This window comes from Reyranella massiliensis 521, assembly GCF_000312425.1.
Taxonomy (GTDB): Bacteria; Pseudomonadota; Alphaproteobacteria; order Reyranellales; family Reyranellaceae; genus Reyranella; species Reyranella massiliensis.
Genome location: NZ_HE997181.1, coordinates 3,176,876 through 3,289,937, shown reverse-complemented (window position 1 = coordinate 3,289,937; position 113,062 = coordinate 3,176,876). Strand labels below are relative to the sequence as shown.

General features: G+C 65.3%; 101 protein-coding genes and 1 pseudogene (2 of these 102 cut by a window edge). 46 read left to right on the top strand and 56 right to left on the bottom strand.

Going from position 1 to position 113,062, the window contains the following annotated elements; translation table 11 throughout:
- A protein-coding gene (locus tag BN60_RS16055) for an NADP-dependent oxidoreductase (protein ID WP_020697117.1) crosses the window boundary here: on the top strand, window positions 1-26 show its end. The gene continues 1,000 nt to the left of window position 1, outside the view; the window shows 26 of its 1,026 coding nt (coding positions 1,001-1,026); its start codon lies off the left edge, out of view; its stop codon occupies window positions 24-26.
- Window positions 27-211: 185 nt separating this feature from the next.
- Window positions 212-952 carry a glycoside hydrolase family 25 protein gene (locus tag BN60_RS16050; RefSeq protein WP_020697116.1) on the top strand — a complete coding sequence of 247 codons (741 nt, stop codon included), beginning with the start codon at window positions 212-214 and terminating at the stop codon, window positions 950-952.
- Between the two features lie 3 nt (window positions 953-955).
- Here the strand turns inward: BN60_RS16050 and htpG are convergent, their stop codons facing one another.
- The 4 genes from htpG to BN60_RS16030 all read right to left on the bottom strand — a co-directional run bounded on the left by htpG (window position 956) and on the right by BN60_RS16030 (window position 7,036).
- Entirely contained in the window at window positions 956-2,854 is a 1,899-nt protein-coding gene (htpG, locus tag BN60_RS16045; RefSeq protein WP_020697115.1) for a molecular chaperone HtpG, read from the bottom strand.
- Window positions 2,855-2,942: 88 nt separating this feature from the next.
- A complete protein-coding gene (locus BN60_RS16040) occupies window positions 2,943-4,103 on the bottom strand; it encodes a phytanoyl-CoA dioxygenase family protein (protein WP_020697114.1) in 1,161 nt (386 codons plus the stop codon).
- An 11-nt stretch (window positions 4,104-4,114) separates the two neighbouring features.
- Window positions 4,115-5,845: a dihydroxy-acid dehydratase gene (gene ilvD, locus BN60_RS16035; protein WP_020697113.1), complete on the bottom strand. Its 1,731-nt coding sequence runs from the start codon at window positions 5,843-5,845 to the stop codon at window positions 4,115-4,117.
- 114 nt (window positions 5,846-5,959) lie between these two features.
- Window positions 5,960-7,036 (bottom strand): hypothetical protein, encoded by a 1,077-nt coding sequence (locus tag BN60_RS16030; protein ID WP_020697112.1) that lies wholly within the window; start codon window positions 7,034-7,036, stop codon window positions 5,960-5,962.
- Window positions 7,037-7,196: 160 nt separating this feature from the next.
- On the opposite strand from BN60_RS16030, the gene BN60_RS16025 reads away from it, so the two are divergent.
- The 3 genes from BN60_RS16025 to BN60_RS30435 all read left to right on the top strand — a co-directional run bounded on the left by BN60_RS16025 (window position 7,197) and on the right by BN60_RS30435 (window position 12,405).
- Window positions 7,197-8,612 (top strand): 8-oxoguanine deaminase, encoded by a 1,416-nt coding sequence (locus tag BN60_RS16025; protein WP_020697111.1) that lies wholly within the window; start codon window positions 7,197-7,199, stop codon window positions 8,610-8,612.
- Between the two features lie 206 nt (window positions 8,613-8,818).
- The gene (locus tag BN60_RS30440) at window positions 8,819-9,646 is read left to right on the top strand and encodes a hypothetical protein (RefSeq protein WP_148283439.1); all 828 of its coding nucleotides are present in this window, start codon (window positions 8,819-8,821) and stop codon (window positions 9,644-9,646) included.
- On the top strand, window positions 9,646-12,405 hold the full coding sequence (locus tag BN60_RS30435) for a hypothetical protein (protein ID WP_148283438.1): 2,760 nt from the start codon (window positions 9,646-9,648) through the stop codon (window positions 12,403-12,405). The genes BN60_RS30440 and BN60_RS30435 overlap by 1 nt, the downstream gene beginning before the upstream one ends.
- A 20-nt stretch (window positions 12,406-12,425) precedes the next feature.
- Here the strand turns inward: BN60_RS30435 and ggt are convergent, their stop codons facing one another.
- The 10 genes from ggt to BN60_RS15970 form a co-directional block, all read right to left on the bottom strand.
- Entirely contained in the window at window positions 12,426-14,111 is a 1,686-nt protein-coding gene (ggt, locus tag BN60_RS16015; RefSeq protein WP_020697109.1) for a gamma-glutamyltransferase, read from the bottom strand.
- Window positions 14,112-14,121: 10 nt separating this feature from the next.
- Window positions 14,122-14,589, bottom strand: coding sequence for a hypothetical protein (locus BN60_RS16010; RefSeq protein ID WP_020697108.1), 468 nt, complete (start codon window positions 14,587-14,589; stop codon window positions 14,122-14,124).
- A complete protein-coding gene (locus BN60_RS16005; RefSeq protein ID WP_020697107.1) occupies window positions 14,586-15,167 on the bottom strand; it encodes a glutathione peroxidase in 582 nt (193 codons plus the stop codon). Before BN60_RS16005 ends, BN60_RS16010 begins: the two co-directional genes overlap by 4 nt.
- Before the next feature lie 4 nt (window positions 15,168-15,171).
- Window positions 15,172-16,251, bottom strand: coding sequence for an amidohydrolase family protein (locus BN60_RS16000; RefSeq protein WP_020697106.1), 1,080 nt, complete (start codon window positions 16,249-16,251; stop codon window positions 15,172-15,174).
- A 10-nt stretch (window positions 16,252-16,261) separates the two neighbouring features.
- Entirely contained in the window at window positions 16,262-17,248 is a 987-nt protein-coding gene (locus BN60_RS15995) for a Bug family tripartite tricarboxylate transporter substrate binding protein (RefSeq protein WP_177324831.1), read from the bottom strand.
- 147 nt (window positions 17,249-17,395) lie between these two features.
- On the bottom strand, window positions 17,396-18,109 hold the full coding sequence (locus tag BN60_RS15990) for a ribonuclease activity regulator RraA (RefSeq protein WP_020697104.1): 714 nt from the start codon (window positions 18,107-18,109) through the stop codon (window positions 17,396-17,398).
- Between the two features lie 90 nt (window positions 18,110-18,199).
- Complete coding sequence (locus tag BN60_RS15985; RefSeq protein WP_020697103.1) at window positions 18,200-18,499, bottom strand: hypothetical protein; 300 nt, start codon at window positions 18,497-18,499, stop codon at window positions 18,200-18,202.
- A 254-nt stretch (window positions 18,500-18,753) separates the two neighbouring features.
- Window positions 18,754-20,427, bottom strand: coding sequence for an N-acyl-D-amino-acid deacylase family protein (locus BN60_RS15980; protein ID WP_020697102.1), 1,674 nt, complete (start codon window positions 20,425-20,427; stop codon window positions 18,754-18,756).
- Between the two features lie 83 nt (window positions 20,428-20,510).
- A complete protein-coding gene (locus BN60_RS15975) occupies window positions 20,511-21,383 on the bottom strand; it encodes a beta-keto acid cleavage family enzyme (RefSeq protein ID WP_020697101.1) in 873 nt (290 codons plus the stop codon).
- 15 nt (window positions 21,384-21,398) lie between these two features.
- Window positions 21,399-21,995 (bottom strand): HdeD family acid-resistance protein, encoded by a 597-nt coding sequence (locus tag BN60_RS15970; protein WP_020697100.1) that lies wholly within the window; start codon window positions 21,993-21,995, stop codon window positions 21,399-21,401.
- A gap of 105 nt (window positions 21,996-22,100) precedes the next feature.
- Between BN60_RS15970 and BN60_RS15965 the strand changes: the two genes are divergently transcribed.
- The 6 genes from BN60_RS15965 to BN60_RS15940 all read left to right on the top strand — a co-directional run bounded on the left by BN60_RS15965 (window position 22,101) and on the right by BN60_RS15940 (window position 27,604).
- Window positions 22,101-22,940, top strand: a complete 840-nt coding sequence (locus tag BN60_RS15965) for an NUDIX hydrolase (RefSeq protein ID WP_020697099.1) — start codon at window positions 22,101-22,103, stop codon at window positions 22,938-22,940.
- A gap of 140 nt (window positions 22,941-23,080) precedes the next feature.
- Window positions 23,081-24,523, top strand: a complete 1,443-nt coding sequence (locus BN60_RS15960; RefSeq protein ID WP_020697098.1) for a hydroxymethylglutaryl-CoA synthase family protein — start codon at window positions 23,081-23,083, stop codon at window positions 24,521-24,523.
- A 57-nt stretch (window positions 24,524-24,580) separates the two neighbouring features.
- Window positions 24,581-25,780: an acetyl-CoA acetyltransferase gene (locus tag BN60_RS15955; RefSeq protein WP_020697097.1), complete on the top strand. Its 1,200-nt coding sequence runs from the start codon at window positions 24,581-24,583 to the stop codon at window positions 25,778-25,780.
- An 81-nt stretch (window positions 25,781-25,861) separates the two neighbouring features.
- A complete protein-coding gene (locus tag BN60_RS15950; RefSeq protein WP_020697096.1) occupies window positions 25,862-26,323 on the top strand; it encodes a MaoC family dehydratase N-terminal domain-containing protein in 462 nt (153 codons plus the stop codon).
- Window positions 26,324-26,334: 11 nt separating this feature from the next.
- On the top strand, window positions 26,335-26,757 hold the full coding sequence (locus tag BN60_RS15945) for a MaoC family dehydratase (RefSeq protein WP_020697095.1): 423 nt from the start codon (window positions 26,335-26,337) through the stop codon (window positions 26,755-26,757).
- A 22-nt stretch (window positions 26,758-26,779) separates the two neighbouring features.
- A complete protein-coding gene (locus BN60_RS15940; RefSeq protein WP_020697094.1) occupies window positions 26,780-27,604 on the top strand; it encodes an SDR family NAD(P)-dependent oxidoreductase in 825 nt (274 codons plus the stop codon).
- 80 nt (window positions 27,605-27,684) lie between these two features.
- Here BN60_RS15940 and BN60_RS15935 read toward each other — a convergent pair whose 3' ends face one another.
- On the bottom strand, window positions 27,685-28,503 hold the full coding sequence (locus tag BN60_RS15935) for an AraC family transcriptional regulator (protein WP_020697093.1): 819 nt from the start codon (window positions 28,501-28,503) through the stop codon (window positions 27,685-27,687).
- Window positions 28,504-28,550: 47 nt separating this feature from the next.
- Between BN60_RS15935 and BN60_RS15930 the strand changes: the two genes are divergently transcribed.
- The gene (locus BN60_RS15930) at window positions 28,551-28,961 is read left to right on the top strand and encodes a DUF2000 domain-containing protein (RefSeq protein WP_020697092.1); all 411 of its coding nucleotides are present in this window, start codon (window positions 28,551-28,553) and stop codon (window positions 28,959-28,961) included.
- A 13-nt stretch (window positions 28,962-28,974) separates the two neighbouring features.
- Here BN60_RS15930 and BN60_RS15925 read toward each other — a convergent pair whose 3' ends face one another.
- The 7 genes from BN60_RS15925 to BN60_RS15895 all read right to left on the bottom strand — a co-directional run bounded on the left by BN60_RS15925 (window position 28,975) and on the right by BN60_RS15895 (window position 34,922).
- Window positions 28,975-29,340 (bottom strand): cupin domain-containing protein, encoded by a 366-nt coding sequence (locus tag BN60_RS15925; RefSeq protein WP_020697091.1) that lies wholly within the window; start codon window positions 29,338-29,340, stop codon window positions 28,975-28,977.
- Window positions 29,341-29,417: 77 nt separating this feature from the next.
- Complete coding sequence (locus BN60_RS15920; RefSeq protein WP_020697090.1) at window positions 29,418-30,632, bottom strand: MFS transporter; 1,215 nt, start codon at window positions 30,630-30,632, stop codon at window positions 29,418-29,420.
- A gap of 31 nt (window positions 30,633-30,663) precedes the next feature.
- Entirely contained in the window at window positions 30,664-31,035 is a 372-nt protein-coding gene (locus BN60_RS15915; protein WP_020697089.1) for a nuclear transport factor 2 family protein, read from the bottom strand.
- 27 nt (window positions 31,036-31,062) lie between these two features.
- Complete coding sequence (locus tag BN60_RS15910; RefSeq protein ID WP_083856136.1) at window positions 31,063-31,536, bottom strand: SRPBCC family protein; 474 nt, start codon at window positions 31,534-31,536, stop codon at window positions 31,063-31,065.
- Window positions 31,517-31,918 carry an ArsR/SmtB family transcription factor gene (locus BN60_RS15905; protein ID WP_020697087.1) on the bottom strand — a complete coding sequence of 134 codons (402 nt, stop codon included), beginning with the start codon at window positions 31,916-31,918 and terminating at the stop codon, window positions 31,517-31,519. Before BN60_RS15905 ends, BN60_RS15910 begins: the two co-directional genes overlap by 20 nt.
- Before the next feature lie 101 nt (window positions 31,919-32,019).
- Window positions 32,020-33,834, bottom strand: a complete 1,815-nt coding sequence (locus BN60_RS15900) for a patatin-like phospholipase family protein (protein ID WP_020697086.1) — start codon at window positions 33,832-33,834, stop codon at window positions 32,020-32,022.
- Entirely contained in the window at window positions 33,831-34,922 is a 1,092-nt protein-coding gene (locus BN60_RS15895; RefSeq protein ID WP_020697085.1) for a M14 family metallopeptidase, read from the bottom strand. Before BN60_RS15895 ends, BN60_RS15900 begins: the two co-directional genes overlap by 4 nt.
- Before the next feature lie 74 nt (window positions 34,923-34,996).
- Between BN60_RS15895 and BN60_RS15890 the strand changes: the two genes are divergently transcribed.
- Complete coding sequence (locus BN60_RS15890) at window positions 34,997-35,455, top strand: PaaI family thioesterase (protein ID WP_020697084.1); 459 nt, start codon at window positions 34,997-34,999, stop codon at window positions 35,453-35,455.
- A 3-nt stretch (window positions 35,456-35,458) separates the two neighbouring features.
- Here BN60_RS15890 and BN60_RS15885 read toward each other — a convergent pair whose 3' ends face one another.
- From BN60_RS15885 to hrpB, 3 genes are all read right to left on the bottom strand, one after another.
- Entirely contained in the window at window positions 35,459-35,986 is a 528-nt protein-coding gene (locus BN60_RS15885; protein ID WP_020697083.1) for an adenine phosphoribosyltransferase, read from the bottom strand.
- Between the two features lie 14 nt (window positions 35,987-36,000).
- Window positions 36,001-37,458, bottom strand: coding sequence for an amidase (locus BN60_RS15880; protein WP_020697082.1), 1,458 nt, complete (start codon window positions 37,456-37,458; stop codon window positions 36,001-36,003).
- 77 nt (window positions 37,459-37,535) lie between these two features.
- Window positions 37,536-40,010: an ATP-dependent helicase HrpB gene (gene hrpB / locus BN60_RS15875; RefSeq protein ID WP_020697081.1), complete on the bottom strand. Its 2,475-nt coding sequence runs from the start codon at window positions 40,008-40,010 to the stop codon at window positions 37,536-37,538.
- 46 nt (window positions 40,011-40,056) lie between these two features.
- Between hrpB and BN60_RS15870 the strand changes: the two genes are divergently transcribed.
- Together BN60_RS15870 and putA are read left to right on the top strand one after the other, a co-directional pair.
- Window positions 40,057-40,425 carry an EthD domain-containing protein gene (locus BN60_RS15870; protein ID WP_020697080.1) on the top strand — a complete coding sequence of 123 codons (369 nt, stop codon included), beginning with the start codon at window positions 40,057-40,059 and terminating at the stop codon, window positions 40,423-40,425.
- A complete protein-coding gene (putA, locus tag BN60_RS15865; RefSeq protein WP_020697079.1) occupies window positions 40,425-43,844 on the top strand; it encodes a bifunctional proline dehydrogenase/L-glutamate gamma-semialdehyde dehydrogenase PutA in 3,420 nt (1,139 codons plus the stop codon). Before BN60_RS15870 ends, putA begins: the two co-directional genes overlap by 1 nt.
- 43 nt (window positions 43,845-43,887) lie before the next feature.
- Here putA and BN60_RS15860 read toward each other — a convergent pair whose 3' ends face one another.
- Window positions 43,888-44,172: a hypothetical protein gene (locus BN60_RS15860; RefSeq protein WP_020697078.1), complete on the bottom strand. Its 285-nt coding sequence runs from the start codon at window positions 44,170-44,172 to the stop codon at window positions 43,888-43,890.
- Window positions 44,173-44,300: 128 nt separating this feature from the next.
- Here BN60_RS15860 and gltB point away from each other — a divergent pair, with 128 nt between their 5' ends.
- The 3 genes from gltB (at window position 44,301) to BN60_RS15845 (ending at window position 50,976) form a co-directional block, all read left to right on the top strand.
- A complete protein-coding gene (gltB, locus tag BN60_RS15855) occupies window positions 44,301-48,977 on the top strand; it encodes a glutamate synthase large subunit (RefSeq protein WP_425357811.1) in 4,677 nt (1,558 codons plus the stop codon).
- Between the two features lie 5 nt (window positions 48,978-48,982).
- Entirely contained in the window at window positions 48,983-50,434 is a 1,452-nt protein-coding gene (locus BN60_RS15850) for a glutamate synthase subunit beta (RefSeq protein ID WP_020697076.1), read from the top strand.
- 101 nt (window positions 50,435-50,535) lie between these two features.
- Window positions 50,536-50,976 (top strand): type II 3-dehydroquinate dehydratase, encoded by a 441-nt coding sequence (locus BN60_RS15845; protein ID WP_020697075.1) that lies wholly within the window; start codon window positions 50,536-50,538, stop codon window positions 50,974-50,976.
- Window positions 50,977-50,991: 15 nt separating this feature from the next.
- Here BN60_RS15845 and BN60_RS15840 read toward each other — a convergent pair whose 3' ends face one another.
- Window positions 50,992-51,912 carry a pyridoxamine 5'-phosphate oxidase family protein gene (locus BN60_RS15840; RefSeq protein ID WP_020697074.1) on the bottom strand — a complete coding sequence of 307 codons (921 nt, stop codon included), beginning with the start codon at window positions 51,910-51,912 and terminating at the stop codon, window positions 50,992-50,994.
- Entirely contained in the window at window positions 51,912-52,304 is a 393-nt protein-coding gene (locus BN60_RS15835) for a GFA family protein (RefSeq protein ID WP_020697073.1), read from the bottom strand. Before BN60_RS15835 ends, BN60_RS15840 begins: the two co-directional genes overlap by 1 nt.
- A 100-nt stretch (window positions 52,305-52,404) precedes the next feature.
- Between BN60_RS15835 and BN60_RS15830 the strand changes: the two genes are divergently transcribed.
- From BN60_RS15830 to BN60_RS15815, 4 genes are all read left to right on the top strand, one after another.
- Window positions 52,405-53,301, top strand: a complete 897-nt coding sequence (locus BN60_RS15830; RefSeq protein ID WP_020697072.1) for a LysR family transcriptional regulator — start codon at window positions 52,405-52,407, stop codon at window positions 53,299-53,301.
- Between the two features lie 59 nt (window positions 53,302-53,360).
- The gene (locus BN60_RS15825; RefSeq protein WP_020697071.1) at window positions 53,361-53,714 is read left to right on the top strand and encodes a DUF1428 domain-containing protein; all 354 of its coding nucleotides are present in this window, start codon (window positions 53,361-53,363) and stop codon (window positions 53,712-53,714) included.
- A 65-nt stretch (window positions 53,715-53,779) separates the two neighbouring features.
- Entirely contained in the window at window positions 53,780-54,802 is a 1,023-nt protein-coding gene (locus BN60_RS15820; protein ID WP_020697070.1) for a FecR family protein, read from the top strand.
- Between the two features lie 11 nt (window positions 54,803-54,813).
- The gene (locus tag BN60_RS15815; RefSeq protein ID WP_020697069.1) at window positions 54,814-55,494 is read left to right on the top strand and encodes a 4'-phosphopantetheinyl transferase family protein; all 681 of its coding nucleotides are present in this window, start codon (window positions 54,814-54,816) and stop codon (window positions 55,492-55,494) included.
- Here the strand turns inward: BN60_RS15815 and BN60_RS29000 are convergent.
- The 5 genes from BN60_RS29000 to BN60_RS15790 all read right to left on the bottom strand — a co-directional run bounded on the left by BN60_RS29000 (window position 55,431) and on the right by BN60_RS15790 (window position 69,355).
- Window positions 55,431-56,465 (bottom strand): alpha/beta hydrolase family protein, encoded by a 1,035-nt coding sequence (locus tag BN60_RS29000; RefSeq protein WP_020697068.1) that lies wholly within the window; start codon window positions 56,463-56,465, stop codon window positions 55,431-55,433. The genes BN60_RS15815 and BN60_RS29000 overlap by 64 nt on opposite strands.
- Window positions 56,462-58,648, bottom strand: coding sequence for a condensation domain-containing protein (locus tag BN60_RS15805; RefSeq protein ID WP_245539868.1), 2,187 nt, complete (start codon window positions 58,646-58,648; stop codon window positions 56,462-56,464). The genes BN60_RS29000 and BN60_RS15805 overlap by 4 nt, the downstream gene beginning before the upstream one ends.
- Window positions 58,649-58,689: 41 nt before the next feature.
- Entirely contained in the window at window positions 58,690-66,324 is a 7,635-nt protein-coding gene (locus BN60_RS15800; protein ID WP_020697066.1) for a hybrid non-ribosomal peptide synthetase/type I polyketide synthase, read from the bottom strand.
- Complete coding sequence (locus tag BN60_RS15795) at window positions 66,321-68,222, bottom strand: non-ribosomal peptide synthetase (protein WP_020697065.1); 1,902 nt, start codon at window positions 68,220-68,222, stop codon at window positions 66,321-66,323. Before BN60_RS15795 ends, BN60_RS15800 begins: the two co-directional genes overlap by 4 nt.
- Window positions 68,223-68,458: 236 nt before the next feature.
- The gene (locus tag BN60_RS15790; RefSeq protein WP_020697064.1) at window positions 68,459-69,355 is read right to left on the bottom strand and encodes a DUF1194 domain-containing protein; all 897 of its coding nucleotides are present in this window, start codon (window positions 69,353-69,355) and stop codon (window positions 68,459-68,461) included.
- Between the two features lie 134 nt (window positions 69,356-69,489).
- On the opposite strand from BN60_RS15790, the gene BN60_RS15785 reads away from it, so the two are divergent.
- From BN60_RS15785 to BN60_RS15765, 5 genes are read left to right on the top strand one after another with little or no spacing between them, the layout of a single operon-like run.
- Window positions 69,490-70,698 carry an acyl-CoA dehydrogenase family protein gene (locus BN60_RS15785; RefSeq protein WP_020697063.1) on the top strand — a complete coding sequence of 403 codons (1,209 nt, stop codon included), beginning with the start codon at window positions 69,490-69,492 and terminating at the stop codon, window positions 70,696-70,698.
- On the top strand, window positions 70,695-71,699 hold the full coding sequence (locus BN60_RS15780) for a glutathione S-transferase N-terminal domain-containing protein (protein ID WP_020697062.1): 1,005 nt from the start codon (window positions 70,695-70,697) through the stop codon (window positions 71,697-71,699). The genes BN60_RS15785 and BN60_RS15780 overlap by 4 nt, the downstream gene beginning before the upstream one ends.
- 30 nt (window positions 71,700-71,729) lie before the next feature.
- A complete protein-coding gene (locus tag BN60_RS15775; protein WP_020697061.1) occupies window positions 71,730-72,665 on the top strand; it encodes a DnaJ C-terminal domain-containing protein in 936 nt (311 codons plus the stop codon).
- Window positions 72,662-72,994: a chaperone modulator CbpM gene (locus BN60_RS15770; protein WP_020697060.1), complete on the top strand. Its 333-nt coding sequence runs from the start codon at window positions 72,662-72,664 to the stop codon at window positions 72,992-72,994. The genes BN60_RS15775 and BN60_RS15770 overlap by 4 nt, the downstream gene beginning before the upstream one ends.
- On the top strand, window positions 72,991-73,563 hold the full coding sequence (locus BN60_RS15765; RefSeq protein WP_020697059.1) for an HD domain-containing protein: 573 nt from the start codon (window positions 72,991-72,993) through the stop codon (window positions 73,561-73,563). The genes BN60_RS15770 and BN60_RS15765 overlap by 4 nt, the downstream gene beginning before the upstream one ends.
- A gap of 6 nt (window positions 73,564-73,569) precedes the next feature.
- On the opposite strand, the gene BN60_RS15760 is transcribed toward BN60_RS15765, so the two are convergent.
- Window positions 73,570-74,535, bottom strand: a complete 966-nt coding sequence (locus BN60_RS15760; RefSeq protein WP_020697058.1) for a Bug family tripartite tricarboxylate transporter substrate binding protein — start codon at window positions 74,533-74,535, stop codon at window positions 73,570-73,572.
- Window positions 74,536-74,600: 65 nt separating this feature from the next.
- Window positions 74,601-75,470: an MBL fold metallo-hydrolase gene (locus BN60_RS15755; protein WP_020697057.1), complete on the bottom strand. Its 870-nt coding sequence runs from the start codon at window positions 75,468-75,470 to the stop codon at window positions 74,601-74,603.
- A gap of 62 nt (window positions 75,471-75,532) precedes the next feature.
- Here BN60_RS15755 and BN60_RS15750 point away from each other — a divergent pair, with 62 nt between their 5' ends.
- Genes BN60_RS15750 through BN60_RS15740 form a run of 3 tightly spaced genes read left to right on the top strand, consistent with a single transcriptional unit; the run spans window position 75,533 to window position 77,195 of the window.
- Complete coding sequence (locus tag BN60_RS15750; RefSeq protein ID WP_020697056.1) at window positions 75,533-75,853, top strand: ArsR/SmtB family transcription factor; 321 nt, start codon at window positions 75,533-75,535, stop codon at window positions 75,851-75,853.
- A 29-nt stretch (window positions 75,854-75,882) separates the two neighbouring features.
- Window positions 75,883-76,410 (top strand): rhodanese family protein, encoded by a 528-nt coding sequence (locus BN60_RS15745; protein WP_043285801.1) that lies wholly within the window; start codon window positions 75,883-75,885, stop codon window positions 76,408-76,410.
- Window positions 76,410-77,195 carry a sulfite exporter TauE/SafE family protein gene (locus BN60_RS15740; RefSeq protein WP_020697054.1) on the top strand — a complete coding sequence of 262 codons (786 nt, stop codon included), beginning with the start codon at window positions 76,410-76,412 and terminating at the stop codon, window positions 77,193-77,195. The genes BN60_RS15745 and BN60_RS15740 overlap by 1 nt, the downstream gene beginning before the upstream one ends.
- A gap of 29 nt (window positions 77,196-77,224) precedes the next feature.
- On the opposite strand, the gene BN60_RS15735 is transcribed toward BN60_RS15740, so the two are convergent.
- The 3 genes from BN60_RS15735 to BN60_RS30425 are packed head-to-tail and all read right to left on the bottom strand — an operon-like array spanning window position 77,225 to window position 81,431.
- Entirely contained in the window at window positions 77,225-79,507 is a 2,283-nt protein-coding gene (locus BN60_RS15735) for a xanthine dehydrogenase family protein molybdopterin-binding subunit (RefSeq protein WP_020697053.1), read from the bottom strand.
- Entirely contained in the window at window positions 79,504-80,388 is an 885-nt protein-coding gene (locus BN60_RS30430) for an NAD-dependent epimerase/dehydratase family protein (protein ID WP_020697052.1), read from the bottom strand. The genes BN60_RS15735 and BN60_RS30430 overlap by 4 nt, the downstream gene beginning before the upstream one ends.
- Window positions 80,388-81,431: a threonine aldolase family protein gene (locus tag BN60_RS30425; RefSeq protein WP_020697051.1), complete on the bottom strand. Its 1,044-nt coding sequence runs from the start codon at window positions 81,429-81,431 to the stop codon at window positions 80,388-80,390. The genes BN60_RS30430 and BN60_RS30425 overlap by 1 nt, the downstream gene beginning before the upstream one ends.
- A 54-nt stretch (window positions 81,432-81,485) precedes the next feature.
- Here BN60_RS30425 and BN60_RS15720 point away from each other — a divergent pair, with 54 nt between their 5' ends.
- Genes BN60_RS15720 through BN60_RS15700 form a run of 5 tightly spaced genes read left to right on the top strand, consistent with a single transcriptional unit; the run spans window position 81,486 to window position 85,524 of the window.
- Window positions 81,486-82,316: an enoyl-CoA hydratase/isomerase family protein gene (locus BN60_RS15720; protein WP_020697050.1), complete on the top strand. Its 831-nt coding sequence runs from the start codon at window positions 81,486-81,488 to the stop codon at window positions 82,314-82,316.
- A gap of 2 nt (window positions 82,317-82,318) precedes the next feature.
- Window positions 82,319-83,554 carry an LLM class flavin-dependent oxidoreductase gene (locus tag BN60_RS15715; protein ID WP_020697049.1) on the top strand — a complete coding sequence of 412 codons (1,236 nt, stop codon included), beginning with the start codon at window positions 82,319-82,321 and terminating at the stop codon, window positions 83,552-83,554.
- The gene (locus tag BN60_RS15710; protein ID WP_020697048.1) at window positions 83,551-84,333 is read left to right on the top strand and encodes an alpha/beta fold hydrolase; all 783 of its coding nucleotides are present in this window, start codon (window positions 83,551-83,553) and stop codon (window positions 84,331-84,333) included. The genes BN60_RS15715 and BN60_RS15710 overlap by 4 nt, the downstream gene beginning before the upstream one ends.
- Before the next feature lie 12 nt (window positions 84,334-84,345).
- Window positions 84,346-84,708, top strand: a complete 363-nt coding sequence (locus BN60_RS15705; RefSeq protein ID WP_020697047.1) for a hypothetical protein — start codon at window positions 84,346-84,348, stop codon at window positions 84,706-84,708.
- Between the two features lie 30 nt (window positions 84,709-84,738).
- Window positions 84,739-85,524: a maleate cis-trans isomerase family protein gene (locus tag BN60_RS15700; protein WP_148283436.1), complete on the top strand. Its 786-nt coding sequence runs from the start codon at window positions 84,739-84,741 to the stop codon at window positions 85,522-85,524.
- Here the strand turns inward: BN60_RS15700 and BN60_RS15695 are convergent.
- The 3 genes from BN60_RS15695 to BN60_RS15685 form a co-directional block, all read right to left on the bottom strand.
- Window positions 85,514-85,915 (bottom strand): VOC family protein, encoded by a 402-nt coding sequence (locus BN60_RS15695; protein ID WP_020697045.1) that lies wholly within the window; start codon window positions 85,913-85,915, stop codon window positions 85,514-85,516. The genes BN60_RS15700 and BN60_RS15695 overlap by 11 nt on opposite strands.
- A 112-nt stretch (window positions 85,916-86,027) precedes the next feature.
- The gene (locus BN60_RS15690; RefSeq protein ID WP_020697044.1) at window positions 86,028-87,038 is read right to left on the bottom strand and encodes an NADPH:quinone oxidoreductase family protein; all 1,011 of its coding nucleotides are present in this window, start codon (window positions 87,036-87,038) and stop codon (window positions 86,028-86,030) included.
- 9 nt (window positions 87,039-87,047) lie between these two features.
- A complete protein-coding gene (locus BN60_RS15685; protein WP_020697043.1) occupies window positions 87,048-88,271 on the bottom strand; it encodes a cytochrome P450 in 1,224 nt (407 codons plus the stop codon).
- 58 nt (window positions 88,272-88,329) lie between these two features.
- On the opposite strand from BN60_RS15685, the gene BN60_RS15680 reads away from it, so the two are divergent.
- Complete coding sequence (locus BN60_RS15680; RefSeq protein ID WP_083856133.1) at window positions 88,330-88,863, top strand: TetR/AcrR family transcriptional regulator; 534 nt, start codon at window positions 88,330-88,332, stop codon at window positions 88,861-88,863.
- Between the two features lie 216 nt (window positions 88,864-89,079).
- Here BN60_RS15680 and BN60_RS15675 read toward each other — a convergent pair whose 3' ends face one another.
- The gene (locus tag BN60_RS15675; RefSeq protein ID WP_245539828.1) at window positions 89,080-91,587 is read right to left on the bottom strand and encodes an arylsulfatase; all 2,508 of its coding nucleotides are present in this window, start codon (window positions 91,585-91,587) and stop codon (window positions 89,080-89,082) included.
- 320 nt (window positions 91,588-91,907) lie between these two features.
- A complete protein-coding gene (locus BN60_RS15670) occupies window positions 91,908-92,765 on the bottom strand; it encodes an enoyl-CoA hydratase-related protein (protein WP_020697040.1) in 858 nt (285 codons plus the stop codon).
- Window positions 92,766-92,882: 117 nt separating this feature from the next.
- Between BN60_RS15670 and BN60_RS15665 the strand changes: the two genes are divergently transcribed.
- Window positions 92,883-93,674 carry an enoyl-CoA hydratase gene (locus tag BN60_RS15665; RefSeq protein ID WP_020697039.1) on the top strand — a complete coding sequence of 264 codons (792 nt, stop codon included), beginning with the start codon at window positions 92,883-92,885 and terminating at the stop codon, window positions 93,672-93,674.
- Here the strand turns inward: BN60_RS15665 and BN60_RS15660 are convergent.
- The gene (locus BN60_RS15660) at window positions 93,661-94,605 is read right to left on the bottom strand and encodes a branched-chain amino acid ABC transporter permease (protein ID WP_177324829.1); all 945 of its coding nucleotides are present in this window, start codon (window positions 94,603-94,605) and stop codon (window positions 93,661-93,663) included. The genes BN60_RS15665 and BN60_RS15660 overlap by 14 nt on opposite strands.
- A gap of 52 nt (window positions 94,606-94,657) precedes the next feature.
- Between BN60_RS15660 and BN60_RS15655 the strand changes: the two genes are divergently transcribed.
- On the top strand, window positions 94,658-95,407 hold the full coding sequence (locus BN60_RS15655) for a VOC family protein (protein ID WP_020697037.1): 750 nt from the start codon (window positions 94,658-94,660) through the stop codon (window positions 95,405-95,407).
- Here BN60_RS15655 and BN60_RS15650 read toward each other — a convergent pair.
- Together BN60_RS15650 and BN60_RS15645 are read right to left on the bottom strand one after the other, a co-directional pair.
- On the bottom strand, window positions 95,394-96,626 hold the full coding sequence (locus tag BN60_RS15650; RefSeq protein ID WP_051150138.1) for an MFS transporter: 1,233 nt from the start codon (window positions 96,624-96,626) through the stop codon (window positions 95,394-95,396). The genes BN60_RS15655 and BN60_RS15650 overlap by 14 nt on opposite strands.
- A gap of 1 nt (window position 96,627) precedes the next feature.
- Window positions 96,628-97,092, bottom strand: a complete 465-nt coding sequence (locus tag BN60_RS15645) for a MarR family winged helix-turn-helix transcriptional regulator (RefSeq protein WP_020697035.1) — start codon at window positions 97,090-97,092, stop codon at window positions 96,628-96,630.
- Window positions 97,093-97,280: 188 nt separating this feature from the next.
- On the opposite strand from BN60_RS15645, the gene BN60_RS15640 reads away from it, so the two are divergent.
- Entirely contained in the window at window positions 97,281-98,078 is a 798-nt protein-coding gene (locus BN60_RS15640; RefSeq protein WP_020697034.1) for an alpha/beta fold hydrolase, read from the top strand.
- A 4-nt stretch (window positions 98,079-98,082) separates the two neighbouring features.
- Window positions 98,083-98,481: a hypothetical protein gene (locus BN60_RS15635; RefSeq protein WP_020697033.1), complete on the top strand. Its 399-nt coding sequence runs from the start codon at window positions 98,083-98,085 to the stop codon at window positions 98,479-98,481.
- 12 nt (window positions 98,482-98,493) lie between these two features.
- Here the strand turns inward: BN60_RS15635 and BN60_RS15630 are convergent, their stop codons facing one another.
- From BN60_RS15630 to BN60_RS15620, 3 genes and pseudogenes are all read right to left on the bottom strand, one after another.
- Window positions 98,494-99,468 (bottom strand): NAD(P)H-dependent flavin oxidoreductase, encoded by a 975-nt coding sequence (locus tag BN60_RS15630; RefSeq protein ID WP_020697032.1) that lies wholly within the window; start codon window positions 99,466-99,468, stop codon window positions 98,494-98,496.
- 104 nt (window positions 99,469-99,572) lie between these two features.
- Complete coding sequence (locus tag BN60_RS15625; RefSeq protein ID WP_020697031.1) at window positions 99,573-100,301, bottom strand: alpha/beta hydrolase; 729 nt, start codon at window positions 100,299-100,301, stop codon at window positions 99,573-99,575.
- 98 nt (window positions 100,302-100,399) lie between these two features.
- Window positions 100,400-101,517, bottom strand: a pseudogene (locus BN60_RS15620) (NAD(P)/FAD-dependent oxidoreductase).
- Window positions 101,518-101,571: 54 nt separating this feature from the next.
- On the opposite strand from BN60_RS15620, the gene BN60_RS15615 reads away from it, so the two are divergent.
- The 6 genes from BN60_RS15615 to BN60_RS15590 are packed head-to-tail and all read left to right on the top strand — an operon-like array spanning window position 101,572 to window position 106,128.
- Window positions 101,572-102,336, top strand: coding sequence for an SDR family oxidoreductase (locus BN60_RS15615; RefSeq protein ID WP_043283979.1), 765 nt, complete (start codon window positions 101,572-101,574; stop codon window positions 102,334-102,336).
- Window positions 102,337-102,338: 2 nt separating this feature from the next.
- Window positions 102,339-102,710: a dihydroneopterin aldolase gene (locus BN60_RS15610; protein ID WP_043285789.1), complete on the top strand. Its 372-nt coding sequence runs from the start codon at window positions 102,339-102,341 to the stop codon at window positions 102,708-102,710.
- Between the two features lie 14 nt (window positions 102,711-102,724).
- Window positions 102,725-103,660: a DMT family transporter gene (locus tag BN60_RS15605; RefSeq protein ID WP_020697028.1), complete on the top strand. Its 936-nt coding sequence runs from the start codon at window positions 102,725-102,727 to the stop codon at window positions 103,658-103,660.
- Window positions 103,657-104,577, top strand: coding sequence for a DMT family transporter (locus BN60_RS15600; protein ID WP_020697027.1), 921 nt, complete (start codon window positions 103,657-103,659; stop codon window positions 104,575-104,577). Before BN60_RS15605 ends, BN60_RS15600 begins: the two co-directional genes overlap by 4 nt.
- Window positions 104,578-104,596: 19 nt before the next feature.
- Window positions 104,597-105,028: a sugar 3,4-ketoisomerase gene (locus BN60_RS15595; RefSeq protein WP_020697026.1), complete on the top strand. Its 432-nt coding sequence runs from the start codon at window positions 104,597-104,599 to the stop codon at window positions 105,026-105,028.
- Window positions 105,025-106,128, top strand: coding sequence for a DegT/DnrJ/EryC1/StrS family aminotransferase (locus BN60_RS15590; protein WP_020697025.1), 1,104 nt, complete (start codon window positions 105,025-105,027; stop codon window positions 106,126-106,128). Before BN60_RS15595 ends, BN60_RS15590 begins: the two co-directional genes overlap by 4 nt.
- Before the next feature lie 21 nt (window positions 106,129-106,149).
- On the opposite strand, the gene BN60_RS15585 is transcribed toward BN60_RS15590, so the two are convergent.
- The 7 genes from BN60_RS15585 to BN60_RS15555 all read right to left on the bottom strand — a co-directional run.
- Window positions 106,150-106,416, bottom strand: a complete 267-nt coding sequence (locus tag BN60_RS15585) for a hypothetical protein (protein ID WP_020697024.1) — start codon at window positions 106,414-106,416, stop codon at window positions 106,150-106,152.
- A 146-nt stretch (window positions 106,417-106,562) separates the two neighbouring features.
- Window positions 106,563-107,618, bottom strand: a complete 1,056-nt coding sequence (gene rfbB / locus BN60_RS15580) for a dTDP-glucose 4,6-dehydratase (protein ID WP_020697023.1) — start codon at window positions 107,616-107,618, stop codon at window positions 106,563-106,565.
- A 55-nt stretch (window positions 107,619-107,673) separates the two neighbouring features.
- Window positions 107,674-108,444: an amino acid ABC transporter ATP-binding protein gene (locus tag BN60_RS15575; protein ID WP_020697022.1), complete on the bottom strand. Its 771-nt coding sequence runs from the start codon at window positions 108,442-108,444 to the stop codon at window positions 107,674-107,676.
- Window positions 108,445-108,464: 20 nt separating this feature from the next.
- Complete coding sequence (locus BN60_RS15570) at window positions 108,465-109,742, bottom strand: amino acid ABC transporter permease (RefSeq protein ID WP_020697021.1); 1,278 nt, start codon at window positions 109,740-109,742, stop codon at window positions 108,465-108,467.
- A gap of 2 nt (window positions 109,743-109,744) precedes the next feature.
- The gene (locus BN60_RS15565) at window positions 109,745-110,938 is read right to left on the bottom strand and encodes an amino acid ABC transporter permease (RefSeq protein WP_020697020.1); all 1,194 of its coding nucleotides are present in this window, start codon (window positions 110,936-110,938) and stop codon (window positions 109,745-109,747) included.
- 136 nt (window positions 110,939-111,074) lie between these two features.
- Entirely contained in the window at window positions 111,075-112,112 is a 1,038-nt protein-coding gene (locus BN60_RS15560; RefSeq protein WP_020697019.1) for an amino acid ABC transporter substrate-binding protein, read from the bottom strand.
- A 133-nt stretch (window positions 112,113-112,245) separates the two neighbouring features.
- Window positions 112,246-113,062: the 3' portion of an amino acid ABC transporter substrate-binding protein gene (locus tag BN60_RS15555; protein WP_043283976.1), read on the bottom strand. 212 nt of this gene lie beyond the right edge of the window; only the last 817 of its 1,029 coding nucleotides appear in the window; the start codon falls outside the window, past its right edge; it ends in the stop codon at window positions 112,246-112,248.

Here is a 113,062-nt window from a genome sequence, read left to right as displayed (position 1 = left end):
CGGAGGATCCGACTCGCTCGCGGTAAATTGCTTCGCTGCGACAGCATTCTTTCGCAATCGATGGGCATGCGTGATAAATAGGAAGGCGACTTCGTTCGGTGGGAATGTTGCCTGAATGATATCTCGTAGATTGATGCTGGGCGGTCTGGCCGGCTTGTCGGCGCCCGCCCTTGTTGGTTGTGGCCAACGTCCGGCGCCGGCGTCCGCGTACATGCCGGCCCCCGGTTCCGGTGAGGGTTACCGTCCCGCTGTCGAGGGACTCGATGCCGTGATCGACATCAGCAACAACGTCACGGTCAGCGATTTCCGCGCCGTGCGTCGCAGTGGCATGCTCGGCGTCATCCACAAATGCACCGAGGGTGGCGACTGGATCGATCCCTCCTATTCGTCGCGGCGAAACCAGGCCGAGCAGTCCGGGTTGATGTGGGGTGCCTATCATTTCGGCACCAGACAATATTCCGGATCGGATCAGGCGATGGCCTTTCTCGCCATCGCGCGGCCGGGTCCCCATACCCTGCTGGCGCTCGATCTCGAACCGAACGAGCGCAACCCCCGCAATACGATGCAGATCGCCCAGGCAGAGGCCTTCGTGCAGGTGATCTACCAGAAGACGGGCCGGCTTCCGCTGCTCTATACCCACCCGAAGTGGGCCAACGGCGAAAGGTTCGGCAAGCATCGCCTCAGCCTGGGCCAGCCCGTATCGCCCAACTCTGTGCTGGCGCGTTGCGACCTGTGGCTGGCCGATTATCGTGAGCAGCCAGAAGTACCTTACGCTTGGGCCAACAAGGGTTGGCGCCTCTGGCAGTATGTCGCCGACGAGACTGCGGCCGACGCGGCCTATGGCACGGTGCCGCGCGCCATTCCCGGCATCTCCCATTGCGACCGCAACCTGTTCAAGGGCGACGAGGCCGCCCTCCATCGTTATTGGCGCAGCGGCGGCCGCGTAGCCTGATGGCTATCCCTTTGTCTCGAGGCTGCGCACCACGAAGGCGTTCAGCCGTCGAGTGAAGGCGGCCGGGTCCGACGGGATCTCGCCATCGAGGATATGGGCCTGATCGAGCAGCAGGCTCGCCAGGTCGCCCACATCCTGCTCCTGCCCGGCGGTCCTGGCGGCCCCCAGCAGGCGCACCAGCGCGTGCTTCATATTGAGTTCGAGGATCGGCTTGGCGTTGCCGCCACGGTTCTGGCGTGCCAGCAGGCGCTCCAGTTCGCGATCGCGGCCCTGCTCGCCGGCCACGAGGCAGGACGCGCTTTCGGTCAGGCGCTGCGAGGGCCGCACGTCGGCGACCTTGTCGCCCAGCGCTTCCTTCACCGCCCTCAGGATGGCTTCGTCGCCGGCGGCGTCCACCTTCTCGTCGACCTTGTCGTCCGTCTTGTCGGCGAGCGGCACGAGGCCGAAATCGACATCGCCCTGGCTCAGTGACTTCAGCGGCTTGCCGTCGAACTCCTGGGGCAGGGTCGTCCAGAAGGCGTCGATCGGATCGGTCAGGAGCAGAACCTCGACGCCGCGGGCGCGGGCTGCTTCCAGCTTCGGGTTCGACTTCAGACGGTCCATGCTCTCGCCGACCAGATAGTAGATTTCCGTCTGGTTGGGCTTCAGGTCTGCGACATAATCCTTCAGCGAGCGCAGCTTGTCGCCGCCGGTCGTGGTCGAGAACCGCGTCAGGGCGAGGAGCTGGCTGCGGCGTTCCTGGTCCTCGTAGAGGCCTTCCTTGAGGACGGGACCGAAGGACTGCCAGACCTTCTCGTAGGTCTCCGCTTCCTTGGTCGCCGTGCTCTCGAGTTCGCCCAGCACGCGGCCGACCAGGCCGCTGCGGATCTGCCGGACCTGCGGATTGTTCTGCAGCATCTCGCGCGAGAGGTTGAGCGGCAGGTCCTCGCTGTCCACCACGCCGCGCACGAAGCGCAGGTAGGCGGGCAGCAGCTCGGCATCGTCGGTGATGTAGACGCGCCGGACATAGAGCTTCACGCGACCCTTGCGGGAAGGGTCGCTCAGGTCGAAGGGCGGGGTCGTCGGCACGAACAACAGCACCGCATAGGACTGCCGGCCCTCGACCTTGTAATGCAGCGTGAGCGCCGGCTCGTCGAAGGCCATCGCGATCGAGCGATAGGCTTGCGTGTAGTCCTCGGGCTTCACGTCGGACTTCGAGCGCTGCCACAACGCGCTGGCGGCATTGACCTGCCGGGTCTCGCCCTTCTCGTCGATCAGTTCGATGGGGAAGAGAATGTGGTCGGAGTAGGTGCGGACGACCCGCTCCAGCTCGTAGGCCTGCAGGTAGCGCGCGGCATCTTCCTTCAGATGCAGCACGATCTCGGTGCCGCGCGCCACGCGGCCGGCCTGCTCGGCGCTGGCCGGCGCGACGTCGAAGCCCGCGCCGCCAGTGGAGGACCATACCCAGGCGTCCGGGGTGCCTGCACGCCGGCTGGTCACCTCGATGCGATCGGCGACCATGAAGGCGGCATAGAAGCCGACGCCGAACTGGCCGATCAGGCCGAGCCCGTCCTTGGCGTCCTTCAGGCCTTTCAGGAAGGCCTTGGTGCCGGACCGCGCCACGGTGCCGAGATTGTCGATCAGCTCCTGACGGTCCATGCCGATGCCGTTGTCGGCGATGGTCAGGGTCTTGGCGGCGGCATCCGGCTTGAGCCGGATGGCGAGCCGCTCGTCACCGGCCAGCAGCGCGGGATTGGCGATCGCCTCGTAGCGGACCTTGTCGCAGGCGTCGGAAGCGTTGGAGATCAGCTCCCGCAGGAAGACGTCGGTCTCCGAATAGACCGAATGCACCATCAGGTTCAGCAGTTCGGCCACTTCGGCCTGGAACTGATGCGACTGCGCGGTTCCGGTGTCTCCGTTCATTCCCTGCCATCCGACGTAAGTGAATTGTCGGCGGTGGATATAGGACAGGGGGCGGGGCGGACAAGGGCCTACTTCGCCCCTGTCCCGGCTATATGAACATGTCGAGCTGATTGTAGTTCTTCAGCAGCGTCTCGCGGGCCGCCTCGCTCCAGCGGTTCCGGTCTTCCTGGCCCTCCAGAGGGCGGTAGATATAAGGACGCTCTTGCGGAAAGCGCTGCCGCCGGGCGTCGATGGCGAGCTGGATGATCCGGGAGCGTTCGGCGATGCGCTCCTCGGTATAGGTCTCGACCAGGCCGCTGAGCCGGCGCGTCGTCACGCCCAGCACGCGCCGCCGCGGGAAGAAGCCCGCATTGAGCGTGATGCGCCGGTCGGGCGAGGCGTTCGCGAACGACCCATGCAGGAGCTGGCGGTTGGTGACGATCGTGTCGCCGGCACCGCTCAGCAAGGGCACGGCGCCGTCCAGCCGGTCCGAGCCGCTTTCGGCAGCCAGCGTCTTGATGTCCACCTTGCCGAGCTTGTGGCTGCCCGGCAGCACCCAGACGCAGTTGCCGGCCGTGCTGGGATAGAGCTGGGTCATGAAGTTGAAGCCGTGCGCGCCGGGGTCCCAGTCGGCAGCGTCCCAGTGGGTCGTGCCGTCCTGGTGCCAGGCGACCGACGGGCCGAGGCCTGCTTCCTTGACGAAGGTCACCTCGTTGTAGGGCACGAAATCGTCGCCGTTGACGGCAGCGGCGACGGCCAGCAGGCCGGGATGGCCGTAGAGCCTCAGGCAGGCATCCATCAGGTGCAGGTTGCCGTTGAGCAGTTCCACGGTCCAGGCGGGGCTGTCTTCGCCCAGTGTCGGCTGGTGCATGGCGATGGGGTGCCGGCCGTTGTTCTTCGTCGTTCCGCCGAGCGGGTCGCTCAGAGGCTTGGCCAGGCGATAGGGCGGGGTGATGAGACCGTCGCCCAGCGCCGGTCGGCCGCTGCGGTCCAGGGTCGAGCCGGGCTCGGCCGGGGCGCGCGCCAGCACGGCTTCGACATCGGCGCGCAGCTCCGCCAGCTCCTCGGGGCCGACTGCGCCTTCGAGCACGTAGAAGCCGTGCGTCCAGTAGGCGTCGAGAATCGCCGGGTCGATCTTGCCGTCGGCGCCGAAGCGGATCGGTCCGCGATTGCCGAGCGCCCGGGCGCGGGCTTCGCCGGCGCGGCTGTACTCGGCCATCAAGCGCGCGTGATCGGCGGCGCTGAGGGTTGTCGTCGCAATCGTGTCCATCTCGTCCTCCCTCACACCACGCAGCCGTAATGCGCCGACGAGACCAGCCGGACGTACTTGTCGTGCACCGAGCCCGGCCTCAGCCGGCCCGCCGGATCAGGCGCGCGCCACTCGGCCATGCGCTTGGCGATCTCGGCATCCGACAGGTCGACGTTCAGGGTCCGCTGGCCGGGATCGATCACGATCGTATCGCCGTCGCGTACCGCCGCAATCGGCCCGCCGCGCGCAGCTTCGGGCGAGATATGGCCGATCAGGATGCCGTGGCTCACGCCGGAAAAGCGGCCGTCGGTGATCAGCGCCACGTCCTCGCCCAGCCCGCGGCCCTGGAGCTGGATGGTGAGCATCACCATCTCCGGCATGCCCGGCCCTCCCACGGGGCCGACATTGCGGACCACGATCACGGTCCCCGGCTTGATCTCGCCGGCGCGGATCGCCTTCATGGTGTCGGCCTCGGAGTCGAACACGCGCGCCGTGCCGCGGAACTCGCCTTTCTCCAGAGTCTTGCCCGAGAGCTTCAGCACGCAGCTTTCCGGCGCGATGTTGCCGCGGAGCACGCTGATATGGTTGTTGGCCGGCGCGACCGGCTGGCCGACCGGACGGACGATGTCCTGCTTGCCGATCTCTTCCAAGGTCGGCGTTGCGGCCAGATTCTCCGCCAGAGTCCTGCCGGTGACGGTCATCACGTCGCCATGCAGCAGGCCGGCGCGCAGCAGTTCCTTCATCACGACGGGCACGCCGCCGATGGCGTGCAGGCTCGTCATCGCATAGGGGCCGTGCGGCTGCAGGTTGCTGATCAGCGGCACCCGCTCGCCGATCTCCTGGATGCGCTCGATGGTGAGCGGCACCTCGGCCGCCCGCGCGATGGCGAGCAGGTGGAGATACATGTTGGTCGATCCGCCCATCGCATAGACCGTCGTGATGGCGTTCTCGAAGGCGCGCAGGGTCATGATGTCGCGCGGGCGGATGCCGGCCTCCATCAGCCGGTAGAGCGCTTCGACCGAGGCGCGCGCCTGTGCCCGCACGTCGGCATGGATGTCGCTGGCCGCGTCGTAGTCGGCGGGATGCGAGGCGCCGCGCGGCAGCATCATGCCGATGGCCTCGGCGGTCGTGCTCATCGTATTGGCCGTGAACATCGCCCCGCAGGTGCCGCTGCCCGGCATGACGTTGCGCTCCAGCTCGACCAGCTCGGCGGCCGAGATGCGGCCCGCCTCCTGCGCCGCGCGGCCCTCGGCATAGTCCATGATGGTGAGGTTGGTTCCCTTGGCCGCCCACGGCTCGAAGCTCACCTTGCCCGGCGAGCTGGTGCCGGGATAAAGGACGAGCCCGAACGCATTGGTGCGGGCCAGCGGCATCAGCGCGGCCGCGCCGGTCTTGTCGCAGCCGGAAATGACGATCATCGCGTCGCCGTGATGGGCGTAGTGGCCGATCTCGAAACAGTCCGCGACGACGTCGCGCGAGACGAGGCTGTAGCCCGCCGTCGGCGTTCCCTGGGTCAAGGCATCGGACACCGCCGGCGCGCCCACGACCAGCCCCTGTCCGCCGCGCTCCGCCAGCAGCTCGACCAGCAGGTCGGCGATGCCGCGCACCCGGTTGTTGCAGCGATGCGCGTTCGTCCAGGCGCTGGCGATGGTGACCACCGCCGTCGTCTTGGCCGTGCGGTCCGGATCGAAGCCGGCAGCGCGCAACTCGACGCGCGATTTCTTCCAGTAGGTGCTGCTGTCTTTTTGGGCGTCTTGGGTCATGGCGAGCGGGCGTTTCCTGAAGGATCGAAGCCTGCCGACGATAGCGCGGCCGCGCCGCGGCGACCAAATCCTGTCCTGGGCCGCTCCCGCTCTGCGGCTGGGAAAGCAGCCGCTCTACTTGACGGTTCGAATGCCGCGATTGCCGACGGCATTGCCGTAGGTCGCGATATGATTGCCAGTCTCGTTGACGCCGTCGCCCCGGGACAGCAGGTACAGTTGCGGCTTGCCGACGCTCTTCCATTGGCCGTCGACGAACTCGCGGGCATGGGTGGAGCCGTCCGTCGAGCCTTCGCTGTAGAGGATGTTGGACCCGTAGCCGTTGCTCGGCACGACATAGACGGCTTCGCCCGTGTTCTCCCCGTTGTTGGCAAAGCCGACCCGCAGCCCGTCCGGCGCGACGATGCCGCCCTCGGCATTGAGAATGAACGAACCGAAGGCCGCATTGCAGGAATAGACGGATCGCACGCCCGCCCCCATGTTGCGACTCATGTTCGGGTGGATCAGCTGGACGTTGGAAACGATGCCGCGATTGTCCCGACGCATGTTGGTGTGCTGCATGAGCATGCCGTCCTTGCGGTGGTTCTCGCCATGGACGTTCTCGCACATGCCCTCGAACACCGCGCCCTGCAGCACGATGCCGTAGGTCCCGTAGGAGGTGTAGATGTCGCGCAAGGTGAACTTGTAGAGCGCGCCCTCGTCGCCGTCCGGTGCATAGAGCTTCAGGCAGGCGCCGCAGGGGGCGCCTTTGTATCCGTTGCCGGAAAGAGAAAACTTCTCGAGGAACAACCCGCGGTTCTGCACCCCCTTCACGCCCCGATAGACGATCATGTCGGCATCGGCGGGACCGCCCCAGTCGACCCGGGCGAAGTTCCCGTTGGCGCCCCAGGGGCTTCCGTCGTTGTTCCTCTGGCGCACGGTGACGGTCTTGGTCAGCGTGACCTGGGTGCGCGGATCGAACATGGGAACGTACCTGTCGTCCGCGCCGCTCTGAAGCGCCTGGGCGAATTCGGTTTCGTTGCGGGCCCATATGAGTCCGCTGCGGTCGCGGCCGCCCTCCGCCGGCGGGCGACTGCGATCCTGCTCTCGCGGGGCCTGGCTCTGGGCGCGGGCGCCGAGCAGGGGGGCCGCCGCCGCGGCCGCCGTCGCGATCACGGCCGCTATGGCGCGTCGCCCCATTTGCAGCTTGGCCATTCTGCCCTCCACGCACGGTTTGTTGCCGCGACAGCGTATCCGAGGCGAACCGGATTGGCCCAGTGGCACCGCTGTGACCTGGGCGGGGCATTCTCCGCTGGTGCAATCGATTGCATTGCCTATTCTGGCCCGGGTTGGAACGGGGTGGGATCGGCGAAAAATGGCGACGCTGCTGGCAAGGAATGCGTCCGTCCTCGTCACCATGGACGGCGGGCGCCGGGAGCTGAAGAACGCCGGGCTCTATGCCGTGGACGGCGTCCTGAAGCAGGTCGGCCCCAACGAGGAGCTGCCGGCCACCGCCGACACGGTGATCGACCTCACCGGCCAGATCTGCCTGCCGGGCTTCGTCAACACCCACCATCACCTCAACCAGACGCTCACCCGTAACTTCCCCGGCGCGCAGGACAACAACCTCTTCCCCTGGCTCAAGGCGCTCTATCGCGTCTGGGCGCGGACGACGCCGGAAGCCTCGCGCGCCAGCACCCTGGTCGGCCTCGCCGAGCTGGCGCTCTCCGGCTGCACCACGGTCTTCGACCATTCCTACGTCTTCAAGAACGGCAACAACGTCGATTGCCAGATCGAGGCCGCACGCGACATCGGCGTGCGCTTCCATGCCAGCCGCGGGTCGATGTCGCTCGGCCAATCCAAGGGCGGGCTGCCACCGGACGATTGCGTGGAGGAGGAGCCCTTCATCCTGAAGGACAGCCAGAGGGTCATCGAGAAGTATCACGACGCCGGCATCGGCTCGATGACCCAGATCGTGCTGGCGCCATGCTCGCCGTTCTCCGTCACGACCTCGCTGCTCACCGAGACGGCGAAGCTGGCGCGGCACTACAAGGTGAAGCTCCACACCCATCTCTGCGAAACCCTCGACGAGGAGCGCTACACCTTGGAGCGCTTCCAGTTGCGCCCCGTCGACTGGATGGAGTCGCTCGGCTGGCTGGGCGAGGACGTGTGGTTCGCGCACGCCATCCATGTCGACGACGACGAGATCAAGAAGTTCGCGGCGACCGGCTGCGGCGCGGCCCATTGCCCGTGCTCGAACATGCGCCTCGGCTCCGGCATCGCGCCGATCAAGAAGTACATGGCGGCCGGCGTGAAGGTCGGCCTCGGCGTCGACGGCTCGGCCAGCAACGACTCCTCCAACATCCTGATGGAGGCGCGCCAGGCCATGCTGCTGGCGCGGCTGCGGCTCGGGCTGCTGCCGCCCGAGGGGCCGCGCAAGTACATGCACCTCTCGCAGTCACATCCCGTGCGCGCCAAGGAATGGATGACGGCGCGCGAGGCGCTGGAACTCGCGACTCTGGGCGGCGCCAGCGTGCTCGGCCGCTCCGACATCGGCTCGCTCGAACCCGGCAAGTGCGCCGACTTCTTCACGCTCGACCTGAACACGATCGGCTATGCCGGCGCGCTCCACGATCCCGTCGCCGCCGTCCTCTTCTGCGCGCCGCAGCCCGCCCGTACGACGGTGATCAACGGCCGCGTGGTGGTGAAGGACGGCGAGATTGTGACGATGGACATGGCGCCGGTCGTGGCGACGCATAATCGGCTGGCTGCGAAGTTAGCGGAGGGGTGAGGGACGATATTCGTCGTCGACGTCTTGCAAGTTGCTAGTAAGCGCTGCCCTGACGCTATCCGCATATCGACCCTTCTTGAAGGCCATTGAAAGTCGCGTTGGTATGGTTGGGCGCAGTCATTGCTCTCGGATCAGCGCTCGACCATGGGGTGCATTGATTGAGAGGAGATGCACCGTATAGTAGTCGGGTGGGAGGTGGGATAGACATGAATGGCATAAAGCGGCGCACTACCGGGGCAGCCAAGCGCGAAATCAGAGGCAAGGAAAATGCTCAGGTCTCCATCCCCTTGGAACTACCATTAGTGCATGTAACAGCGGTAGGTGCTGCGCGAGAAATAATCGACGTCGGGCAACTCGAAACGAGACGTTGCAAGGTCTTTAAGAAGGACCTGCTCTACTTCTTTTTGCTCAGGCCAGCTTATCGAGTAAGTGAAGCCGATGCGAAGTCAGACCAAATAAATCGGTTTCCCTTTGTGTTCATTGTTAACCCCCAAAACTTGGTTACGCCTTATCACGTTTATCCCTTTGATACTGGCGGAGCATTCGCTGGAATTTTCGGCGATCGGCCTGATCCATATGTAAAGCTTGAAGATTATGAACTATCTCCAAGTCTCGCATCGGCAGCCAAACTGGTTGGATGGGCATTTGGCTCCGTTGACGCTTACTTCAAAGCAGAAGTTCAGCAAGGGCTTAAGCAAAAGCTCGAGATATGGGAAAGCGCTGCTCGGAGTTATTTGACAATAACCGAGCTTGCTACCTCTGGTGGTAGTAATCGACCAGACAAAAGGGCGTCGGCGATAGAGGTTGCTTATGATCAGCATGTTCAATTGAAAGGAAATGCTGTGTTGGCAATTCTTCCCAAGCAGTTACTCGAGAGCGGGACGGCGAAGCACGAGCACCTCATTGCAAAGCTGTCGGCGACTGGAGTGGCCTGGGAAATGTATGATTGGCAGCCGAATTCCGCTCCCGATGAATACTTCGAAGAGATCTCGCGAATCGCACTGGATTATTTTCAAGCTAAAGGGTTCCTGTGATGGTCGAGGAATTCTCCCCTCAGGAACTCTACTTAAGCGGTTACGTGGCCTTTCAGGAAACAGGATTTGCACTGCCGTGTTTCGCGAGCAGCGAAAATTCCAATTCATGGTATACCGCTGAATGTTCAGTCCCGACTGATCATTCTGGAATCATAACTGGCTTCCAGGTCTATCGCGCGACTGATGTAAAGCTGCTGCCTACCGACCAAGTGAGACAGATCCGCATTGGCGGCCCGTGGTGTGATGTCTTTCTTTGGCGGGGCGACGCATTTGTCGGATATCCTTCGGAGTTATGGGATAGTTTAAAGTCCCAACAATCAGCGATAGAGGCTGAGGCGCCCTTATCGTTGCTCGATTTGTCGCTTTTCGGTGCCGATACCTCGGCAACATCAGTTGCCAAAAGCGCTTTCGAGTTTGTGAGCAATCGGCTTGATGATGCTCGAGCTCGTCAGTGGCGTCGCAATCTTCTAATCCGCCCAATTGTCGTTCGCTCAGTGCTGCGAGCAATTTTCGACGGCAGGTTGCCGGCACCGACGAGCAGCACGCGTGAGATCAACGTAGTTGACACTGATGAAACAACCTGTGGCGTCCAAATACCGGAAGCACTTAGGGAAAAAATCAAAGCAGCAGATCTTGCTGATGAGATTCTAGCTGAAGCACGCAGGATAGCGCACGCGCTCTCAATTGATATTCATTCGGAGATTGACGATGGCCTAGCCGACGAAAATCTTGATACTTTTCTCGGAGCCGAAGTGCTTGGCGAACAGTTGGAAGAAATTGATAATGCACAAGGAGCAGATAAGAAGCGCCGAGCTGCGGACATCTTGATTGTTCTTTGTGGCCGTTCAGCCGAACGGATGGCGAAGTACTTTCGGTCACCCGATTGGTATCCGGGCTGGGAACCTAACGACACTAATGTAGATGATGCAGAAGCTCAATATGACGTGGTTATTGGGCGTCGTGATCCGAGTGAGCGTGGTGTCATACATTTAGTCGAACCCCAAGAGGTCCCGATAGATGTTACGAGATATGGCGTGGCGATTTTCGTCGGCGAAGAAGGGGACCTCTTGGAAGCTGTTTGGTCTCTTGAGCAAACAGGCTCTGTCGCGCACTTCTCGTTAGCGAGCGAATGCGTCGTTTTACTGGCACCTATCTTACCATCAGATCGGCCGATAGATGGACTGGAACGCTTCAATTCAAGGCCTGGTGCCGTGAAGCGAACTTACGATGCGATAGTCGATACTGCTCTCGTTAGGTCGCCGCTCCGTCATCGCGGCCATCGCGGCAACGCGCATACTCGTATGGCGGAGCTAGTTGTTGGCGCAGCGTTACTGTGCAAGGGCAAGAATCAGCTTACAAGATTTCTGAGAAGTCGAAAGCGAGACGTCTTAGTAGTCCTTGCCTTTGGGCTGGAGGCACAGAACAAGATGCCAACAGAGAACCGGTTGGATCTAGCTTCCGAGAATACTTGGGGCTCGGACAGAAGGCATTCTCGTTCGATCTTGTTTTCGTCTTCCTTCGATGTGAAGTCACATCTCAAGAAGCGGTCACTGCGAGGTTATGTTGAAGTTCGTCAGCGAAGGGCAGATTTTGCAGACTTCTCTGAATACGTAATCAAGACTTTTGCTTTGCCGATCTTTTCACATGATCGACAATTCCGGCCTGCCATCATTGCAAACTTGAGAGTGCCTCAAGACATTTTATCTAAGCTCGATTTCCCAAAGTTCGCTAGTGGGTTTGAGTTGAACTCGGGTGAGCTAAAGCAGCAGATAGTAGTAACGGCCGAGACGCCCAAGCTGTCAGCGCTTACAGCTGCCAGTGCGGAAGGTTGGCAAGTAGTCAGGTATACGGATGCGAATGCAATTCTGGACATACTTTCAGGGCAGGTAAGTTATCGCGGAGGGGGTATCCCATTTGAGCTGAAGCTGCCGCGAATAAGGCGACTGCCTGAGAATCAGAATCTCTTCTCGCGTGGGATCGCGAAGGCCGATTTGATCTTACTTGACCCAAGGGATCGGAGTTCAGTTGATCTAACTAGCTTTCAAAGAATGAATGGGATCCCTAAGTATTTGGTCCCGAGCTTAGAGGATGAGACAGATCCCCCGGTAGTAGTTCCACGAATGATCAAAGAGCTACCTTCGGTGGGAATCGATTTTGGCGCTGATCTCTTACGCCCCTTGAGAGGTGAGTCTGCATGGCAACGACCTCCGCCAGGTGCAACCCGGTTTGCGTTTGCAAACGGCATATTGCCGTTGCAACTGATGGAGCTTTCTGAAGATCAAGTACCCCTGTCAAGTGTGTACTATATTGACGGAACTGAGGCCGCAGTTCGGAGCTTGCTGCAATCAAGAGTTTTCTATGTTTGGCTTCGAGCCACAGGGGATTATCGAATCGGAGCAAGCTTTCCTCTGCGGCGATCATTGGAGACCTTCCCGATTGTTCCACCTTTTGTTGTGGAAGGATCGCGGCAATATCGGCCCTATCTTTTGTTAGAGGGCGGTGATCGATCGATGTCGAGATTGGCTCGCGAGTTGGAGGCACTTCCCTCTGCTGCTTCAGAGCGCCTCCGTCGCAGAAAAGTGTCGCCATATCAATTTATGTCGAGCCCCCCGCGAAAAGCGTTGGATGATGCAGTTCTAGCTGCATATGGCCTTCGTGAGAGAGCGACGGATCTGGAGGTGTTAACGCGTCTCATGGAGGTTAACGATCGACTAGGTTTTGGTCAGGTCTCCCCAGGCTACAGAAACGCTCTGTTCTGAATTGACCTCATCGAGAGCTTTCACCTTGGCAACTCAAACCTCACGCCCGCGCGCGCCAAGCCACCACCCAGCGCCGCCGCCACGCCATCCGCGCGCCAGCAGGCGGCGCCGGTCATGCTGCCGTCGTCGTGGAACTGGATCGCGTTCATGCCGCCGGCGACGGTCGGCATGATCGTGAGCTTGTGGCCGCGCGCTTCGAGGCCCTTGCGGACGGAGTCGGGGATGCCGTGCTCGACCTCCAGCACGGGGCCTTCGGTCCAGATGCGCGGCGCTTCGACGGCTTCCTGCAGGGTCATGCCGTGGTCGATCAGGTTGATCAGCGCCTGCAGTGCGGAGGGGAAGATCTTGCGGCCGCCGGGCAGGCCCAGTGCATAGCGCACCTTGCCGTCCTTGGTGGCCATCACCGGCGACATCGAGGTCGTGACCCGCTTGCCCGGCGCGATGGAGAGCGCGTTGCCCGGCCGCGGGTCGAAGTTGTTCATGTAGTTGTTGGGGATCATGCCGGTGCCGGGCACGATGAAGCGCGCGCCGAACAGGCTGTTGATGGTCTGCGTGGTGCAGACGACGTTGCCCTTACCGTCGGCGACGGTGAGGTGCGTGGTGTCGGCGCCTTCCGCCGCCGCGAGGCCGCCCGTCCAGGCGGTGGCGCGCGCGAGGTCGAGGGCGGAGCGGCGGGCGTCGGCATAGGCCTTGGCGACGATGCGCTCGACGGGGACCTTCACGAAGTCCGGATCGCCGCTCGCCTCGGCGCGGTCGGCGAAGGCGATCTTCAGCACTTCGGCCAGCAGGTGCAGCGTGTCGACAGTGCCGAAGCCCAGGCTCGCGATGTCGTAGCCTTCGAGGATGTTCAGCATCTGCGTGATGTGCACGCCGGAGGCCGCGGGCGGCGGCGGACCGAGGACTTCCCAGCCGCGATACTGGCCGCGGATCGGTGCACGCTCCGTCACCTTGTAGTCGGTGAGGTCGGCGCGGGCGACGAAGCCGCCGGTCTTCTCCATGCACTCGACCAGCCGGTCGCCCAGCGCGCCGCCATGCAGCGCCTTCTCGCCCTGCTGGGAGACGAGCGTCAGCGCCTCGGCATAGTCGCCCTGGACCAGCCGCGTGCCGGGCTTCAGCGGTGCGCCGTCGGCAAGCAGTAGCGCGGCCGCCGGCTTGTCCCTGGCGAGGTCGGGGGCCGCGCTCTGGATGCAATCGGAGAGGTAGGGCGTGACGGCGAAGCCGCGCGCGGCATGGCGGATCGCGGGCTGCATCACGTCGGCCAGCGACATGGTGCCGAAGCGCTCCAGCGCCTGGCACCAGGTGCGCAGCGAGCCGGGGGTGGCGACCGACTTCGGGCCGACGAGGTTCTCCTGGCCTTCGACGTCGTAGACCTCGGGCGCGGCGCCGGGCACCGGCTTGTACATGTCGGGCCGGCCGGACTTCGGCACGGCGCTCATGCCGTCGAGGATGCGATGGCTGCCGTCGGCGAGGCGGATATGACAGGTCGTGCCACCGACGAGGCCGACCATCATCGGCTCGACCACGGTGAGCGCGAACTGGGTGGCGACCGCGGCATCGACGGCGTTGCCGCCGGCGGCCAGCATTTCCATGCCGGCGGCGGAAGCCAGCGGATGGTTGGAGACCACCATGCCGTTGCTGCCGTGCGCCGGCTGCTTCTCGCAGGTGAACGTGGTGCCCGCGCGGTCCCGCCAATTCGACTTGCTCATCTTCCCGTCCTCACTCCGACGCTATTCCCGGTGTCCTTGTCAACTTCTCGGCTTCGATGCAGCGTTGTAGCCGGTCGCAGGCGGTTTCGTCCCTGTCGCCTTTTTCGTTGAAACAGAGTTCCGCATCCTTCGTGCCGTCGGCGATGAACTGTTTCAGCTTCTTGCGCGCAGCCGTCGGCTGTTCGACGTCGAGCAGGCCTTTCTCGGACAGAACCCGGGCGAAGCGCATCACCAGCCGCTCGCGATAGCGCATGGCTTCGGGCGCGCTCTTCTTGGCCTCGCGGCACCAGGCCATCGACGCCGCCTTGCCGCAGCCCCAGAGCTGCATCTTGCGGAAGCGTTCGACCAGTTCGGTGTTGGCGCCGAGGCAGTAGCCGACAAGTTCGTCGGTGGCGGAGATCGCGTCGTCAGGCTGCGCGAACGCAGCGGCTGTGGTGAGGACGAACAGCAGCGCGGCTATGCAGCATCGCGGTCTCATTGGCGGGCAAGGGCGGCCTCGATGGCGGTGTCGAGCTTCGGGCCGACTCCGCTCATGGCGGTGAACCAGTCGATCACCCGGCCGTCGCGTCCGATCAGGATCTTGTGGAAGTTCCAGCTCGGCGTGCCGAGCGGCCCCGTCTGCGCCGCGGCCCAGCGATAGAGCGGATGGGCGTCGGGGCCGATGACCGACTGCTTGTCGGCCAGCGGGAAGGTGACGTCGAAGGTGGCTTCGCAGAAGCGCTTGATCTCTTCCTTGGAGCCGGGCTCCTGGCCGCCGAAGTCGTTGGACGGCACGCCCAACACGACCAGGCCCTTGTCCTTGTACTTGCGCCACAGCGCTTCGAGACCGCGATACTGGCCGGTGAAGCCGCAGAGCGACGCCGTGTTCACCAGCAGGACCACCTGACCCTTGTAATTCCCGGTCGGCAGCGGTCCGCCGCCGATCGAATCGAGCGAGACGGCGGACCAGTCGACGGGCTGGCGGCCGGCCTGGGCCCAGCTGCTGCCTATGACGCCGGACACCGCCGACACCAGGGCGCCCAGGACGGCGAACGCCAGCATGCGGACGATTTTCATGCCCTCAAGGTGACGAAAGATCGATCGCAAGGGAAGCGGGCAGACGGCCGAGCTTGTAGACGCGCATCGCAGTGCCGCTGAACAGCGCGGTCTTCTCGTCGGCGCCGGCGCCGGCGGCGAGACGTTTCAGCGCGTTCCACAGAACCGGGTAGCTGCACATGCCCTTGTCGACCGGGAAGTTGCTCTCGAACATGCAGCGGCTGGGGCCGAAGGCCTCGATACAGGTCTCGACATAGGGCCGCCAGGTCTTCGCCAGTTCTTCCGAACCCGGCGGCCTGGGCCGGCGATGGAAGTCGAAGCCGCTGACATACATGGTGAGGCCGCCGACCTTCACGACGACGTTCGGCAACGCCGCCAGTTCCTGCATGCGCCGCTTCCAGTCGGGGAAGACCTCGGCCTGCTTGCCGGTGAAGGGGCCGATGCCCAGCGGGCCGCCGACATGATCGACCACGACCGTCAGCTCCGGCACCGCCCGCGCGAGCGCCACCACATGCGGCAACTGCGTGTGATAGGCCCAGACGTCCAGCGGCAATCCGAACGCGGCGAGCCGCTTCGCGCCGTCGGCGAAGGCCGGGTGTTCGAGCGGGCCTGGCGGCGGCGTCACGAGGTTGGACGTCACCTCGGGCGAGGAATGCCAGGCGGTGCGGTTGCGGATGCCGCAGAACCGGCCGCCGGCGGCCGCGGTGTGCGCTTCGAGCAGCGGCGTGACGCGGTCGCCCAGGGTCAGGTCGACCATGCCGATGATGCCGGCACAGGCGCGCGTCGGACCGTAGCGGCCGCTCGCGCTCATCGCCGCAACGCCGGCGACGAACTCGGTCTCGCCCAGGGACTTCTCGTCGTCTGGTCCGCTCGCACGATACATCTCGCCGCACTGGACGAAGATCGTGCCGCGAATGTCGTGGCCGCTGCCGGTGTCCTTCAGAAGGTCCGGCAGCAGATAGTCGCCATGGTCCTTGGCCCAGAGATGGTGATGTGGATCGACGATCGGCAGCGCCGGTTCGAGGATCGGCTCCTGCGTCTGCCGCAGCCAGTCCTCGCGCACGACGATCTGGCGCGAGACGGGATGAACGAGGGGATCGGACATGCGCTCGGCCTTACTCGATCCGAATGTTGGCGGTCTTGGTGATCTCGGCGAAGAAGGCGATCTGCTGTTCGCGGAAGGCCGCGAACTCGGCGACCGTGTTGGCGCGCGTCAGCGCCCCGAGTTCCGAAAGCCGCTGCACGGTCTCCTGGACCTTGATCACTTCGTTGAGTTCCGCATTCAGCTTCTTGATCAGGCCGGGATCGGTGCCGGCCGGGACGAAGAGGCCGTTCCATTCCCAGGTCTCGAAGCCCGGCAGCACCTCCGAGATCGCCGGTATGCCCTTCAGCACCTCTACCGGCTTCGGCCCGGTATGCGCCATGCAGGTCACTTCGCTGGCGCTCCTCAGCGCGACGGTGCCCGGTACGTTGCTGAACTGCAGCGGCACGCGGCCGGCGAACAGGTCGTTGCGCGCCGTTCCGGCTTCCTTGTAGGGCACGTGGTTGATGCGCAGCCCGGCACGCTGGTTCAGCAGCTCCAGCGAGACATGCTGCACCGTGCCGACGCCGGTCGAGGCGCAGTCGAGGGCGCCGGGCTTCTTCTTTGCCAGCTCGATCAGTTCGGCGACCGTTTGCGCCTCGAACTTGGAGTTGCGCATCAGCGTGTTCGGCGTCTGCATGGTGAGAAACACCGGCAGCAGGTCGCGCCGCGTATCGTAGGGCAGGCGGCTGCCGAACAGCGACGGGTTCACCGACTGCGCGGTGGCGTCATAGAGCACGGTGTAGCCGTCGGGCTGGGCACGGGCGACGATCTGCGCCGCGACCGTGCCGGCTGCGCCCGGCTTGTTGTCGACCGTGAAAGTCTGGCCGAGCCGCGTCGACAGGGCGGCGCAGAAGATGCGGCAGACGACGTCGGCGGTGCCGCCGGGACTGTAGGCATTCACTACGCGCACCGGCTTCGACGGATAGTTCTGCGCGCGCAGGATCGCCGGTGCTGAAAGAACGGCGGCGGCGCCCGTTGCCAGCACGGCACGGCGGCGCATGCTTCGGAATCGGATCATGAGCATTGTCCTCCGGGAGGCGGCACTGGAGGCCGCGTTGTACGCAGCGTGACGCCGCCCCGAAGGCATTCGCAACAACAGTCCGTCGTTGCGACTTGTCAGGCAGACCCTAAGTCCGACGCGCGAAAGCCGAGCCTGACTCGGTCGTCACTTCTTCTCTTTGAAGCTGGCGTAACGCGCCTTGGCTTCGTCGTTCGGCGGGTAGAGGCCGGGCAGCGGCACGCCGCGTTCGACCTCCGACATGATCCAGCCTTCGAGCCGTTCCTGCTCCTGGCCTTCCTTGGCGACGGCTTCGACCAGCGCCTTGGGAATGAGCACGGCGCCGTCGTCGTCGACCACCACCACGTCGTCGGGGAACACCGCCACGCCACCGCAGCCGATCGGCTCCTGCCAGTTGACGAAGGTCAGGCCGGCGACCGAAGGCGGCGCCGCAGCGCCCTGGCACCAGACGGGAAGCCCGGTCGCGAGCACGCCCGCCATGTCGCGCATCACGCCGTCGGTGACGAGGCCCGCGACCTTCTTCTTGGCCATGCGGGCGCACAGGATGTCGCCGAAGATGCCGGCATCGGTGGTGCCCATGGAATCGGCCACGACGACCGCGCCCTCGGGCATCGCCTCGATGGCCGCGCGCGTCGAGATCGGCGAGCTCCAGCTCTCCGGAGTCGCGAGGTCTTCGCGCGCCGGAACGAATCGCAACGTAAACGCACGACCCACCAGACGGCCCTGGCCGGGCTTGATCGGCCGCGTGCCGCGCATCCAGACGTTGCGCAGGCCTTTCTTCAGCAGGATCGTCGTGATGCTGGCCGTCGTCACCTTGGACAGGGCCTGCTTGATGTCGTCCGGAAGAGGGGTGGTCTGCACTGTGTCTCCGTCAGGGGGTAGGGACGCGAGGCGTCCGATCGTAACGAACGATCGTAGCAATTGTCCTCTACCCGATCACCCCTGGCGCAATCAGCCGCGCGGCTTGAGTTTCCAGACGCAGGCGCTCGCCGGCCAGGCCAGTTCGAGGTCGCGTGTCTGGGCGTTCCCCGTGATGGTAAATTTCTGCAGCTTGGTCGTCACGGTCGAGTTCAGCCCCTGGTCGAGTTCCGCAAGGAAATCGTCGCGTACCGTTCCGTCGGCGGCGACCTTGGCTCGGAAGGAGTTGATGCTCGCTTTTCCAGTGAGCGTGCTGCCCGACAGGTCCAGGGTGTAGGTGTTTTCGGCGCCTTTCAGGCAGATACCTGCAGAACGCGCCCTGTCGAGCTGCATATCCGCTTTCCACGTATCTGCATGGGCTGGTCCGGCAACGGGCAGGAGAAGCAAAGACCAGCCCGTCAATACGCCGACCTTAAGAGGCACGCTTGATTTACTCCCCATCGCGCTCATCCCCCCTGTTCCTATGGTGGCGCGTTGTTTCTAATGCCACCAAAGGTAGCAACATTAGGGCTCGTCTCGTGTGTCTGTTTGACGTCGCCACGGGGGCAAAAAGGGGGCGGGGGGAATCTATGAAGCGGAGGGTGACGTCAGCCGCGCAACACCTTCCCAGCTTTCGCGTCCGTCAGCTTGCCCTGTTCCCAGGTCACGGCACCGTTGACGACCGTGTACTCGACGCCCTTCGACGGCATCACGATGCGCTTGGCGCCGCCGGGGAGATCGTGGCGGCGTTCGCCGTGGTTGGTCGAGCCGATGCGGTCGGGATCGAAGATCGCGACGTCGGCCGGCGCACCCTTCGCGAGGCGGCCGCGATCCTTCAGACCAAAGAGATCGGCGGGGTCTGAGGTGAGCTTGCGCACGCCTTCTTCGAGGGTGATCGCCTGCTTCTCGCGCACCCAGGTGCCCAGCAGATAGGTCGGGTAGCCGGCGTCGCACAGCATGTCGACATGCGCGCCGCCGTCGCCCAGCGCCATCAGGATGGACGGGTTGTTCAGCAGCTCGCGCATGCGGTCCTCGCGCGTGTTCCACGAGGCGATGGTGAGCTCGACGTCGAGATTGTCGGCCAGCACGAGATCGAGGAAGGCATCGACGCCGTCTTTGCCCTGCGCCTGGCCGATCTCGGCGATCGACTTGCGCTCCCATTGTTTCAGTGCCGGATTGTTGACGTTGTGCACGACCATGCGCCGCCAGTCGCTGAAGCCGGTCGGGCTTTTGAGATCATGGCGGAACTGATCGCGGAAAGTCCGGTCGGCGTAGACCTTCTTCTGCGCGTCCTTTGCCGTGTCGGCGAATACCCGCTTCCACGACGGGAAGGCGGCAAAGGCGAACGGGTTGTCCATGTTGCATTCGCGCGTCAGCGGCAGCGGCGAGGTCTGCGGCCGCGCACCCTTGGCGATCATCGGCGCGGCGCGACGCAAGGTGTCGCGCACCGCCTCGGGAATGTCGTCGCGATCGAAGAGGGCGATGAACGTCACGGGCCGGCCGCTCTCTTCGAGCAGGAAGTCGAGCAGTTCGCACTGGTCCTGCTCCAGCACGCCGACCTGGCGGGTCAGCGCGATCTCGATGGCGCCCTTGCCGCGCTGCTTGAGCTGATTGGCGTAGGCCTTCATCTCCTCGCGGCTGGCGTTGCGGCAGGCGAGCGGCTTGCCCTCGAAGCCCATATGCTGGTTGAGCGTGGTCGAGGAGAAGCCCAGCGCACCCACGTCCACGGCTTCACCGATGAGGGCGGCGATCTTCGCGGTTTCTTCCGCGGTGGCGGCGCGCTCCATCGAGGCTTCGCCCATCACGTAGTGACGAAACGGCGTCAGCGGCGCGATGAAGGCGAGGTTGAGCGACGGCTTTCTCCGCGCGGCGGCATCCATGAATTCGGGAAAGGTCTCCCAGTCCCAGGTGATGCCCTTGTTCAGCACGTCGAAGGGAATGCCTTCGACGTTCACGAGATCCTTCATGGCGATCTCGCGCGTGGCGGGCTTGCAGGGCGCGATGCCGACGCCGCAATTGCCCATCACGACGGACGTCACGCCGTGCCAGGAGGAGGGTGTGACGGCGCCGTCCCAGCAGATCTGCGCATCGTAGTGCGTGTGGGGATCGACGAAGCCCGGCGCGACCACCAGCCCGTGGGCGTCGATGGTGCGCGTCGCGCCTTCGGTCACTTTGCCGATCTCGGCCACTTTGCCGTCGGCGATCGCAACGTCGGCCTGGTAGCGCGCCGCGCCTGTGCCGTCGATCACGATGCCGTTCTTGATGACGAGGTCGTAGCCCATCGTTTCCTCCCGGGAAGCGTGGACTCGACGCTACACTGCGCCGTCCTGCCCGGCGCATGCAAAATGTGCAGAGGGCTTTGACGTCAGGCCGCAGCGGGCAGCGCTTGCAGGGCGTTCCGCACATCGGAGCCGGAGGCTGGCTCGGCACCGCTGTCGCGCACCAGTTTTGCCGCTGCCTCGACCCAGGCAAGGTTGCTCATCGACGAACCCAACGGCGCGTCCTCCAGGCCGACGCGCACATGGCCGCCGCGTGCCACGGTCTCGGCAATCAATGGCCGGACGTCGACGGCAAGGCCCGCGATCATCCAGGGTGCTCCGGCTGCCGACTCTTCGAGAAGCGCAACATGGGCGGCGAGGGCGTAGGGCTTCGCCGGAAAGCCGAAGGCGAACTTGTCGGAGAACATGAAGCGATAGACCGGCGCCTTGACGCCGATGGCCCGGGCAAGCGCTGCGCCCGCGCGCTTGAAGCCGGGTTCGTAGATCGCGAAGGCGGGATGCAGTCCCTGTCGCGCAGCAAAGGCGAGCGCGTGCCGGACATGGTCCTCGGGATTGAGATAGGTGCCGGCAGGCTTGGTCGTCGCCGTCGTGTGGGTCGTCATGAAGTTGACGCTTCCCGGATCGACGACGGCGAAGTCGAGCAGGCCGCGCTCCGCCAGCGCTTCGACATGCGCGAAGCGCGCCGCGGCCTCCATGCCGGCGCGTGGGATCGGCGGGTAGGAGGGATAGACCGGGACGTCGATCTCGGCACGGATGCCTTCGATGATCCGCGCATAGACCCGCCAGTCGGAGGTGGGCTTTCCGTCGGCCGCATAGGCGTGGGTATGGACGATCCCTGTGCCGGCCCTGGCGCAGGCGATCCCTTCCGCAACGATCTCGTCGACTGTTTCAGGGATGCCCGCCTGAAGCTTGCGGCCCCAGGCGCCGTTAAGGGCGACCTCGATCCAGACCTTTCGCATCCGTGGACGTTCGCCTTACGCGCGTTGCTTCAGCGCCAGGCCCATCGAGATCCAGGCCGAGCCGATGAAGATCAGGTCGATGCCGAGGAAGATGCCCAGTATGAAGAAACTGGAAGCCGGCCACTGCGCGATGATCATGATGCCGAGCAGCAGGGTGATCAGACCGGAGAAGACGACCCAGCCCCAGGGCTTGCCGGCGCTCCGCATCTCGAAGGCGAGGAAGATGCGCAGTACGCCGCCGACGACCAGGGCCGCGCCCAGCATCAGGGTGAGGATGGTGGCGGCGGCGAAGGGGTTGAGGATCGCGATGATGCCGGCCGCGACATAGAGAATGCCCAGCAGGCCCCATAACAGCGACCGCTTCCAGTCCTTCACGCCGAAGGCCGCGATCAGTTCGGCGGCACCGCCCATGATCATCATGATGCCGACGATCATCACGGCCGATGCGGTAGCGACCACCACGCTGCCCAGGGCGACGACGCCGGCGATCAGGAAGACGACGCCCAGGGCGACGATCCAGCCCCACTTGGCGCGCAGGACCTTGAGACCATCGGCGAGAGAGGCCGGACCAGGCGTGGAGGAGGGGGTGGGAGTCTGAGCCGTGTCGGACATGGCGTTCTCCTTCAGAGCGGAATTTACAATGTCAGGATACACCGTGCCGTTGGCGCTGTCGCGGCTAGTGTGGGACAGTCTTGCGTCACAAGAATGCAGGCAAGGATGAACGAAGCGAAAAAAGAAGCGGCTCCGCCGCGTCCCGCCACCACCGTGTTGCTGCTGCGTCCGTCGAAGATCGACGATGCCGCGTCGCCGCTCGAAGTCTTTATGGTGGTGCGCCATCACCAGATCGATTCCTTTTCCGGCGCGCTCGTCTTCCCGGGCGGCAAGCTCGAAGATGCGGACGGTGCGGCCTCGTTGCGCAGCCGCTGCGGTGGCGCCGACAAGATCGACGATGCCGAGCTCAAGTTTCGCGTGGCCGGCGTGCGCGAGGCGTTCGAGGAGTGCGGCGTCCTGCTGGCGCGCAAGCGTGGCCAGAAGGCTTTGATTGCCGCGGCCGACCTCAAGGGTATCGAAGAGCGCTGGCGCGCCAAGCTCGCCAAGGACGAGGCAAGCATCGTCGATCTCGTCGAGGCCGAGGATCTCGAGATCGCGACCGACCTGATGGTGCCCTACGCCCACTGGATCACGCCGACCTTTGTTCCCAAGCGCTTCGACACCTGGTTCTTCCTCGCCGAAGCGCCGCCGGACCAGGTGGCTCTGCACGACGGTTCGGAGTCGGTCGACTCGGTGTGGATCGGCGCGCAGGAAGCGATCGACGAAGCCACGGCCGGCAAGCGCACGCTCGTGCATGCGACGCAGAAGAACCTGGAGCTGCTGGCGGAAGGCGGCACCGTCGCCGGCGCCATCGCCCAGGCGGCCAAGCGCAAGATCGTGACCGTGCAGCCCTGGGTCGAGGCGCGCGAGGGCAAGCGCTTCCTGCACATCCCCGAAGGGGCCGGCTATCGCAACCTGGTGCGCGAGATGCCGGCCGCCGGAGGGGTTCCGCAGGCCGGAAGGTAGTTTTGCGGGCGAGGCTGCCATGAGCAAATGCGGCTCGCTCCCCACAGGTGAGCGCGCTAAGAGCGAAGCATAAACGCTCATTCATGAAATGCCGCCGGCAGGAGCCGGCGGTCCGTCGGACCAGTTGGAGGAAAGAAACGATGGTCGGAATCGTGGCCTACGGGGCCTATGTGCCGCGCCTGCGCCTCAACCGTCAGGCAGTGTACGACGCCAACAAGTGGTTCGCCGCAGGCTTGCGTGGCCTCGCCAAGGGCGAACGCTCGATGGCCAACTGGGACGAGGATTCGATCACGATGGCCGTCGAGGCCTCGCGCGACTGCCTCACCAGCCACAAGGCCGAGGACGTTCGCAACATCTACTTCGCCTCGACGACGCATCCCTTCAAGGATCGCCAGAACGCCGGCGTGATCGGCACAGCGCTCAACATCGAGCAGAACTTGCTGGCGTCCGATGTTGCCGGCTCGCTGAAGGCTGGCACCTCGGCGCTGATCGCCGGCCTCAACGCGTCCAAGGGCGGCGATGCCACCCTGGTCGCCGCGGCCGACAAGCGCATGGCCCGCGTCGCGTCGGCCAGTGAATTGAACTACGGCGACGGCGCCGCGGCGCTGCTCTGCGGCACCGAGAATGTGATCGCCAAGCTGGTCGGTCATCACTCGGTGTCGATGGACTTCGTCGACCACTTCCGCGGCGAGGACGCCGAGTTCGACTACGGCTGGGAAGAGCGCTGGATCCGCGACGAGGGCTACTCGAAGATCGTCCCGCCGGCGATCAAGGCCGCGCTCGCGGCCTGCAAGCTGAAGGGCAGCGACGTCACCCACTTCATCATGCCGAGCCCGATGCCGGCCGTGCCGAAGCAGATGGCCAAGGTCTGCGGCGTCGCCGAAGGGGCGGTGCGTGATCTCCTCGGCGCCAACCTCGGCGACACCGGCTCGGCGCATGCGCTGGTCATGCTGGTCGATGCGCTCGAGACCGCCAAGGAAGGCGACAAGATCATGGTCGTGGCCTTCGGCCAGGGTGTCGACGTGCTGGTGTTCGAGGTCACGGCCGAGAACGCCAAGCTGCCGAAGCGCAAGGGCCTGTCGGGCTGGCTGGCACGGCGCAAGGAAGAGAAGAACTACATGAAGTTCCTCGCTTTCAACGAGATGCTGCCGATCGACAAGGGCATGCGCGCGGAGTTCGACAAGAAGACCGCGCTCTCGGTGCTGTGGCGCAAGCGCGACATGATCTACGGCCTGGTCGGCGGCAAGTGCAAGGTCTGCGGCACGGTGCAGTTCCCGCGCAGCCAGGTCTGCGTCAATCCCAACTGCCATGCCATCGACAGCCAGGATCCCTACGCCATGGCCGGGCTGGAGGCGAACGTGATGTCGTTCACCGCCGACTCGCTGACCTACTCCCCGGATCCGCCCGCCTATTACGGCATGATCACCTTTCCCGAGGGCGGCCGCTTCATGGCCGACTTCACCGACAGCGACAAGGAACAGGTGAAGGTCGGCGCCAAGATGCGCATGACCTTCCGCATCCGCGACAACGACACGATGCGCGGCGGCTTCAAGCGCTACTTCTGGAAGGCGGCTCCGGTCTGATCGCCTTCCTCCGGTCAAGGGTCTAGAGTTCAACCGTCAACACCAAGGAGACCTGCAATGGCTCGTGGTATCAAGGACAAGGTCGCCATTCTCGGCATGGGTTGCTCCAAGTTCGGCGAACGCTGGGACAGCGGCGCCGAGGAGCTGATGCTCGAGGCGTACAAGGAAGCCATCGCCGACGCCGGCATCGACGCCAAGCAGATCAACGCTGCCTGGTTCTCGACCGCGATCGACGAGGTGCATGTCGGCAAGTCCGGCATCCCGCTTTCGACGACGCTGCGTCTGCCCAACATCCCGGTGACGCATGTCGAGAACATGTGCGCCTCGGGCACCGAGGCTTTCCGCGGCGCCTGCTACGCCGTCGCCTCGGGCGCGGCCGACTTCGCGCTGGCGCTCGGTGTCGAGAAGCTGAAGGACACCGGCTACGGCGGTCTGCCGGGCGGACGCGGCGGCCCGCTGCAGGCGCTGTGGAGCGCCAACGGCACGGCGCCGGGCAACTTCGCCCAGCTCGCCACCGCCTACATGACGGCCCACGGCGTCAGCGCCGAGGACCTCAAGAAGGCGATCGGCCACGTCTCGTGGAAGAGCCACCAGAACGGCGCCAAGAACCCGAAGGCCCATCTGCAAAAGGCCGTCGAGATGGACACCATCCTGAACGCGCCGATGATCGCCTCGCCGCTCGGCCTGTTCGACTGCTGCGGCGTCTCGGACGGTGCGGCCGCGGCCATCGTGACCACGCCGGAGATTGCCAAGGCGCTGGGCAAGGCCAACATCGTCAGCGTCAAGGCGCTGCAGCTCTCGGTGTCGAACGGCTCCGAGTCGGGCCACAACTCGTGGGACGGCAGCTACTTCCACACCACGCGCATCGCCTCGAAGAAGGCCTATGAAGAGGCCGGCATCAAGAACCCGCGCAACGAAGTCTCGATGTTCGAGGTGCACGACTGCTTCTCGGTGACCGAGCTGGTCACCATGGAAGACCTGCACATCTCCGAGACCGGCAAGGGCTGGAAGGACGTGCTCGACGGCTTCTACGACGCCGACGGCAAGATCCCCTGCCAGATCGACGGCGGCCTGAAGTGCTTCGGCCACCCGATCGGCGCCTCGGGCCTGCGCATGCTCTACGAGATGTACCTGCAGCTTCAGGGCCGCGCCGGCGCTCGCCAGCTCAAGGACCCGAAGATCGGCATGACGCACAATCTCGGTGGCGCGCCGCGCGAGAACGTGTCGAGCGTCGCCATCGTCGGCCGTTACGAGTAGCACCCCGCAAGGGTAGCCCTCTCTCCGGTCTCGGGACCGGGGAGAGGGTTTTTAGTTTTCAAACCATGGAGGAAGCGGCCCATGCAGCTCGACAAGAAGCTGATCGGTCATACGTTCAAGCCTTTCACCACCACCGTCGAAGCCGGCAAGATCCGCCTGTTCTGCAAGGCCATCGGCGAAGACGATCCCATCTATGTCGACGAGGAGGCCGCCAAGAAGGCAGGCTACCGGGCGATTCCGGCGCCGCTGACTTATCTCACCGCCGTCACCAACGACGATCCCGACAAGGGCGGGCTCCTGCGCCTGCTCAACGTCGACATCGGCCTGATCCTCCACGGCGAGCAGCACTACGAGTATCTCGCGCCCGTGCATGTCGGTGACAAGATCACCTGCCAGCAGAAGGTGGTCGACATTTACGACAAGAAGGGCGGCGCCCTGTGGTTCGTGGCCTCGGAGACCGAGCTCAAGGACCAGGCCGGCAAGCTCGTGGCCAAGGCCAAGGGCATCACGGTCGTGCGCAACCCAGACGCCGCGAAGAAGTGAGGGAGGGCAAGATGGCAACCGCTCCGAAGTTCGATCAGGTCAAGGTCGGCGACGAGATCAAGCCGATCGTGCTGCCGCCGATCAGCCGTCACCAGCTCGCGCTCTATTGCGGCGGGTCGGGCGACCACAATCCCATCCATGTCGATATCGACTTCGCCAAGAAGTTCGGCTTCAAGGACGTGTTCGCCCACGGCATGCTGTCGATGGCCTTCCTCGGCCGCATCGTGACCTCCTGGGTACCGCAGAAGCAGGTGCGGAACCTCGGCACGCGCTTCACGTCGATCACCTGGGTGGGCGACGTCATCACCGTGAGCGGCAAGGTCACGGGCAAGCGCGAGGAGGGCGGCGAGAAGCTGGTCGATCTCGAGGTCAAGTGCACCAACCAGAACGGCCAGGACACGTTGCAGGGCAACGCCACGATCGCACTGGCCTAGCCCGCGGAAAGAGGAGACTTAGATGGGTCAGATGGATGGCAAGGTGGCGATCGTCACCGGCTCGGGTCGTGGCATCGGTCGAGAGATCGCGCTGCGCCTGGTGCGTGACGGCGCCAAGGTGGTGATCAACGACATCGACGATGCGCCGGCCAAGGAGGTCATCGCCGAGATCGAGAAGATGGGCGGCAAGGCCGTCGCCTGCAACGGCGATGTCGCCAAGCCCGACTTTGGCGACCGCATCATCAAGACCGCCGTCGACGCCTTCGGCGATTGCCATGTCGTGGTGAACAATGCCGGCTACACTTGGGACTCGGTCATCCAGAAGATGAGCGACGAGCAGTGGTACGCCATCCTCGACGTCCACCTGACCGCGCCGTTCCGCATCCTGCGTGCTTTCCAACAGCATTTCCGCAATGCTGTCGAGAAGGAGCGTGCCGCCGGCAAGCGTATCGTGCGCAAGGTCGTGAACATCTCCTCGACCTCGGGCGTCAACGGCAATGCCGGCCAGTCGAACTACTCGGCGGGCAAGGCGGGCATCGTCGGTCTCACCAAGACGCTGGCCAAGGAGTTCGGTCGCTACGACGTCACGGTGAACGCGGTGGCCTTCGGCTACATCCAGACCCGCCTCACCAAGCCGCTGAACCAGGGCGAGGAAGGCGAGATCGAAGTGCAGGGCCGCAAGGTCAAGATCGGCGTCCAGGGTGGCCGCATCGCCGCCATGAACCAGATGATCCCGCTCGGCCGCGGCGGCCTGCCGGAAGAGGCAGCCGGCTCGGTCTATCTGTTCTGCAGCCCCGACAGCGACTATGTCAGCGGGCAGTGCCTGGTCGTGAACGGCGGCCTCTGAGGCCTGCCCTTACAGATCCTCGAACGCTTCGCAGAGCCCCGCCCGATTGGTGCGGGGCTTTTTGCTTTTAGGTACTGACTCTAGACGGGGCGTGACAATGCTGCCCAGCGACCGGGCGTCAGGCCGAAGCGCGCCGAAAAATGTCGCGTGAGATGGCTTTGATCGGCAAAGCCCGTGGCCGCGGCCGTCTCGGACAGGGCGGCACCTTCGACGATCATGGACTGCGCAAGCTGCAGTCGGCGTCCCACCTGAAAGCGATGCGGCGAGGTGCCGAAGGTTTGGCGGAAATGGCGGGCGAGGGTGAAGCGATCGAGGCCGCTCAGCCGCTCCAGTTCCTCCGAAGCAACCGTGCGATGGGCTTCGGCCGTCAGGAACTCGCGGACGCGATGGATTGCCCGCGCCGCCGTGGCGCCGGCGGGCGGCCGGCGATGTCCGTCGCTGCGGCGCTCCAGCAGATCGGCCATCCGCGCCACGGTGGCATCGACGGCCAGCGGTTCGAGCGGACGTGGGAAATCGGCAAAGGCTTCGTCGATCAAACGGGCCATGGCGGCGTCGCGCGCGACCACATCGGTGACGAACGGCGGGCTGGCCCCGTCCAGCGCCTGCGAGATGGCCGCCGGATCGAAGTAGAGCATGCGATAGGCGAAGGCGCCGTCCTCGCCGGCATGTCCGTCATGCGCCTCGTCGGGGTGCAGCACCAGCACGTCGCCGGCCCGGCTGGCGCGCAGGCTGCCGCGATAGTTGAACTGCTGGACCCCATAGAGGGTGAGGCCGATTCCGTAGGTCTCGTGCCGGTGCGGGTCGTAGGCATGGCCGGCAAAGCGCGCGGCCAGACGTTGCAGACCGGAGGAAGGGCGGTCGAGGCGGATGCGGTCGGAGCGGAGAGGAACGGGGCTCATGCACGAACGTTCAAGACGATGGGCGCAGCGGGTCTAATATGGGGAAGATGATCTACGAGACCAAGACCGCCCTCATCCTGCGCGCCGATCTTGCCGCCTGGCAATTGGCCAACATTGCAGCCTTCCTGGCCGGCGGGTTGGCCGGTACGCGGCCTGAGCTGATGGGCGAGCCTTATCGCGACGGCGCGGGCCGGTCCTATTCCCCGCTGATCCGCGAGCCGGTCTTCGTCTATGGCGCCACGCTCGAAGAGCTGCGGCGTACCCATCAGCGGGCGCTGTCGCGCGAGCTGGTGCCCGCGATCTATATCGAGCCCATGTTCAAGACGACCAACGATGCCGACAACCGCGCCGCCGTCGCCGCGGCGCCGGCGGACGCGCTGGATCTCGTCGGGCTGGGTGTCCATGGGCCGCGCAAGACCGTCGACAAGGTGATCAACGGTCTCAAGTTCCTGTCTTGAGACCGGCCTGCATTTACCTTTTCGAGGGCTCTTCCTTGAGCTCGACCATGATCACATTCGTCGGCGTATCTCCGATATTGCTGCCGATATGCGTCTGCGCATCGGACCACAGCACGTCGCCGGCTTTGAATTCGCGCGTCAGCACCTTGCCATCGGGCAGAGTCAGAGTGCGTTTGAACGGGCCGAGGGCGTAGAGCACGAACGCCGGATGGCGATGCTGCTGCGTCTTCTCGCCCGGCTTGTCGTGATACTCGAGCACCCGCACGCGGTCGTTCTCGAAGATGACCTTGTACTTGTCGCCGTCGGTTGCGATCGGATCCTGGGCATAGACGGCCGCAGTCGCCAGCAGCAGGCCGGCCAGAAGCACTATTTTCATCATGGCGATTCTCCCCCTATGGACCATGATGGTCGGAGCTTGGCTGCGCACAGGCGTAAGCGCAACCAGGTCCGGAGCAATTAGTTCCGAGCCGAGTGCGTTCGCAGGGAGCGTGGTGGCATCATGACAAGGATCGACGCGGTGACGTTCAGCGCCATGCAGACGGCAAGCGGCACGCCGTAGCCCCCGGAAGCGTCGCGCAGGATGCCGAGCAGGCCGGGACCGAAGGCATAGACGATCTGCACCACGGCGGACGAAAGCGCCACGATGGCCGGGAACTGGTCCGGGCCGTATTCGCGCTGCACGATCAACGGCGAGAGGGTGATGTTGTTGCCGACCGAGAAGCCGTAGACGGCGCAGGCGCCGTAGACCACCAGCGGCGCTTCGGCGAAGGCCAGCACGGCAATGGCGGCGACCTGCACCATGAAGCAGGCGACTGACGCCCGCCGCGGCTCGAAGCGATCGATGACGAAGCCCAGCACGACGCGGCCGACCAGCGCCATGAAGGCGTTGATGCCGACGGCGAGCCCGGGATCGACTGTCGGCGCGCCAGCGGTGACGCGCGCGCTGATCAGCGGCACGAGATGGGTGAGGAAGCCCACCTGCGAGACCAGCATCAGGGCGAATGGCGCGGAGATGCTCCAGAAGTGCCAGGTGCGCAGCGGCGCGAGTCGGCTCGTCCCCGCCGCCAGCGGCTTGGGCGACAGGGGGCCGCGGCGCACGAACAGCAGGACCGCGCCGCCGGCGATGGCCAGCGAGATCAGCACGATCAGGCGCAACGCGTCGGCGAAGCCCATCAACGGGATGGTGGCGAGCAGGGCGGGGGCCATGACGAGGCCCGCGACGGTCGCGCCGCTCAGCCCGAGATTGAGGGCAAGGCCGCGCTTCTTGTCGAACCACTGGCCGACCGTCGAGGCGATCGCCGCGACGCTGGTCGCGTTCCAGCCCGGCGCCATCAGGATATAGAGCGCGGCGAGCTGCCAGGGCGCCGTGACCGACGGCAGCAACAGCAGCGCCACGGCTGTTGTGGCGAGGCCGCTCAGGAACACGGCGCGCGGGCCGAAGCGGGTGATGGCGTCGGCAATGCGCGGCAGCAGCAGCGCGCCCAATACGTAATGCGCCGTCACCATCGTGGAGATCAGGCCGGTCGACCAACCATGCTCCTTCTGCAGTTCGACGATGTAGATGCCGTGTGCATAGAAGCCGAACCCCCAGGCGAAGACGGCGGAGAGGAAGCAGGCGAAGACGACTCGCCAGGCAGCCGGCGACGTGTCAGCGCCTGCATTGGGGGTCATGGAGGGTACTCGGGATACGCCGGAGAAGGGATCAGCCGCGGCTGACATGGGCGGCTACGCAACGCCAGCCCTCCGGCTGGAGCTGCCAGTCGTCGGTGTACCAGCCGTTGCCTGTGCTGCCATCGGGTTTGGTGTAGCTGGTGCGTGCATGGATGATGGCGAAATCGCCCAACAAGCGGATATTCACGTCGTGCTCGCGGATGTTCTTCACCACCGAGCCGCGGCCGATCTGCGCCAGGAAGGCGGTGCGGTCGAGCCGCGATCCGTCGGGATTGGTGTTGAGGAAATCGTCGGCGAGGTGCTGCTCGAACCAGCGCACGTCGGCTTCGTCGACCGACCTGATGTAGTTGCGGTTAAGGTCCTGCAGAGTGGCGAGATGTTTCGCTGTGGCATTGTCTGTCATCGTGTTTCCCCGGGGTTTGGTCTCTGCTCACAGACGTGGGGCGTATTCGATCAGTTGCTCCAGCGAGCTTGCCCAGCCGTCTTCGTGCGACTTGCAGAACTCCGTCGAGGTGAAGTCGGCTTGCGTGAAGGCGATATCGGTCATGCCGTCGCGTTCGGTGAAGCGCACGGTGACGACCGTCGGCGCTGTCAGCGTGCCATCGGAGCGTACCCAGGCGTGAGTGAAGACCAGGCGGTCGGGTTCGCAGATCTCGCGATAGGTGCCGACCTCGGTCTGTACCGCGCCGGTCTCCTCGCTCCGGATGCGCATGCGCCAGGCGCCGCCCTCGCGCAGGTCGAGGGCGCACGAAAGCATGCGGAAGCCCTGCGGCGCCCACCATAGCTTCATGCGGTCCGGTTCGATGAAGGCGCGGAAAACCAAGGCGCGGGGCGCGCGCAGCGTGCGGTTCAACGTAAACGCGCGACGCAGCGGGACGGTGAGTTCACTTGTTCTTGCGGCCATGGGCCTTCGTCCTCTTCTTCTTGGCAGAAGTGGAAGCGGGAGCAGCGGCGGACTGTTGCTGCGCCGTCCGCAGATAGTCCTCCAGCCGGTCGAAGCGTTCCTCCCAGAACCGCCGGTAGGTTGCTACCCAGTCGGCAATCTCGTGCAGCGGTTCGGCCGCCAGGCGACAAGGCCGTCGCTGGGCATCTCGTCCGCGCGAGATGAGGCCGGCCCGCTCCAGCACCTTCAGGTGCTTGGAGATAGCCGGCAGGCTCATGTCGAAGGGCTCCGCGAGATTGCCGACCGTGGTCTCACCCAGGGTCAGGCGGGCGAGGATTGCGCGCCGAGTCGGGTCGGCGAGGGCAGCGAAGGTCGAGCTGAGGCGGTCGGCGGCTGGGTTCATGGTGAGATCTTTTTATTAACCGATGGGTGAAATAAGAGACGCGCCTGTCGGTCGTGTCAAGCTGGCGTCCCGTTCGATTTCGACGATTGAAAGCCCAGCTGCTAGGCCACGAACAGTCGGGCGCCGACTGGCAGAGATCGCGACTTGTCCAGGGTTTCCATGGTGGTGCGGTAGCCCAGCTCGATGGCGGCATCGAAGCTCGTCCAGTCGAGCAGATCGATGTGGTTCATCGGCGGCACGATCAGCAGGTCCGCTGCGGCGCGATCCTGGGCGGCGCGGGCCGTGCTGGCCACCAGGGCCGAGCGCAGCAGGATGGCGACGATCGAAGGGATGGGGAGCGTTTCGTTGCGCCGCCAGATCAGGCGGCGAAAGAACTGCCAGGCCGACCAGGGTTCCATGACATCGGCGCCGGCCGCCAGCGCACCGCCGGTGTCGATGTCGACCCCAATGGTGATGCCGCGCCCGAGCCGACGCATGGCGCGCACCGGAAAATTGTCGATGACGCCGCCATCGACATGGACTTCGCCCGCCTCGTTGAACGGCGGCATGACGCCGGGGATCGCCACGCTCGCCCGCAGCCAGCGCCACAGCCGGCCGACCGTGTGGATGTCGGCGTCGGAGGTCGTGAGGTTGGCCGTCATGCAGTAGAAGGAAAGGACGAGATCCTCGATGTCCTTTTCCCCGAAGGCGGCGCGCAGCAGGCGCGTGACCCGGCGGCCGGAGAACAGCGAGATCAACGGCACCGTGTAGTCGTTCAAAGGATTGGTGTCGACGAAGGCGCGACGGAAGCGCTCGTTGAGCTCTTCGTCGTTCCAGCGCGAGGCGACACCGGCGGCGACGATGGCGCCCATGCTGGTGCCGCCCACAAGATCGATCGGAACGCCAGACTGGCGCAGTGCCTTGACGACGCCGATATGAGTGAAGGCGCGGGCGCCGCCACCGGCCATCACGACGCCGACCGCATGGCCGGTGAGCAGTCGGGCCAGCCGGTCGATATCGGCATGAATGTCGAGGCGGACGTGGTGGTGATGGCCGTAGAGGCCGCCGGCGAGCAAGGGCGTCGTCGAACCGGGGGACGGGTCGTGGCCTTCGTGCAAGAGAACGAGCTCGCGCCGCCGGTGGAATACCGCGCCGCTTTGCGCCGTCTCGACGTCGAAAGGCAGTGAAGTCGGCCCGTCGTGGTCGGCGCTGCGGACGGCAATCAGGCAATCGGCCTGTCGCAGGCAGAGTTCGGTCCATGGCGTCTGGGTCGCGTCGGCGCGGTAGAGCACGAACGAGGATTCCATCTCGCAACGCGCGAACCACTCCGGTTCCTCGTCGACCGAGTCTGGCCCCAGCATTTGCACCCTGTTGCCGATGCGGCCCAGCGCATCTGCCAGCATCACGGCGAAGCGTGCCGACGGCACGTTCGGGCCGGCGGGCAGGATGGCGAAGGTGCGCGGCTGGCGCCGTCGCTTGCCGGTTTCGACAGCGTTGCGCGCCACGACGCTGCGCATCAGCGCCGGCAGGACTTCGGGGTGGTGCTTGGTCAGCGCATCGAAGCTGCTTTGGGCCAGCCGCCATACCTCGCTGTCGCGCAGCGCCGCCACGCTGCGCGTGCGCTTGCCGTGCGAGAGGAGCGACATCTCGCCGACCAGATTGCCGGGAGGTACCTCGGCGATCAGCAGCGGTTCGCTGGCGTCGACTTCGTCTTGATGACGGAACACGCCGAGACAGCCGCTGGCCACGACATAGACCGCGTCGGCCGGGTCACCCTGACGGAACAGCGGCGCGCCGCCCGGCAGGATGAGCAAGGTCAGTTCGCGCTCGACCGCCGCCAGACCGTCGGGATCGAGGTCGGCAAACAGCGGGGCGCGCTGCAGGATGCGCCGGAGTCGCAGCCGGGCGGTATCTTCGCTCGGCTCGACCAGGCTCATCGGCTCTGTAGTCCCTTCAATGCCCAGCCGATCGTCTGATCGGCGCGCGCCCATACCATCTCGCGCCACTTGTCGCCCGACGGGAAGAAGCGCTCCTTGATGTCGGCCTTGATCTCGCGGCCGAGCGGCGAGCCGACATCGCCACGATGATGAAGCCAGTTGTCGGCGCGTACGGCACCGAGGACCTCCGGCACGGTATAGGTGCCGTATTCGAGCGCGACCGGAGTTACCTGCGCGTCAGGCAGCTCCTGCGGGAAGGCATCGGTCATCACGCCGACAACGACGGCGGAGGTCGAGGTGCCGCCCTCGGGGGAAGTCATCTCGTCGCCGTACCAGGCCTTGGCACGCGCGAAGGATTTGGCGGCCGGCGATACGGCGCAGATCAGTTCGCCATGACCGAACGGCCCGAGACCCGTATGGAAGTCGATGATGCCCACGCGCCGTGCCTGCGAGAGTTCCTCGCGGGCGATGGCGCGAACGGTGCGATTGCTCCAGGTCGGCGCCGTGCCCCCGAAGAAGATGCCATCGGGATGGGTGTATTGGCCGCCGCTGATCGCGCCCTGCAGGCCGAAGGCGCCGTGCTTCTGAGCATAGGCATCGAAGACGCGCTCGGTCTCGGCCTTGCTGGCATCGTCCCAGGTCTGCGGCAACACGGCGTCGGCGATCGCGAGATAGCCCGCGTTGGCGGGATAGCCCTTGTCGTGATCGACGAAGTTGCGGTTGAGGTCGACATTGTCTTCCGTGACGCGCCGCGACCAGGCGAAGCCGTAGGGGTTGAGCGCGTGGATCAGGAGTGCGCCGGTTCCCTTCGGCAACTTCGCGGGACCGCCCGAGCGCAGCCAGGCGATCTCGGCGCCCGACCCGCAATGTCCTTCGACGCCGTGCGTGCCGGCAATCAGCACCAGCATCTCGGTGGCATCGGCCGCGCCGAAGCGGGCGGTGTCGAGAAAGAGCGCTTCGCCGTTGGGGCCGCGCGCCTTGGGGTTCAGCCAGGACCGGATCGCTCCACCGGCGGTGGCGGCGGCACTGCAGAACTTGGCGCGCGCCTCGGCATAACTTTCGGAAAAGCACTCGGACACCGAAAACATCGAATTCCTTCCAAACTTTCGCTCAAAGCATCGTAGCCGGTTTGACGACAGCCCGGAAAGCGGCACGATGGGGCATGGGATTCTTCACCGTTGAGTCGGCGCAGCAGCAGCTCTCGCCGGGCGGCAATTTCGGCCCCTGGATCTGGCAGCTGAATCTAAAGGCCGAGCACATCTCTGCCGAGGAAGTTCGGCTTCGCTTGCCCTACGGTGACCACATCGCCCGTCCAGGTGGCGTCGTCGTCGGCCAGGCAATGATGGCTCTGGCAGACACGATCATGGTTCTGGCGATCTGCGAGAAGCTTCAGCGCTTCGCCACACTGGCGACGATCTCGCTCACGACGAACTTTATGCGTGCTGCGGTGCGGCAAGACGTGATCGGCATCGCCCGGGCCGTGAGGGTCGGCCGCTCGACGGCGTTCGGCGAGGTCGACCTGTTCGTCGACGGCTCGCCCGATCCCATCGCCCAGTCGCTCTCGACCTTCGCCGTCCTGCCGGATGGCGCCGGCGCGTTCAATCGCGCCGATCAGCACTGACCGCTAGCTGTCGTACTGCACCAGGGTCTCGACCGGCACCCCGAGCTTCTTTCGGCCTTCGAGGAAGGTCAGCTCGATGATGCAGGCCGCCGTCGGCACGTAAGCACCGACGCTTTCTAGCAGCGTTACCGCCGCGGCCATCGTGCCGCCGGTCGCCAGCAGATCGTCGACCAGCACGACGCGCGTTCCTTTCTGCACGGCGTCCTGCTGGATCTCGATCGTGTCGGTGCCGTACTCCAGCGCATAGGTGTGACGCACGGTCGTGCCGGGCAGCTTGCCCTGCTTGCGCAGCATCACAAAGCCGGTGCCCAGCGCCAGCGCCAGCGGTGCCGCCAGCAAGAAGCCGCGCGATTCGATGCCGGCCAGCACGTCGGGCTTGTGCGGCCGGATCAGGTCGGCCAGCCGTTCGATGGCGGCATGCCACGCCTTGGGGTGCGCCAGCAGGGTGGAGATGTCGTAGAAGAGAATGCCGGGCTTCGGGAAGTCCGGGATCGAGCGGATGTGCTTCTTGAGGTCGATGTCGTTATGCATGGTTACTCCTCCGCTCAGCTATAGGCCGGCGGCGGTTCGAAGCTGCGATATTCTTTCTCCAGCAGCTTGGCGAACTGGATGCAATCGTAGTCGCCATACTGCCGGCCGATGATCTGGACGCCGACCGGCAGACCGTCCTTGGTCAGCCCGATGGGCGCCGAGGTCGACGGCAGCCAGGTGACGCCGGAATATCCTGCCCAGAAGATCTGATCGACCACCGGCACCTGCTTGTTGTTGACCACGATGGTCCGCTTGTGGCGCAGGCCGGCCTGGTCGTGCGGGAAGGCCGCCGTCACGGCGACCGGACAGAGCATCAGGTCGTAGTCCTCGAAGAAGGCATCCCAGGCCCAGCGCATTTTGTGGCGCTTCTCGTTGAGTTGCAGCCAGGTGCGATGCGGCAGCGAATTGCCACGCTGCATCTGGGCGAAGTAGCTCATGTCGTCGGCCGGCAATGTGGCGGCGTCCTTCACGGCCTGATTGTAGACGGCGTCGGTCATGCGGGCCGAGGTCGCGGCGCGCAGCAAGCGGATGTAGACGTCGTTGATCTCCGCCGTGTCGAAGGCCGGCCGCGCCTTGTCGCTCACCTTGACCTTGTTCTTGGCGAGGAACGAAGCGAGCTTGGAAATCAGCTCCTGCACCGAATCGTCGACTTCGGCGTTGGGATCGGTCAGCAGCACCGCCACCTTGAAGTCGCGCAGCTTCTTCTTCGTCGAGCGGGGCAGGGTGAGCGTCCAGCCGCGGCCGTCGATGGAATCCGGGCCTGCCATCGCGTCCATCGCGATTTCGAGATCGTCGGCACCGCGTGCCAGCGGACCCACGACGCCGATATCGCCATAGGCCACGGCGCCGGCCAGAGCATGGCCCTTGGGCGAAACGACGCCCCAGCTCGGCTTGTGGCCCCACACGCCGCAATAGTGCGCGGGATTGCGGATCGAGGCGCCGATGTCGCTGCCGGCTTCGATGCCGGTCAGGCCGGCGGCCAGCGCGGCAGCCGAACCGCCCGAAGACCCGCCCGGCGTGCGGCCGAGATCCCATGGATTGTTGGTCGAGCCGTAGACCTCATTGTAGCTCTGCCAGTCGGCGAGGTTCAGCGGCACGTTGGTCTTGCCGAACAGGATGACGCCGGCATCGATCATGCGCTGGGCGACCAGCGAATTCTGTTTGACCGCGCTGTCCTTGAACGCCGGATCACCCCAGGTCGTCGGGTAACCTGCGACGTCGAACGACTCCTTGATCGTCATCGGCACGCCATGCAGGGGGCCGACCTTCCTGCCGGCCTTCAAAGCACGGTCCGCCGCCTTGGCCCGCTTGCGCGCACCCTCGATATCCGTGGCGATGATGGCGTTGAGTTCGGGGTTATAGGCTTCGACGCGCTTCAGGTAGAGGTCGAGCAGTTCGAGGCAGCCGATCTTCTTCTTCCGGACCGCGGCAGCGAGCTGCTTGGCAGTCTGGAACGGGAGGGCGAGGGACATGTCGGGGATTCCGTACGGGCGATGGATGAGACCTTAGCCCGTACCATATTGCTACGGCTTGCGTGAAGAATACTGCGTTATCGCCCAGGATTGGGACGCGGCCGCACGCGCGCCGTCGGTTCGGCGATCAGCGGATCGTCGGGCCAGTAGTGCCGCGGATAGCGGCCCTTCAGTTCGGCTTTCACGGCCTTGTAGCCGTTGCTCCAGAAGCTCGCGAGATCGCGCGTCACCTGTACGGGCCGACGCGCTGGCGACAGGAGATGGACAGTAAGGGGTGCCTTGCCGCCGGCGATACGTGGCGTGTCGGTAAGGCCGAACATCTCCTGCAGGCGCACCGACAGAGTCGGCTCGGCCGGGTTGGCATAGTCGATTGGAACGCGGCTGCCGCTCGGCACTTCGATGTGCGTCGGAGCCAGCCGGTCGAGCTCCCGCTGCTTCTCCCAGGGTACGAGAGTCTTCAGCGCCCCCGTGAGGTCGATCCTCGCCAGATGATCCTTGCGCGAAACGCCATCGAGGAAGGGCGCCAGCCAGCCGTCGAGCGCGGCGAGCAGGGCGGTGTCCGACAGATCGGGCCAGTCTTCGCCCGCGTGTTGGCGCAGAAAGCCGATGCGCTCGCGCCATCGCGTAAGGTCGTCGGTCCAGGGCAGCGCCCCGACGCCGAGCTGACGAACGCCGTCGACCATGGCGGCGCGGACCTTTTCGGCTTCGGGCTTGGTCAGCGGCTTGTCCTCCAAGGCCAGCGCACCCAGCCGTCTGCGTTGCCGCGCCAGCACGGCGCCGTCGCGCGGGCTCCATTGCACGATCTGTTCTTCGACGATTCGGTCGCCGTAGAGCTCCTCGATCTCGGCTACCGTGATGGGGGCGGCGAGGAAGATGCGCGAGTCCTGGGTCGAGCCGTCGAGGTCGGCCACGACGAGAAATTCTTCGGTGGCCATCGGATCGCCTTCCGGCAACGCAGCTCCGCGGCCGCCCGACAGAAGATAGCGTCCGGCCGTACCGGGCCGCCGGCGACCGATCCGGTCGGGATAGGCCAGCGCCAGCAGCGCGCCGGTCATGGAGACATCGGGTGTTTCGCGTCCCTGATTTTGAGTCAGGCGTCTTGCCTGTTCGAGGATCAGCCGCAACGCACCGTCGCGTTTGCCGCTCAGCGCAATGTCGACTCGGTGACGCAGGTCGGCGTCGCGCTGGCCGGGCGGCAGGCGCAGGAAATCGCGCTCGCTCAGGATGGCGGCCAGCAATGCCGCGACGCGGCCCTGGCCAAGCTCTCGACCCTTGAGGACGAGATGCGCAAGGCGTGGATGCTGGCCGAGCCGCACCATGGCGCGGCCATGTGGTGTGACGGCACCGCTGTCGTCGATGGCCGCAAGATCGACGAGCAGGGCGCGTGCTGTCGCAAGCGACGCGGCCGGCGGTGGCGTCAGCCAGGGCAGGCTCGCGGCGTCGGTGGCGCCCCACGCGGCCAGCTCCAGTGCCAGCGGCGCCAGGTCGGCATCGAGAATTTCCGGTGGGGTGAAGGGCAGAAGCCCGCGCTGCGTTTCCTCTGGCCACAGGCGGTAGCAGACTCCCGGTTCGAGACGGCCGGCGCGGCCGCGGCGCTGATCGGCGGAGGCTTGGCTGACGCGCACGGTTTCCAGTCGCGTCATGCCCGAGCGCGGCGAGAATTTCGGCACGCGCATCTGGCCGCTGTCGATCACGATGCGCACGCCTTCGATGGTGAGGCTGGTCTCGGCAATCGACGTTGCGAGGACCACCTTGCGCCGGCCCGCGGGCGAAGCGGCAATGGCGCGATCCTGCTCGGCCGGCGAGAGATCGCCGTAGAGCGGCGCAACGTCGACATCGCCGCCGAGACCGTGCAGCCGCTCCTCGACGCGGCGGATCTCGCCGACGCCCGGCAGGAAGACGAGGGCGCTGCCGCTTTCCTCGGCCAACGCCCGGCGTATCGCGGCGGCGACACCATCCTCGATTCGGCCCGTCACTTCGCGATCGAGGTAGCGGGTGTCGACGGGAAACATGCGACCCGCACTCTCGACGACGGACGCGCCACCCAGCCGGTCGGCAACCGGCCCGGGGTCGAGCGTGGCCGACATGGCAACCACGCGCAGGTCCTCGCGCAGTGCCATCTGCGCCTCGCGGACCAGGGCAAAGGAAAGATCGGTCTCCAGGCCGCGTTCGTGCAGTTCGTCGAAGATCACGCAGCCGGTGCCGTCCAGCGAGGGATCGTCCTGCAGCATTCTGAGGAACAGGCCGTCGGTGACGACTTCGATACGTGTCCGGGGACCCACCTTGGTGTCGAGTCGCACGCGATAGCCGACTGTTTCGCCGACGGCTTCGCCCAGCGTCGCCGCCATGCGTCGCGCGGCAGCACGCGCCGCCAGCCGCCGCGGTTCCTGCATGACGATCTTGCCACGGCCGAGCCACGGCGCGTCGAGCAAGGCCAGGGGCACGCGCGTCGTCTTGCCGGCGCCCGGTGGGGCGACCAGTACGGCGGCATTGCGCGCGGCCAATGCCTCTTTCAGGCGCGGCAGGGCTTCGTCGACGGGAAGGGAATCCATCGAGGGCGCTTATACCTTATGCTCCGCCGCTGAAATGGGAGAAACCATGCTCAAGCTCACCTTTTGCCTGCGCCGATTGCCGAGCCTCAGCCTCGGCGAGTTTCAGGATTATTGGCTGAACAGGCATGGGCCGTTGGTTCGCAGCCTGCAGCCGGCGCTGCGGATCGCGCGCTATGTGCAGCTCCACCGCCTCGACAACGACTGGAGCAGCGGCATGCGCGCGGTGCGTGGTGCACCGGACCCTTATGATGGCGTGGCGGAACTGTGGTGGCGGAACGACGAGGACTATCTCGCCGGCCGCCGCGATCCGGCGGCGCGCGAGGCTGGCCGCCTGTTGCTGGAGGATGAAGCCAAGTTCATCGACCTGGCGGCGTCGCCGCTGTGGCTCAGCCGCGAACACGCTATCGTCGAATAATGTCTTTCAAGCCCTTCGACGCGTTCTCACAATCGATCCAACCGCAGGGTCCGCTACGGGCGGCGATCACGGCGGCCTATCGCCGAGCCGAAACCGAGTGCGTGCCGCCGCTGATCGAGCAGGCCACCCTGTCGGCCGCTGCGACCGGCCGGGCTCACGCATTGGCGCGGCGATTGGTGGGCGCGCTGCGTGCCAAGTCTTCGTCTGGTGGCGTCGAAGGGCTGATCCACGAATATTCGCTCTCCAGCCAGGAGGGCGTGGCGCTGATGTGCCTCGCCGAGGCATTGTTGCGCATTCCCGACGACGACACGCGCGACGCGCTGATCCGCGACAAGATCGGCGGCGGCGACTGGCGCGCCCATCTCGGCCACAGCCCGTCGCTATTCGTGAATGCCGCGACCTGGGGCCTCATGCTGACCGGCCGTCTGACGGCCACCAGCAGCGAGCAGGGTCTGTCCGGGGCGCTGACGCGGCTGATCGGCAAGGGCGGTGAGCCGCTGATCCGTGGCGGCGTCAACATCGCCATGCGCCTGATGGGCGAGCAGTTCGTCGCCGGTCAGACGATCGAAGAAGCGCTGGAAAAGGATCGCTCCAACGACGGGCTGGGCGTTCGCCATTCCTACGACATGCTGGGCGAGGCCGCGGTCACGGCAGCGCAGGCCGAAGCCTATCTGCATTCCTACGAACACGCGATCCATGCGATTGGACGCTTCTCCGCGGGCCGCGGCATCTACGAAGGGTCGGGCATCTCGATCAAGCTGTCGGCGCTGCACCCGCGCTACAGCCGCGCCCAGCATGAACGTGTCCATGCCGAACTCTATCCTCGGCTGAGGTCTCTCGCCGTGCTGGCGCGCAGCTACGATATCGGCCTCAACATCGATGCCGAGGAGGCGGACCGCTGGGAAATCTCCCTCGATCTGCTGGAGCGGCTTTGCTTCGAGCCGGACCTCGAAGGCTGGAACGGTATCGGCTTCGTGGTGCAGGCCTATCAGAAGCGTGCCGTCTTCACGATCGACTGGCTGATCAATCTCGGCCGGCGCAGCAAGCGGCGCCTCATGGTGCGGCTGGTCAAGGGCGCCTACTGGGACGGCGAGATCAAGCGCGCGCAGCTCGACGGGCTGGAGGATTATCCGGTCTTCACGCGGCGTATCCACACCGACGTCTCCTATCTCGCCTGCGCCCGTCGCCTGCTGGCGGCGCCCGATGCGGCCTTCCCGCAGTTCGGCACCCACAACGCGCTGACCTTGGCGACCCTGTACTCCATGGCGGGCGAGAACTTCTATGCCGGCCAGTACGAGTTCCAGTACCTGCATGGCATGGGCGAACCGCTCTATGACGAGGTGATCGGACCGGCGAAGCTCAACCGGCCGTGCCGCGTCTACACGCCGGTCGGCACTCACGAGACCTTGCTGGCCTACCTAGTGCGCCGGCTGCTGGAAAATGGCGCCAACACCTCCTTCGTAAACCAGATCGCCAATCCCGAGATCACGCTGGAGACGTTGCTGGCCGATCCGGTCGAACGCGCCCGCGCTGTGCAGCCGCCCGGCGCACCGCATCCGCGGATCGCCCTGCCGCGCGATCTCTTCGGCCCATCGCGGCCAAACTCGCGGGGCGTCGACCTCTCCAACGAACAGGTATTGGCATCGCTGGCGAGAACGCTGCCGGCGATCCGCTCTCTGGCCGCCCGGCCACTGCTCGCAGGCGAGTCCAGCGACGGCGCTCTGCGCGAAATCCACAATCCGGCGGACCGACGCGATCTTATCGGTACCGTGGTCGAGGCAACGCCGGAGCAGGTCGACCGTGCGTGCGTCCTCGCGAAACCCTGGCGAGCTGCGTCCGCCGAACGCGCACGCGTGCTGCGCCGCGCCGCCGATCTGATGGAAGGGCGCTGTGCCGACCTATTGGGGCCGATCGTCCGCGAGGCCGGCAAGACCTTGGGCAACGCCGTCGGAGAGGTGAGGGAAGCCGTCGACTTCCTGCGCTACTACGCGGGCTGCATCGAGGGCTTCGACAACGAAACGCACCAGCCGCTCGGTGTCGTCGCCTGCATCAGCCCGTGGAACTTCCCGCTTTCGATCTTTACCGGCCAGGTGGCGGGCGCGCTGGCGGCCGGTAATGGTGTGATCGCCAAGCCGGCCGAGGAAACGCCGCTAATCGCTGCCCTAGGCATCGCCATGCTGCATGACGCCGGTGTGCCGCGCTATGCGTTGCAGTTCCTGCCGGGTGACGGCGAAACCGGCAAACGGCTCGTGGCCAACGAAGCCATTGCCGGCGTCGTCTTCACCGGGTCGACCGAGGCCGCGCAATCCATCAACCGGACCCTGGCACGCCGCCTCGGCCGCGACGGCAAACCGTTGCCGCTGATTGCCGAGACCGGCGGGCAGAATGCTCTGATCGCCGATTCGTCGGCGCTGCCGGAACAACTCGTACTCGACGCGCTGACATCGGCCTTCGATTCGGCCGGCCAGCGCTGCTCGGCGTTGCGGGTTCTCTGTCTGCAGGAGGATATCGCGGACCGGGTCGTGCCTCTGCTGGAAGGCGCGATGGCCGAACTCAGCGTCGGCAATCCGGATCGGCTGTCGGTCGATGTCGGGCCGGTCATCTCGGCGGAGGCTCAGAAGCGCCTGTTCGATCACATCGCGCGCATGCGGGCCGCTGGCCATCGCGTGCACCAGGTGGCCCTGCCGGCGGAAGCCCAGCACGGTACTTTCGTGCCGCCCACAGTGATCGAGATCGGCGCTGTTTCGGACCTGCCGGGTGAGGTGTTCGGGCCAGTGCTCCATGTGCTGCGCTATCCGCGGGAACGCATGATCGACACGATCAGGGCAGTGAATGCGACCGGCTTCGGCCTGACCTTTGGCGTGCACAGCCGTATCGACGAGACGATCGAGCGGGCTGTGGCGGCGAGTTCGGCGGGAAACCAGTATGTGAACCGCAACATGATCGGCGCCGTGGTCGGTGTGCAGCCCTTCGGCGGTCATGGCCTGTCCGGCACCGGTCCCAAAGCCGGCGGCCCGCTCTATGTGCATCGCCTCCTGTTTAGAAGGCCAAGCGTCGACGTGCCCACAGGTGAACTCAAGGGGCCGGTGGGCGAGCGCAACACCTATTCCCTGCGGCCCAAGGGGACCATTCTTTGCGTCGCCTTCGACGCCGCGCGTTTACAGGCGCAGACCGACCTTGTGAAGGCGACCGGGAACCGGCCGACGACCGATGCGACCGATCGCGCGATCCGGGCGGCCTTGTTTGCCGGCAGCCGAGGCGATCTCGAGGCCCTGCTGGCGACCATGGCGGGGAGGGACGGGCCGGTCGTGCCCATCTATGTCGAACCCTATCCGCGCGAGTTCCTGTTCGACGAGGTCTCGCTCAGCGACAACACGGCCGCAGCCGGCGGCAATGCCAGCCTGATGGTCATCGGATAAAGTGCCCGATTTTTATGCAGATATCGTGCGGAGGAGGGCCGAGCTAGTACAGGCCGTACTTCTTGGGCTTGCCCGGATGGTTGACGCACAGCATGTCCGGCGATGTCTCGGGCCCCAGCTTCAAGCGCTCTTCCTCGCACTTGTCATAGGTGAAGGGCCCGCCGAATACCTTGGGACCCCCTAGAACAAGCGTGTAAGACTTTTCGAGATACCAGCCCGGCCCAGTATAGGCCTCGGCCGCCCCCGGTCCGCTGCACCCGCCGAGGCTCGTGGCCAGCGACAGGGCCGTTGCGCAGACCGACAGGCGATAGATCGACCTCAGTGACATTTCCCGGCCTCTCCCCCCAGGGGCTTGTTGGGCAGCAACGTACAGGGGCTTTTGCGGCGCAACAATTGCTTTCGCCTGACCCGGCGACCGCGCTAATAATGCCACATTCACCAAAGCATCCAGGGGGGATGCTGGGCCAGCTAGCGCACCAGCAGGATCGACGCATGGGATTGCCTGAAAAGCAGGGACTGTACGACCCGCGGAACGAACACGACGCCTGCGGCGTGGGCTTTGTGGCTGATATCAAGGGCCGAAAAACCCACGACATCGTCAGCCAGGGCCTGCGTATCCTGGTCAATCTCGACCATCGCGGCGCGGTCGGCGCCGACCCGCTGATGGGCGACGGCGCGGGTGCAATGATCCAGATCCCCGACGCCCTGCTGCGCGACTGGGCACGCAAGGAAGGCATCGATCTGCCGGAGCCCGGTCACTACGCCGTCGCCATGTGCTTCCTGCCGCAGGACGAGAAGGCGCGTGCCTTCGCGGTGAAGCGCTTCGAGCATTTCGTGAAGGTCGAGAAGCAGAAGCTGGTCGGCTGGCGCGACGTGCCGACCGACCTCGCGGGCCTTGGCAAGGCTGTGATCGCGTCCATGCCGGTCATCCGCATGGCGATCGTCGGCCGTGGTGCGAAGGTCGCCGACCAGGACGCCTTCGAGCGCAAGGTCCTGGCGATCCGCAAGCAGACCCAGAACCCGCTGCTCGACCTCGAGAAGAAGCACAAGCTGCCCGGCCTGTCGCAGCTCTACATGCCGTCTTTCTCGACGCGCACCGTGGTTTACAAGGGCCTGCTGCTGGCTCACCAGGTCGAGAGCTTCTACGAAGACCTGCGCAACCCGCTGTGCGAGTCGGCGCTCTGCCTCGTCCATCAGCGCTTCTCGACCAACACCTTCCCGTCTTGGCGGCTTGCGCATCCCTATCGCTTCATCGCGCACAACGGCGAGATCAACACCGTCCGCGGCAACGTCAACTGGATGTATGCCCGCCGGCGGATGATGGAATCCGATCTGATCGGCGCCGACCTCGACAAGATGTGGCCGATCATCCCGCATGGCCAGTCGGACACGGCCTGTGTCGACAACGCGCTCGAACTGCTGGTGGCCGGCGGCTACTCGCTGAGCCATGCCATGATGATGCTGATTCCGGAGGCGTGGGCCGGCAATCCGCTGATGGATGCCAAGCGCAAGGCCTTTTACGAGTACCACGCGGCTCTGATGGAGCCGTGGGACGGTCCGGCCTGCATTGCTTTCACCGACGGCCGCCAGATCGGCGCGACGCTCGACCGTAACGGGTTGCGGCCCGCGCGCTTCCTCGTGACTGAGGACGACAAGGTGGTCATGGCGTCGGAGGCGGGCGTGCTGCCGATTCCCGACGAGCAGATCGTACGCAAGTGGCGCCTGCAGCCCGGCAAGATGCTGCTGATCGACCTCGAACAGGGCCGCATCGTCGAGGACGAGGAGCTCAAGCGTACCCTGGCTGAAGCCGAGCCCTACGAGGAATGGCTGAAAGAGACGCAGCACAAGCTCGAAGAGATCTCCGAGATTCCCGACGCGCCGGCGCCGGCGCCGTCGAACGATCCCAGCACGCTGCTCGATCGCCAGCAGGCCTTCGGCTACACGCAGGAAGACATCCAGTTCTTCCTCGAGCCGATGAGCAAGGAGCCGGACGATCCCATCGGCTCGATGGGCACCGACACGCCCATTGCCGTGCTCTCGAAGAAGCCGAAGCTGCTCTACAATTACTTCAAGCAGAACTTCGCCCAGGTTACCAACCCGCCGATCGATCCGATCCGCGAGGAGCTGGTGATGTCGCTGGTGTCGATGATTGGCCCGCGGCCGAACCTGCTCGGCCGTCACGCCGGGATGCACAAGCGGCTGGAAGTCTCGCAGCCCGTGCTGACCAATGCCGAGCTGGAGAAGATCCGTTCGATCGAGGAGCTGCTCGACGGCGCCTTCCGGACCGCCACCATCGACACGACCTGGCTCGCGTCGGAAGGCGCGGCTGGCCTCGAAAAGGCGTTGGACCGCGTCTGCGCCGAGGCGACGGACTGCGTGCTGGCCGATCGAAACATCCTGATCCTGTCGGATCGCGCCGTTTCGGCCGAGCGCGTGCCGATCCCGGCGCTGCTCGCGACGGCGGCCGTGCATCATCACCTGATCCGCCGCGGCCTGCGGACCCAGACCGGCCTCGTGGTCGAGACCGGCGAGGCGCGCGAGGTCCATCATTTCTGCTGTCTCGCCGGCTATGGCGCCGAGGCGGTGAACCCGTATCTCGCCTTCGAGACCCTGGAACAGCTTCGCATCCAGAACGCGTTGCCGCTCAAGCCCTATGAAGTGCAGAAGCACTTCATCAAGGCGGTCGGTAAGGGACTGCTCAAGGTCATGTCCAAGATGGGCATCTCGACCTACCAGTCCTATTGCGGTGCGCAGATCTTCGATGCCGTCGGCCTGCATTCAGGCTTCGTCGAGAAGTACTTTACCGGCACGGCGACAACGATCGAGGGCGCGGGCTGGCAGGAGATCGCCGAGGAGACGGTCCGCCGCCATCGCGACGCCTATGGCGACAATCCGATCTACCGCAACATGCTCGATCCGGGCGGTGACTACGCCTTCCGCCTACGCGGCGAGGATCACGCCTGGACGCCGGAGAGTGTCGCCAAGCTGCAGCATGCGGTGCGCGGTAACTCCTCCAGCGAGTACAAGGCCTTCGCGACGTCGATCAACGAACAGAGCGAGCGACTGCTGACGATCCGCGGCCTCATGCAGTTCAAGTGGGCCGATACGCCGATTCCGGTGGAAGAGGTCGAGCCCGCGGCCGCCATCGTGAAGCGTTTCGCGACTGGTGCGATGAGCTTCGGCTCGATCAGCCGCGAGGCCCATACCACGCTCGCCATTGCCATGAACCGCATCGGCGGCAAGTCGAATACCGGCGAGGGTGGCGAGGAGGCAGATCGTTTCAAGCCCCTGCCCAACGGCGATTCGATGCGCTCTGCCATCAAGCAGATCGCCTCGGGCCGCTTCGGCGTCACGGCCGAGTATCTGGTGAACGCCGACGATCTGCAGATCAAGATGGCCCAGGGCGCCAAGCCCGGCGAAGGCGGACAGCTGCCGGGTCACAAAGTGGACGAGAACATAGCGCGCGTGCGGCGTTCGACGCCGGGCGTCGGCCTGATCTCGCCGCCGCCGCATCACGACATCTATTCCATCGAGGATCTGGCGCAGCTCATCCACGATCTGAAGAACGTCAATCCGGCGGCGCGTGTTTCGGTGAAGCTGGTCTCCGAGGTCGGTGTCGGCACGGTGGCGGCGGGCGTCAGCAAGGCGCGCGCCGATCACGTGACGATCTCGGGCTTCGAGGGCGGCACGGGTGCGTCGCCGCTCACTTCGCTCACGCATGCCGGCTCGCCGTGGGAAATCGGTCTGGCCGAGACCCAGCAGACCTTGGTGCTGAACGGCCTGCGCGGCCGCATCGCCGTCCAGGTCGATGGCGGATTGCGCACCGGCCGCGACGTTGCCATCGGCGCGCTGCTCGGTGCTGACGAGTTCGGCTTTGCAACGGCGCCGCTGATCGCCGCCGGCTGCATCATGATGCGCAAGTGCCACCTCAATACCTGCCCGGTAGGTGTGGCGACGCAGGACCCGGTGCTGCGCAAGCGCTTCACCGGCCAGCCCGAACATGTGATCAATTACTTCTTCTTCGTGGCCGAGGAACTGCGCGAGATCATGGCGCAGCTGGGTTTCCGAACGCTGAACGAGATGATCGGCCGGGTCGACAGGCTCGACACGCGTCGCGCGCTCGATCACTGGAAGGCAGGCGGCGTCGATCTCTCCAAGCTCCTCTATCAGGCGCCGGCGCGCGAAGGCGTGGCGATCTGGAATGTCGAGCGGCAGGATCACGGGCTCGAAAAGGCGCTGGATCACAAGCTGATCGAGGCCGCTCGGCCGGCGTTGGAAAAGGGTGAGCCCGTTCTGATCGAGCTGCCGATAACCAACGTCAATCGCACCGTCGGCGCCATGCTCTCGGGCGAGGTCGCCAAGCGGGCGGGGCATGCCGGCCTCACCGAGGATACGATCACGGTGAAACTCACCGGCACGGCCGGACAGAGCTTCGGCGCCTTCCTGGCGCGCGGCGTGTCGTTGGAACTGTCGGGCGACGGCAACGACTATGTCGGCAAGGGCCTGTCGGGCGGCCGCGTCGTCGTGCGCCAGCCCAAGGGCACCAGGCGCAATCCCGTCGAGAACATCATCGTCGGCAACACCGTGCTCTACGGCGCAATCGGCGGCGAGGCCTACTTTGAAGGCGTCGCCGGCGAGCGCTTCGCCGTGCGCAACTCGGGCGCAGTCTGCGTCGTCGAAGGGACCGGCGACCATGGGTGCGAATACATGACCGGCGGCGTCGTGGTCGTGCTGGGCGATACGGGGCGCAACTTCGCGGCCGGCATGTCAGGCGGCATCGCCTATGTCTACGACCCCAAGTCGCGCTTCAAGGACCTGTGCAATCCGGCGATGGTCGACCTCGAACCTGTCGGCCGGCCGTCGGGCGACGGCGACGATCCGGACCGGCCGCGCCAGCGGGCGCCCAGCGTCGAAGACAATGGCATGGGCGACGTCTTGCGCTTCGATGCGGAGCGGCTGCGCATCCTGGTCGAGCGTCATCACCTCCATACCGGCAGCGCGCGGGCACGGGCACTCCTGGAGGATTGGGACAATGCGCTGCGGAGCTTCGTGAAGGTGATGCCGCGCGACTACAAGCGGGCGCTCCTGCAGGCGCGTGAACGAGCAACGGCAAAAGCCGTGGCGGCGGAGTAAGGGTCATGGGTCTCGCCACTGGCTTCCTCGAAATCGAGCGCAAGGACCGGCCGTACGAAAAGGTCGAAGCGCGTCTCAAGAACTGGAACGAGTTCGTTCTGCCGTTGCCACCGGCGGAGATGTCGCGACAGGCCGCGCGCTGCATGGATTGCGGCATCCCGTTCTGTCACAACGGATGTCCGGTCAATAACATCATCCCCGAGTGGAACGAGCTGGTACGCCGCGACCGCTGGCGCGACGCGCTCGAGGTGCTGCACTCGACCAACAATTTCCCGGAGTTCACCGGCCGCATCTGCCCCGCACCGTGCGAGGCCTCGTGCACGCTGAACATCGACGACAACCCCGTGACCATCAAGTCGATCGAGTGCGCGATCGTCGACCGGGGCTGGGAAGAGGGCTGGATCCAGCCCTTGCTGCCGACGCACAAGACCGGCAAGCGGGTCGCCGTCGTCGGTTCCGGCCCGGCCGGCCTCGCCTGCGCGCAGCAGCTCGCGCGGGCAGGGCACTCGGTGACGTTGTTCGAGAAGGCCGACCGGATCGGCGGGTTGCTGCGCTACGGCATTCCTGATTTCAAAATGGAGAAGCACCTCATCGACCGGCGCATGCGCCAGATGGAGGCCGAGGGCGTCGAGTTCCGTACCGGCGTCGAAGTAGGCGCCACCCTCTCGGTGAAGTCGCTGCTCGAAGGCTATGACGCGGTTGCGCTGACCGGCGGTGCCGAATGGCCGCGCGACCTGGAAGTGCCGGGCCGCGAGCTGAAGGGCATCCACTTCGCGATGGATTTCCTGACGCAGCAGAATAAGCGCAATGCCGGCGACGACGAAGCCCGCGCAGCGCCCAAGGGGACGCTCACCGCCAAGGGCAAGCATGTCATCGTCATCGGCGGCGGCGATACGGGTTCGGACTGCGTCGGCACGTCGAACCGCCATGGCGCCGCCTCGGTCACCCAGCTCGAAGTCATGCCGCGGCCGCCGGAGCATGAGGACAAGGCGCTGACCTGGCCGGACTGGCCCCTCAAGATGCGCACCTCGTCGTCGCATCAGGAAGGTGCGGAGCGTGACTTTGCCGTTCTCACCAAGCGCGCGGTCGGCCAGAACGGCAAGGTCGAAGCGCTGGAATGCGTGCGCGTCGAATGGGTGAAGGCAGCCGACGGGCGCATGGCCATGCAGGAAATCGCGGGCAGCCTGTTTAAACTCAGGGCCGATCTGGTGCTGCTGGCGATGGGCTTCCTTGGTCCGCGCAAGCCCGGCCTTGTCGAACAGGCAGGTGTCGCGCTCGATCCCAGGGGGAATATTGCGGCTAACGTGAAAGATTATAAGACGTCGGTCGACCGTCTGTTTGCTGCCGGCGACATGCGGCGCGGCCAATCGCTGGTTGTCTGGGCGATCCGGGAAGGCCGTCAATGTGCTCGTGCCATTGACGAACATCTAATGGGGTCGACAACCTTGCCGCGCTGATGTGCGGAACTACATAATTCAGTAGCTAGGAAATTTGCACTAAGGTCGTCGCGCGGGCGCGACCTTGTGGGAAGGCCGTGCCCGGTGTCGGGAGGGGCGGAATGAGGCTGCTGCTGATTCAGGGTGCGAATATGGAGTATCTCGGCCGCCGCCAGCCGGAACTCTATGGGACGACGACGGCGAAGGAACTGGACGCTGCCCTGCGTCGCCATGCCAAGGGACTGGGCGTCGATCTGGAGATTCTCTACACCAACACCGAAGGCGAGGCGGTGTCGGCGATCTACCGTGCCGACCGCGACAAGATCGACGGCGTGTTGTTCAATCCCGCCGGCTTTCTCCATGCAGGTCACGCCTTGCGGGATTGCCTGCGGTCAATTTCCGCGCCCGCCATCGAGATCCATATCACCAACATCGAAAAGCGTGGTTACGGATCGGTAACTGCTGAAGCGGCCATCGGCATGATCGCTGGATTCGGCGTCGATTCCTATGTTCTCGCCCTTGAGGCGATGGTGACGCGGCTGCGGCGAACAGCAAAAGCCTGACGGGAAGGCGCGGCGCTACCACGTTCCCGTCGCGAGGGTCGTCGGCGCGTAGTCACCGAACCGCCAGCGGAAGGGAAAGACCCCGCGGCGATGCCATCCGCGTTCGACGTCCACATGCCACAAGCGTTCGGTACCTGACGGACCGCGGTCGGGGTGCCACTCGATGGTGACGCTGCCCTGAAGCTGCAGTAGATCGCCTGAGGCGAAGTCGATGAACAACAGGCCGGCACGCGGGTCGCCCAGCAGGTTGCCCAGCGTGTTGAAGAAGCGATTGCCCCGGAAATCCGGAATCGTGAGCCTGTTACCCTGGACATCGACGAAGCCGGGCTGTCCACCGCGATGGGACATGTCGAGGCCGCCTTCGGGCCCGAGCTCGCGACGCGACCGGCTTGCTACGAAGAACGTGTCGGCTGTCGCAACGATCGCGCGCGCGGCATCGTCCAGCGTCTTGAACGCCGTCACCGGCACTGTCGTGGCGACAGGATGCGGTACGGGCGCGCGTGTCTGAATGTACTGTGCGCAATTGCCGAAGCTCTGCGCGACATGCACATCGAGGCCATTGCCGGTCGACACGATGCGCCCGTTGGCCCGGTTGCGCCGGCGCGTCGTGAGGTCGATGCCGATCAGCCCGATTTCCGCCCCGGCCTCGAAACTCGGCGCCGCCGGATCGTCGGGGCGCGGCTGCGAGGCGATGTGGAGCGTCGTCGGACCGGGTGAGGTGACGAAACCATAGGGACCCGTAACGACGGATGCGATCGGCCAGCCCTGCCTGTCGGGCGTCGCCGTGAAGAGGTAGGGCAGCAGTGAAAAGAATTCGCGATGCTGCTCGGGCATGAAGGGCCGGATCGGTGCGCGCCCCGCGCCTTTGCCAGCCAGGGCTTGCGCCGCCAACTCGTCTGCATGGAAGGGCAGGAAGGCCATGGTGTCGGCAGTCATCACAGGCCCTCCGGTTTTTCCGGCGCCTGCCGCTTCGGGTCGTACCAGGGGGCGGCGTCCGATCGCCAGATATGGACTTCCGGCCGTTCGCCGATCGGCGTGTCGAGGCAGCCCAGCCGCAGCAGCACGACAGGCTGCGCCGTTCGTTCTGCCATGACGTGCGAGCCGCATTTGCTGCAGAAGCGGCGGAACTTGCCGGGTGAGGATTCGATGGCGGCGAGCAGGCTCTCGCCTTTGACCCAGCGGAAGCTCGCCCGCGGTACAGCCGTCACCGACGAGAAGGCGGCACCATGCGTCTTGCGGCAGGTCCGGCAATGGCAATGGACAATGCGCTCGAGAGGAGCCTCGGCCTCGTAGGCAACGGTACCGCACAGGCAGCTTCCGGTCAGCATCTGCAGTTCTCCTTCTAGCTGCTTCCAATGTAGGAGACGGTAATTGCGCCGTGAACCGCACGAATGATAAAGTAATTATTCCATAAAGTGGAATAGTGACGTGGACCGCCTCGATGAGTTCTCCATCTTCGTGCGGATCGTGGAGGAGGGAAGCCTGGTACGGGCGGCCCAGCGTCTGCGCCGTTCGCCGCCCGCGGTTACGCGCGCTCTCGCGGCATTGGAGGATCGGCTCGGCGTGCGTCTGGTCGATCGTACGACACGACGGCTGGCGCCCACCGAGGCCGGGCGGACTCTCTATGAGCGCGCACGTGCGGTCGTTGCCGACTACGAAGCCGCCACGGCGGGCGCGCGCGAGGCGCCAGTGCGGGGCCTGCTGCGGATCACCGCGCCGGTCCAGTTCGGCCGCCGTCATATCGCGCCCATCGCGACGCGCTTCCTCGACGCCCACAGGGACGTCGAGATCGAACTCCTGCTGAACGACCGCAACATCGACTTGATCGAGGAAGGGATCGACGTTGCCCTGCGCATCGGCGCATTGGCCGATTCGAGTTTGAGCGCGCGCCCGGTCGGGCATGTGCGGCGCCAATGGGCGGCAAGCCCGGCCTATCTCGACCGTCACGGCGCGCCGCAGACGCCGGCCGACCTCGCGCAACACGAGGCGCTGCTGGGAACGTCGCGTGGTGCCATGGAATGGAGCTTTGCCGGAGCTCGTCGCGGCGCGCCGTTGCATCTTGCGGGCCGCCTGCGGGTCGACGATGTCGAAACCCGCCTGCGGGCAGCGCGAGAAGGCCGAGGCATTGCTCAGTTCTTGTCGTATCAGATCGCCGACGATCTTGCCGCGGGCCGGCTGGTGCGTCTGTTGCGCGACTACGAGCCACCGCCGTTGCCGGTACAGCTGCTGACCAAGGGACGCGTGCACCGCGCCCCGAAGATCGACGCCTTCCTCGACTTCGCCGTCAAGCGTCTCTCGACTCTTGCCGTGCTGACTCCAGATTGACACAGGGTATGCAATTCCGTTAGCCGTTAACTCATCAGTTAAGTAGTCGGGAGCATTCCATGTCGTACGTCGATGGTTTCGTCCTTGTCGTGCCGAAGAAACATCTTGCCGCCTACCAACGTCTGGCCAAGAAAGCCGGCAAGGTGTGGCGCGAACACGGCGCACTCGAATACAAAGAATGTGTCGGCGACGATCTCAAGGTGAAGATGGGCTTGCCGTTTCCCAAGCTCGTGAAGACCAAGCCGAACGAGACGGTCGTCTTCTCCTACATCGTCTACAAGTCGCGCGCCCACCGCGACAAGGTCAACGCCAAGGTGATGGCCGATCCGCGCCTGCAGGACCCGCCGAAGGAACTGCCGTTCGACATGAAGCGCATGGCCTATGGCGGCTTCAAGACGATCGTCTCGGCCTAGAGTGGAAGTGGCCAGCGCTTTCATGCTGCATGGTGTCCCGTCTGCTTAGGCTGTAGACGGGTACCATGCAGGAGCAACCTCCGGATCCGCTGATCGAAGAAGCGCTGCGCTGGTTCGTCGCCCTCAAGGACAGGTCGGCGAGCGAGGCAGACCATGCTGCCTTCAATCGTTGGCTGCAGGAGGATCCACGACACGTGGCAGCCTGGAAGCAGGCACAACGAACCTGGATGCGGGTCGGCAAGATCGGTCCTGCCTTCGCCAATAGCGCTCCGGCGGCGATTTCGTTGGGCGCGTCTGCGGTAGCTGCATTGCCACCGCCCCTCGCGGCCACACCCGCGATGCGTCCGACCGTGTCGCGTCCGGCGCCTGTCAGCCGCCGCCGCTTGTTCTATGCGGCTGCAGCCGTGACGGCGATGGTCGTGCCGACGGCGCTTGCCTTGTCGCGGCCCGGCTTGTTTGCCGATCAGCGCACCACGGTCGGCGAACGCCAAACGATCTCCCTGCCGGATGGCTCGACGGTCGAACTGGCGGGCGCATCGGCTCTGTCGGTCGATTTCGCAGGCAAGGCGCGCCGCGTCGTGCTTCATGCGGGAGAAGCATTCTTTGACGTCGTACTCGATCCTGAGCGCCCCTTCGTCGTCGAGGCGGCCGCCGGGAGCGTCCGTACGCCGGGCGCGGTCTTTGACGTCAAGTTCACCGACGATGCCGTCACTGCCGCCGCCGTACGCGGCGCGGTCGAAGTCTCGGCGACGGGGCTGCCGCCCGCAAACGTCGGGGAAGGGCAGCAGGTACGCTACGGCGAACGGCAGATCGGGCCGGTGCATCAGGCCGATCCGGAGCAGGTCCAGGCCTGGCGGCACGACCGTCTGCTTTTTCGCGACACATCCCTCGGCGATGCCATTGCCGATCTCGAGCGGTACCGTGGCGGCCACATCGTCGTGACGGACTCGCGCTTGCGCGCCCTGCCGGTCACCGCGGCCTTCGACGCGCGGCAGGCCGATGCGGCTCTCGACACGATGGCCCAGACCCTGCCGATCCGCGTTCGCCGGTTGACCGACTTCCTCGTCGTGCTGTCGCCCAGAGCCTGACAGAACGAACCATGAGCCTGCAGACGCTCCGCCGGTACGAGGTCCATCTCTGGTCGTGGTGTCTCGACGACGACAGTCTGTGCGGGGAAGCCGGCGAGGCGCTGCTGAACGAAGCGGAGAGGGCGCGAAGCAGCCGGTTCATGACGGCCTTGCTGCGACAGCGCTTTACGGCGGCGCGCGCGCGTTTGCGGTCGTTGCTGGGGGCATATCTCGGTCGCGATCCGAGAAGCCTCGTCTTCGTGGAGAACGAATTCGGCAAGCCCAGGCTCGTCGACCGGCCCGATATCCATTTCAGCCTCAGCCACTCGCAGGATCAGGCCCTGCTTGCCGTGAGCGAAGGGCTGGAGGTCGGTGCCGATCTCGAAGGCATGCGCTCGGCCGATCATCTCGGTCTTGCCCGACGCTACTTCCATCCGAACGAAGTCGCTGCGATCGAGCGGCATGCCGATCCGCGTGCAGCCTTCTTCCAGATATGGACGCTGAAGGAAGCGGTCGTGAAGGCGCTGGGCACCGGCTTGTCATTGCCGCTCGATGAATTTGAGGTGTCGATTGCAGGGGCGCGGCCCGAGATGGTCATTCCTCCCACGGGATCGCCCCCCGAGTGGTGGCTGTATCTGGCGTCAGGCGACTATTGCCGGGCGTTGGCGGCTCCCGCCGACGGCGCGGTCGGGCTGATCCACCGGACCGTCTGATCGTTCCGGCCGATCAGGGATTTCAGTGGACCAGGATCGCCCAGCAGGGCGTTGCGGAAGAACGCAACTTCGAGCCGTTCGATGGTTCCGTTCATCGCCGAGCGCTCGAAGTTGGTGCGTGCGAAGAGGCGATGCGGGCGGGCGAACAGCCCGTCGGAAAGGTCGCCATGGCTGGCTGCAGGAAGCTGCGCCCAGTAGCTCTGCGGCTGCTCCATGCGGCGTTTGTTGCGCGGGATGTCCAGGGCGCTGATCATGGCGTAGTTGCGCGTGAAGGCCACGGACGAGGCAAGATCCGCCTCGGAAGGGAACGCTTCCTCGCTCGACAGCAGGAAGTATGCTTGCACCACGATCTCGTCGGCTGCCGGCCCGAACAGTCCACCATCGACATTGAACACGGCTACGATGCGCCGGTCCCTTGCAGCCGCGGCAAGGCCCGACGTCCCCCCGATCGAGTAGCCGAGTATGCCGACGCGCGTGAGGTCGAGCCGGCCGGCAAGGGCAGGCACCTGCCCGGCTTCGAGCGCCGCTAGCACGTCCAGCAACCGGCTGCCCTGGGCCACCGCATGGCGGCCCGCCCGTGCGATCGACGCCGCAGTTTCTGCATCGGTCTGGAGTTCGAGAGAAAGGCCACGATCGGGATCGGCCGCAGGATCGCTCGCGAAGTCGTCGCAGCCCACGACGACGAACCCATGGCTCGCGAGAGTCTCGACCTGGACTTGGCTCTGCGTGCGCGTTCCTCCCCAGCCGGGCGAATAGAGGATGAGCGGCGTCGATGCCTTGAGGTCGCGCGGCTGCCAGACCGTGATGGCGAACGCTGCGCCGGAGGTATCCTTGATCGTGGCTTCGCTACGGACAACGGCATTCGGCCCGGCCGGGGCAGGCAGGCGCGGCACGAAAACCAACCAGCCCGCTGCCACCAGCACGACGGCCAGGATCAGAACGCCAAGCGCAAGGAGCTTGAGGAGACTCACTGAGTCCGCAGGAAGGCCGCAATCTCGGCAGCCGGCCGCTCGCGAAACATGTCGAAGTGGCCGCTGTCGATGTCGATCTTGGTCAGACGGCCGGTCACCAGCGGCCCCCAGCCCATCCGCTCGTCGAACAGGCGGCCGCGCAGCGGATCTTTGGTGCGGAACAGAACGACGTCGCCCTCATACGGCGCAGGCCGAAAGCGCGTGACCGAATCGTAGATATAGCTGTCGAACCACTCGCCCGGCAGCTCCGGCCGTTCCGGCCCATCCTCCTTGGGCAGCATGCCAAGACGATAGAGCAGCGGCTTGCGTACGATGTCGTTCAGGCTCACTTCACCGCGGCGGAACTGGGCAAGACGATCCTTGTAGTGGTGGAGGCGTAGCTGCTGATTGCGTAGGGCGCGATCGAAGCGCGACATGTCTTCGCGGTAGCCGGGAGCCCAACTGTCGAACAGCGCCACCAGAGACACTTTCTCGCCCATGCGACGGAGCTGCCGCGCCGCCTCGAAGGCCAGCACGCCATAGACGCAATGTCCGCCCAGAATGTAGGGGCCGTGCGGCTGCACATGGCGGATCAGGCGCACGGCATAGTCGCCGAAATCCTCGAACGTGCGGTCGCCAAGATTGGGTTGCTGGCCCTGATGGTACATCAGGATGTCGGTTAAGGGACGATCCTCGCCAAGATGCCGGGCGAGCTGATAGTAGATCGAGCGGTTGTTGAGCACGACGATCGGCGTCAGCGAGCCGTTCTCATGGAAGCGCACGATCTGTCGTTCGGGCTCCCGCATCGGTATCGGCCCGCCGGGCACGACGGCCGGTCGTGCGAGCGGAGGTGGCGAAGTGCGAGGCAGCGCGATGGCCTGCACGCTCGCGCAGTCGGCAATAGGCCCGTCCGGTGCCGTCGCCAGTGCCTCGAGGCATGTCCGCCATATCCCGAGCAGCGCCGTTGCCGTCGCCTGGTCGTAGAGCGATGCATCGGCTTCGCAGGAAAGACGCCAACCCTCGTCGCGGCCGATCATGAAGAAGTTGAGCGGCCATTGTGGGCCCGATGAGTAGGACGGCAGCGAAATCAGGCTGAAGCGGCCTGCGCTTCCGCCCTCGGTCTCGGTGGTGCCCGAGTAGGAACGGTGCAGGACGAGATTGACGGAATGGAGCGGCTTGCCGTCGCGGCCTGCGGAAAAGGTCTCGGCAATCTCGAAGGGCAGACGCTCGTGACGCAGCGCCTCCTGGATGCTCTCGGCGGCGGCTGCGACGAAGGCATGCAAGGTCGAGCGGTCGTCGACGGGGAGGCGGAAGGTGACGGAGTTCACCGTGGGGCCGATCAGGTCGGCCGCCGCCGGCTCCTCACGGTTGGCAACCTGCGAGCCGAATACGATCTCGGCCTCGCCCGTGACGCGATGGAGCATCAGCGCGAGGGCTGCGGCGGCGAGGTTGAACAGCGTGACATTGTGGCGCCGCGCGCGCCCCTCGACCACCTGGCCCAGCTCCGTCGGCAGCAGCAGCGACGCAAGATGGCTCGGCGCTTCGGCGCCCGGCGTGACCTGATGGTCGGGCGGAACAACGGTGCCGACCACGCCCTGTAGCTTCCGCTTCCAGAAAGCGCGCGCCTCGTCGAGATCGCTGCTCGACAGCAGCTCCTTTTCCCAGAGCGTGTAGTCCACGAACTGCAGCTCGGGTTCGGTGAGATCGGGGAGACGACCGGCCTCGATCTCATGGGCAGCGGCGCTGAATTCGCGGACGATGAGCCCGGTAGACCAGCCGTCGGCGATCATCGAGTGCAAGGTCAGCAGAAGCACGGAACGGCCTGAGGCCAGGCGCAGCAATGCCGCGCGCAGAAGCGGCGGCTTCTCAAGGTCGATCGGCTCCAGCGCTTCGGCGCGCGCAATTTCTTCGGCGTGTTTTTCGCGCTCGCCAGGGGGGAGCACCGTGAGGTCGATCTCGTTGAGCTTCACGGCACAGGCGGGCCACACGATCTGCGCCAGCTTGCCGTCGACTTCCCGGAAGGACGTGCGCAGAACCTCGTGGCGCCGGACCAATGCCTGGAGTGCACCTTCGGCGGCCGTGTGAGAAAGGGTGCCGTTGACCTGCCATCGCATGGCGACGTTCAGTCCCTGTGGCCCGCGCGCATGTTGCTGTGCCCAAAAGCGTTCCTGCAGAGGCGTACACGCGAACGCCGGCCCGTCCACCTCGCCGGATGCCGGAAGCTGCCTGTCGCGTTCGCTGTTCGTCACGATCCGAGGGTACGCCGTCGCGCGCCGTGCCGGAAGTCGGCAAGTGACGGAGTACGCCGCACCGGGGGCTCCTGCGCGGTTACTGGAGTGCCTTCCAGCGACGCCGCCAGCGAGGCCACTGTCGGGTTCTTCATGAGGTCACGGGCGTTGATGGCGATGCCGGCCTGGTCGAGCCGTGCAGCGATGCGGAAGACCTGCAGGGAGTCGGCGCCCAAAGCGAACAGCGGATCGTTCACGCCGACGTGCGGCAGGCCGATAACATCGGCCCATACGGCGGCGATGCGTGTTTCGAGCGGCGTGCGCGGCTTGACCGAGGTGGGCTCGGCCGCCGCCGGGGTAGGTGGTGCGAGCGCCTTGCGGTCGACCTTGCCATTGGGCGTGACCGGCATGGTCTCGAGGCCAACCCATCGAGCCGGGACCATGTAGTCGGGCAGCCGTTCCTTGAGGAAGCTTGCGAGGCCGGCGGGTTTCGGCACGCCGACGACATAGGCCACCAGCATGGGGTCGGAGCCGGCGTCGTCGCGTAGCAACACTACGCAATCTCGGACGCCGGGGGCTAGACGCAGCGTGCTCTCGATTTCCTGGAGTTCGATGCGAAAGCCGCGCAGCTTCACCTGATGGTCGACGCGGCCGTAGAGCTCGAATTCACCCGAGGGCAGCAACCGCGCAAGGTCGCCGGTTCGATACAGCCGTTGCGGGGGGCGGCCTGCCAGAGAGATCGTGCGGAACGCCGCCGCCGTGAGGGCGCTGTTGTCGAAGTAGCCCTTGGCAAGTCCGTCGCCGCCGATGAAGAGATTGCCAACAGCGCCCAACGGAACGATCCGGTCGTGATCGTCGAGCACGTAGAGCTGCATGTTGGACAGCGGTTTGCCGATCGTGACCCCGTTCTTTCCCGGGTGCATCTCGATGCCAGACGCATAGATGGTGGCCTCGGTTGGCCCGTACAGGTTCCACAGCCGTCCCCCGCCTGCGAGAAGCCGGTCGACCGTGTCGCGCGAGATCGCCTCGCCGGCCGTGATCATGCGAAGTCCCGGCCAGGACGCGAAGCCCGCTTCGAGCAGCATGCGCCACAAGGTAGGTGTGGCCTGCATCAGCGTGGCGCCGGCCTTCTTCGCGAGCGCGATCAGTTCGATGCCGGTTTTGACTTCGTCCGTTTCGCTCATCACCACGCGCCCGCCGGTGACCAGCGGTGCATAGAGCTCGGTGGCCGCCACATCGAAAGTGACCGCACTGGAGGCGATCGTTACGTCGGTGGCCTTGACGTCCAGGCGGCGCACGACGTCGCTGATCAGGTTGGTCAGCGCGCGATGACCAACTTCGACCCCTTTGGGCGTGCCGGTCGAACCGGAGGTGAAGAGGACGTAAGCCGACGCGTCGGCCGCCACCTTCGGCAAGGTCTGATTCTGGAGCCGCCCTTCGAGGTTGATCCGGTCGAGCCGCAAGGGGAAGGCGTGGGGGGCGATGGCACTGGCCCGGTCGTCGAGGCAGATGATGCCGTCGATCTGCGCGGTAATGGCGATCTGCCTCAGCCGTTCCAGCGGCTGGTCGATGTCGAGCGGAACGTAGGCATGGCCCGACTTCATGACGGCGAGCAGGGCGATCAACAGGGCGCGCGACCTGTCGACGGCGACGGCAATGCGGCCGCCGCGCGTCGACATGATGCCGAGGATCTCTTGCGCCAGGCGCGTCGATCGCTGGTCGAGCTCGGCATAGGTCAACGAGCCTATGCGGTCGATGCAGGCGACGGCATCCGGGTTCCGGGTAACGTGCGCCGCAAACAGATCCTGAATGCAGGATGCAGCAGGATACTCGGCAGCGCTGTCGTTGACTGCGTCGAGGACGAAGCGCTCCTGCTCGCTCGACAGAAGCGGCAGGGCGGCCAACGGGGTCGCCGGTGCCGCCACGACGCCTTCGAGCAGGCAGCGATAGTGCGTCATCCAGCGCGCGATGGTGGCCTCGTCGAACAGGCTGCTGTTGTAGTCGCAATCGATGCGCAGGCCGGCGGCGGATTCGATCACATTGACGAACAGGTCGAAATTGACGGCAGCCTTGGCATTGGGGGTGACCTCGACTTCGAGGCCGCCGAAATCGAGCTTGTCGGCGATACGCTCCAGATTGAACTGAAACTCGGTCAACGGCATCCGATTGGCGACGCGCTGCAGCGGCAGGGCGCGCACCAGCGTGCCGTACGTGCAGCGCGCATGGTCGAAGCCGTCGAGCAGCCGCGGGGCGGTCGCTTCCACCTGGGAGGCAAAGGGCGCGTCCCAGGCCAGAGGGGCCCGCAAGGGCAGCATCTGCACGCAATGGCCGACCAGCTCGGGCATGTCGTCGACCGACTGGCCGGCGACCGGCACGCCCATCACGATGTCGGATGCGCCGGACAGCCGGCCCAGGACAGTCTGCAGGGAGGTGAACAGGACCGAGAAGAGGGTTGTGCCGCTCGCGGCGCCCATCTTCTTCAACGCATTGCAAAGGCCGGCGTCGAAGGTGGTGGCGTAAGTCGCGCCGGCGTAGCTGCGCTGCGCCTGTCGCGGACGGTCCGTCGGCAGGTCGGGCAGCGGCGGCGGCTCGGCGAAGACTTCCGTCCAGTAGCGAAGGTCGTCGGCGCGTGCCGCCTTGGTTCGGGCCTGGTCGAGCGCATAGTCGGAGAAGAGTGGTGCAGGGGCCAGATCGCTCGGCTGGCCGGTGCGCGCAGCTCGATAGAGCGTCGCGAGATCGTTCAACAAAATGTTGATCGACCAGCCATCGCAGACGATGTGGTGAGCCGTCAGGACCAGTACGTGACGGTCCTTCGCCAGCCGCACCATCGCGGCGCGGACCAGAGGGCCGTTCCAGAGGTCGAAGGCCGTGCGAGCATCCGCGTTGGTGAGCGTGGCCAGTGTAGCTGCCGGGTCGGCTTCGCGGGAAATGTCCTTCGGCGTCAGATCGAGCTGCAAGGTCGGCGCGAAGTGCATCCTCTCGCCGGAACGGTCGACTCGGCCACGCAACGCTTGATGGCGGGCAACCACGCCGTTGACGGCGGCCGTGAGAGCGGTGGCGTCGAGTTCGCCCTGAAACGCGATGCTGACCGATTCGTTGAAGGCGCAGGAGGCGTCGTCACCGACCTGTGCCGCGGCCAGGATCTCGAGCTGCGGCTCCGTCAGCGGCGCCGACTCCCCGACGACGGTCGCTGCTACGCCCGGCGAGCGTGATTCGCTCAGGATGCCGCCTTCCTCCAGCGCGTCGAGCGTTGACCTGAAGGCCTCCCGGATTGCGGCGATATCGGCATCGGAATGGGCGGTCGTCAGGAAGCACGGATAGCCTTCCTGGACGTGAACACCGAGCTGGCGCATCTGCGGCCAGAACAGCGAGGCGAGCGCGCCCTCTGCGGCAAAGCTCACATAGAACCAGCTCGAATAGGTTTCGAGGCGCGTCTTCAACCCGCGCCGCTCGAGTTCACCGTTGAGCTGCCCGACAAGAGTGCCCATGCGCTCGGCGAGCCGCTCTTGCAAACCAGGACCTTGCTCCTTCAGGTGCAGCAGCACGGCCTTGGTGGCGGCGAGTGCCAGCGGGTGGCGCACGAAGGTGCCGGCGAAGAAAGTCGGCGCGGTCTCGGGGATCGAATCGTCGCCGTAGCGCCACATGCCGCCGTCGAGCGCGTCCATGAAGCGCGCCTTGCCGGCCAGTATCCCGATCGGCATGCCGCCGCCCACGACCTTGCCGTAGGTCGCCATGTCGGCGCGGATGCCGAACACGGCCTGCATGCCGGCGGGGTGGACACGAAAGCCGGTGACGATCTCGTCGAACACGAGTGCCGTGCCGCTCGCCTCGGTGAGCGCGCGCAGCTTCTGCAGGAAGGCCTGCGGCCTGAGGTCGGGATGCCGGCTCTGCACCGGCTCGACCATCACGGCGGCGATCTCCTCGCCGTTGGCCTCGATCCACTCGAGGCTCGCGGGATCGCCGTAGGGCAGCACCGTCATGTTGGCGGCGGACTCCGGCGGGATGCCGGGCGCGACCGGCACGGCGGCCCGGGTCGCGCCGCCGCCGGCCTTCACCAGCACCTCGTCGAACTGCCCGTGATAGTCGTTGGCGAATACGACGACCCGCTCGCGCCCCGTAACGGCTCGTGCGACGCGCATCGCCGCCATCACCGCTTCCGAGCCGGTGTTGCAGAAGGTCACGCGCTCGTCGCCCGTCATCTCCGCGACGAGCGACGCCACTTCGCCGGCGAGCGGGCTCTGGGGGCCTATCGGAAAGCCATCCTTGAGCTGCGCTTCGACCGCCTTCGTCACGAAATCCGGCGAATGGCCGAACAGGGTCTGGCCGTAGCCGTTCACCAGGTCGATATAGTCGTTGCCGTCGATGTCGCGGATGCGGGAGCCCTTGGCGGACGCGGCAATCACCGGATAGGTGAGTTCCTTCCATTCCTGCCGGAAGCCTGCGGCGGTGCGCGGATCGGCCAGTACGGCGCGGTCATGCTGCGTCCTGGCCTTGGACAGCGGCGTGCGTTCGTTGGTCTTGCGGACGAGCGTTTCGACGTAGTCGCGCTGTGTGTTGGTCAGGGCGCTCGACGCCTTGGCGGCGGAAGGCCGGTAGAGGCGCACGCGCGCTTCGGCTTCGCCCTGAGGGGGCGGCGCAACGAGGCGGGGAGGAGGGGCGACGGGCTTCGGCGCGGACGGCTTCTGCTGTCCGGCCGGCAGCGTCGCATCCAGATGCGCGGCGAGCAGCGCGGCCGACGGCATGTCCCTCAGGAGCTGCCGGAACGTGATCCGCGTCTTGAATTTCTTCTCGACCGCGCGCGCCACCTGTCCCAGCAGCAGGGAATCGAAGCCGAGCTCGACGAACCGCTCGTTCGGATCGATGCCGGAGACACCGGAGAGATGCTCCAGAATGCCGACAATCTCGCCCTGTAGGGCATCGGCGCGTGCGGCCGGAATAGTGTCGGCCACGGGAGCGAGGGTCGCCGCCGGAGAAGGCGCGGAAACTGCTTTCGCGACGGGCGGCGCGGAGGCGGCGACCGGGCGGGCCGTGCGTTCGATCCAGTGGCGCGAGCGCTGGAAGCGATAGGTCGGCAGGGAGATGCGTCGACCCTGCGGCGCCCCAACGGCCGTCCAATCGAGGGTGAAACCCGCGCTCCAAAGTGCTGCCAGAGCGCCGTCGAGATCTTCGTTCTCAGGATCGGGAAGGCTCGCCACGACGCCGCGCAGCTTGCGGCGGTCGACGATCTGCGCCGCCAGCGCCGAGAGATTGCGGCCGGGGCCGACTTCGAGCAGGAAGGGCTCGCCTTCGGCCGCCACCGTTGCCAGTGCTTCGGCAAAGCGCACGGGTTCGCGGCCGTGACGCGCCCAATATTTCGGGTCGCACGCTTGTGCGGCATCGATCCACTTGCCGGTGACGCTCGACACGAAGGCGCGCTGGGGCGCCAGCAGCGTCGTGTCCGCAGCCGCGCGCTCGATGTCTCCGAGGACAGGGTCGAGAACACGAGAATGGAAGGCGTGCGAGACGGCGAGCGCCCGGGTCATCACACCCTGCGCGTCGAGCCGCGCGCTGAGAGCGTCGATATCCGGCTGCGGACCCGAAACGACACAGAGCGACGGTGCGTTGATCGCGGCGATGTCGAGCGCGTCGCCCAGCTCGGCCTTCAACGCGGCCTCGGGCAAACGCACGGCCAGCATGGCGCCGGGCGGCATGGCCTGCATGATGCGCGCGCGCGTGGCGACCAGCCGGCAGCCTTCGTCGAACGAGAACACACCGCCGAGGCACGCGGCGACGAATTCGCCGACACTGTGCCCCACCATGGCATCGGGCTCGAAGCCCCAGGACATATAGAGCCGCGCCAGCGCATATTCGAAGATGAAGAGGGCAGGCTGCGCGAACAGCGTGGCGTCGCCGTTTGCCGCCTTCGGATCGAGGAGCTGCGCTTTCAGTTCCGGTCCGACGATCGGCGAGGCGATGGCGATGCCTTGATCCACCAGCTCGCGGAACAGTGCGTGATCGCGATGAAGATCGCGCGCCATGCCGGCGGTTTGCGCACCCTGGCCCGGGAACATGAAGATCAGCGGTGCGCGGCCTGTCGCCTTGATCGCGGACGGCGGCGTCCGCAACGCCTTGACGACGTCCTCGCGCGAACGGGCGGCGACGGCGATGCGGCAGTCGAAGGCACGCCGGCCGGCTTGCAGGGTGTGGGCGACGTCCTCGAGGGCGATTTCGGGAGTGGCCGCCAGATGATCGGCGAGGGCGGTCGCGGCCTCGGCGAGGGCTGCATCGTTTCGTGCGGAAAGCGGTAGCAGATGGCGGCGATGCCGGGGGCCGACATGGCGCTTGGCGGGCAGGAGCGGCGCTTCTTCCAGAACGACGTGTACGTTGGTGCCACCGACGCCGAACGCGCTGACGCCGGCCCGCCGCGGCGCGCTACCCGGCGCCCAGCCCGTCAGCGACGTCGGGAAATAGAAGGGGCTGCCGGCCAGATCGATGTGCCGATTCGGCTGCGTGAAGTTGGTCAGCGGCGGGATCTCGCGGTGCTGCAGCGCCATCACCGCCTTGATCAGGCCCGTCACGCCGGCCGCGGCGTCGAGATGGCCAATGTTGGCCTTGACCGAACCCAGGGCGCAGGAAGGCTTGTCGACCACGTGCACGCCGAAGCCGCGCATCAGTCCGTCGAACTCGATCGGGTCGCCCAGCGGCGTTGCCGTCCCATGGCATTCGACATAGCCGATCGTTTCCGGTCCGATGCCGGCCATGGCGATGGCCGATGCGATGACTTCGGACTGGCCGCGAACGCTCGGTGCGGTGAAGCCGACCTTGTCGCTGCCGTCGTTGTTGACGGCGCTACCACGGATCACAGCGTAGATGTGATCGCCGTCGTCGATCGCGTCGGCCAGGCGCTTCAGCAGCACGATGGCGGCGCCGTCGCCGAAGATCGTGCCGGCGGCATTGACGTCGAACGGCCGGCACACGCCGTCCGGCGAGACCATGCCGCCCTCCTGGTGCATGTAGCCGCGCTTCTGCGGGAAGGTGATCGAGACGCCGCCGGCCAGCGCCATGTCCGACTGGTAAAGCAGCAAGCTCTGGCAGGCCTGCGCGATCGCAAGCAGCGAGGTCGAGCAGGCGCTCTGCACGGTCATGGCCGGCCCGCGCAGGTTCAGCTTGTAGGCGATGCGTGTTGCCAGCGTATCCGAAAGCGCGCCGAGCAGCGCGTCGTAGGAGCCGACCTGATAGTCGCTGGCGAAGTCGTCGGCAGTCAGCCGCTCGGCCAGAACGTTGGTCAGCAGGTAGGTGTTCATGCTCGATCCGGCGAATACGCCGATCGAACCGGAATATGTTGCAGGATCGTAGCCGGCGTCCTCGAGGGCCGTCCAAGCGCATTCCAGCATCAGCCGGTGCTGGGGGTCGGTGAGCGCAGCCTCGCGTGGCAGCATGCCGAAGAACTCGGCATCGAACTTGTCGGCGTCTTTCAGAATCGGACGCGCGCGCACGAAGTTTGGATTGTGGCGAATGTCGGCGCTGAACGAATCTTCCAGCTCGGCATCGGAAAAACGCGTAACCGAGGTTACGCCTGCGCGTATGTTGCGCCAGAACTGGGCGACGTCGTTGGCGCCGGGAAACCGGCCCGCCAGTCCAATGACGGCAACGGCATTTTCCGGGATGTTCATCGCACCAGCCGAGTGCGTTGCATCCTCCTGAGCGCGGCTGCCTGCTGCTGGCTGCGAAGCTGTACGGCGGCCTGGGGCGAAGCCCCGCGACCGTCGATGGCCCGTGCCAGTTCGCGGATGGTGGAATGACGGAAAAGCGCGACCACGCTGGTGCCCGGCCAGGTGCGCGCGATGGCAGCGTGCGCCTCGACCAGCTTGAGCGAAGTCGCTCCGAGGTCAAAGAAGTTGGCGTCCAATCCAATCTCCCTCACGCCCAGTACGCGCGAGAAAATGCCGGTCAGCGTGCGCTGGGTCTCGTCGCCCCCGAACAGCGCCGTCGTTTCGGGAAGCGGACGCGGTGCAGGCAGGCGATCATAGTCGATCTTGCCACTGGCCTTCAGCGGAAACTCATCCAGAACGACGATACGCGACGGCTGCATGTGCGGCGGGAGGGCGCGCAGTAGGCCCATGCGCGCATCCGAGGCAAGCATCGTGCGGTTGTCGGACTCGGCCGCCGGCTTGACATAGGCTGTCAGAACGGGGCCGCCGGCGCTGGGCCTGGTTGCCGTCACCACAGCGTCGGCGATCCCGTTGCAGCGGCGGAGGGTCTCCTCGATTTCACCCGGCTCGATGCGCTTGCCGTCGATCTTCACCTGACGGTCCCGGCGGCCCAGGAAATCGAGCGCTCCATCGGCCCGCCGGCGCGCGAGGTCGCCGGTGCGATAGAGCATGGCTTCAGGGTGGAGGGGGTCGGCCGTGAAGGCATCCGAGGACTGATGCGCGCCGCCGAGATAGCCCGACGCGAGACCGAGGCCGCCGGCATAGAGCATGCCGATCTCGCCATCCGGTACGGGCCGCATCTCGTCGTCGAGCAGGCGCACGTAGGTGCCGTTGATGGGGGTGCCGATGGGGACCGGCCCTCCGCCCCAGCCACCGGCAGGAACGCGGTAGCAGCAGGTAAACGTCGTGTTCTCGGTCGGCCCGTAGCCATTGATGATCTGGCAGTCCGGAAGGGCCGCCTGCGCCCGCAGCACGCAAGACGGCGAGAGGGTGTCGCCACCGGCCAGAATCTGGCGCAGGCCGCGCAGAGAATCGAGCTGATGCTCGACGAGCAGATGGAACAGGCCGGCCGTGAACCAGGCCGTGGTAACGCGATGCCGGCGGATCGTGTCGGCGAGCCGCTGCAACGAGACACGATCGTCGTCGACGATGACGCCCAGGGCGCCATGCAGGAGCGTGCCCCAGATCTCGAAAGTGCTGGCGTCGAAAAACAGAGGGGCCGCGTGCAGAAGGACTTCGTCGGCCGCAAACCGCGCGTAGGTCTGGTCGGTGACCAATCGCACTACGGCACGATGGGGAATCCGCACACCTTTGGGCCGGCCTGTCGACCCTGAAGTGTACATTACATAGGCAATGTCGTCGGGGTGGCAGACATGCTCCAGGGCGGAATCGTCCTCGACTTCGCTGGCCGAGAGCGCCTCCTCGAGGTCGAGCGTCGGGAGGGGGAGGTCGTGCGGGGTGCCGGCGGCAGCGAGGACAATCCTGGCTCCGCAGTCCCGCAACAGCCAAGCCTGATAGTCTGCCGGTGCAGCCGGGTCGAGCGGCGCGTAGGCAGCGCCCAGCTTCAGGGTGGCCAATATGGCGATCAGCGAGTTGATGGAACGACCGGCGTGCAGGGCAACCAGATCGCCCGCAATGACGCCTTGGGCTCGCAGATGGCGCGCAAGACGGTTCGACCGCCGATCGAGTTCGGCATATGTCAGGGCCTCAGCCCGTTGCAGGACGGCGACCGACGCCGCCGCAGCCTTGACGGTTGCGGCAAAGCGGTCGGTGATCGTGCTACCCGTAGTCCCAAAGTCGAAGGTATCTTCGCCGCAACGCTCGACAGACAGCGCTACGCCGGGTGCCAACCCAGCCATCTGTACCCTTCCCACACTTTAAGGCCGCGGTTGCCGCATCGGTTCCCCAACCGATGCGAACGGCCATCCCAAGAGTGACATATACTAACAATACGTGTGTCGTCAATTACTTCATTTCAAATGCGATAAAGGCAGAAATGCCTTATTCTCATGGTGATTAACGCTCGATTGTCTGCCGCACGATATTGGCGCTATTGACGCATCTTTATTCACCGGCAACTCAGGGAATGCGTGCGTCAGTCTGGCGTTACGCCGAAACGGCGTTGCCAGAAATCGCGGCTACGGCGCTCTCCGACGTCGCAGCCGAGCTCGTATTCCGGCTGCACGAAGCGGGTGTAGTCTTCGTCGTTACGCGGCGGCCGGCGGCTGCTTTGGGCAAGCTGCACACCGTGGCGTTCAACGCCCAGATCCCCAATGTCGAAGTCGTTCAGTGGGCCGATATCGGCGACCTCCTGAAGAAGCTTCTTGCGGATGGCCCTGGGGAAATCCTCGAAGCTCCGCGCGACCTCCACGAAGGAGCGGGGCCCGCCCGTGACGCAATGGAGGTAATACTTGTCGAGATCGTCCTCGGCCGGAAATCCGAATGGATTGGGCCGGCCGTTCATGATCGGCAGTCCGTTGATGACGATCCGTTCCTTCAGGGCATCGTGGCGCAGGTCGGTGACGAGGCCCCCGTCGTTGTTCGAGCCATCGCCCGAGATGTCGAGCACCTTGCGTTCCGGCTCGTAGGGAAGGCGGCCATACATCGGAACGGCATAGCGTATGGCGCCGCTGATCGAGGTGCGGCGGGCGATCGAGATGGGCGCGTCGCTGAGACGGCGGGCGAAAGCGTCGATGGCGGCTTCGGAATCGAGCAGCGTCCAGTCGATCAGGAGCTTCTGCACCCAGGCGTCGGACCATTCGAAATAGGCGATGGCGATACGACCGTGATTGCCGCCCAAGATGGCCTTGACGATGACCGGATCGCGAAACGCCTCGACATAGCCCTGGCGCTGCAGCCGGGCCTCGTCGGGGTCGATGCTGCCCGAAATGTCGATCGCCAGAACCAGCGCCAGATCGACTTCCTTCTTGTCCTGCGCCGCCGCGGGGATGGCAGCCAGCAGAAGGGCAAGCAAACCGAGAAGCCGATACATGGCGATCTCCGCGTTGGTCTACGCAGGGCGAGGCAAAAAGCATACCGCCCGTCGGAAGCATCTGTCAGCCATGCACTGGACGGCAATGGTGGGGGATCGCTAGCCTTCGAGAAAGACGGAATGGAGAAACGCCAATGGATCTAGCTCTGAGTGCAGAGGACCAGTCCTTTCGCGATGAGGTGCGGGGCTTTCTCGACGAGCATCTGACCGAAGACCTGCGCGAGGCCGGCCGCAAGACGGGCGGGGTCTTTGCCGATTTCGAAGCGGGGCGACGCTGGCACAGGGTCCTTGCCAAGAAGGGCTGGTCGGCCGCCAACTGGCCCAAGGAATATGGTGGCACCGGCTGGAATGCTACCCAGCGCTACATCTTCTCCCGAGAGTGCACAGCGGCTGACGCGCCGCGAATCTTCTCGATGGGGCTGCGCATGGTCGGCCCCGTCATCATGAAGTTCGGCACGCCGGAGCAGAAGGCCAAGTACCTGCCGCGCATCGTGGCGGGCGATATCGTCTTCTGCCAGGGCTATTCCGAGCCGGGGTCGGGCTCCGACCTCGCGAGCCTCAAGACCCGCGCCGTGCAGGACGGCGACGACTACGTGATCAACGGCACCAAGATCTGGACGACCGGAGCCCATGTCGCCGATCACATGTTCTGTCTCGTGCGCACTTCGACCGAGGGCAAGCCACAGGACGGCATCTCCTTCGTGCTGATCGACTCGATGAAGACTCCCGGGCTTTCCGTGGCGCCGATCCTGACCCTGGCGGGCGACCACGAGGTCAACCAGGTCTTTTTCGACAATGTCCGCACCCCTGTCGCCAATCGCATCGGCCCGGAAAATGCCGGCTGGACGGTGGCCAAGTATTTGCTCGAATTCGAGCGCGGCGGCGAAGCCTACACCCCGAACCTCTACGCCCGCATCGAGGATGTGCGGCGCATCGCCAAGGAAGAGGCGGCCGACGGTTCGGGGCGGCTGATCGAGGAGCGCGGCTTCGCCGAGCGCCTGGCCGAAACCGAAATGGAGATCCAGGCGCTGGAGATGATCGAGATGCAGGTCCTCTCGGATCTCAGCAAGGGCCGCAATCCCGGCGCGATCTCCTCCGCCATGAAGATCAGAGGCAGCGAGACCCTGCAGCGGCTGGATCACCTCGGTGTCGAGGCGCTGGCCTGGTACGCCGCCCCCTTCGAGCCGGAGGCCCGCCTGCTCGGCCACAACGAGCCGACGGTGACGCCGGAGGCGGGGCTGACGGCCATGCCGCTCTATCTCAACAACCGCGCATCGACGATCTACGCGGGCTCCAACGAGATCCAGCGCAACATCATCGCCAAGGCGGTGCTCGGCCTATGAGCGGCGGCGTCTATACGCTGCATGGCTTCGATCCGTCGCCCTACTCGGTGAAAATGCGGGCGCTGATGCGTTACCGCCGCCTGCCCTTCATATGGGACGCGGTGGGATCGCCGCGCGACGTTGCAGTCGCTGCGGGTCTGCCGCCGGTGATCCCGGTGCTGCGCTTTCCCGACGGGCGCCTGATGAACGACTCGACGCCGCTCGCCTATGCCCTGGAGCGCGAGCATCCCGGCGCCCGCTCGGTCGTTCCCGACGACCCCGGCCTCGCCTTCGTCAGCGACCTGCTCGAGGATTTCGGCGACGAGTGGCTCACCAAGATCATGTTCCATTACCGCTGGTACTATGCGGCGGACCGGGCTTTCGCCCAGACCTGGGTGGTGAGTTCGCGCGATCCGGTGATGGCAGAGGACGAGCGGCGTGCAGCCATGACCGCGTTCAACGACCGTCAGGTCGGGCGCATGGCGCTGGTCGGCTGCACCGAGCAGAACCGGCCGGTGATCGAGGAAAGCTACCGCTTCGTGCTCGAGACGCTCGACAGCCATGTCCGCACCCTGCCGTTCCTGCTGGGCTCGCGCCCGTCGCTCGGCGACTTCGGCATCTATGGCCAGCTTCAGATCCTCTCGGTCGACCCGACGCCGGCCGCCGAGATGCGCGACCGGGCCGCCGACGTGTTCTGCTGGCTGATGCGGCTCGACGACGCCTCCGGCATCGAGGGGGCGTGGATCGACGCCGATGCGCCGTTGCCTCACGGCGTGACGAGCCTGCTGCGCCACGCGGCGGCGACGTACCTGCCGTTTCTCGCAGCCAATGCGCAGGCCCTTCAGGAGGGGCGGGAGTCGTTGGAGGTGGAGCTGCTCGGGCACCCCTATGCCCAAGCGCCGTTTCGCTACCAGGGCAAATGCTATGACGCCATATGTAAGAAATTTGCCGCCTTGCCGGAGGCCGCGCGTCGCCGGCTGGAGCCGGTGCTCGAGGAGACAGGTTGCCGGCCGTACTTGTAAGCAACGAATTCACACCACATCTGTAGGGACATGACCGACCCGTATTCCGTCCTGGGCGTGCCGAGGACCGCCTCGGAGGACGATATCCGCAAGGCGTTTCGCCAGCTCGCCAAGAAGCACCATCCCGACCTCAACCCCGGCGACAAGGCAGCCGAGGCAAAGTTCAAGGAGATCAGCCAGGCCAACGACCTGCTGTCCGATCCCGAGAAACGCCGCCGCTTCGATGCCGGCGAAATCGATGCCACGGGGCAGGAGGTGCCGCCGCGCGGCTTCTATCGCGATCAGGCGGGGGGCTTTGGCGGCAAGTACGAGCGCGCCGGCGCCCACGACTCCTTCGTCGACATGGGGGGGATCTTCTCGGAGATGTTCGGCGAGCGTCGCGGTTTCGGGGCCGGCGGGCACGGTGCCGGAGGATTCGACATGAGCGGCATGCCGGTGACCTACAGTCTGCGCGTGCCGTTTCTCGTCGCCGCACGGGGCGGCAAGCAGCGGGTCGATCTACCCGACGGCAAGACCCTCGATATCGACATTCCCGAAGGAATGAGCGACGGCCAGACCCTTCGGCTGAAGGGGCAGGGTATGCCCGGCAGCCAGGGCCGGCCTGCCGGCGACGCCTATGTCGAGATTCGTGTCGAGCCGCATGCCTTCTTCCAGACACGCGACAACGATATCCATGTCGATCTGCCGGTGACACTTACCGAAGCGGCCCTGGGTGGTAAGGTGCGGGTACCGACCGTAGGCGGTCCGGTGATGCTGAACGTGCCGGCGGGCTCCAACACCGGCACGTCGCTGCGTCTCAAGGGCCGCGGTCTGCTCGATCGCCGATCCGGCCAGCGCGGCGACCAGTATGTGAAGCTCAAGGTCGTGTTGCCCGAACAGCCGGATGAGAAGCTGAAGGAGTTTCTCGGCGGCTGGGAGGCGGGGCGTAGCTACGATCCGCGAAAGGAGATGGAGCAGTTCACATGACGACCCTCGACGAACTGCTGCGCCAGCACCGTCGGCTCACAACCCTCCATGTCGAGCGCTGGGTAGCGCGCGGCCTGCTGCGTCCAACCGGCAGCGTGGAGGCCTGGAGCTTCGAGCAGATCGATGTAGCGCGCGCATGTCTGCTGGCCGAACTCGTCGACGAGATGGGCTTTGACGATGAGTCCGTGGAGACCATCGTCGACTTGGTCGATCAGGTGAACACGCTGCGCCGCCAGCTCGACCTGCTGGGTCATGCGATCGCCGAGCAGCCGGCGGCGACACGCGAGGCCATCGCACAGGCGCTGGTGCGGCTGACGGCGAGGGCATGAAACCTGCGGATATTCGGAAGCGCCTCGATTTCATTCGGGAAGCCGAACGGCTGAAGGACGTCCTCCGGAATTCGTACACCTCCAAGGCGCGGCGCGAGAGCACCGCCGAGCATACGTGGCGCCTCTGCCTCTTGGCGATGGTGTTTCAGGACGAGCTTGGCGATCTCGATTTTCTGAAGCTGCTCAAGATCTGCATCCTCCACGATCTTGGCGAGGCGATAAACGGCGACATTCCTGCGACCGCGCAAGCTGGGCAGACGGGCAAGGCCAGCCGCGAGCGCGCCGATCTCCTGCAGTTGATGTCGCCCTTGCCGCCCGAGACTAGCGCCGAATTCCTGGCCCTATGGGACGAGTACGAGAATGCCTCGTCGCCGGAAGGGCGGGCTGCCAAGGCCTTGGACAAGATCGAAACCCTCATCCAGCACAATCAGGGGCGCAACGCCCCCGACTTCGACTACGCGTTCAACCTCGCCTACGGCCGAAAATACACCGACAGTCGCGACCTGTTCAGGCAGATACGCGCTGCCGTCGATGAAGAGACCAGGAAGAAGATGGTGCCCAAAGCCTAGGCTGGTTCACTCCGGCTGGACGCCGGCGCGCTTCACGGCGTCGCCCCAGGCGGCGCAGCCGGTCTTCATGATCTCTGTCATCTCCGCCGGAGTCGTGCCGGTGGCGATCAGGCCCATGTCCAGAAGCTTCTCCTTGCCTTCCGGCGTCTGCACCACCTTGCGCAGTTCCGCGCTCACCCTCTCGACGATTTCCTTGGGCGTGCCGGCCGGCGCCATGATGCCGTTCCAGCCGACCAGATTCATCTTGTAGCCGAGTTCTTCGAACGTGGGCACGTTGGGCAGGCGCGGCCAGCGCGTCGTGGAGGTGACGGCGAGCGGTGTCAGCTTGCCGCCGGAAATCGCCGGACCGCTGGCGGCGAGGTCCTGGATGGTCACCGGGATGTGGCCTGCCACTGCGTCCTGGATGGCCGGACCGGCACCCTTGTAGGGCACGTGCGTCATGTCGAGCTTCTCGGCCTGGTTCAGCATCTCGCCCCAGATATGCGACGAGGAACCTGTGCCGAACGACGCGTAGTTGACCTTGCCCTTGTTCTGGTTGGCCCAGGCAACGAACTCCTTCACCGACTTCAGTCCCAGCGACGGGGTGGTCACCATCGCGAGCGGCGCCAGCCCGTGCTGCGTCACCGGCACGAAATCCTTGAAGCCGTCATAGGGCAGCTTCTTGTAGACGTACGGGTTGATGCACATCATCGACGAGTTCACGTAGACGAAGGTGTAGCCGTCGGGCGGCGCATTCTTGACGATCTCGGCCCCGACCATGCCTTGCGCGCCGGCCTTGTTCTCCACGATCACCTGCTGGCCGAGCGCCGCCGTGAGCTTCTCGGCGAAGTACCGCGAGACGACATCGGTCTGGCCGCCGGGGGGATAAGGCGCCACGAGCTTGATCGGCTTGTTGGGCCAGGCCTGCGCGAACGCCTGGGTCGACATCAATAGCAAAGCGGCGGCCAGCGTGGCCTTGATCGTCTTGTTCATGCTTCCTCCGTCTTGCCGGCATGCTAGCCGAGGCGGATCGAAGCGGCCAATCGCGGCAGCTATTTTCACCCCGCCAGGCGGACGGGGATGCGCAGGTAGCTGACGCCGTTCGGATCCGCCGGCGGCAGATGGCCGGCGCGGATGTTCACCTGCACCGACGGCAGCAGCAGGACCGGCGCCGACAGGCCCGCGTCGCGCTTGCGGCGCAGGGCCACGAACGCCGCCTCGTCGACGCCGTCATGGACGTGGACGTTGCGGGCGCGCTGCTCGGCCACAGTCGTCTCCCAGGCGAAGCTGTCGCGGCCGGGTGCCTTGTAGTCATGGCACATGAAAAGGCGCGTGTCGGGCGGGAGCGACAGCAAGCGGCGGATCGAGCGGTAGAGCGTGGCCGCGTCGCCGCCAGGGAAGTCGGCGCGGGCGGTGCCGTAGTCGGGCATGAAGATCGTATCGCCTACGAACACGGCGTTGCCGACGCGATAGGCGACATCCGCCGGCGTGTGCCCCGGCAGATGCATGACTTCGATCTCCAGGTTGCCCAGCGGCAGGCGTTCGCCGTCGCCGAGCAGGCGGTCGAACTCGCGACCGTCCCCGCTCACGTCGAGCGCATTGAACACGGGCTTGAAGATCTTCTGGACGTCGCGGATGTGCTCGCCAACCGCGACGGTCGCGCCGGTCCTGGCCTTGAGATGGGGCGCGGCGCTCAGGTGATCGGCATGGGCGTGCGTCTCGAGAATCCAATCGACCTGCACGCCGCGCTCGGCGGCCTTTGCCAGCACGCGATCGGCCGACGCGGTGGAGGCTACGCCGGACTTATGGTCGTAGTCGAGCACGGGGTCGATGATCGCAGCGCGAAGAGTGGCGGGATCACTCACGAGATAGGTGATGGTGAATGTCGGCTCGTCGAAGAAGGCGTCGATGGTGGGATTGCTGGGCATGATTTCCTCGATCTGGTGACTTGACATATATATTAGAAATAACTAATTTAGCAACACCTAATATGAAGAATATAGCCACCCGTATCGATCCTCGCGCCCTGGAGGCTAAAGCCGGCCAGGTCGCCGAACTGCTGGGCGCGCTCGCCAACGACCGCCGCCTGCTCATCCTCTGCAAGCTCGTGGAGGTCGGAGAGGCCACGGTCGGTTCGCTGGCCGCGGATGTCGGCCTGTCGCAGTCTGCGCTCTCGCAGCATCTCGCGCGCATGCGCGACGAAGGCATCGTCACCTTCCGCCGCGAAGCACAGACGCTCTGGTACCGCATCGGCGATCACCGGATCGAAACCCTGCTGGCGACCCTGCACCGTCTCTATTGCGCGGACTGATCCGCGAATTGCCGAAGAAAGGAAAGACCATGTCTCTTCAAGTCATTGATGCAACCCGAGCCAAGCGGCTCATCGACGAGGGCGCTATCCTCGTCGACATTCGTGAAGCCGATGAGCATGCGCGCGAGCGTGTGCCCGGCGCACGCCATCAGGCGATGTCCAAGTTGGCGAAGGTCGATACGGGCGGCGCCAAGACCGTCATCTTCCATTGCAAGTCCGGTGCGCGCACGGCGGCCAACGCGCCGCGTCTCGCTGCGGCTGCAGGCTGCGAGGCCTATATTCTCGAAGGCGGCATTGACGCCTGGAAGAAGGCGGGTCTGCCGGTTCTGACCGACAGACGCCAACCCCTCGAAATGATGCGCCAGGTCCAGATTGCCGCCGGTAGCCTGGTGTTGCTGGGCGTCGCGCTGAGCATCTGGGTTGCGCCGGCCTTTCTCGGACTGTCGGCCTTCGTCGGCGCCGGGTTGGTGTTTGCCGGTGTAAGCGGCTGGTGCGGCATGGCTAGGCTTCTGGCCGTGATGCCCTGGAACCGCGCGGCGAGGGCGGCGCTGGCCTGATGCTGTCGTCTGCCCTTGCCCTCGCCTCCGGCAGCGCGATCGGCCTCACTCTGGGCTTGATCGGTGGCGGAGGCTCGATTCTGGCGGTGCCGCTGCTCGTCTATGCGGTCGGCGTGCCGTCCGCCCACGTGGCGATCGGCACGGCTGCGTTCGCCGTGGCCGTCAACGCCGCTGCCAGTCTCGGCATCCATGCGCGACGTACGGCGATCCGCTGGCCCTGCGCGCTGGTCTTCAGCGCCGCGGGCGTGGGTGGTGCTTTTGCCGGTGCGGCGCTTGGCAAGGCCGTAGACGGCGAGAAGCTGCTGGCATTGTTCGGCCTCGTCATGATCGTGGTCGGCGCGTTGATGCTGCGGCCCAGGCCCAAGGGTGGATCGCAATCGGCGTGGCTGACGCGCGCCAACGCCGCCCGCCTGCTGCCGCGGCTGATCGGGCTTGGCGCGGCAGTCGGCATGCTCTCGGGTTTCTTCGGGATCGGCGGCGGCTTCTTGATCGTGCCGGGGCTGATCCTGGCGACCGACATGGAACTGCAGGATGCCACCAGCTCCTCGCTGGTCGCCGTCACGGCCTTCGGCATCGCCTCGGCCTCGAGCTATGCCTGGTCGGGGCTCGTCGACTGGCAAGTGGCGGCGCTGCTCGTAGCGGGCGGCATCCTGGGTGCCTTCGCCGGCACCAAGGCGAACACTCTCCTGGCCCGCCGGAAAGGCGCCCTGACGCAGGTGTTTGCCTGGTTCGTGATCGTGGCCGGGCTCTATGTCGGTGGTAAGGGCCTGCTGGCGGTAGTCTAGGCGCCGCTCTGTCGGCGCCGACTGCGGCCTTACCGTTGCAGCGCCTTCCAGACCTTGTGCGGCGTCAGCGGCATGTCGAGATGGCGAATGCCGAGCGGGCGCAGGGCGTCGAGCACGGCATTCGCCACTACCGCGGGAGCACCGTTTGTCGGCAACTCGCCCACGCCTTTGAGACCCATGAAGTTGTTGGGCGAGGTGGTGGCGATTGTCTCGACTCCGAACATCGGTACGTCTTCCGCGCGCGGCAGGGCATAGTCCATCAGCGTGCCGGTCAGCAGCTGGCCGGTTTCCTCGTCGTAAATCGCCTCTTCCATCAGGGCGTTGCCCAGCCCGTGCACGATGCCGCCATGGATCTGGCCGGCGAGCAGGCGAGGGTTCACCACCGTACCGCAATCGGCGACGGCGAGCAGACGGTCTATGCGCGTCGCGCCGGTCTCGAGGTCGACCTCGACTTCGCAGACCATGACGCCGGTGGGAAACGATTCGATCTTGTCGGCGAACAGCGCATCGCCGTCGAACGGCTTCCAGGCCGCCAGCTCGAAGAGACCGATGCGCCGATCCGTGCCCACGATCTCGAAGGCGCCGTCGCGATAGGCGATGTCGGCAACCGCCGTCTCCAGCCGCTCGGCGGCGAGGTCGCGGCCGCGCTGGATCACGACGTCGGCGGCACGCCGCAAGGTCGTGCCACTGATGATGGTGGACGAGGAGCCGCCCGTGCCGCCGCCGCGGGGGATCGAGCGGGTGTCGCCCTGGCGGATTTCGACGCGTTCGACGGGCACGCCGAGAGCACCGGCGAGGATCTGCGCGAACACCGTCTCGTGCCCCTGGCCCTGGCTCTGCGTGCCGACGCGGGCAATCAGCCGGTCGGGCTCGACCTGAACCACGACATGCTCGTCGGCAATGCCGCCGGTGCCATGCAGGTGACAGGAGAAGCCGAGGCCGCGCCGCTTGCCGGCCGCTTCACTCGCCGTGCGGCGTGCCGCAAAACCCGGCTCGTCCGCCGCTGAGAGGGCGGTATCGAACAGACGCAGGCAATCGGCCGCGTCGTAGGTATAGCCGCTGGCGGCCGCATAAGGCATCTCGTCGAGCCGCAGCAGGTTGAGACGACGGAGCGCTGCCGGCGTGCGGCCGGTCTCGTGCGCAGCCAGGTCGACGAGACGTTCCAGCAGGAACAACGCCTCGGGCTTGCCGGCGCCACGGATGGCGTCGACCGGCACGGTGTTGGTGAAGGCGCAATCGAAGTCGATGCGGATTGCGGGAATGCGGTAGAGGCCGGAGATGACCTTGGCGAGGCCTGTGGTCGGAATGCTCGGCGCGAACATCGAGACGTAAGCACCGTAGTTGGCCTGAGCCTTCACCCGAACGCCGAGGAAGCGGCCCTCCTGATCGAGCGCGAGTTCGGCCGTCGCCACGAGATCGCGGGCGTGGCTGTCTGCCAGCGCGAGTTCGCCGCGCTCGCAGGTCCAGCGCAGGCCGCGGCGCAGCTTGCGTGTTGCCCAGGCGATCAAAGTCGACTCGGCGTAGATCGGATACTTTGGACCAAAGCCGCCGCCGACATCCTCAGTGACCAGTCGCAGCTTGTCCTTGGCGACGTTGAGCACGCGCTCGCACATCAGCCGGTGCGGGATCTGCACGCCTTGCGAGGAGAAGGTGACCGTGACGAGATCGTCTGGCGCGGCGTAGGACGACCAGGCGGCCCGCGTTTCCATATAATGGACGATCTGGCGTGGCGAGCAGATGGAGAGCGTCGAGACATGAGCCGCACGTGCGAAGGCGGCATCGGTCGCCGCGGCGTCGCCCTTGCCCCATCGACACATGAGATTTCCCGGCACATCGTCGTGCACCAGCGCCGCCCCCTCGGCGAGCGCCTGTGCTGCCGTCACGATGGCCGGCAGTTCCTCGTAATCGATGGCGAGTGCTTCGGCGGCGTCGCGTGCCTGGTCGATCGTGGAGGCGACGACCATGGCCACGATGTCGCCGACATGGCGTACCTTGCCGACCGGCATGGGAAGATGTGTCGGCTCGCGGTGGCGGTTGCCGGCTTGGTCCTTGATCTCGCTGATGGCAGGCAGATGGCCGACGCCATCGGCAACGAGATCGTCGGCCGTGTAGATCGCCACGGTACCGGGCGAGGAGAGGGCCGCCGTCTTGTCGATCCCGGCAATGCGGGCATGGGCGTGCGGCGAGCGCACGAACAACACCGCCAGCGCGTCGGCAGGCGCCGTATTGTCGGCATAGCGCCCGCGGCCGGTCAGGAATCGCTGATCCTCGCGGCGGGTGATCGGCTGGCCGAGAAGGGAAGGGGCATTCATGCGCAAAGCTCCATGACGTCGCGCGTGGGATCGAGATGTATAGGCGCCCAGCCGAGTTCCTTCCGGGCCTTGGCGCCACTCAGCCGCTGGTCGCAGGCATAGCCCCGCGCCCATTCACCAAGTTCTTGGGCTACAGCATCTTCCGAAACGATATCGATGACTGGAGCGGCAACGCCCACGCGGCGCGCGACCGCTCGGGCAATCTCGCCGACGGGAACGCCTTCCGTGGCAACCCCGAGATAGGTCGATTGCGGCGCGGCGCGCTCGAGCGCAAGGGCATAGAGGTCGGCGAGATCGTCGCAATGGACGAGTGGCCAACGCACAGCCTCACTGCCGACCACGCGAATCGCTCGGCGTTCGCGGACATCTTGCTCGAAGCGTCGGAACACGCCGCCGTCGCCGCCATGGACCATCGCCGGATGGATGACGATGCCGTCGATGCTTGTGCTCTCAAGAACATGCTGCAGGTGAGGCATCATCCAGGCAAAAGCAGGCAGAGGTGACAAAGCGCTGACCTCGGTCGCCAGGTTGTTGCCCACCGGCCCGAATAGCCAGCATCCGCCCGTGTAGATGAAGCGCACTTTTCGAGAGCTGGCAGCGAGCCACGGCAGCAAGCCGTCGAGCAGGCGCCGTTCCGTCTCGCCCATTGCGCTGTCGAAGTCGCAGGCCATCTGGATCACGCCATCGACGTCCGGCAGGTCCGGCAACCAACGCTCAGGCGTACCGATGTCGCCGCGGATGACGGCGGCGCCAAGCCGCGCGATCTTTTCGGCGGAGGCCTCGGATCGCGCCAGCGCCACGACCTCGTGCCCGCGGGCAATGAGGGCGTGGAGCACGGCGCGGCCGATCGTTCCCGTTGCTCCGAGAAGAAGGACGCGCACTAAGCGGCCAGGGCGTCGCCGATCACCTTGAGGGCGTCGTCGATGTCGGCGCGATTGACGTCGAGGTGGGTGACGGCACGGATGCGGGTAGCGGTGTTGGCGCCGATCCCGACGCCGCGCTCCTTGCAGGCGTCGACCAGCTTCGCCGCCGTCCAGCCGGGCTTGGTTACCTCGAAGAAGACGAGGTTGGTCTCCATGCGCGGCACGTCGATCTCCAGCCCCTTGATGTTGGCGATGCCCTCGGAAAGGTACCGCGCATTGTCGTGGTCCTCGGCGAGGCGATCCCAGTTGTGATCGAGCGCATAGAGCGCCGCCGCCGCGATCACGCCGGACTGGCGCATCGAGCCGCCCATCATCTGCTTGTGACGCCACGACTCCTTGATGAAGTCCCTGGAGCCGGCGAGGGTGGCGCCTACCGGCGCACCCAGGCCCTTGGTGTAGTCGAGCCAGAGCGAGTCGACACAAGCGGCATAGTCCTGGGCCTTGGTGCCCGACTTCACGCATGCATTCGCCAGGCGCGCGCCATCCATGTGAAGGCTAAGGCCCGCGTCGCGCGCCACCTTGGTCACGCCCTGCATGGTCGCGAGCGGCCATACCGTGCCGAACCCGCCGTTCGAGGTGTTCTCGATCGACACCAGACGCTGGCGCGCAACGTAGCGGCTGTTGGGATCGCGCAACGCGGCTTTCACCTGCTCGCCGGTGAACACGCCCTTTGGACCGTCGAGCGGGCGGATCATCACGCTGGCATTGGCAGCCGGACCGCCGCCCTCGGACGTAATGATGTGCGCGGTCTTGTCGGTGATCACCTCGTCGCCGGGGCGACAGTGGACTCGGATGGCGATCTGGTTCGCCATGGTGCCGCTCGGCAGGAAAACCGCATCCTCCTTGCCGAGCAGTTCGCAGATGCGCTCGCGCAAACGGTTGACGGTGGGATCTTCCATCTTCTGTTCGTCGCCGACCTCGGCGTCGGCCATCGCCTTTCGCATGCCGGCCGATGGCTTGGTCTTCGTGTCACTGTAAAGGTCGATGAAACGGTTTTGCATGGCGCGTTCAAATCTCCTGCGTCACCATAGCGGCATTCGACGGACGGAGGAAACATGAGCCAGTTTGCGGCCCAGCCCACAACTTCGGTAATGCCGGAGGAGCTGCTCTACGGCGTCGAGAGCGCCATCGCCACGATCACACTCAATGCGCCGCAGCGCATGAATACGATTTCCGGGCCAATGCTGAAGCAGCTCACCGATGCCCTGGTGAAGGCCAACGAGGACCGTGCCGTCCGTGTCGTTATCCTGACCGGCACTGGCCGCGCCTTCTGCGCCGGCCTGAACCTCGAGGCGCAGAACAAGGGCACCGACAATCTGAGCGTCGGTTCGGGCGCCACGCCGACCAACATCGACCTGCGCAACACGCCGCCGCCGGTCCTGCATGCCATGGACAAGCCGGTGATCGCCGCGCTGAACGGATCGGCGGCAGGCTACGGCCTCGATCTCGCGCTGGGCGCGGACATCCGGGTGATGGCCCAGTCTGCCAAGCTCGCGGCGTCCTATGCCAAGCGTGGCGTGCTGCCGGAATCAGGGGGGACCTGGTACCTGCCGCGCATGCTGGGCTGGGCGAAGGCGTCCGAGCTGATCTTCACCGGCCGCACGCTGAGCGCCGACCAGTCGCTCGAAATCGGCCTGGTGAACAAGGTCGTGCCCGATGCGGAGGTCATGGGCGCGGCGCGCGAGCTGGCCCTGGAGATCGCGGCCAATGCGCCGCTCGCGATCCAGGCCGCGAAACGCATGATGCGCATGGCCTGGAACGAACCCTTCAACGAGCATGTTCATCATGTCTTCCTGCAGCTCCTGCCGCTGATGCAGACGGAGGACATGAAGGAGGGCATCAAGGCTTTCCTCGAAAAGCGCGAACCACAGTTCAAGGGGCGCTGACCATGAAGTTCACCTGGTTCCACTTGATGCCCTGGCCGCACATGCCGGACGATTTCCGGCAGAAGCATCGGTCGGTCTGGGTCGATCTGCCGAGCCGCATGTACGAGCCCGAGCGCGGTCACGGCATCTATCACCAGTATCTCGACCAGCTCGAATTCGCCGAGAGCGTGGGCTTCGACGGCATCGGCGTGAACGAGCATCACGCCAATGCCTACGGGCTGATGCCGTCCCCCAACATCATGGCGGCGACATTGACGCGCCGCACGTCGAAGGCAGCGCTGGTGGTGCTCGGCAATTCGATCGCACTCTACAATCCGCCGCTCAGGGTGGCGGAGGAGTTCGCCATGCTCGACGTGCTGTCGGGTGGACGGCTCGTGGCCGGCTTCCCGGTGGGCACGTCGATGGACACCAACTACGCCTACGGCACGATTCCTGCGCTGACCCGCGAGAAATACGCCGAGGCCCACGATCTCATTCGCAAGGCCTGGGCGGCCGACGAGCCGTTTGCCTTCAACGGCCGCTATACCAAGCTGCGCTATGTCAATTGCTGGCCCAAGCCCATCCAGCGCCCGGCGCCGCCGATCTTCATTCCCGGCGGCGGCTCGGTGGAGACGTATGACTTCTGTCTCGATAACACCTACTCGTATTCCTACCTGAGCTATTCGGGCTATCTCCGCGCCAAGCTGTTGATGGAGGGGTACTGGAAGCGGGTGGCGGAGCGGAAAACCGACGAATCGCCCTACCGTGCCGGCTTCGCCCAGGTGATCTGCGTCGCCGATACCGACGCCGAGGCGGAACGGCTCTACGGTCCGCACGTGAACTATTTCTACAATCGCTGCCTGCACGTCTATCCGGGCTTCGCGGATGCGCCGGGCTATCGCACCATCAAGACCATCCAGACCGGCGCCCTGTCGCAGTTCACGCAGGCTGCAGCTCGCGATTATCCCAACATGACCTGGAAGGACCTGGTCGACGGCCGCTACATCATCGCAGGCTCACCCGAGACCGTACGCCAGCAGATGGAAGAGCTGATCAAGAGCCTGCGTGTCGGCAATGTCTTCTGCCTGATGCATGTCGGCGACATGCCCGACGACAAGGTTCGCCATTCCACGAAGCTGTTCGCCGAGAAGGTGATGCCGCACCTGCGCAACCTGTGGCCGGACTGGAACAATCACGACGACCGCTTCTGGGTCCATCCCATGAACGAGCGCGTTTCGCTGAAGGTGGCTGCCGAATGAAGTCGCGTTTTCTCACGCTCAAACCTTCGGCCGCGCGTATCCAGATCGTCGAAGCCGGTAAAGGCAAGGATCTGCTCTATCTCCACGGCGCGGGCGGTCATATGCCGAACGATCCGCTGCTTGCCGCTCTCGCGAGCAAGTATCGCGTCGTGGCGCCGTTGCTGCCGGGCTACGGCCAGTCGACGGGCGAGGACGGGGTGCGCGACATGCTCGACGTCACCCTGCATGCACTCGATGTGCTGGAGGCGCTCAAGCTCAAGAAGCCGATCGTGGTCGGCCATTCGATGGGCGGCATGATCGCCGCGGAGATGGCGGCGATTGCTCATACGGAGATCACCAAGCTCTGCCTGCTGGCGCCGGCCGGTCTCTGGCTCGACGATCACCCGATCGCCGACATCTTCTCCAAGCTGCCCTACGAGCTGCCGGGATTGCTGTTTCATGACAGGGAAGCTGGCCAGAAACTGCTGACGTCGGGCGTCAACATGGAGGATCCGGAATTCCTCAAGGAATTCCTGGTCATGAATGCCCGGCGGCTCGGCATGGCGGGCAAGATCCTGTTCCCGATCCCTGACCGTGGTCTTGCCCAGAGGCTCTACCGCATTACCGCCAAGACCCTGATCGTCTGGGGGAGGGAGGACGTCCTGATCCCGCCGGTCTATGGTGATGCCTTCAAAAGGGCGATTTCCAAATCGAGATTGGTTAGGATTGCCAAGGCAGGCCACGCCGTCGGACAAGAGCGACCCGCGGCCGTGCTCAAGGCCATCAGGGACTTTTTCTAGCCGGAGATGACGATGCTCAGGGTAATTGCAGGAACCGTAGCGCTTCTTCTGGTGGCCGGCGCCGCCCAGGCCGAGCCGGCCGTATACACATGGACCGGCATGGGCGTGAATGTGCCCGGCAGCTCGAAGTGTCCGACCTACAAGATGACGATCAATGTCACCGTCGACGGCGACAGCGTCAAAGGCAAGTTCCAGCAGGAAAACCGGCCGGAACGGTCGTTCGAGACGACGCTCGGCAAGAACGGCGCCATCAAGACCGCGGCGATGGTCGGCGGCGGCGGCATGATGGATGTCATCGGCCAGATCAAGGACGGCGACTCCAAGATCAAGCTTGACGGCTACTGCAAGTTCGAAGGTCCGCTGACCAAGAAGTAGTCGTCACACCTTCTTGAAGGCACTCGTTCCGTGGCTAATGACAATTGGGGCTGGCGAGCCCGCATCGGCGTGTTCATCGTCGGCAACGAGGCCATTCCCGAAGCCGAATGGTGGGCGATGGTCCCACCCGGCGTCTCGGTGCACGCGGCTCGCGTGACGGCGCGCGCGCCTTGGGCACGCTGGCGTGAGGATCGTAAAGCGGTCGACCTCGAGGAAGACCTGATCCGCGGCAGCCGGCAGTTTGCGGCCATGCGGCTTTCGGCGGTTACGGTCGGTCACAGTTCGAGCAGCATCCTCGGTGGCAAAGGCTGGGACGAGGCCACCGTCGCCAGTCTCTCCGGCATCCTGGGGAACGGCGTGTTCGTCACGACGAACGGTCTGGACACGCAGGCCGCCCTCAAGGCTTCGAGCGTGAAGCGGCCGTTCCTGGTTCTGCCGCCCTGGTTCAACGACGAACTGGTGGCCACGGGCGTTCGCTACTACGCCGATCATGGGTTCGAGCCGGCCGGGCATCTTCGCTACGACCCGGGGCGGAAGTGGCGAGACCTGCCGCCGTCGGAGCTTTACGGCCACGGCATGGGCTTCGAGCAGGAAGTCGAGCCACTCTATGCGCAGATCAGGGCCGGTTGTCCGTCGAATGCAGACGGCATCCTGATCGCCGGCACGGGCTTCCGCTGCGTCGCGATCCTGGCGGCGCTTGAACAGGATCTGGGCCGGCCGGTGATTTCAGCCAACCAGGCAAGTCTCTGGCGGTGCCTGAGATCGGCCGGCGTTCATACCAAGATCGCCGACTACGGAAACCTGCTCAGCTTGTGAGCAGCGCGTCGTAGCCTCGCTCGCTGAACTGGAGGAGGCAGAAGCCGTGGCCGAACGGATCGGCAAGCATGGCTATCCTGCCGTATGGCGCGTCCTTGGCCGGCGCTTCGAGCTTCGCGCCGGCCCCCACCGCCCGCGCGACGGCCGTATCCACATCGTCGACGACGATGTCGGCATGAACCGGCGTCCAGTGCCGCTCGTAGCGCCGCAGATCGCCGCCGGCGCCGACGGTGCCGGCCTTCTTCGTCAGGAGGTAGACCGTCGTGGGCCACCCCAGCAGCTCGACGAAGTCAGCCCCGAACCGCCGGCCGACCTTCAGACCGAAGGCCATCGTATAGAACCGTACGCCCGCCTCCACGTCGGGCACATCGATATTGAGCAGCAATGACATCGCGATCCTCACGCGTGGGAGGGATGACTTTGAAGGGTCACCTTCCCACGCCGATGATGAGGGCGCTCGCGATTTTCGGACCTCATCGTCGCCCTGATGTCAGGCTCAGGTGTCAGGCCTCCATGACGACGGCCACGCGGCCCGTCACCGAGCGTTCCAAGAGCGCCTGCATTGCCTTGGGGGCCTCGCCGAGCTGATACGTCCGGTCGACGTGCGGGCGACAGAGGCCCTGCTCGCACCAACCGCGAATGCGTTCCATCAGCGCGAAGGTTCGGTCCGCTTCCTCGAAGCGGGCATCGTGCGGGCTCCAGCCCACATAGTAGCCGTAGTTGAAGCCCATCACCGCGATGGTCTTCACCAGCAGGATGTTGGCCGGGATCTGGGGGATCGTGCCGCTGGCGAAACCGATCGGGCAGATGCGGCCGCCGACCGCCATGCAGCGCAGGGACTGGGTGAAGACATCGCCGCCCACGGGATCGTACACGCGGTCGACGCCGCGGCCGCCGGTGAGCTTCAGCACCTCCTCGCGAAAGTCGATGGCGCGGTAATCGATCACGTGGTCGGCGCCATGCGCCTTGGCGAACGCGGTCTTGCGCGAACCGCCGGCCGTGGCAATGACCGTCGCTCCCAGGATCTTGCCGATCTCGACGGCTGCCATGCCGACGCCGCCGGCCGCGGCATGCACCAGCAGCGTGTGGCCGCTGCGCACGTCGAGGGCTTCCGGCCAGGTCAGCGCGCCCGCCGAGGTCGGGTAGGAGATGGCGAGCTGGATCGCCTCGACGAAGCTCAGATTCTTCGGCTTGGGAAAGACATTGACCTCGTGGGCGACCGCTTCCTCGGCCAATCCACCCCAGTCGAGGACGGCCACCACCTCGTCGCCGACTTTCAAGCGCTTGCAGGCGGGGTCGACCTCGGTCACGACGCCTGCGGCCTCGGTGCCCGGCGCAAAGGGGAACGGCGGCCGGCGCTGATATTTGCCGGCGATGATCAGGGTCGTGGCGAAGCTCACACCCGCCGCTTGGATCTTGATCCGGACCTGGCCCGCCTTGAGCGGCTGCGACTTGACCTCTTCCAGACGCAAATCTTCGGGGCCGCCCCATTGGCGGCAAATCATCGCCCGCATAATTCTCCTTTAAGAGAGCTGAACCGGCAGCGCCTTCACGCCGCGCAGGATCAGCGAATCGTGCCACTCCGGCTCGCCGCTGCATAGTCTGATGCGCGGCAGCCGCTCCGCAAGGCGGATTGCCGCAATCTGCGCTTCCAGGCGTGCAAGCGGAGCACCGAGGCAGAAGTGGATGCCGTGGCCGAAGGTCATGTGCGGGTTTTGCGGCCGGCCGATGTCGAAGCGCTCGGGATCGTCGAAGGCCTCGGGGTCGCGATTGGCCGAATTCATGAAGGCGAAAACGCGTTGACCCTCGCGGATCGTCTTGCCGCGCATTGCGATATCCGCCGCCGCGACGCGGGCTATGGCACCCGACGGTCCGTCGTAGCGCAGGAACTCCTCGACCGCGCTCTCGGCCAGCGCAGGATCGGCGACCAGCCGCTCCCATTGCTCGCGGTGCTTCATCGAATAGAGGAAGCCGTTGCCGATGAGATTCGTCGTGGTCTCATGGCCGGCAAAAAGCAGCAGAATGCAGGTGCCGATGATCTCGTCGGTGGAGAGCGCGTCGCGGTCGTCGCGTGCCAGCACGAGATGGCTGATCATGTCCTCGGCGGGCCGCGCCGTGCGATCTTCGACCAGACTGCGAAAGTAGTCGGACATGGCCTTGGCGCCGGCTTCGGCGCGCAGGTACTTGTTGCCGGCGACCTGGGCGGTGCCGATGAACAGCGCAATATCGTCGGACCAGACCTTCACGCGTTCCAGGTCGGCGCGCGGCACGCCCAGCAGGTCCATGATCACTGACGCAGGCAGCGGATAGGCGAAGTCGGCGATGTAGTCGACCGCCTCGCCGCGGGCGGCCTTGGCCTGCATGCCGTCAATCAGATGCGCGACGATGCCCTCGATGTTGGGCCGAAGATTGGCGACCGCGGTTGGCGTGAAGGCCTTGGTGAACAGGCGTCGCAGCCGCGTGTGATCGGGCGGGTCGCGAAACACCATCCAGTGGTTCAGATATCGCACCAGGCTCTCGATCGAGCCGCGTTGATACTCGGCGTTGGTCTTGAAGAAGGGCGTCAGCCGGTCGGCGGAAATCTGGCGGTTGTTCAGGGCCACCTGCTTCACATCGGCATAGCGCGTGACGATCCAGGCCTTCATGGCCGGCGACCAGTGCACCGGGTCCTCGGCGCGCAGCCGCGCGAATTCGGGGAAGGGATTGGCGTTGGTCGCGGGATTACCGAGGTCGAAGACGTAGGCCATGCCGCGAGGCTAGCGCCGGCCCGTTTACCAAACAAGTGTTTGTTTGATAGGATGTACCATGTCCCGTGAAACCCTGATGGCGGTGTCGGCCCGTCTTTTTGCGCGCGGCGGCTTCGACGCGACGTCGATGCGCGACATTGCCGGCGAGGCCGGGATGCTGGCGGGATCGATGTACTATCACTTCCCGTCGAAGAACGATCTGATCGCTGCGGTCTACGAGGAGGGCGTGGCCGAGATTTCGGCAGCCGTCGATGCCGCCGTGGCGGCGGCCGATAGCCCCTGGCGGCGGCTGGAGGCGGCCTGTGTGGCGCACCTGCAGTCGTTACTGTCTGACACGGCCCATGCGGCGGTCATGACGGCCGATCTCCGCCGCCTCGATGCACGTCTGCGCCGACGCCTGATCGCGATGCGCGATTCCTATGAACGGCGTTTCATTGACCTCGTGACGGCCCTGCCTCTGGGGCCGGGCATGGATCGGACCTTATGGCGCCTGCAGCTCTTAGGCGCCCTCAACTGGACACCGACCTGGTATCGGCCGGGCGGCAAGTCGCCGGCGAAGATCGCCCGCGCTCTCGTGGAAGCCCTGAAATGAGTGAGGAACGACGTTCGCGAAAGGCTGCTCGTTGCCGGGCGGAAAGCGGCCTTCGACGACTGGGCCAAGGCCATCTGGGAAGGCGCCGTGATGCGCTCCGAGGTCGGGCAGGCCCCGCTAGCGCTCGACGCCCAGGATCGGATGTTGGCGGCGCCAAGCGGCTTGTTGGAAGGCGGGCCCACCGCTGGGGGCCAGGGGCTACGCTCGAATCGTTTGCTATTTCGGCGGCGCCACGCCAGGTGCAGGACGCTCGGCGTCGCGGCTCGAGATCGCCTTGATCCAGGCGTTCATCGCCGCTTCGGTGACCGGGCCTTCGCCGAGATCCACCGTCAGCTTCTCCAGCTTGCCCGAGAAGGCGAACGGTACCTGGTAATCTTTGTCGTCGACCGGCGTCCCGGTGTCGAGACCGACGTCGAACGTCTCGTCCCAGGCGAAGGTGAAGGGCGTGGTGTGCGGCAGCGCAAGCCGAGCCGCCTCGTGTCCGTCGATCGACAGGATGCCGACGCCGCCGTGACCGAATGGGATGTCTCCTTTCTGCTCGAGGGCGAAGTCGAACACGATCGTGTGCTGTCCGGTCTTCAGCGCGTCGTGCGCTTGCCACTTGGGCCGTTCGAGGTTGAGCAGGTTCATCGTGAAGGTCGGCTTGCCGTCTTTCAGGTAGAGACCCCAGCCGGCGAAGCGGCCGCCCTGGGTCACCAGCATGCCGTTCGCGCCGCCCTCGGGCACGGTAACATCGGCGGTGATGCGGAAGGAGCGGTTCAGGATCGAAGGGGCGGCGTTGGACTGCGTGCAGCACGACGAACCGGTGTAGACGAATTGCTTGCGGCCGGCGGCCGGTCCCGGTCGCGGCGCAACCATCGCGGTAATCGAGTTGTTGAGCGGGAACACCTGGTTCTGCTCGCCCTGCATGATGAACAGCTCCTGCAGCGCGCGTAGCCGGGCGGGTTCGGCTTTTGCCAAGTCCCTGGTCTGGGTCGGATCGGCGGCGACGTTGTAGAGCTCCCAGGCGTAACCGTTCATCACGTCGGCCGGGCGCGGCGCCGTCACGCTGGCCCATGGGGGCGCCGGCGGCGTCGTGCTGGCGATCCAGCCGTCGTGGTAGAGAGCGCGGTTGCCGAGAATTTCGAAGTACTGCGTCGTGTGCGTCGAGGGCAGGCCTTTGTTCTCTGCCGGCAGGGTGTAGGCCATCGAGACACCGTCCATCGGACGCTGGGCGATGCCGTCCACCAGGTTGGGCTGGGGAATGCCCACGAGGTCCAGGATAGTCGGGGTAACGTCGATGACGTGGTGAAACTGGCTGCGGATGCCCCCGCGGTCTTTGATCCGCGCCGGCCATGAGATCGCCATGCCGTTGCGCGTGCCGCCGAAATGCGACGCCATCTGCTTGGTCCATCGGTAGGGCGTGCCGAGCGCCCAGGTCCAGCCGACTGCCATGTGGTTGTAGGTCTGATCGGTGCCCCAGACGTCGTACCACGGCATCTGCTTTTCGGCGTCGAGCGACACGCCGTTGAAGTACATGACCTCGTTGGGCGTGCCGTTGACCGAGCCTTCGGCGCTGCTGCCGTTGTCGCCGCTGACGTAGATGATCAGCGTGTTGTCGAGCTGCCCCAGCCGCTCGACCTCGGCGATCACACGGCCGATCTGGTGGTCGGTATAGGCGAGGTAGGCGGCGTAGACGTTGGCCTGGCGAATGAACAGCTTCTTCTCGATGTCGCCGAGGTCGGTCCAGCGCTTGAGCATTTCACTCGGCCAGGCCGGCAGCGCGGCGTTGGCGGGAATGACGCCCAGTCGCTTCTGGTTCTCGAAGATGCGCTCGCGCAACTTCTCCCAGCCCTCGTCGAAAAGATGCATCTGCTCAATGCGGTCGACCCACTCCTTGGTGGGATGGTGCGGCGCATGCGTGCCGCCCGGCGCATAGTGGATGAACCACGGCCGGTTGGGCGCGATCTCGACGTTCTGGCGGATGTAGCCGATGGCGTCGTCCGCCATCGCCGTGGTCAGGTTCCATCCCGGAGTGCCATTGTAGGGATGGATCGGCGTGGTGTTGCGGAAGAGGTTGCCGGGCTGCCACTGGCTGGTGTCGCCGCCGACGAAGCCGTAGAAATAGTCGAATCCCATGCCGCCCGGCCAGTTGGTGAAGGGCCCGGCAGCGCTCGCCTCCCAAGGCGGAACGTTGTGGTTCTTGCCGAACCAGGCGGTAGCATAGCCGTTCTGACGCAGGGTGGCGGCGATCGTCGCCGTCTCGCGCGGAATGATGGCATTGTAGCCGGGGTAGCCGGTCGACAGCTCGGCGACATTGCCGAAGCCGACCTGGTGGTGATTGCGGCCGGTCAGCAGAGCGGCGCGCGACGGCGAGCACAACGCGGTGGTGTGGAAAGTAGTGTAGCGCAGTCCCTCGCTGGCGACGCGGTCGAGAGTCGGCGTCGGGATGACGCCGCCGAAGGTCGAAGGCGCGGCGAAGCCCACGTCATCGGTCAGGATCAGCAGGACGTTGGGCGCCTTGGCCGGCGGCATCACCTGCGGCGGCCACGCCGGCGTGCTGTCGACAGCGTTGGGCAGGATCGCGCCGGTAAAGCGCGGCGAGGGCGCCGGCAATTGCAGGCCAGGCAGCGTCCGCACGGTACTGGGAGCTCCCGGCGTGCCGCGCACATCCTGAGCCCGAGCGAGAGTAACCACCGTCAAGGACGAGGTTACGAGTAGCGAGGCAATTACCGATCGAAGCACGGACTTCCCCCCTCCTCAATCTCGTTTCCGTTGAGTATCGACTGGTGCCGCATCTAAGGAGGCGGGGCTCTAGGCGGCCTTGATGCAGATCAACCGCTCAACCAACGGGCCGCTATGGTCCCGTCCGCTGCCGCTCTTGGCCCAACTCGGACATTTGTCGATCGACAACGCAGGCATCGTTCGGTGCTCGGGATTTCTGGAGCCGGACGGACTCGACGCATGGCCGAATCCGAGACCACCTTCATCCGATCGCTGCCTTTGCCCGACCCTAACCAGGAACGGCAGGGGCGGAAGCGTCGATGTGGCAATGCGCCCGGGGTCTACTTGTTGCCGTCGAGGGCGTGAGCCCACGGCCCGAAGGGCGGCATGTCCTTCGAGGGCTTGAGCGGGAAGACAGGCGCGCGCTTCTCGAAGAAGGACTTGATCCCTTCCTGGGCATCGGCGCCGGCGGCGAGATGGCCGACGCACTGCAGGTCGAGCGTCACCGCGTCGAGCGGGTCCTGGGCGCCCCACATGCTCCACATCAGGCGGCGGTTCACCGCCGCGGCGACGGCTGAGGAGGTGCTGGCAGCAAATTTCCGCGCTAGCGCCTGCGCGGCGGACAGCAGTTCGTCGGGCGCATGGACGGAACGAACGAGGCCGCCCTTCAAAGCTTCCTCGGCGCCGAACAATTCGGCGGTCATCACCCATTCCTGCGCCTGCTGCATGCCGACGAGGCGGGGCAGGAACCAGCAGCTTCCGGCTTCCATGGCCATGCCGCGCTTGTTGAAGACGAAGCCGATGCGGGCGGCGCTCGACATCAAGCGGATGTCCATAGGCAGGCACATGGTGATGCCGACGCCGACGGCCGCGCCGTTGATCGCGGCCACGATCGGCTTCAGGCAATTGAAGATCGCAAGCGTGATCGAATCGCTGGCCTCGCGCTTCTGCGGGGCATTGCCATCGTTCCAGACCGTGAAGGCACCGCTGCCGCCGGAAATATCGGCGCCGGCGCAAAAGGCGCGGCCGGCGCCCGTCACCACGACGGCGCGCACCTCATCCATCGCATTGACACTCTGGAAGAAGTCGATGAGTTCCCGGCTCATGACCGTGGAAAAAGCGTTCAGCTTGTCGGGGCGGTTGAGGGTCACCGTCATCACGCCGTCTGCGAGATCGGTCAGCAGGGTCTCGTATTTCATGGCTCGAACGCTCCTCATGATCGGTTCCGCCCAGCAAGACGGAATGTCGTTGCGTGACTCGTTGGTTTGGGAAACATTCGCCGCAACCCCAGCGAATCGCAATCTTGGAGGAAGTCGATGTCCCACCTGATCAAAACCGTCGAAGACGGCGTGATGAAAATCGTGCTGAACCGGCCTGATGCCATGAACGCGCTGAGCCGCGACATGATGAGCGCGCTCGACGATGCGCTCAACGAAGCGGCGGGCACCCGCGCCATCGGCTGCGTGGTGGTGCGGGGCGCCGGCGACAAGGCCTTCTGCGCCGGCGGCGACGTGAAGTCGATGGCGGCCGGTCGTGACCAGGACAAGACCTACGAAGACAAGGTGCACGACATTCGCATCCGCATGCGCGTCTCGGAACTGCTGCACGAAATGGGCAAGCCGACGATCGCCATGGTGAACGGCGTCGCCGCGGGCGCCGGCCTGTCGCTGGCGCTGGCGGCCGACATGCGCTTCGCCGGCAAGAGCGCGCGCATGACCACGGCCTTTGCCAAGGTGGGCTTCTCGGGCGACTTCGGTTCGCACTACTTCCTGCACAAGCTGGTCGGCACGGCCAAGGCGCGTGAGCTCTACTTCACCGCCGAAATTCTCAATGCCGAGCAGATCGAGAAGCTGGGGCTCGCCAACCGCATCGTCGACGACGCCAACCTCGACAGCGAGACCATGGCCTTCGCCAAGAAGCTCGCCGCCGGTCCGCGCGTCGCGTGGTGGCATGTGAAGAAGAACATGAAGGTGGCGGAAGAGGGCTCGCTCTCCGAGGCGCTGGACAGCGAAGCCGCGCGCATGATCCGCACCGGCGAGACCGAAGACCACAAAGAAGCGGCCCGCGCCTTCGTCGAAAAGCGCGCGCCGGTCTTCAAGGGCGTCTGAGCTTGATCCGGACGGCGAGGCGGGACAGAGCGCCCGCCACGCCGTCCGGCATCGCCACTATCGCGGCGATCAACAGCACGGCATAGAGCAGCGCCGACAGGCCTTTTCCTAGTCCCGCCGTGACGTCGGGAAAGAACTGCAGGAACAGGCCGCCCAGGATCGCGCCGCCGAGCGAATACATGCCGCCGACAACCAGGCCGAACAGCATCTGGACCGAGAGCGCAAAGTTGTAGGCCATCGGTCCTACGAATCCGAACTGATAGGCCGAAAGGCAGCCTGCGAGGGCGAGATAGGCGCCGGCGATTCCGGAGGCCATGGCGCGCACCTGGCCGACCTTGATCCCCTGTGCCGCTGCCGCGAGATCCTGGTCGCGCGCCGCTTTCATGGCCCGGCCGACGCGGCTGCCGATCAGGTTGTGCGTGAGCCAGAGGCCCAGGGCCAGCAGCGACAGCGCCATCAAAAACGCCCAACGGTCGTTGCTCAGCATGTCTGTCGGAGGCGTCGGAAAATCGAGATAGAGGCCCTGGACGCCGCCGGTCCACTGCTCGATTGGTCGCCACCGCAGAAGTTGCGGGAAGGCAATGGCGAACGCATAAGTGACCAGCGCCTGCGTCCATAGATTGTGCGGGCCGGCGACACGGCCGAGGCCATAGCCCGCAACGAAACCCAGCACGGGCGCCAGCGCCATCCCCCAGTAGGTCGACAGCGGTGTGTGGGTACCGAGGATCGCGGCGCCATAGCCACCAATGCCGAAAAGAGCGGCCTGGGCGAAGGAGAACTGGCCGCTCACGCCACACAGCATGACGAGGCCCACGAGCGCGATCGACCAGATCACGGCCTGCGTGAAGCGAAAGACAATAAAATCCGGCAGGCAAAAGGAGAGGGCGGCCGCTGCCACGAAGCCCATGGTCCACAAATACATAGTTCGCATGGGCCGCATGGCACTACGATAGCGGCAACCGACAGGAAATGGGAGCGAAGCGATGAGACTGAGGCAGTGCGTTTTCGTCTGCAAGGACCTCGAAAGTTCGCGCGAAGAACTGTGCGACATTCTCGGGATCGAGGTCGCCTATCGCGACCCTGGCGTGGCCAAGTGGGGTCTGGTGAACGTCGTCTGCCCCATCGGACACGACTTCCTCGAGATCGTGACGCCCTTCCAGGAGGGCACGTCCGCCGGCCGCTACATCGAGCGTCGCAAGGGCGATGGCGGCTATATGGTCATCCTTCAGGTTCCCGACGCCGCGGCCGAACGCCAGCACGTCACCGGCCTCGGCGTCCGCGCCGTCGCCCAGAAGGACCTGCCTGAGTACCAGTACACGCACTTCCATCCCTCGGACACGACGGGCGTGCTGCTGTCGCTCGACACGACGTTCGCACCCAAGGGCACCGATCCGGCCCTGTGGTGGCCACCAGCCGAGAAGGATTGGCTGAAGCACGCGCGGTCGGATGTCACCAATGGCCTGGCCGGCGTCGAGATCCAGCACGACGATCCGGACAAGGCGGCGGCGACCTGGTCGAAGATTCTCAATCGTCCGGCCACGGACAACATCATCAGGCTCGATGGTTCGCAGATCCGCTTCGTGCCGGCGGTCGATGGCCGTGGACCGGGTATCTCGGCCTACGACGTCAGCGTGGTCGACCGTGAGCGTGTGCTGGCGGCGGCGGAGAAGCGCGGCCGCAAGCACGGGCCGGCGCAGGTCGAGGTCTGCGGCTGCCGCATCAACCTGGTGTAAGGACGAATCGGCGTGGCCCCCGCTGGCGCAGGACCAGAAAGAAAAGCACGCCGAGATTCAGAATGTTGAAGACCATGCCGACCGAAAAGGCCGACATGTAGTCGCCGAAATAATCATAGAGGAGGCCGGCGCCCCAACCGCCGGCCGCCATGCCCAGCAGCCCAGCGAACAGCACCGTCGGAATGCGCCAGTTCGCTTCCTCGATGGAATAGTATTCGCGCACGGCGATGACGTAGGCGGGCAGGAGGCCCGAGAGGCCGAAGCCGAAGGCCGCCGAGATCGTAAAGAGCGCGGCCTGATCCCTGGTGAGCAGGAAGCCGACCAGGGCGGTGGCCTGGGCGAGCGAACTCCAGAGCAGGGTCTGGATGCCGCCGATCCGGTCCGCGAGCCAGCCCCAGAACTGGCGCGCGAGGAAGGCGCTGCCCAGCAGGACCGAGAGCATTGCCGCGCTGTACTGCGAGGCAAATCCCAGGTCGCTGCAGAAGGCCACGATGTGCTGCATCGGCACCGCCATCGGTACACAGCAGCAGAAGACCGCCACCATGAGCAGGATCATGACGAGGTTGGGCGACAGGCCGAGGCTCGCGGTGCTGCGCGGACTGCCGCCGGTGGTGCCGCTCGCCCTGGTGGCATCGGGCGGGGCCTGCAGAAAACCGATGGTGAGGCCGGCCACAGCCACGACGACCAAGGCCGCGAACAGGACCATGGTCCAGCGCCAGCCCACCTCGTCGATGCCGTACTGCAGGAGCGGTGGCCAGACGGCACCGGCGACCGACTGGCCGGACGAGATCAACGCCACGGCAGCGCCGCGCCGTCGTTCGAACCAGCGGCTTACATAGGTGATGAGCGGCGAGAACATGCACGAGGTGCCGAACAGGCCCATCAGGACGCCGTGACCGGCGTAGAGCAAGAAGAGTCCGCCGGACGCCGAGACGACAAGGCCGGCTGCCATCATGGCCGCGCCGAACAGCACGATGCGACGGATGCCGAGGCGGCCAGCGAGCCAACCCGCCACGATGCCGCCGAAGGCCGCGCCGAGATAGGTCAGGGCGCCGGCAGCCGCTGGACCGGAGCGCGGTGCATCGAGGTCGGCAGCCATGGGCTTAAGCGCCACCACCGAGATCAGCGGCGCGCCATAGCACAGGGTGAGGATCGCAAGGGCGGCCCAGGCCACGACCCAGGCGGTGCGACTGTCTAGAGTCGCTGTATCCGGCTTCATCTCAACGGTCCTCTACCAGGGCTTCGGTTTCGAGGGCCAGGCGACGCACGAGATCGACCGACAGCAACCGCTCCAGCTCGGCATGGGCCTTGCGCCAGACCGCGAGCGCTGCTTCGAGGCGCCGTGCACCTTTCTCCGTCAGCCAAACGAGCTTGCGACGCTGGTCGGCTTCGGCGACGGCGATCTCGACCAGCCCCTCGTTCTCCAGCGTGCGCAGGGTGCGGGAGAGGGTGGACTGGTCCAGGCCCATGCGCCCGGCAAGGGCGGAAATCGAGTCGTCCGATGCCGCGGCGATCTCCGCCATGAGGCCGAACTGGGCGAAGGACAAGTCCGCCGCCTCCAGCCGTAATTCGAGGAACTTGGTGATGCGCCGGGCGGCGGCGCGGACGTTCCAGCCGGCGCAAGCATCAATGGCGTTGCGGGCGTCGCTCCTAAGCGTCTTGGGGGATTGTGGCTTTTTCGGCATAATTGTCTGTATATACAATAATTGTATATACATGGGAATAGCCGTTGCCGCGGTAACTGGTGCTACCGGGCAGTGACTGTTGCAGGCCGGCGCGGGATGTAAGACGGTTGAAGACAAGGCAAGTTTATCGCGTATTGCTGCACGCCCACCCGGGCGTCGACCATACTGGTTCTGAATGGAGCCCGCTGATGCCAACTTTCGATCTGCCCCAGGGCAAGAAGCTCACCTATCGCGACGAAGGCGAGGGGGCGCCGCTGCTGCTGGTCCATGGCTCGCCGGGCGACAGCCGATCCTGGGCGCGGGTCGCACCACATCTCAGGGACCGCTTCCGCGTACTGGCAGTCGATCTGCCGGGTTACGGTGGATCGGATGGCGTGCCGGACGAGCCGGTCGGCCGCGCAGCGTTGATGGGCGCCGCTGTGGTGCGGCTGGCCGAGAGCTGCGGGCAGCCGGTCCGATTGGCTGGCCATTCCTATGGCGGCGTGGTCGCGCTGCAAGCCGCGCTGCAAGCGACCACGGGAACAGTCGAGCGCCTGGTCTTATTCGAGCCGGTGTTCTTCCGCGCTCTGCAACTCACGAATGACAAGAGCGCTCTCGATCCTGCGACGGCGCATTTCGAGAACTACGCCAGCCGAGCCGCCGTGGGGGAGCCGGCCGTCGTGCGCCTGATGGTCGACTATTGGTTTGGCGAGGGTGCCTTCGCGCGCATGCCCGAGCCCGTGCGCGGCTATCTCGAGGCCAATGCTCCGCGCAACGCACTCGACGTACGCAGCAGCTTCAACGATACCGCGACGGCGGAGCAGCTCCGCGCCCTCGACCACCCGGTGCTGGTGGCCTATGGAGATCGCAGTCCAGAGATCGTGCAGGCAATTGGTCGCGGCCTGCTGAAGCTGCTGCCCAATGCCCGCATGGAGGCGCTTGCCGGAGCCAACCATGGCATGCTGGATAGTCATCCGGAAGCGGTCGCACGCCTGATCGCGTCATGAGGTCATGCTGCGCATCAATCCCTTCGTCATGGGCCATCTCGTTGGCGCCGTCCTTGTGGGCGGCGCGGCGGGGACGTTGTTTCTCGATGCGCAGGCCGGGCTGATCTGCGCCGTGGCGCTGCTCGCCGGTGCCTTCGTCAGCTCTTACGTCTGTCAATGGTGGCCGGGCGTCGAGGCGCCGGGCTGGAAGCTCTGGGCGGTCGCCGTGTTCGCCAGTCCGATCATGCTGCTGGCGCTCGGCTACATCGCTTTCGACTACGAATGTACGGTCGGCATCAGGAGGGGCTGGAACTGCCTTCTCGCGGCAATCGCCATCATGGTGGTCGGCCTCTGCCTGTTGCCGCCGGCCATTGGCTTGCTGTGGCGCTGGTGGAAGCACCGCAAGGCGCCTCCAGCCAGCTAAACAGCGTCTGTCTTAGGCCGCGATGGCCTTGGCGAGCTTGCCGCGGATCATCTCTTCGGCTTCGCTGACGATGCGCTCGACCAGCTCCTTGCAGGTCGGAATGTCGTTGATCAGGCCCATGCAGGTACCGGCCGACCAGATGCCGTGCTCGAGGTCGCCGGTTTCGTAGACGACCTTGCCCTTGGCGCCGGCTACGAAGGGGCCGATCTCCTGGATGGTCTTGCCTTCGCCTTCCATCTCGATCGCCTTCTTGGCGACGGAATTGCCGAAGACGCGGCTGGTGTTGCGCATGGTGCGCAGGATCAGCGCCGTGTTGCGCTCGTCGGAGGAGACGATCTTCTCTTTCACGTTCTGATGGATCGGCGCTTCCTTGGTCGCCATGAAGCGCGTGCCCATGTTGATGCCTTCGCAGCCCAGCGCCAGTGCGGCTACCAGACCGCGCGCATCGGCAAAGCCGCCGGAGGCGATCATCGGGATCTTGATGACGTTGGCCGCGGCCGGCAGCAGCACGAGGTTCGGCACGTCGTCCTCGCCGGGATGGCCGGCGCACTCGAAGCCGTCCATCGAGATCGCATCGACACCGACCTTCTCGGCCGAGATGCCATGGCGAACCGAGGTGCACTTGTGGATCACCTTGATGCCCGCTTCCTTCATCTTGGGCAGGAAGGGCTTGGGGTTGTTGCCGGCAGTTTCGACGATCTTGATGCCAGAATCGATGATGGCGTCGATGTATTCGCCGTAGGGCCGCGGCACGAGCGTCGGCAGGATGGTCAGGTTCACGCCGAACGGCTGATCCGTCATCTCCCGGCAGCGCTTGATCTCCTTGCGCAGATCGTCCGGCGTCGGCTGGGTGAGGCCGGTGAGGAAGCCCAGCGCACCTGCATTGGCAACCGCCGAGGTGAGTTCGGCGCGGCCGACCCACTGCATGCCGCCCTGTACGATCGGGTGCTTGATGCCGAACATTTCCGTGAAGCGCGTCTTGATCATCGTGCCGTTTTCCCCGCTGGGTGAATTTGCCCAAGCATTAGCGAAGCCGCGGCATTGCCGCCACCCCACGGACCGTATGGCAGATTAGCCTTCCGCGAAGCGGATCAGGTGCGCTCGATGAAAGCGAGCGTATCGTCGAGGGTGGGCGCGCGTCCGCGCAAGAGCGACGAGAAGGCGCCGACGATCTCGATATGGTCGACCCCGGGATAGAGCTTGAGGTCGGCTTTGCCATCGGTTCGCCGCCAGGCAGCGGCAAGCCTTTCGCTGTTAAAGGGTTTCACGGTCGTGTCTGCCGTCCCGTGCAACAGCAGGATAGGGGGCAGCGGCGCCTTCGCGTAGGAAACGGGCTGGGTTTCGCGGCGATCCGGGCCGCCGAAGATTTCCTGAAGGCGGCGCGACGAGAGCGGCAGGAAATCGTAGGGGCCGGCGATCCCGATGGCACCCGCGAGCTGCATGCGGTCGACGCCGGCAGCCGAGAGATACGATGTGTTGGCGGCAAGCATCATGGCGTTGTAGCCGCCGGCGGAATGGCCGGCGACGAACAGTCGTTCAACCGAGGCTTCTTTGACTGCCCACCGCGTGGCCAAGGCGCAGTCCTCGATGAAGGTTGGATACAGAGCCTCCGGATAGACGCGATAGTCGGGAATGATCGTCGTCACGCCGTGCGAGGCCAGCGCCTGACCGACGAACAGATAGTCGCTCTTCGTGCCTGAATCCCAAGACCCACCGTAGAAGAAGATGACGCTCCTGCCGCCGGTCCTCGGCTTTTCGGCCTTGTAGACATCGAGCTTCTGGCGAGGGTGGCTGCCGTATGGAATGTCGGACGCGAGCATATACCCGTCGCGTGCGACCGTCGTATTGAGAAGCGCCGCGGGAGAGCATCCACCGAGGAGGCCGACGAGGGCCGAGAGGAAGCCTCGTCGCGCCGATGTCATACGGTCGCGATAGTGCGCACCCGCTCGGCCAGAGCCAGCGAGGCGGTCAGACCGGGTGATTCGATACCGAAGAGATTGATCAGCCCCGGAACGCCATGGTCGGCCGGTCCCTGAACCACGAAATCCTGCGCCGGCGCGCCCTGCGGCACGATCTTCGGCCGGATGCCGGCGTAACCTGGCTGCAGCGCGCCGTCTTTCAGGCCAGGCCAGTAGCGGCGAACTGCGGCATAGAACTTGTCGGCGCGATGGGGATCGACGGTGTAGTCGAGATCGTCGATCCACTCGACGTCGGGGCCGAATTTCGCCTGGCCGCCCATGTCGACGGTGATGTGCACGCCGAGTCCGCCCGGAACAGGGACGGGATAGATCAGGCGCGAGAAGGGCGAGCGGCCAGCCAAGGTGAAATAGTTTCCTTTTGCGTAGTACGTCCCGGGGATGTGGTTGGATGGCATCCCGACGATTTTTTTGCGATGGCGGGGGCGAAGAGCCCGGCCGAATTGACCACCAGGCCGCAGCGCAGCTTCATCGGCTCGGCGCCACCGACGTCGATCTCCACGCCGGCGTCGGTGACTCGGCCCTGATTCACGGGACTGTGGAACGCGAACATCGCGCCGCGCTCTTCGGCGTCGCCCTGCAGGGCCAGCATGTAGGAGTGGCTGTCGACGATGCCGGTGCTGGCGGAAAGCAGCGCCGCCGTGCAGTGGAGATTGGGCTCCATGGCCATCGCTTCGCTGGCGCTGAGCTGGCGCATACCCTCGACGCCGTTGGCCTCGGCCCGACCCTTGATCTCGGCGAGCTTTGCGCTCTCCTCATCATTGGTGGCGACGATCAGCTTGCCGCAGTTGACGTGGGGCACGCCGTGCTCGGCGCAGTAGGCGTAGAGCAGGCGACGGCCGGCCACGCAGGTCTCGGCCATCAGGCTGCCCTTGGGATAGTAGATTCCGGCATGGATGACTTCAGAGTTCCGCGAACTCGTCCCGGTGCCGATCCCTTCGGCGGCCTCCACGACGATGACCTCACGGCCGGCAAGGGCAAGGGCTCGGGCCACGGCAAGGCCCACGACACCTGCGCCGATCACAACGCAGTCTACGGTTTCATACGAGGACGAAGTCATGATCGCATGCTAGAACCCGCCGTTCTTTCAGTCACCAAGAGCGGGTGTCGCAGGATGAAGGGTGCGTTGGTCACGGGAGCGGGGGTGCGGATCGGTCGTGCGCTGGCAATGGCGCTGGCGGCCGATGGCTACTTCGTTTTTGTCCATCACAACCAATCGGCAGACGAGGCGCGGGAAACCGTGAAAGCCATCCAGTCCGCCGGCGGCAAGGCTAAGGCGGTTCGGGCAGATCTCGCTTCGGCCCGCCAGGCCGAGGCGCTGATCGAGAAGTGCCAGGTACCGGGAGTTCACCTCTCGCTGCTGGTCAACAACGCCTCGCTGTTCAAGCTCGACCGGGCGCCGACGGCCACCGCGGCCGATTTCGATCTGCATATGGCGATCAACCTGCGCGCGCCGCTGCTGCTCTCGCAGGCGCTGGCGCGGCAGCTGCCGGACAACGAGAGGGGCCTGATCGTCAACGTGCTCGACCAGAAGCTCTACAACCTCAATCCCGACTTTCTGAGCTACACGCTCTCCAAGGTCGGACTGCAGGGGCTGACGACCCTGCTGGCACAGTCCTTTGCGCCGCGGCTGCGCGTGGCGGGCATCGCCCCCGGCCTCACGCTGCGCAGCGGCAGCCAGACCGACGCGCGCTTTGCCGAACAGCATGCCGCCAACCCGCTCGAGGTCGGAGTCACCACCGACGATCTCGTGCGGGCGCTTCGTTTCATCGTGGCGACGCCCAGCTTTACGGGCGACACGCTGATCGTCGACAGCGGCGAGCATCTGACCGGCCGGCCGCGCGACATCGCCTTCGACAAGAAAAAGAAGAAGAAATGAACATGTCTGCCGTTTCGGACCGCCGCATCTTCATCCGCGACCTGCGCCTGCAGGTCTCGATCGGCATCTACGATTTCGAGCTGGCCAAGCCGCAGGCCGTCGTCGTGAATGTCGATCTCTTCCTGGCGCCACCCGAGAAAGCGGCCGAGGACGATATCGCCAACGTGCTGAACTACGATGTCATCCATGACGGCATCATTGCGCTGGCCCAGAGTCGGCATTTCAACCTGCAGGAGACGCTGGTCGATGCCATCCTCGACCTTTGCCTCGCCCAGCGACAGGTGATCGAGGCGCGTGTCTCGACGGAGAAGCCCGACGTCTACAAGGATTGCCGCGTCGGTTACGAGGCGGTCCGCCGCCGCGCGCAGAGCTGACGCGGCCAGCGTCGATGGCCCCGTCCGCCGGTGCGCTGCGGCGCGCCACGATCGTCCTGCTCTTCGCGGCCCTGATCTGGGGATCGATGATTCCCGTCCTGGCGACGCTCGCCCAGCACTACGACATTTGGTTGCTTTCCGGCGCCCGCTATCTGCTCGGGCTGCCCGTCCTGTGGTTGGCGGTGTTGCTGAGCACGCCGCCGGCTGCGGCGCCCGGCAAGCTGAACTGGAGCCGACTGCTGAAGCTCGGCGCAGCAATGACGGGTTTTTCCGTGTTCTATACGTTCGGCGTCGCGAACACGCATCCGGCGACGGCGGCCATCGTGCTCATGTGTGCGCCGATCTGGGCGACGCTGCTGTCCCGGCTGATGCTGGGCGCCACCACACCTCAGGGCTTCTTCACGACGCTCGTTCTGGTGGTGGTGGGTGGCATCGTCGTGGTCGCCGGGACGCCCGGCCGACAGCCCGGCGGCTACGGGCTGGAAGGCGGCGAGGCGCTGCTGGTGATCGCCCAGCTCTGCTGGAGCTGGTACTCGATTCGCGCCCAGCAATGGCTCTCCGATCGTGGGCAGGTCGCGCTCTCGGCGCTCACGTCGACCGTGGCAAGCGTGCTGCTGGGGATCGTGTGCCTCGTCGTCTGGGGAGCAGGCGGCATCACCTGGCCCGTGCGTCCACCGACGATCGGGGAACTGGGAATGATCGCCTGGGTCGGCGTATTCGGCGTGGCGATTGCCATCCTGCTCTGGAACACAGGTGTCTCGCTGGTCGGCGTGCCGGTCGCGTCGCTGTTCTCCAATTCCGCGCCGGTCTTTGCCATTGGTCTGGCAGCCCTGTTCGGTCATGAGCCGACTTGGCTGCAGCTCGCGGGTGGCGTGGTCGTGCTGGGTGGCATCGGCCTGCATCAGCTTCGCCAGATGCGGGCGGCGCGCTCGCGGCGCCCGTCGCCATGACGTCGCGCGACCGCGGCCATCTCCTCGGCGCCTTCGCCGCCATGGTCTTCGTGGGCGCGAGCTGGGGCGCCAACGTGCCGATCAGCAAGGTCATGCTGGCCCATTTCGACCTGATCCCCCTGTCGGCTCTTCGTGCCGCCCTGGCCACGGTCGTACTGATACTGATGGTGGCAGCGGTCGAGGGGATTCGGTCGCTGAGGATCGATGTCGGCCTCCGCCGCTTCCTCCTGCTCGGCCTGATCATGGGTGGCTTCTTTGCGATGTATACGCTGGGCATCCAGTTCAGCAATCCGATCTCCGCCGCTGCCGTGCAGGTCGCGGGGCCTCTTGTTGCCGCCGTCACCGTGCGGCTGGCGACCGGCTTGCGTTTCGATCCCGGCTTCGGCGTGGCGCTGGTCCTTACCGTGCTGGGGGGCGCCATCCTCGCGGCGGGCAGCCTGTTCGGCCGCGGCCAGGTCACGCTGGGCGGCGGCGAGTTCATCGTGCTGCTCTCTAATGCGCTTTGGACCTACTACAGCCTCAAGGCGCAGGCTTGGTTCGATCGGGCAAGCCAGCTCCACCGCACCTACGTAGCGTCGCTCTCGGCCATGGGCTGGCTGATCCTGTTCGCGCTAGTGATGGTTGCGGCCGGTTGGGCGCGCCCGCCGATTGGCGAAGCCGACGGCTGGATCTGGACGCAGCTTGTCCTGCTGGCGGTGTTCGCCAGCGGCCTCGGCGGCTATTTCTGGAACGTCGGCGCCAGCCGCCTGGGCGTGGCGGTCGCGTCGCTTTGGGTCAACCTGGTGCCCTTTTTCGCCGTATTATGGTCAATGGCATATGGCTTCATGCCCAACGCGTACCAGATCGTGGGTGGCCTCGTGGCGTTGAGCGGCGTGGTCTACATGCAATGGCGCAAGCTACAGACGATGCAACGCTGAACAGGCCGATCCTCTTGACATGACCCAACCGGATCTCAAGACCCGTCACTGCCGCTGGCTCACCGTTCCCGGCGCCGCCGACGAGCGAGGCAAGATCAACTTCCTGGCCTTCGACGACAGGCTGGGCTTCATGCCGCGCCGCCTCTTCTGGCTGCACGACATCGCGCCCGACCAGTGGCGAGGCCGGCACGGTCATCGCGAGTCGCACCTCGTTACGCTGGTCATGAACGGCTCGTGCAAGGTCCACCTCGACGATGGCAAAGTGAAGGAGACGGTAACGCTCGACGATCCCGGACGGGCGCTGCACATCGGCCCGTTCGTCTGGCACGAGCTCACCGATTTCATGCCCGGCACGGTGATCCTGGTCATCGCTTCGACGCTCTACGACGAAGCCGAGTATCTGCGCGACTACGAGACGTTCCAGCGCGAAGCGGCAGCGAGGCTCGCATGATCCCCTTTCTCGACATGAAATCCGTTTACGCCGAACTCAAGCCCGAGCTCGATGCCGCTTATGCAAGGGTCATGGAATCGGGCTGGTTCGTTCTCGGCAAGGAAGTCGAGGCCTTCGAGGCGGAGTATGCGGCCTTCTGCGGCACCAAGCATTGCGTCGGCCTGGGCAACGGCCTTGAGGCGCTGGAGCTGGTGCTGCGCGCCTGGAATCTCGGTGCTGGCGACGAAGTGATCGTGCCGTCCAATACCTATATCGCGACCTGGCTGGCGGTGACGGCCGTTGGCGCCAAGGTTGTGCCGGTCGAGCCGACGCCGGGCGGACCCAACATCGATCCCGATCGCATCGAGGCCGCGCTGACCTCGCGCACGCGGGCGATCATGCCGGTGCATCTCTACGGCGAACCGGCCGACATGGATGCGATCATGGTGCTGGCCGCCAAGCACGGGCTGAAGGTGATCGAGGACGTGGCGCAGGCGCAGGGGGCGCGCGTTCGCGGCCGTCGCACCGGGGCGTTGGGCGACGCAGGGGCCCACAGCTTTTTCCCGAGCAAGAACATCGGCGCCTTCGGCGATGGCGGTGCGGTTACGACCGACAATGCAGCGCTCGCAGAACGCCTGCGGGTGCTGCGCAACTACGGCAGCCGCGTGAAGTATGTGAATCTTGAGCGCGGCTACAACTCGCGGCTCGACGAGCTGCAGGCGGCCTTCCTGCGCGCCAAGCTGCCGAAGCTCGATGCCTGGAACGAACGCCGGCGGGCGATTGCGGCACGCTACGACGACAAGCTGGCCGACATTCCGGGACTTGGCTTGCCGAGGGTGCCGCAATGGGCCGAACCCGTCTGGCACCTCTACGTCGTGCGCACCAACCGCCGCGCCGACCTCGTCAAGGCGCTGGAGAAGCAGGGCATCGGGTCGCTGATCCACTATCCCATCCCGCCGCATCTGCAGCAGGCCTATGCCGACCTGGGACAGGGCAAGGGCAGCTATCCGCTGGCGGAGGAGCTGGCCGAGACGGTGCTCAGCCTGCCCATGGGGCCGCACATGCCGATTGAGGCCGTCGATGCGGTCGCGAAGGTGGTGCGCGAGACACTGCGCACCTGACCTCGCTTTTCGGCATCCCCTCTACATCTCCGGACCAGGGTGGATACCCCGATAGTTGCGCTGGTAGTCCCAGTACGAACTGTAGCCGTTCCTCTGCGGCGAGGAATACGAATAGGTTGTCGTCTGGTAGTAGGCCGGCGAACGGTAATAGGCCGGCGCCGAGTACGCGTAGCCCGGCGCAGAGTAACCGTAGTTGTAGTTGTTGCGCGCGTAATAGGGATCGGACGCGCAGGCTGCAACGGAAGCGGTGAGCGCCACCGCCGCGACGATGCGAAGAACGGGTCTCATGGCGGTCTCCTTTGCTGTCAGGAGATCAACACGAGCACGCCCGGCCGGTTGCGACCGAAAGCGCAGGCTTCGCTATTCGGCGACATCAATGTGTGCGGCAGCGGACCAACCGCCTGCAATCGATTGCACGACGGGAGCGCCGCTTTCTAGCCGGTCAGTCCGAGCCTCTCGCCGCGATAGGCACCGCTCATGACCCGCTCCCACCAGCCGCGGTTCTCGAGGAACCAGCGTACGGTGCTGCGCAACCCGGCATCGAAATCATGGCGCGGCCGCCAGCCCAGCTCGGTCTTGATCTTGCTGGCATCGATGGCGTAGCGCGCATCGTGACCGGGCCGGTCGGTCACGAACTGGATCAGCTTTTCATGAGGGCGGGTCGTGCTGTTGGGCAGCATCTCGTCGAGCAGGCGGCAGATGCCGAGCACCACGTCGATGTTCCGCCGCTCGCTGTCGCCGCCGACATTGTAGGTCTCGCCCGGCCGACCCTTGCGCAGGACCAGGGTCAGCGCCTCGGCATGGTCCTCGACATGCAGCCAGTCGCGCACGTTCTCGCCCTTGCCGTAGACCGGCAGGCTCTCGCCGCGCAGCGCACGGATGATCACCAGCGGGATCAGTTTCTCCGGGAAGTGATAGGGGCCGTAATTGTTCGAGCAGTTGGTGGCGAGCGTCGGCAGGCCATACGTATGGTGCCATGCTCGTACCAGATGGTCCGACGCCGCCTTGCTGGCGGAGTAGGGCGAGTTGGGAGCGTAGGGCGTGGTCTCGGTGAACTTGCCCGTGGGGCCGAGCGATCCGAACACCTCGTCGGTCGAGATGTGCTGGAAGCGGAAGCGGGCGCGGGCCGCCTCGTCGAGCGTGCGCCAGTAGGCAAGGGTCGCATCCAGCAGCACGTAGGTGCCGCCGACGTTCGTCTCGATGAAGGGAGCCGCGCCGTCGATCGAGCGATCGACATGGCTTTCGGCGGCGAGGTGCAACACGGCGTCGGGCTGGAACTCGGCGAAGATCGCGGTGAGGGCCGGGCGGTCGCGAATGTCGGTCTTGTAGTGGCGATGGCGGTTGCTCGCCCCGGCCTCGGCCAGCGATTCGAGATTGCCCGCATAAGTGAGCTTGTCGACGTTGGCGACCGACCAGTCGGTGTCGCGGATGATGTGGCGGACGACGGCCGAACCAATGAAGCCGGCGCCGCCCGTGACGAGGATCCTCATGGGATCGTATTCCTAGCGGCCGATCTGGGCGGCGCCAAGGCGCCACCTCCTATTGTCAGTGATGGAGGATCTGGCCGAGGAAGAGCTTGGTGCGCTCGTTCCTGGGATTGGCGAAGAATTCCTCTGGCTCGTTCTGTTCCACGATTTCGCCACGATCCATGAAGATCACACGGTCGGCGACGGCGCGGGCGAAGCCCATCTCGTGGGTAACGCAGAGCATGGTCATGCCCTCGCGCGCCAGCTCGATCATCACGTCGAGCACTTCCTTCACCATCTCGGGATCGAGCGCCGAGGTCGGCTCGTCGAAAAGCATGATCTTGGGGCGCATGCAGAGCGCCCGGGCGATTGCAACGCGCTGCTGCTGGCCGCCCGAGAGCTGGCCGGGATACTTCAGCGCCTGTTCGGGAATGCGCACGCGCTTCAGCAGCCCCATGGCGATTTCCTCGGCGTCCTTCTTCGGCATCTTCTTCACCCAGATCGGCGCGAGGGTAAGATTGTCGAGGATCGTGAGGTGCGGGAAGAGGTTGAACGACTGAAACACCATGCCGACCTCGCGGCGGATCGCCTCGATGTTCTTTACGTCGTTGGAAAGCGTGACGCCGTGCACGACGATGTCGCCCTGCTGATGCTCCTCCAGACGGTTGATGCAGCGGATCAGGGTCGACTTGCCCGAGCCCGACGGTCCGCAGATGACGATCTTCTCGCCTTCCTTCACGTCGAGATTGATATCGGTCAGGACATGGAACTGCCCGAACCACTTGTTGACGCCCTTGAGCTGGATCACCGAGGACACCGACGACAGATCGCGCGCGGCTGTTGCGGCCATGAAATGCTCCCTGACGGCGCCTAGCGGCGCGTACCCTTGTTGAGTTCGACTTCGAGGTACTTGCTGTATCGCGACATCGAGTAACAGAAGATGAAGTAGACGAAGGCCGCGAACAGGTAGACCTCGCCGGGGAAGCCGGCCCAGTTGGGATCGACCAGCGCCTGGTTCGCCGTGTTGAGGAAGTCGAAGATGCCGATGATCAGCACCAGCGACGTGTCCTTGAAGAAGCCGATGAAGGTGTTGATAAGCGGCGGGATCACCACGCGCAGCGCCTGCGGCAGGATGATCAGCAATGTCTTCTGCGGATAGTTGAGGCCCATCGCGTCGGCGGCCTCGAACTGGCCTTTGGGCAGCGACTGCAGGCCGCCGCGGATGACCTCGGCGATATAGGCGCCGGCGAACAGGATGACGGCGACCTGGGCGCGCAGGAACTTGTCGATGGTCGTGCCCGAGGGCAGGAACAGCGGCAGCATCACCGAGGCCATGATCAGGAGGCTGATCAGGGGCACGCCGCGGATCAGCTCGATGAAACCCACGCACAGGCCCTTGACCAGCGGCAGGTTGGACCGCCGGCCCAGCGCCAGCAGGACGCCGTAGGGGAAGGCAAAGAGCAGGCCGTAGGTCGCCAGGATCAAAGTGACAGGCAGGCCACCCCACAGGCTGGTCTCGACATAGCTCAAGGGCGCGATGGCGAGGCTCCACGCCGGCAGGATGCCAAGGAAGCGCAGAGCCAGCCCGATGGCGCCGATGGCGGCGGCGGCCCAGTAGGCGTTCATCTCGGCCGCGCCCGCAACGCCTTTGCGCATGGCGAGGCCGATCCCGCCGACCACCAAGGCGACAACGAGGAAGAGGCTCAGCGGAATGTGGAGCTGGCCGAACATCAGCAGGAAGGTGATGAAGGAGCCCACGCCCCAGATTACCAGCAGGCGCCAGTTCCACATGCGGCGGTCGGCGCTCAGCACCAGCATCGCGAGCATGGCGATGACGGCAAACAGCGGCCGCCAGTGCTGTTCGTACGGGAACGAGCCGAAGAAGATGTAGCGGAACTTCTCGCGGATCAGGGCCCAGCAGGCGCCCCCGCCGCGGCATTCGCTGCCGGTCGTCGCCGTGAAGTTGGCGGTGAAGAGCGCCCACTCCAGGAACCCGGAGAGGATCCAGACCATGGCGACGATCAGGACGATCGTCGTGAGGCCGTTGCCCCAGCTCGAAAACAGGTTCTTGCGCATCCAGCCCAGGATGCCGGAGTCGTCCGAGGGAGGGGCGAGTTGCTGGCGTTCGCCAACTGGCATGTCGGTCATGCTCAGCGCTCCGTCAGGGCGATGCGTTTGTTGTACCAGTTCATGAACGCCGAGATCGACAGGCTGACCGAGAGATAGGCCGCCATGATGATCAGGACGTTCTCGATCGCCTGGCCGGTCTGGTTGATCGTGACGTTCACGGAGGCGACCAGGTCGGGATAGCCGATGGCGATGGCCAGCGAGCTGTTCTTGGTGATGTTGAGATACTGGCTGGTCATCGGCGGCACGATGACGCGCAGCGCCTGCGGCAGCAGCACCAGACGCATGGACTGGCCGCGCGACAGGCCGAGGGCCGCGGCGGCTTCGCTTTGGCCCTTGTGCAGGGCGAGGATGCCCGAGCGCACGATCTCGGCGACGAAGGCCGAGGTGTAGAGCACCAGGCCGACCAGCAGGGCGGTGAACTCCGGCTGGATGACGGTGCCGCCCACGAAGTTGAAGCCCTTGAGCTCCGGCCAGCTCATGTGGCTGGGCGCACCGCCGGCCAGCCAAACCAGGAAGGGAAGGCCGATGATGGCGCCGAGCGTCACCGACATGATCGGGAAGGGCTGGCCTGTTGCGGCCTGGCGCTTCTTGGCCCAGCGATTGATGAAGAACGCAGCCGCGATGCCGACCAGGAACGCCAAGCCCATCCACTTATGGATCGGGTCGGCCATCGGTACAGGGAAGTAGACGCCGCGATTGCTGAGGAACACCGAGTTCCACAGCATGGAGATCGCCTGGCGCGGTCCGGGGAAAGCCTCGCTGATCAGCTTGTAGAACAGGAACAGCCAGAGCAGCAGCGGCACGTTGCGGAAGGCCTCGACGTACCAGGAGCAGATGCGGCTCAACAACCAGTTGGGGGATAGCCTTCCGACACCGATCAGGGTGCCGAGGAGGGTCGACAGGATGATCCCGAGGACGGCGACACGCAGCGTATTGAGGATGCCGACCCAGATCGCACGGGCGTAGGTGCTGGCCGGCGAATACTCGATCATCGTATCGCCGATCTCGAAGCCAGCCTCGCGTTCGAGATAGTGGAAACCGCTCGCGATCTTCTGGCGCGCGAGGTTTTCCATGGTGTTGCTGACGAGATACCAGGCCAGAAGCCCGACGAGACCGACAACGACGATCTGGAACACCCAGCCACGGATGACCGGATCGTTCCACGGCGCTACTCTGGTTCGTCGCGGCGCAGAGCCGAGTGTCTCGACTGCCATACGCTATTCCCCCTGACTACCGCGGTTGGCCCGCGTCGTTCGGCATGCTCGCCTCGATTTGACCGCAGTGTAGGTAGGAATTACCCACTTGCAACGGGACAAATCGAGGCCGTTCGGTCTGATATCCAGGCCTTTTTTAACGGATGGGCGGGGCGTATTGCAGGCCACCCTGGGTCCACAGCGCGTTCTGGCCGCGGGCGATCTTGAGCGGCGAGCCCATGCCGACGTTGCGGTCGAAGCTTTCGCCGTAGTTTCCGACCTGCTTGACGATGTTGTAGACCCACTTCTCGTCGACGCCGAGCGCCTTGCCCATGCCCGGCGTGACGCCGAGGATGCGCTTGATGCTGGGGTTCTCGGACTTCAGCATTTCGTCGACGTTCTTGGACGTGATGCCGTATTCCTCGGCCTCGATCATGGCGTAGAGGGCCCAGCGCACGATGTCGGCGAATTGATTGTCGCCGTGGCGCACGACGGGACCCAGCGGCTCCTTGGAGATGATCTCCGGCAGGATCATGTAGTCGTCGATCGTCTGTGGCGCGGGCACGTTCGCGGCCCGGGTCGCGGCGAGGCTCGAGGCATCGGTCGTATAGACGTCGCACCGGCCTGAGAAGAACGCGGCCCGGATCTCGTCGACCTTCTCGATGACGACCGGCTTGAAGGTCATCTTGTTGGTGCGGAAGTAGTCGGCGAGGTTGAGCTCGGTGGTGGTTCCGGGCGCGACGCAGATCGTGGCGCCGTTCAGTTCCTTGGCGCTCTTCACACCGAGCTTCTTCGGCACGAGAAAGCCTTGACCGTCATAGTAGTAGACGCCGGTGAAATCGAAGCCGAGCGCAGTATCGCGCGTCAGCGTGTAGGTCGCGTTACCCATGGTCATGTCGACCTCGCCCGACTGCAGGGCCGTAAAGCGCTGCTGCGAGGTGAGCGGGATGTACCTGACTTTCTCGGCATCGCCGAAGATCGCAGCTGCGACGGCACGACAGACATCCACCGACAGGCCGCGCCACTTGCCCTGGCTGTCGGCGATCATATAGCCGGCGGTGCCGGTCCCCACGCCGCAGTTCACCATGCCGCGCGCTTTGACGGCGTCGAGATCCTTGCCCGCGTGGGCGGGACCAGTGGCACCGAGGACGATGGCAGCCAAGCCGACGGCAGCCGCAATGAGTCTAGCCTGCATTGAACGAAACCCCCTTTTATTTCTTTCCCTTGATGCCAGTCTCCGCTTCGGCACGCTTGCAAGCAATAGGCCAAATGAAAACCGCCACCCCTTCAGGCGGCGGATTGCTGTTGACCTGGGACGGACGGATCCGTCAGCGGACGGGTGGGGCGTACTGCAGGCCGCCCTGTGTCCACAGCGCATTCTGGCCTCGGGCCAGCTTGAGAGGTGAACCCGAGCCGAGATTGCGCTCGAAGATCTCGCCGTAGTTCCCGACCTGCTTGATGATGTTGTAGGCCCACTTTTCGTCGACACCGAGCGCCTTGCCCATGCCCGGTGTCACGCCGAGCAGGCGCTTGATCGCGGGATTGTCGCTCTTCAGCATTTCGTCGACGTTCCCGGATGTGATGCCGTACTCCTCGGCCTCGATCATGGCGTAGAGCGACCACCGCACAATGTCGGCGAATTGATTGTCGCCGTGGCGCACCATCGCGCCGGCGGGGTCTTTGGAGATGATCTCCGGCAGGATGGCGTAGTCCTCGGGATTGGCGGCGGTCGTCGCACGGGTCGCGGCAAGGCTCGCGACATCGGCGGTATAGACATCGCAGCGGCCGGCGAAGAAGGCGGCCCGTACTTCCTCGACCTTTTCGAGGATGACCGGCTTGAAAGTCATCCTGTTGGTGCGGAAGTAGTCGGCGAGATTGAGCTCCGTCGTGGTGCCCGCGGTGACACAGATCGATGCGCCGCTCAGCTCCCTGGCGCTCTTTACGCCGATCTTCTTCGGCACCATGAAACCCTGGCCGCCGTAGTAGTAGATGCCGGTGAAGTCGAGGCCGAGGGCGGTATCGCGGACGAGGGTCTGGGTGGCGTTGCCCAGAAGCATGTCGACCTCGCCCGCCTGCAGCACGGTGAACCGATGCTGGGCATTGGTCGGCACGTATTTCACTTTGCCGATATCGCCGAACAGGGCG

Excerpts from the sequence above, each read along its gene's own strand:
- BN60_RS16005 (WP_020697107.1), bottom strand. The coding sequence starts at position 15,167 with ATGAAAATCGTCCGCATGCTGGCGTTCGCCGTCCTGGGCGCCCTGGTG.
- BN60_RS15625 (WP_020697031.1), bottom strand. The coding sequence starts at position 100,301 with ATGCTCGCGTCCGACATTCCATACGGCAGCCACCCTCGCCAGAAGCTC.
- BN60_RS15760 (WP_020697058.1), bottom strand. The coding sequence starts at position 74,535 with ATGAACAAGACGATCAAGGCCACGCTGGCCGCCGCTTTGCTATTGATG.
- BN60_RS15945 (WP_020697095.1), top strand. The coding sequence starts at position 26,335 with ATGGCAACCGCTCCGAAGTTCGATCAGGTCAAGGTCGGCGACGAGATC.
- BN60_RS15665 (WP_020697039.1), top strand. The coding sequence starts at position 92,883 with ATGTCCCACCTGATCAAAACCGTCGAAGACGGCGTGATGAAAATCGTG.
- BN60_RS15860 (WP_020697078.1), bottom strand. The coding sequence starts at position 44,172 with ATGTCACTGAGGTCGATCTATCGCCTGTCGGTCTGCGCAACGGCCCTG.
- BN60_RS15745 (WP_043285801.1), top strand. The coding sequence starts at position 75,883 with ATGTCTCTTCAAGTCATTGATGCAACCCGAGCCAAGCGGCTCATCGAC.
- BN60_RS30425 (WP_020697051.1), bottom strand. The coding sequence starts at position 81,431 with ATGCAAAACCGTTTCATCGACCTTTACAGTGACACGAAGACCAAGCCA.
- BN60_RS16000 (WP_020697106.1), bottom strand. The coding sequence starts at position 16,251 with ATGTCCGATCCCCTCGTTCATCCCGTCTCGCGCCAGATCGTCGTGCGC.
- BN60_RS15645 (WP_020697035.1), bottom strand. The coding sequence starts at position 97,092 with ATGCCGAAAAAGCCACAATCCCCCAAGACGCTTAGGAGCGACGCCCGC.
- BN60_RS15995 (WP_177324831.1), bottom strand. The coding sequence starts at position 17,248 with ATGATCCGATTCCGAAGCATGCGCCGCCGTGCCGTGCTGGCAACGGGC.
- BN60_RS16050 (WP_020697116.1), top strand. The coding sequence starts at position 212 with ATGCCGGCCCCCGGTTCCGGTGAGGGTTACCGTCCCGCTGTCGAGGGA.
- BN60_RS15770 (WP_020697060.1), top strand. The coding sequence starts at position 72,662 with ATGACGACCCTCGACGAACTGCTGCGCCAGCACCGTCGGCTCACAACC.
- BN60_RS15935 (WP_020697093.1), bottom strand. The coding sequence starts at position 28,503 with ATGAGCCCCGTTCCTCTCCGCTCCGACCGCATCCGCCTCGACCGCCCT.
- htpG (WP_020697115.1), bottom strand. The coding sequence starts at position 2,854 with ATGAACGGAGACACCGGAACCGCGCAGTCGCATCAGTTCCAGGCCGAA.
- BN60_RS15985 (WP_020697103.1), bottom strand. The coding sequence starts at position 18,499 with ATGCAGCTCGACAGGGCGCGTTCTGCAGGTATCTGCCTGAAAGGCGCC.
- BN60_RS15630 (WP_020697032.1), bottom strand. The coding sequence starts at position 99,468 with ATGATCAAGACGCGCTTCACGGAAATGTTCGGCATCAAGCACCCGATC.
- BN60_RS15965 (WP_020697099.1), top strand. The coding sequence starts at position 22,101 with ATGAACGAAGCGAAAAAAGAAGCGGCTCCGCCGCGTCCCGCCACCACC.
- BN60_RS15710 (WP_020697048.1), top strand. The coding sequence starts at position 83,551 with ATGAAGTCGCGTTTTCTCACGCTCAAACCTTCGGCCGCGCGTATCCAG.
- BN60_RS15600 (WP_020697027.1), top strand. The coding sequence starts at position 103,657 with ATGACGTCGCGCGACCGCGGCCATCTCCTCGGCGCCTTCGCCGCCATG.
- BN60_RS15605 (WP_020697028.1), top strand. The coding sequence starts at position 102,725 with ATGGCCCCGTCCGCCGGTGCGCTGCGGCGCGCCACGATCGTCCTGCTC.
- BN60_RS15925 (WP_020697091.1), bottom strand. The coding sequence starts at position 29,340 with ATGATGAAAATAGTGCTTCTGGCCGGCCTGCTGCTGGCGACTGCGGCC.
- BN60_RS15705 (WP_020697047.1), top strand. The coding sequence starts at position 84,346 with ATGCTCAGGGTAATTGCAGGAACCGTAGCGCTTCTTCTGGTGGCCGGC.
- BN60_RS15815 (WP_020697069.1), top strand. The coding sequence starts at position 54,814 with ATGAGCCTGCAGACGCTCCGCCGGTACGAGGTCCATCTCTGGTCGTGG.
- BN60_RS15610 (WP_043285789.1), top strand. The coding sequence starts at position 102,339 with ATGTCTGCCGTTTCGGACCGCCGCATCTTCATCCGCGACCTGCGCCTG.
- BN60_RS15570 (WP_020697021.1), bottom strand. The coding sequence starts at position 109,742 with ATGACCGACATGCCAGTTGGCGAACGCCAGCAACTCGCCCCTCCCTCG.
- BN60_RS15880 (WP_020697082.1), bottom strand. The coding sequence starts at position 37,458 with ATGTCCCTCGCCCTCCCGTTCCAGACTGCCAAGCAGCTCGCTGCCGCG.
- BN60_RS15920 (WP_020697090.1), bottom strand. The coding sequence starts at position 30,632 with ATGACCCCCAATGCAGGCGCTGACACGTCGCCGGCTGCCTGGCGAGTC.
- BN60_RS15780 (WP_020697062.1), top strand. The coding sequence starts at position 70,695 with ATGAGCGGCGGCGTCTATACGCTGCATGGCTTCGATCCGTCGCCCTAC.
- BN60_RS15820 (WP_020697070.1), top strand. The coding sequence starts at position 53,780 with ATGCAGGAGCAACCTCCGGATCCGCTGATCGAAGAAGCGCTGCGCTGG.
- BN60_RS30440 (WP_148283439.1), top strand. The coding sequence starts at position 8,819 with ATGAATGGCATAAAGCGGCGCACTACCGGGGCAGCCAAGCGCGAAATC.
- BN60_RS15720 (WP_020697050.1), top strand. The coding sequence starts at position 81,486 with ATGAGCCAGTTTGCGGCCCAGCCCACAACTTCGGTAATGCCGGAGGAG.
- BN60_RS15635 (WP_020697033.1), top strand. The coding sequence starts at position 98,083 with ATGCTGCGCATCAATCCCTTCGTCATGGGCCATCTCGTTGGCGCCGTC.
- BN60_RS15980 (WP_020697102.1), bottom strand. The coding sequence starts at position 20,427 with ATGGGCTACGACCTCGTCATCAAGAACGGCATCGTGATCGACGGCACA.
- BN60_RS15895 (WP_020697085.1), bottom strand. The coding sequence starts at position 34,922 with ATGTTTTCGGTGTCCGAGTGCTTTTCCGAAAGTTATGCCGAGGCGCGC.
- BN60_RS16025 (WP_020697111.1), top strand. The coding sequence starts at position 7,197 with ATGGCGACGCTGCTGGCAAGGAATGCGTCCGTCCTCGTCACCATGGAC.
- BN60_RS15670 (WP_020697040.1), bottom strand. The coding sequence starts at position 92,765 with ATGAAATACGAGACCCTGCTGACCGATCTCGCAGACGGCGTGATGACG.
- BN60_RS15595 (WP_020697026.1), top strand. The coding sequence starts at position 104,597 with ATGACCCAACCGGATCTCAAGACCCGTCACTGCCGCTGGCTCACCGTT.
- BN60_RS15565 (WP_020697020.1), bottom strand. The coding sequence starts at position 110,938 with ATGGCAGTCGAGACACTCGGCTCTGCGCCGCGACGAACCAGAGTAGCG.
- BN60_RS15930 (WP_020697092.1), top strand. The coding sequence starts at position 28,551 with ATGATCTACGAGACCAAGACCGCCCTCATCCTGCGCGCCGATCTTGCC.
- BN60_RS16010 (WP_020697108.1), bottom strand. The coding sequence starts at position 14,589 with ATGAGACCGCGATGCTGCATAGCCGCGCTGCTGTTCGTCCTCACCACA.
- BN60_RS30435 (WP_148283438.1), top strand. The coding sequence starts at position 9,646 with ATGGTCGAGGAATTCTCCCCTCAGGAACTCTACTTAAGCGGTTACGTG.
- putA (WP_020697079.1), top strand. The coding sequence starts at position 40,425 with ATGTCTTTCAAGCCCTTCGACGCGTTCTCACAATCGATCCAACCGCAG.
- BN60_RS15840 (WP_020697074.1), bottom strand. The coding sequence starts at position 51,912 with ATGACTGCCGACACCATGGCCTTCCTGCCCTTCCATGCAGACGAGTTG.
- BN60_RS15870 (WP_020697080.1), top strand. The coding sequence starts at position 40,057 with ATGCTCAAGCTCACCTTTTGCCTGCGCCGATTGCCGAGCCTCAGCCTC.
- BN60_RS15915 (WP_020697089.1), bottom strand. The coding sequence starts at position 31,035 with ATGACAGACAATGCCACAGCGAAACATCTCGCCACTCTGCAGGACCTT.
- BN60_RS15685 (WP_020697043.1), bottom strand. The coding sequence starts at position 88,271 with ATGGCCTACGTCTTCGACCTCGGTAATCCCGCGACCAACGCCAATCCC.
- BN60_RS15960 (WP_020697098.1), top strand. The coding sequence starts at position 23,081 with ATGGTCGGAATCGTGGCCTACGGGGCCTATGTGCCGCGCCTGCGCCTC.
- BN60_RS16040 (WP_020697114.1), bottom strand. The coding sequence starts at position 4,103 with ATGGACACGATTGCGACGACAACCCTCAGCGCCGCCGATCACGCGCGC.
- BN60_RS15750 (WP_020697056.1), top strand. The coding sequence starts at position 75,533 with ATGAAGAATATAGCCACCCGTATCGATCCTCGCGCCCTGGAGGCTAAA.
- BN60_RS15590 (WP_020697025.1), top strand. The coding sequence starts at position 105,025 with ATGATCCCCTTTCTCGACATGAAATCCGTTTACGCCGAACTCAAGCCC.
- BN60_RS15755 (WP_020697057.1), bottom strand. The coding sequence starts at position 75,470 with ATGCCCAGCAATCCCACCATCGACGCCTTCTTCGACGAGCCGACATTC.
- BN60_RS15650 (WP_051150138.1), bottom strand. The coding sequence starts at position 96,626 with ATGAAGCCGGATACAGCGACTCTAGACAGTCGCACCGCCTGGGTCGTG.
- BN60_RS15615 (WP_043283979.1), top strand. The coding sequence starts at position 101,572 with ATGAAGGGTGCGTTGGTCACGGGAGCGGGGGTGCGGATCGGTCGTGCG.
- BN60_RS15950 (WP_020697096.1), top strand. The coding sequence starts at position 25,862 with ATGCAGCTCGACAAGAAGCTGATCGGTCATACGTTCAAGCCTTTCACC.
- BN60_RS15825 (WP_020697071.1), top strand. The coding sequence starts at position 53,361 with ATGTCGTACGTCGATGGTTTCGTCCTTGTCGTGCCGAAGAAACATCTT.
- BN60_RS15575 (WP_020697022.1), bottom strand. The coding sequence starts at position 108,444 with ATGGCCGCAACAGCCGCGCGCGATCTGTCGTCGGTGTCCTCGGTGATC.
- BN60_RS15900 (WP_020697086.1), bottom strand. The coding sequence starts at position 33,834 with ATGAGCCTGGTCGAGCCGAGCGAAGATACCGCCCGGCTGCGACTCCGG.
- BN60_RS15660 (WP_177324829.1), bottom strand. The coding sequence starts at position 94,605 with ATGCGAACTATGTATTTGTGGACCATGGGCTTCGTGGCAGCGGCCGCC.
- BN60_RS15735 (WP_020697053.1), bottom strand. The coding sequence starts at position 79,507 with ATGAATGCCCCTTCCCTTCTCGGCCAGCCGATCACCCGCCGCGAGGAT.
- BN60_RS15740 (WP_020697054.1), top strand. The coding sequence starts at position 76,410 with ATGCTGTCGTCTGCCCTTGCCCTCGCCTCCGGCAGCGCGATCGGCCTC.
- BN60_RS15940 (WP_020697094.1), top strand. The coding sequence starts at position 26,780 with ATGGGTCAGATGGATGGCAAGGTGGCGATCGTCACCGGCTCGGGTCGT.
- BN60_RS15695 (WP_020697045.1), bottom strand. The coding sequence starts at position 85,915 with ATGTCATTGCTGCTCAATATCGATGTGCCCGACGTGGAGGCGGGCGTA.
- hrpB (WP_020697081.1), bottom strand. The coding sequence starts at position 40,010 with ATGGATTCCCTTCCCGTCGACGAAGCCCTGCCGCGCCTGAAAGAGGCA.
- BN60_RS15655 (WP_020697037.1), top strand. The coding sequence starts at position 94,658 with ATGAGACTGAGGCAGTGCGTTTTCGTCTGCAAGGACCTCGAAAGTTCG.
- BN60_RS15890 (WP_020697084.1), top strand. The coding sequence starts at position 34,997 with ATGGGATTCTTCACCGTTGAGTCGGCGCAGCAGCAGCTCTCGCCGGGC.
- BN60_RS15970 (WP_020697100.1), bottom strand. The coding sequence starts at position 21,995 with ATGTCCGACACGGCTCAGACTCCCACCCCCTCCTCCACGCCTGGTCCG.
- BN60_RS15905 (WP_020697087.1), bottom strand. The coding sequence starts at position 31,918 with ATGAACCCAGCCGCCGACCGCCTCAGCTCGACCTTCGCTGCCCTCGCC.
- BN60_RS15845 (WP_020697075.1), top strand. The coding sequence starts at position 50,536 with ATGAGGCTGCTGCTGATTCAGGGTGCGAATATGGAGTATCTCGGCCGC.
- BN60_RS15795 (WP_020697065.1), bottom strand. The coding sequence starts at position 68,222 with ATGGCTGGGTTGGCACCCGGCGTAGCGCTGTCTGTCGAGCGTTGCGGC.
- BN60_RS15680 (WP_083856133.1), top strand. The coding sequence starts at position 88,330 with ATGTCCCGTGAAACCCTGATGGCGGTGTCGGCCCGTCTTTTTGCGCGC.
- BN60_RS15715 (WP_020697049.1), top strand. The coding sequence starts at position 82,319 with ATGAAGTTCACCTGGTTCCACTTGATGCCCTGGCCGCACATGCCGGAC.
- BN60_RS15765 (WP_020697059.1), top strand. The coding sequence starts at position 72,991 with ATGAAACCTGCGGATATTCGGAAGCGCCTCGATTTCATTCGGGAAGCC.
- BN60_RS15785 (WP_020697063.1), top strand. The coding sequence starts at position 69,490 with ATGGATCTAGCTCTGAGTGCAGAGGACCAGTCCTTTCGCGATGAGGTG.
- BN60_RS15775 (WP_020697061.1), top strand. The coding sequence starts at position 71,730 with ATGACCGACCCGTATTCCGTCCTGGGCGTGCCGAGGACCGCCTCGGAG.
- ilvD (WP_020697113.1), bottom strand. The coding sequence starts at position 5,845 with ATGACCCAAGACGCCCAAAAAGACAGCAGCACCTACTGGAAGAAATCG.
- BN60_RS15585 (WP_020697024.1), bottom strand. The coding sequence starts at position 106,416 with ATGAGACCCGTTCTTCGCATCGTCGCGGCGGTGGCGCTCACCGCTTCC.
- BN60_RS15910 (WP_083856136.1), bottom strand. The coding sequence starts at position 31,536 with ATGGCCGCAAGAACAAGTGAACTCACCGTCCCGCTGCGTCGCGCGTTT.
- gltB (WP_425357811.1), top strand. The coding sequence starts at position 44,301 with ATGCTGGGCCAGCTAGCGCACCAGCAGGATCGACGCATGGGATTGCCT.
- ggt (WP_020697109.1), bottom strand. The coding sequence starts at position 14,111 with ATGAGCAAGTCGAATTGGCGGGACCGCGCGGGCACCACGTTCACCTGC.
- BN60_RS15885 (WP_020697083.1), bottom strand. The coding sequence starts at position 35,986 with ATGCATAACGACATCGACCTCAAGAAGCACATCCGCTCGATCCCGGAC.
- BN60_RS15640 (WP_020697034.1), top strand. The coding sequence starts at position 97,281 with ATGCCAACTTTCGATCTGCCCCAGGGCAAGAAGCTCACCTATCGCGAC.
- BN60_RS15690 (WP_020697044.1), bottom strand. The coding sequence starts at position 87,038 with ATGCGGGCGATGATTTGCCGCCAATGGGGCGGCCCCGAAGATTTGCGT.
- BN60_RS15850 (WP_020697076.1), top strand. The coding sequence starts at position 48,983 with ATGGGTCTCGCCACTGGCTTCCTCGAAATCGAGCGCAAGGACCGGCCG.
- BN60_RS15790 (WP_020697064.1), bottom strand. The coding sequence starts at position 69,355 with ATGTATCGGCTTCTCGGTTTGCTTGCCCTTCTGCTGGCTGCCATCCCC.
- BN60_RS15835 (WP_020697073.1), bottom strand. The coding sequence starts at position 52,304 with ATGCTGACCGGAAGCTGCCTGTGCGGTACCGTTGCCTACGAGGCCGAG.
- rfbB (WP_020697023.1), bottom strand. The coding sequence starts at position 107,618 with ATGAGGATCCTCGTCACGGGCGGCGCCGGCTTCATTGGTTCGGCCGTC.
- BN60_RS15800 (WP_020697066.1), bottom strand. The coding sequence starts at position 66,324 with ATGAACATCCCGGAAAATGCCGTTGCCGTCATTGGACTGGCGGGCCGG.
- BN60_RS15955 (WP_020697097.1), top strand. The coding sequence starts at position 24,581 with ATGGCTCGTGGTATCAAGGACAAGGTCGCCATTCTCGGCATGGGTTGC.
- BN60_RS15560 (WP_020697019.1), bottom strand. The coding sequence starts at position 112,112 with ATGCAGGCTAGACTCATTGCGGCTGCCGTCGGCTTGGCTGCCATCGTC.
- BN60_RS16030 (WP_020697112.1), bottom strand. The coding sequence starts at position 7,036 with ATGGCCAAGCTGCAAATGGGGCGACGCGCCATAGCGGCCGTGATCGCG.
- BN60_RS15975 (WP_020697101.1), bottom strand. The coding sequence starts at position 21,383 with ATGCGAAAGGTCTGGATCGAGGTCGCCCTTAACGGCGCCTGGGGCCGC.